This is a genomic window from Nonomuraea sp. NPDC003214 (genome assembly GCF_053590035.1).
Genome location: NZ_JBSFSX010000009.1, coordinates 282,308 through 393,983, shown reverse-complemented (window position 1 = coordinate 393,983; position 111,676 = coordinate 282,308). Strand labels below are relative to the sequence as shown.

Sequence of the window (111,676 nt, the reverse complement as noted above, 5' to 3'; positions counted from 1 at the left end):
CCACGTCGTACCAGGGCGTGCTGACCGTGAGTCCGGCGAAGGCCGAGCCGTTGTTGTTGGAGGCGCTGGTGAAGGCGTACAGGACCTCGGTGAGGCCGTGCGGGCCGCTGTTGAGCATGCCCGCGCGCTGTTCGGCCGAGCCCATCGCGAGCGCGGTGCCGGTCAGCACCAGCATCGGGGTGACCAGGAAGTACAGCGAGGCGAGCTTGATCTCGCGGGCGCCGATCTTCTTGCCGAGATACTCGGGCGTGCGGCCGACCATCAGCCCGGCCACGAACACGGTGATCACCGCCAGCACGAGCATCCCGTACAGGCCCGCGCCGACGCCGCCCGGGGCGACCTCGCCGAGCATCATGTTGACCAGCGGCATCATGCCGCCCAGCGGCGTGTAGGAGTCGTGGAAGGAGTTGACCGCGCCGGTGCTGGTGAGGGTCGTCGCCGCGGCGAAGGTCGCCGAGCCGGAGACGCCGAAGCGCAGCTCCTTGCCCTCCAGCGCCGCCCCGGCCGCCTGCGGGACCGTCGCGTCGCCGCTCAGCTCGAACACGTTGGTGAGCACGACGCCGGCCAGCGCGAGCACGCCCATCACCGCGAGGATCGCCCGGCCCTGCCGGAGCTGGCCCACCATCCTGCCGAACGTGCGCGGCAGCGCGAACGGGATGAGCAGGATCAGGAAGATCTCGAACCAGTTCGTCCAGCTCGTCGCGTTCTCGAACGGGTGGGAGGAGTTGGCGTTGTAGAAGCCGCCGCCGTTGGTGCCCAGCTCCTTGATGACCTCCTGGGAGGCGACCGGGCCGCCGGTGATGTGCTGGACGCCGCCGGTCAGCGTCGTCACCTCGTGCGGGGCGGCGAAGTTCTGCACCAGGCCGCCCGCGACCAGCACCAACGCGCCGGCGAACGCGATCGGCAGCAGGATGCGCACGCAGCCGCGCACCAGGTCGACCCAGAAGTTGCCGATCGTCTCGGCCTTGCGGCGGGCGAACCCGCGCACCAGCGCGACCGCGACCGCCATGCCGACGGACGCCGACACGAAGTTCTGCACCGCCAGGGCCGCCATCTGGACCAGGTGGCCCATCGTGGACTCACCCGAGTACGCCTGCCAGTTCGTGTTCGTGACGAAGCTGACCGCGGTGTTCCACGCGATGTGGTCGGTGACGGGCTCCATGCCCAGGCTCAGCGGCAGCCTGTCCTGGAGGCGCTGCAACCCGTACACGACGAGCAGGGAGACCAGCGAGAACGCGAGCAGGCTGCGCGCGTAGACCGCCCAGCCCTGTTCGGCGTCGGCGCGCACGCCGAGCAGCCGGTAGAGGACCCGCTCGGCGGCGTTGTGCCTGACGCCGGTGTAGACGCGGTGCATGTAGTCGCCGAGCGGCCGATGCACCAGGGCCAGCGCGACGACGAGGGAGACGACGAAGAGCGCCCCCGCGGCTGTCGCGCTCATCAGAACCGCTCCGGGAACAGCAGGGCCATGACCATGAAGGCGACCAGGACCACGACGACCCCGAGACCGATGGCGTTGATCGCGCTCACAGGCGCTCCACCGCCCGCACGACAAGCCCGAAGACCACGAAGATCGCGATCGTCAGGGCGACGAAGACGACGTCGGCCATCCCTGCTCCTCAGCTCCGGTTGCTGTGTCAACCGCTCGGGAAGAGCGGTTCACGACCCAGCAAAATCCCGAAATAGAGCGATTCGGCCGATCTTGACGACTTCTGTACGCCCAGCGCGGGTTTATTGACGCGATCCGTACGCCCCCGGCGTCAGGGCTTCCACGTGGTGAACGCGATCTCCAGCTCGACCGGCTCGTACGAGACCCGCATGACGGTCACCAGCGCCACGTGCTTCTCCGTCGTCTCGGCGCAGACCTTGGCGCCCTGCCCCAGATCCTCCAGGCCGAGCTCCGGCCGCCGGTACTTCTGGTGCGCGAGCAGGTTCGCGCAGTCGGCGGCGGAGGCGGCGGTCGCCGGGGCGATCACGTAGCGGGCTGTCGAGTCGGAGCCGTGCACGTGGTCGTCCTCCAGGATGACCTCGGCCGGGCCGCCCTCCCTGGCGGGGCCCACCAGGATGTCGGAGCCGCCGTGGCCGGGCTTGCCCGTGTCGAGGTCCACCTTGTCGCCGTCGTTGCACACCATCGTCCACGAGCACGGCCTCAGCACGTATCCGTCGCTGGCGGCGACCGCCGCCGGCTGCGTGGCCGCCGCGGTCGGCGCGGGCGTGCCGGGCGCCGTGGTGGCCAGGGCGGAGGCCACCAGCGGCCACAGCGCGGCGAACATCGACACGATGCCGGCGAGCCAGCCGCACCGCTCCGTCCAGGTCCAGAACGGCGACTCCTGGCCGCCGCCCCCGCCGGAGGCGGCGCGCCGCTTGACCGCGTGGCGGATGGCGAGGATCAGCGCTCCGGCCGCCACGCAGACGATCAGCCAGATGCCCGTCCACAACATGGATGCTTGTCTCCCGTCAGTGACTCTTGGTGAGGCGCCGGGACAGCCAGAACGTGGCCCCGGCGAAACAGGCGAACGTCACGACCCCGAGCGCGGCCAGGTCGAACAGCCACTGGTCGAGGTCGTGCCGCCACAGCGCGTCGGCCGGGGTGCCGGGCGCGCCCAGCTCGCGCAGGCCGAGCGAGGACGCCGCGGCCGCCAGCCCCCAGCGGTCCGGCAGGAGCGCGGCCACGGTGGTGAGCAGCGTATTGCCGGACAGGTCGGCTGTGACGCCGTTCAGCGCAATTTGCGCGATCGAGGTGGCGGTCACCAGGGCGACGGCCTGCTCCAGCCGCCGGGCCGCCACCGAGATGAGCAGGCCCAGCGACATCGACGCCACGGTCAGCGCCGCCAGGTTCACGGCCAGCTCCACCGCCGGGCCGAACGCCAGCGAGTGCGCGGGCCCGGTTCTCACCTGGAGGAACACCACGGTGATCAGCACCGCCTGCGCCACGGCGACCACCGCGTGGACGAGCCAGCGCGACAGCATCACGGCCAGAGCCGGCGTCCCGGTGCGGCGCTCCCTGCGGATGATCGGATAGTCCGCGACGATCTCGCTGTACGTGAGCGCCTGGCCGCTGAGCACGCAGAGGGTGGTCAGCAGGCTCAGCGCCGTCGGCGCCGCCACGCCGCCGAGCCCCGACTCCCCCGCCACGAGCCCGGCCAGGGCCGCCGACCCGGCGGCGATCAGCAGCGGCATCAGCGCCACCACCGCCCGGCGCGCCCACTCGGCCGCCTTCCGGTCGTCGTCCCCCCGGTTGCGCGACGCGCCGCGCGCGACCAGCAACGCGACCTGCCGCAGCACGAGCACCACGAGCTGCCGCGCGAACGTCCGCACCGCCCGCCGCCGCGGCCGCACCCCGCCCGGCCGCCCGGCGGGCTCGGACCGGGCCGCCCGGGTCGCCTCCGCCTCCGCCTCGGCTGCCGCCGTGCCGGTGGCGTAGCGCTGGGCGGCGGGCAGCGGGTCGTCGGCGAGCGACCTCATCAGGTCGGCGTAACCGGCCGCCCCGAGAGCGGGCCTGACCTGCTCAGGCGGCCCCGAGTAGACCGGCCGCCCGTCGCGGACGACGACGAGGACCTGACCGGCCCGGTCCAGATGCTCGGTCGCGTGGGTGATCACGATGACCGTGTTGCCGTCCTCGGCGTAGTCCCGCAGCAGCGTCATCAGCTCACGGTCCATCCCCAGGTCGAGCCCGGAGGTGGGCTCGTCGAGCATGAGCAGCCTCGGCCGGGTGAGCAGCTCCAGCGCGATGGAGACGCGCCGCCGCTGCCCTCCGGAGAGCGTGGAGACGAGCTGGTCGATCTGCTCGCCGAGCCCGAGCCTGGCGCACACCTCGGTGACGCGCCGCTCCCGCTCGGGCCGCCGCCACGGGCTGCGCAGCCAGGTGGAGTACGCCAGCAGCCGCCGTACGGTGAGCGTCTGGTAGAGCTCGATCTCCTGCGGCACGAAGCCGAGCTGGTCGCGGATCTGCCGGGCATGGGTCCTGAGGTCGAGGCCGAGGAAGAACAGCTCGCCCCGTTCGGTCTCCAGCTCGCCGAGCAGCGCCGCGAACAGCGAGCTCTTGCCCGCCCCGGACGGGCCGAGGATGGCGAGCAGGGTGTCGTCCCGCTGCACGAACGACATGTTCGTCAGGCGTGACTTGGCCCCGCTCTTGGCGTACACGCCGGAGACGACGAGCGCGCAGCCGCCCAGCGGCCGGTCCGACAGGCCGGTCCCGTCGGCGCTGATGCGGTAGCGGTGGTCGGCGAAGTCGAAGCAGTCGCCGGGCCCGAGCGTCGCCGACCTGACCGGCTGCCCGGCGATGAACGGCCCGTGCCCGTACCCGTGGTCCGTCAGCCGGAACAGCGCCCCCTCGCGGCGCAGCGTGAAGTGGCGCGGGGCGGCCGAGACCGCGTCGAGGACCACGTCGGCGGCCGGGTCGGAGCCGAACACCGTGACGTCGCCGAGCGGGATCGACGGCGGCGGCTCCTCGGCGGGCGGCTCCTCCTCAGGCCGGGGGCCCGAGGTCCGGCGCGGCGTCCGGCGAGGGGGCGGCGGGGGCGGCGGGCCGAGGACCGCCCAGCCGGGAATCTCCGGCGCGGGCGAGCTGAGCACGTCGTTGACCCACGCCCCGTACGGGTGGGTGCGCGCCAGCCGCCGCCGGTAACCGGCGAGCCTGCGCTGCGTGTGCTCGTGGACGCGCCGGACGCGGGCCGAGGCCGCGCGCAGGAGCCCGTCGGCCTCCTGGGAGGCGGCGGCGATCCGGCCGTCGAGCGTGGCGAGCTCCGCCTGGGCGTCGCGGGCGGCGGCCCGCGCGGCGCGGACCCGCCTGCCCTGCTCGCGCAGCCGCCGGGTGACGACGACGCGCTCGTCGCGGTCGTCCTCGCCGAGGCGGCGGCGGGTCCGCTCCTCGTCGGGCAGGGGCGCGGAGACGGCGGCCAGCCGCTCCTCGGCCCGTGCCGCCTGCTCCTCGGCCTGCGGCTTGAGCGACGCGGCCACGGCCCGGCGGGCCAGGATCCCGGCGCGCACGGCCTCGTAGCGGAGCCGTTCGTGCTCGAAGGCGTCCTGCGCCCGCCGGATCAGGGCGTCGCGGTGCGGGGTGGTGACCGGGCGGTCCGGTTCGCCGCCCGCCACGGGTGAGGGGATCTCGGCCCGGCCGTCGCGCCAGCCGTGGTACCAGTCGGTCGCGCGGGCGAGCGGGCCGTATCGGATCGGCGTCATGTGGCCGGGCAGGCGAGGCGGACGACGACCTTGCGGTTGCGGGCGGCCGGGCCGGGCAGCAGCGTGCCGTCGGGGGCGAGGTCGTCGGCGCGGCCCCGCAACTGCTCGCCCCGGCCCTCGGTGGTGATGTCCGCGTCGGGGACGCCGAGCGCGACGAGCTCGCGCTTGACCGCTTCCGCACGCTCGCGCGAGAGGCGGAGGTTGTCGGCCTTGCCGCCCTCGGCGGAGGTGCTGCCGGTGAGCCGGACCTTCAGCCGGTCCTTGCCGATGGTGGCGGCCAGGTTGGCGAGCGTCTTCCTGGCCTCGGCGGGCTCCCGGAAGGTCGCCGTCCCCTGCTCGAACCCGACATGGTTGCCCTCGCTCAGCTCCGCCTCACCGCAGGCGGTGAACGTGGTGGGCACGGCGGGCGGCACGACGACGGTGACGGCGGGGGTGTCCGTGGCGGCCTTGTGGTGGTTCGGCCTGGCGTCCACGGCGACGCAGGCGGCCCCGCCGGCCCGCGCGATCTCGCGCCAGATGGCCACGATGTTGCGGCGCAGCCCGGGGTGCGGCTCGGGCTGCGGCGTCGCGGTGTAGCCGAGCCCGGACAGCAGCACCGTACGCCCGGTCAGGTCCGGCAGGAGCTTCTTGTCCCGCAGGTACGCGACCACCTGGGCCGGCTCGGCGTCGATCACCTCGCGGAAGTCGAGAGGCGCCACGGTCTGCAGCCCCGGGTCGACGAGCACGACGCTGCCGCCCGGCCCGGTGGCGTCAGCCGCGAGCGAGAGCGCGGTGAGCACGTCCACCTCGGGGGCCTTGGCCCGGGCGCCGGCGCCGAGAGTCCGCTCGACCTCGGTGAGGTAGGCGTTGACGTCGTCCTCCAGGGCGACGTCGTTGCCCGCGTCGCTGGCGAACTCGGTGTCGAAGACCACCTCCGGGGTGCCGTCGAGGCGGATCACGGAGATGTCGTGGCCCGCCTTGGCGGTGCGCCGCATCAGGTCGACGACCTCGGACCTGATCGCGGGCTCCGGAGCGTTCGCGTGCGCGCCCACGGCGAGCGCGAGCGGGCCGCCGCCGGGCAGCTCGCAGCCGAGCGAGGCCGCCGCGTTCCCGGGGGCGCCCTCGCTTCCCTGGCTGCCCGGGCTGCCCGTGCAGGCGGTGAGCGTGAGGCCGGCGAGCAGGGCGGCGGCGATACGGGTGATGGATGCAGGCATCGGTGTCTTCCGTGAACGGGCTCTACTGCCAGGCGTAGGGCCGCAGGTCGGGTTCGAGGATGGCGTCGGTGACGGCCGGGTCCTGGGCGTGCTGCGCGATCAGCACCCTGGCGAGCTGCTTGAGCCGTTCGGCGAGGGCCAGCCGGACTTGGAGCGCGTGCAGCAGCCGCTGCCGCGCGGCCATGAGCTGGTTGGCGTGCGCGGAACGGGCCGCCTCGGCCAGCGCGAGCTCGCGGGCCGCCGCCGCGGCCGCCCCGAGCGCCTGCCGGTGTACGCGTGCCGCCCTGCCGTAGGCCGACCGGAGCGGGTTGTGCGTGAGATACGCGCCGACGGCCGCGACGATGCCGGTGCCGACGAAGAACGCGAGGAAGAACAGCGCGGGCATCAGCGCGCCGCCGTCGTCCGGCGGGGCCTCGGCGCCGAACGCCGGGCGTCGCGCGGTGATCGTGAGGCGGGCCAGGAAGGCGGCGGCCCCGAACGCGGCCCACCCCAGGACGCAGAGCACGGCCAGCGGCCGGCTCACCCCCGCCGAACCGGCCCGGATGTCGCGGAACATGCACCCGGCGGCATGCGCCAGATAGATCACGATCGCGGTGAATCCGACCACGACCGCCGAGGTGACGACGTCGCCCTCACCGCGCATGAGCAGCTTCACCACCTCCAGGAACGCCGCCCAGTCGGCCGCCACCGCCGCCGCCAGCGCCGCCGCGTGCAGCAGCAGCGGCCCCAGCGGCCGGCCCGCCATCAGCGCCGGGTCCGCGTGGCCCCGGGCGCCCCAGCCGGCCTCCCCGCCGGGGGACAGCCGCGACCGGGCCGCGTCCAGAGCCGCGCGGGCGTCCGCCAGCCGCTCGCGGGCGTCCTCCTCGGCGGGACGGCTCCCGGCCACCGCCGCGTCGGCCACGCCCAGCCGGGTGGTCGCCTCCGCGCAGTAGGCCGCGTACTCGGCCTGGACCTCCTGCTCCCAGCGCGCTGACATGGCGTTGACCAGGTTGTCGAGCGAATGCCCTGTGGCCTCGTCCACCCCGCCGGGGGCCAGCCCCTCCACCAGGGACGTGATCTCGGCGCGCGCGGCCTCCTCGTCGACGTCCGGGGGGACGAACGGGCCGGGTTCGGGCGCGCCCGCGCGCCTAGGGCGCCATCGTGCCATCCGGGACCTCTCCTCCTCGTGTACGTACATGTCCGTTCACCCACGGGCGGCGCTCGTGCGCGTCCGTCCGCGGATGGTCGTGCGCCTGCGGTTCGGGGCGGTCCTCCTCGGCCCAGGCGGGCAGTTCGGGGGCGAGCAGGTCCAGGCGCGCGTTCAGCTCGGGGCCGTGCGGGTGCGTGCGGACGAGCTGTTGCAGGTACGCCGCCACGCGCCGGCTGGTGAACTCGTGGATGCGCCGGACCCGCACCCGGTTGCCCGCCTCCGCACGGGCGAGCTCCTGCGTGACCGCCTCCACCTCGCGGACCGCCGCGGCGAGCCGGCTCTCGGCCGCCGCCCAGACGGTCTCGGCGGCGGCGCACCGCCTGGCGTGGTCGGCCTGCCTCCGCGCCCGTACCAGGGAGCCGGGCCGCCCGTCCCTGATGGTCTCCGCGAGCCGCCGCTCGTCCGGGTCCGGGACCCAGGTGCGGGCCTCCACCCAGGCCAGCCGGGCGACGCGGGCCGTGTGCTCGGCCGCCTGCCGCCGTTCGCGGGCCTCGGCCAGCCTCGCGCGCAGGGCGCCGGAGCGGGCGAGCCAGGCGCCGCGCTCGTGGTCGATCTGGTCGCGGGCGAGATGGCGCAGGTATTCGATTTTCGGCGTGACCACGACGGCCTTTTCGGCTTCACCGATAGCCGGAATGCGACGACGCCCGTCCCGGAATCCCTGATAGGCGTCCCACAACCGGAGTAAGAACCCGTAACGGATCGGCTTGGCAGGCGGATCCGCCCATTCCCCCATCCGGAACCTCCCGCCAGATAATTCCCAAATAGGGCATATGGCCCGATCGGGTGAAAAGCAACTTCACGTATACGTGTGGAACACTATGCGTGATACGCGAGCCGCACATGAAGTACGATCCCGCCCAGCGGGAAACGCACTGGCCCACCTGGGACGATGCGGATCAGGACGCGAATCGGGACTGAGTGGAGACTCAATGACGGGGAACGGCAAGGGCCCCCGGACGTCGGCCGCGGGCAAGGCCATGTCAATCTTCCGGGCCTTCACCGGCGACCAGCTCGAACTGACGCTGAGAGAAGTCTGCGACCGCACGAACATGACGTCGAGCACCGCACATCGCTGGCTGCAGGACCTCGTGGCCCACGGCGCGCTCGTCCAGTCGCCGTCGGGGCGATATTCGCTGAGCAAACTCATGTGGGAGATCGGCACCCGTTGCCCGCGCGCCTCCATCATGCGTGAGGTCGCCATGCCGTTCCTGCAGAACCTTTATCACATCACCCGGGGACACGTGCTGCTCGCGATGCCCGCCGGTGACGAGGCACTGCTGGTGGAAAGGCTTTCCAAGAGCCTTCCCGTCAAACCGGTCGGCCGCGTGGGCGGACGCCTCCCGCTGCACGCCACCGGCGTCGGGAAAGCCATTCTCGCCTATTCACCGGCGGACGTGCGGAAAAGAATTCTCAGCCGGAACTTGACCGCTTACACCTGTCACACGATCACCTCTCCGCAGCGTTTGCGAGAGGATTTGGCCGGCATTCGCGAACGCGGTTACGCCACCTGTTACCAGGAGCGCCAATTGGGCGTCGACTCCTACGCGTTCCCCGTTTTCGAGTACGGCACGGAAAGCGTCGTCGTGGCCGCCGTCTCGGTGCTCGTGGAGGTGCGGTCGCGCGAGCCCGACGGCCTGCTCGACGCGCTCCGGCCCGCGGCGCTCCAGATCTCCCGCGCCCTGCGCAAACTCCCCCTCCACCACCCCTTCGACGGCCTCTGACCACCGCCCCAGGAGTGACCCCGCCGGTCAGAGGGAGTGTCCGGCGGCGCCCCCGACTCCGCCCCTGGACATGACCCCGCCGGTCAGGGGGACTGTTCGGCGGCGCGGTCGAGGAGGGCGCGGCGTTCCGGGTCGCTGTGGGCGACCGCCGCCGCCCGGCGGAACAGGTCGGCGGCGCGGGCGTGGTCGCCGCTCCGGGCGGTGAGGTCGGCCTCCGCGGCGAGCGCGAGCGGGTGGTCGTCGAGCGCGCCGCCCTCCCGGGCCAGGGCCAGCAGCGCGAGCCCGGCCTGCGGTCCGTGCGCGTAGCCGTGCGCGACGGCGCGGTTGAGCTCGACCACGGGCGTCGAGCGCAGCCGGGACAGCGCGTCGTAGCAGCGGGCGATCTCCGCCCAGTCCGTGGCGGACGCTGTCGGCGCGGTGGCGTGGCAGGCGGCGATGCGCGCCTGCAGCCCGTACGGGCCGTCCTGGTCGGCGTCGGCCAGGGCGGCCAGGCCCTCGGCGATCGCGGCCCGGTCCCAGCGGGTCCGGTCCTGCCGTTCCAGGGGGACGAGGCGGCCATCAGCGTCGCGGCGGGCGTCGCGGCGGGAGTGTTGCAGGAGGAAGAGCGCCAGCAGCGCCGGCACCTCGCGCCGCCCCGGCATGAGCCGGCGCAGCAGCCGCGCGAGCCGGATCGCCTCGTCGGCGAACGCGGGGTCGCCGTCGGCGTTGTAGCCCTGCGTGAACAGCAGGTAGAGCACGGCCAGGACGCCGGGCAGCCGTTCGTCCAGCGCCGGTCCGCTCGGCACCCGATACGGGATGCCCGCGTCGGCGATCTTCGTCTTGGCCCTGGTCAGGCGGCGGGTCATCGCCGATTCCGTGACCAGGAAGGCGCGCGCGAGGTCCGCGGTCGGCACCGCGCAGACGGTCCGCAGCGTCAGCGCCACGCGCGACTCCAGGGCCAGGGCCGGATGGCAGCACGTGAAGACGAGCCTCAGCCGGTCGTCCACGACCTCCTCCTTCCCGCCGTCGCCGGGGCCGGTCTCGTCCGGTGTGAGCGCGGCCAGCTCCGCCAGCTTGCGGCGTTCGACGGTGGCGCGGCGCAGCGCGTCGATCGCGCGGTTGCGCGCCACCGTCATGAGCCAGCCGCCGGGATTGTCGGGTGTGCCCTCCTGTGGCCACCGCTGCACGGCCTGGGCCAGCGCTTCCTGCGCGCAGTCCTCGGCCAGGGTCCAGTCGCCGGTGACGCGGATCAGCGTGGCGACGATGCGCCCGTAGGCGTCAGCGGCCACCTCCTCAAGGCGATCCAGGCGATCCAGGCGGCCCGTCACTGCTCGAAGTCGGCGAACGGCCGCAGCTCCAGCCGTCCGGCGCGGGCCATCGGGTGCGTGCGGGCGACCTCGATCGCCTCGTCCAGGTCGGCGCATTCGAGCAGGTCGAAGCCCACGATCACCTCTTTGGTCTCGGCGAACGGGCCGTCGCTGAGGATGAGCTCGCCGGCGCGGACCCGGACGGTGGTCGCCGCGCTCTCCGGGGCCAGCACCGCACCCCGTACGCGCCTGCCGCGGGCGTCGTTCTCCGCCACCCAGACGTCGACGTCGGGCCAGTCGGACCGGTCGGTGTCGGGCTCGGCGTCACTGCAGACGAACATCATGTACTTCATCGTGCGCTCCTTCGGTCGTGCGTTCACCAGGGTGACGAACGGGGGCGCCGCTTCCGGACAGGTGGGCCGGGAGAATCTTCAGCCGCCCGGGTAGTCGAGGGCGAGCATGCCCGCCAGGTCGCGCAGGCACTCCTCGAAGACGGGCTCCAGGTCGGTGTAGGCGAAGTCGAGCTGGCGCAGGACTTCCATGCACAGCAGCCCGTACAGCCTGATCCAGCACGACAGGAAGACGTGGACGGCCTCCGGCGGGAGTGCGCCGCCGATGCCTTCGGAGAAGGCGGTGAGCTGGTCGCGCAGCGAGTCGGGCAGGTCGGCGGGCACCGGGAACGGGCGCGTCCGCCACAGCTCGACGGTCAGGTCGAGCAGGACCTGCTCGAAGCGGGTCGCGGCCTGGTGGCGGACGGAGTCGCGGCGCAGGTTGGGCGGGGCGATCGGGCTGGCGAAGATCCAGCCGAACTCGGCGGGGTGGCCGACCGCCCAGGCGCGCATGGCGCGGCAGGCGGCGATCAGGCGGACGGCGACCGGCTCGCCCGCGTGGGCGTCGCGGGCCTGCTCCATCGCGGCGGCCAGCTCGCGGAAGAAGCCCGCGGTCACCGCGCCGACCAGCTCGTCGTGGCTGGCGTAGTAGTGGTAGAGGGCGGGGCCGCTCATGCCGATCTCGCGGGCCACCGCGTTGATGGTCACCGCGGCCGTGCCCTGCTCGACCAGCAGTTTGCGCGCGGCCTCGTGGATCTCGTCGAGGGTGGCCTGGCGCAGCCTCTCCCGCCGGCTGGTGGTGGGTGTGGACATCGTCACCTTCCTCAGGGGAGCCGCCCCAGTCTATGGCATCTATGTTTCCTTAACGGCTCTAAGCCACGGTCAGCAGGGTCTTGCCGGTCGTGGCGCGGGCCTCGATCGCCCGGTGCGCCTCGGCGGCCCCGTCCAGCGGGTAGGTCTGGCCGATGACCGGGCGCAGCCGCCCGGCCGCGGCGTGGGCCAGCGCCTCCTCGGCGAGGGCGCGGATCTCGGCCGGGGTGGGCACGCCGCGCGGGACGACGGTCACGTGGGCGGCCGGCTCGGTCCAGGAGCCTGACGCCATGCCGTACAGGCAGGCCCGGCCGCCGGGCCGCACGGCCTGCATGCCCCGCGTGCCGATCTCGCCGCCGACCCCGTCGAAGACCACGTCGACGCCACCGCCGGACCGCTCCGCGACGGCGCGCTCCCAGCCCGGCTCGGAGTAGTCCACGTAGGCGTGCGCGCCCAGCGAGGTCACCAGCCCGGCCTTGCCCGGCCCCCGGGCCGCGCCGATCACCTTCGCCCCGGCGGCCGCCGCGAGCTGGACCAGCAGGCTGCCGACGCCGCCGCCGGCCGCCTCGACCAGCACCCATTCGCCCGGCCGCACCTCGGCCTGCCGGTGGACGAGCACCGCCGTCCTGCCGTCGGCCAGCAGCGCCACCGCGTCACGCAGCGACACGCCCGCCGGGACCTGGGTGAGGTCGTCGGCGCGGGCCACGGCGAGCTCGGCGTAGCCGCCGGTGCCGCCCGTCGTGGTCACCACGGTCGTGCCGGCCAGCGCGGGGTCGGCCTGCGGGCCGACGGACAGCACCCGCCCGCCGACGCCGTTGCCGGGGACGCGCGGCAGCTCGGGCGCCGACCCGGCCGCGGGCCCGGTGCCCGCCCGCACCTGCGTCTCGACGAACGTGATGCTCGCGTACGCGACGGCCACCAGCACCTGGCCGGGCCCCGGCACCGGGTCGGGGACCTCGCGGACGCGCAGCACCTCCGGCCCGCCCAGCCGGTCCATCACCACAGCGCGCATGGCCTACTCCTCCGCGTCGTACTGTTCGCGAGCCGCTCTGACCTGGTCGATATGGGTTTCGGCCCATTCTTTCACCGCGACGATCAAGCCGCTCAGGCTGGCCCCGAGCTCGGTGAGCCGGTAGTCCACGCGCACCGGGACCGCCGGGGTCACCGTGCGGGCGACCAGGCCGTCACGCTCCAGGGAGCGCAGCGTCTGGGTGAGCATCTTCTGGCTCACGCCGGGGATCTTGCGGCCCAGGTCGCTGTAGCGCATGGTGCCCTGCTCGCGCAGCGCGCTGAGGATCAGGCTCACCCACTTGTCGCTGATGCGGTCGAGCAGCTGGCTGGTCGGGCAGTCCTTGAGGTAGGCGTCGTACGCGACACGCTCGTCGGCGCGGCGTTCGGCGGCCGTCCGGGTTGCCATGGCGCACCTCCGGGTCCCGTACGCACTTGCGGGTGCGTACTTTCCGAAAGAGAGTAACACCCCCTACGTTCGCAGCAGGCGGACAGACCGCTACTGCGAACAGGGGAGCACCACATGCGTGCGGCAATCGTGAAGTCCTTCGGCGGCCCGGAAGCCGTGGAGATCGTCGAGGTGCCGGTGCCCGAGCCCGGCCCCGGCCAGGTCCGCGTCAAGGTCGCCGCCGCCGCGCTGAACCCGGTCGACGCCGGGGTGCGCGCCGGCGTCTTCGGCGACGCGGGGCCGGTCGGGCTCGGCTGGGACCTGGCCGGGACGGTCGACGCCGTGGGCACGCGAGTCACCGGGCCCGCCGTCGGCGACGCGGTCGTGGGCCTCGTCTACGGGCCGGTCAAGCCGCTCGGCTCGCACGCCGAGTACGTGGTGCTGGACGCGGACGCGGTGGCCGCCGCGCCCCGGTCGGCCGACAGCGCGCACGCCGCGACGCTGCCGCTCAACGGGCTGGCCGCGGCCCAGGCCGTGGACCTGCTGGCGCTCGGCCCTGGGGCCTCCGTGCTCGTCACCGGCGCGGCCGGCGGCCTGGGCGGTTACGCCGTGGCGCTGGCCCGGCTCGCCGGGCACCGGGTCACCGCGATGGCCTCCCCTGCCGACGAGGGCCTGGTGCGCTCGTTCGGCGCCGACGACTTCCTGCCCCGCTCCGCGACGGATGACCCGGCCGCGTCGTTCGACGGGGTGGTGGACGCCGCGGTGATCGGGGCGCCCGCGCTGGCCTTCGTCCGGGACGGGGGCGCGTACGCCGGGGTGATTCCCGGGGCGCAGCCCGGCGGGGTGCGCGGGATCCGGACCGGCGCGATCGAGGTGCGCCCCGACGGCGCGCGCCTGGCGGAGCTCGTCAGGCTGGCCGACGAGGGCCGCCTGCGGCTGCGGGTGGCCGCGACGTACCCGCTGGCGCGGGTCCGGGACGCGCACGCCCGTCTGGATCGCGGCGGCCTGCGCGGCAGGCTGGTCCTGGTGCCCTGAGCACTACAGGAAGCCGCGCTTCTCGGGCAGGTCGATGACGCCCGACAGCGCGAGCACGCCGCCCACGACGAGGACGACGGCCAGCACGCCGAGCAGCACCCAGGCCACCGGGTGCCCCAGGTTGAGCGTCCAGGAGGACGAGCTGACGCGGGCGTGCACGAGCAGGGCGGGGTCGCGGCGGTTGGCGTAGACGGTGCCGGCCAGGTGCCAGTGGCGGTTGTCGTCGCGCTGCCCGAGCCCGGTGTCCTCCTGCTCCTCGCCGGGCAACGCGGGCAGGCGGTGCCCGGCCTGGCCGACCCGCGTCTCCCAGATCACCCACCCGGCCAGCAGCGCGGCGAGCGGCAGGTACGTGGCCACCTGCCAGACGGGCGTGCCGGGGACGAACCCCCACAGGCGCAGCGCCCCGACGAACAGCGTCAGGTTGAGACAGGCGGCCGACAGCAGCGTCATGGTGGCGACGCCGCGCAGGTAGACGCGGTAGCGGCGGGCCGAGCCCCGGGGCCTGGCGGCGTCGAGGTCGGGCCGGGCCCGCAGCACGACGATCGTCACCAGCGGCACGACGAGCGTGACCGCGAGCTGGTGGAGCACCGGCTCCAAGGTCGCGGCCCCGCCGATCCACCCCACGGCGGCGGTGAGCAGCACGACGGCCACGGCGGGCAGGCCCCACAGCCAGGGCACGCGGACCGGGTCGGTGCGGAACGTGGTGTCCACGGTCAGGCCCGCGCGTCGCCCGGCCGCCCACGCCCCGGCCTGCGCGGCGGCCCGGATCCGGTGGTGGGCCAGCCCGAACAGCAGCAGGTGGACGACGGCCACCGCCGTGCAGACCGCCTGCGCCCATCCCGTCAGGAACAGGACCGGGACGGCGAGCAGCGACACCGCGACGACCGCGCGGGTGTAGCGGCGGCGCTCGGTGACGACGACGGGATCGCCCGCCCGCTCCACGGGCACCCGCACGCCGAACGGCAGCGTGGGCCTGGGAAGCGCCGGGAGCGCCAGGGTCAGGCAGGTGATCAGGACGAGGCCGGCGAGCGCGATCACGGCGCGCCTCCGAAGCCGTCGAGCAGTGCCGCGCACCGGCGCAGCACGTCCTCCCGGTCGAGGCCGTGGACCGTGGCCTCGGCCAGCAGCACACGCATGCGTTCCTCCCATTCGTCGGTGAAGGGGGCCTCGGGCGGCCCGCTGTCGGGGTCGCGGCGCACGACGGCGCCGCTCTTGCGGTTGATCCGGATCACGCCCTGCTGTCGCAGCAGGTCGTACGCCTTGTTCACGGTGTGGAAGTTGATGCCGAAGTCGGCGGCGAGCTGGCGCGTGGAGGGCAGCGGGTCGCCCTCCTTGGCCTCCCGGCCGGCGATGGCCTCCACGATCCGGTCCCGGATCTGCTGGTAGATCGGGACCTCGCTGTCGAGGTCGAGGATCAGGTGCACACCCACACTCTATCTGATATACAACTAATAGAACAGATAGAGCGAGGAGGACAGATCATGATCCAGGCCCACCTTCACGAGGACACGCTGGTCGTGCGCTTCAGCCCCTGGGCGCGGCTGTTCACCAGGACCGCCGTCGTCAGCGTCCCGCTGGCGGCCGTCGCCGGGGCGCACCGCCTCGACCGGCCGCTCGCGGCCGCCCGGGGCACGCACTTCGGCCTGCTCGTCAGCGGCTTCGTCAAGATCGGCACATGGACGTCGTCCGACGGCGTCAAGCGCCTGGTCGCGGCCCGCCACGACGTCCCCGGGCTGCGCATCGCCCTCACGGGCCGGGTGGCCGGCCACGACGAGCTGATCCTCAGCCTGCCGGACGCCGACGACCTGCTGCGGCGCCTGGCGGCGGTGACGGCGTGAACATCGAGGTCCGCGGCCTGACCAAGACGTACGGGACGGTGACCGCCGTCAGCGACCTGAGCTTCGACGTGCCGCCCGGCGCCGTCACCGCCTTCCTCGGGCCCAACGGCGCCGGCAAGACCACCACGATGCGGATGATGCTCGGCCTGGTCACGCCGACCGCCGGCACCGCCCTGTTCGGCGGCAGGCGCTACGCCGACCTGCCCGCGCCGTCCGCGACCGTCGGCGCCGCCCTCGACGGCGCCGGCTTCCACCCGGCGCACACCGCCCGCGATCACCTGCGGGTCTACGCCCGCATGGGCCGGTACGGCACGGCGCGGGCCGACCGGGTCGCGGAGCTGACCGGGGTGTCGGCGTTCGCCGGCCGCCTCACCCGCGCCCTGTCGACCGGCATGCGCCAGCGACTCAACCTGGCCACCGCGCTGCTCGGCGACCCCCGGGTGCTGCTGCTCGACGAGCCGGGCAACGGCCTCGACCCCGAGGGCACCGCCTGGCTGCGCCGGTTCCTGCGCGAGCTGGCCGCCGAGGGCCGCACCGTGCTGGTCTCCAGCCACGTGCTCGGCGAGGTCGAGCACCTGGCCGACCACGCCGTGGTGATCCGCCAGGGGCGGCTGGTCAGCACCGGGCCCATCGGCGAGCTGTACGGCCCGGCCACGGTGCTGGTGCGCTCCCCGGAGGCCGAGCGGCTGGCGCGCGGGCTGGCGGGCGACGGGGTCCTGGTGGAGCCCGGACCGCCCGGCGCGCTGCGCGTCCACGGACTGGACGCCGCCGAGGTGGCCGCCGCGGCGACCGCGCTGGGCGTCGCTCTGCACGAGATCACATCCGAACGCCCCACCCTCGAACAGGCGTTCCTGCACCTCACCGGAGGCTCCCGATGACCGCGCTGCTGTCGGCCGAATGGACCCGCCTGGCCGCCACCAGGCTCTGGCTGTGGGGGCTGCTGGCCGCGCTGGCCAGCGGCGGGCTGGTCGGCCTGCTCGCGCTGGTCGGCCCGGAGAACTTCAACCCGCCGATGCCCGGCCTCGACACCGAGCAGGGCACCCGCGTTCTGCTTGGCCTGCTCGGCTTCACCGTGTTCGCCCCGGCGCTGCTCGGCACCGTGGCCGTGGCCGCCGAGCACCGGCACCGCACGATCACCACCTCGACGCTGTTCGCGCCCCGGCGGTGGACCTGGCTCGCCGCCAAGCTGGCCGTCTACACCGGCGCGGGGCTGGTCTACGGCGTCGCCGCCTCGGCGGTCGCGGGCGGCGCGCTGTTCGGCGCGGCGGCGCTCAAGGGCGTCACGCTCGGCCTGCCCGCCTCGACGGTGCTCGCCCTGCTGGGTCGCATCGCGCTGACCATGGCCGTCTACACGCTGCTCGGCGTCGCCGTGGGCGCCCTGCTGCGCAACCAGGTGGCCGCGCTGGCCGTCGTGGGCGCGTACTTCTACATGGTCGAGACGACGCTGATGCTCATCCCGGGCGTCAAGCTGATCTATCCGTGGCTGCCGGGCGGGGCCACCTCCGCGCTGACCGGCTTCACCTACCTGGCCGACGCGGTCGCCGACCAGACGGGCGGCTCCGCCACCGCGCTGCTGTCCGCGCCGGCAGGCGCCGCCGTGCTGGTCGGCTACGCCCTGGTCGCGATCGCCATCGCGGTCGCCGCGCCGCTGCGGCGCGACGTCGCGTAGCTACGGCAGCAGCCCGCCGACGAGCGCGCGCAGCCCCCGGTCGTAGGTGTCCTTCGCCGTCAGCTCCTCCCAGCGCCGCCCCACCTCCGCGAGCCGGGGGAACTCCTCCGCGTCCAGCTCGGCGAACACCCGCTCCCGGTAGGTGCTCCCGCCCTGGGCGCGCCGCCTGCGCGCCGCCGCCCGCCCGCCGAGCTCCCCCGCCGTGTAGTGCCAGATGATCCGGTACGCGTCCACGGCGGACTCCGTCGTCAGCCCGGCTGCCACGGCGGCGTCGATGATCCGCTCCGGATACCACAGCGCGCTCACGGACAGCAGGTCGTCGGCCCGCAGCACGTCCACGATCCACGGGCAGCCGGACAGCGCCTCGCGCATCGCCGTCGCCACGGCGACCACGCGCTCGCGCGGCTCCTCCGGCAGCTCCGCTGGCCTGGGACGGCTCGCCGCGTAGTCGTCGAGCAGCAGCAGGAGCAGCTCCTCCTTGTCGCGCACGTGGTGGTAGAGGGCCATCGCGGTGCTGCCGACCTCGCGGGCCAGGCGGCGCATGGTCAGGCTCTCGACGCCGTCCTCCTCGATGACCCGGTGGGCGGCGGCCACGATGTCGGCCCTGGAGATCTTCGGCGGCCGTCCGGTACGCATGCCGCCATGCTACTTTCTATACATGTATAAAAATTCGTGGACCTCCTTGGCGGCGCTGGGCACGATGGCCGTCGAGCACGTCGCGCCCGCCAGGACCGCCCCGGCGGGCGGCGTCAACGCCCTCGTGCGGGTCGTCGGCAGCAGCCTCGCCGGGGCGGTCGGGGCGGCGGTGCTGTCAGCGGGCGGTCCCGGCTGGAGCTTCACGGTCTCCGGCCGGCCGCCCTGCTCGCCACCCTGTTCGCGGCTCTCTACCGCGTCCGCCCGGCCTGAGCCGAGCAGAGCGCGGTGTCGAGCGCGGCTTCGAGGCGCTTGAGCGCGGGCATCGAGGCCGGCAGCGCGGTGACGGCGACCGTGGCCGCCCTGCCGTCTTCGGTCACGCCGTTGCTCGTCGCGTATCCGGGCGCCGAGCCGCCGTGCGACCAGGCGAAGCCGCCGCAGCTCAGCTTGAAGGTGGCGAGGCCGAGCCCGTAACGGGCCCCGCCGACGGTGTCGAAGTCGGGCGCCGCCACCGTCTTCTTCATCTCCTTGAGCTGCGCCGGCTTGAGCAGCCTGCCGTCCATGAGCCCGAGCATGAAGCGGTTGAGGTCACCCGGGCTGCCGACGAGCTGCCCGGCGGCCCAGGCCATCGACGGGTCCATGACGCTCACGTCGGCGTACGGGTCGCCCGGCTTGGCGGCGAAGTAGCCCTTGGGGTGCGGCCCGCGGATGCGCTGCTCGCCGACGCCGGGCCAGTACGTCTTGCGCAGGCCCAGCGGCTTGATGACGCGCCGGGTGATCTCCTCGCCGATAGGCCGCCCGGTGACCTTCTGCACGATGAGCCCGGCCAGCACGTAGTTGGTGTTGCTGTAGCTCCAGCCCTTGGCCGTCTTGCCGGTCAGCGCGGCGTCGAGCAGGTCACGGGGCTCGTAGTGGGTGTGCTGGATCGCGAAGTAGTCCTTGATCAGCAGGTCGTCGTAGTCGGCCAGGCCGCTGGTGTGCTGGAGCAACTCGCGTACCGTGATCTTCCGCCCGTCCACGCCCCTGCCCCGGACGAGCTTGGGCACGTACTTCTCGATGGGCGCGTCCAGCTCGATCCGGCCCTCGCCGACGAGCTGCAGCACGACCACGGCGGTGAACATCTTGGTGTTGCTGGCGATGCGCACCTGGCCGTCGGCGGGCACCGCCGCACCGGTCTTCAGGTCGCCCACCCCGGCCGTGTAGTCGCGGGTGCGCCCATCGCGGTCCCGCACCGACGCGAGCGCGCCGGGGAACCCGTCGTCGACCAGCGCGTCCAGGCTCTTCTGCACGCGGTCGGCGGACTCCGCGCCCGCCGGGGCCGCGCCGAGACCGGTCAGCGCGACAACGGCGGCCGCCGCCAGGGCCAGCCGGCGGCGCACGGTGGGGTGGAACATGGACGGGCTCCCTGCTTGACGGCATGTGGTGGTGACACCGTCAAGCCTGCCGCCGGGGGCCTGGCGTGGTCGATCCCGCACGCTGGAGTCCCCGGGGTACGGCAGGCCCTACCGCTCGCCGTTCTCCAGGTAGTGCAGGACGGCGGCGACGCGCCGGTCGGTGCGGTCGGTGGGGGCCAGGTCGAGCTTGGCGAAGATGCTGCGGATGTGCTTGTGCACGGCGCCGTCGGTGACGACGAGCTTCTCGGCGATGGCGGCGTTGCCCAGCCCCTCGGCCATCAGGGCCAGCACGTCGCGCTCGCGCGGGCTGAGCCGTTCGAGCCGGTTGTCCGGTCGGCTGCGCGACAGGAGCTGCGCGACGACCTCCGGGTCGATGGCGGTGCCGCCCTCCGCCACCCGGCGCAGCGCGACCAGGAACTCCTGCACCCGCCCGACCCGCTCCTTGAGCAGATAGCCGAGCCCGGCGCTGCCCTGGGCCAGCAGGTCGGTGGCGAAGGCCTGCTCCACGTACGCCGACAGCACGAGCACGGCCAGGCCGGGTCGGCGGCGCCGGGCCTCGACGGCGGCGGCGATGCCCTCGTCGGTGTGGGTGGGCGGCATGCGCACGTCGACGATGGCGACGTCCGGCCCGTGCTCGTCCACGGCGGCCAGGAACCCCGCGGGGTCCTCCGCGGTGGCCACCACGTCGAGCGACTCGGCGCGCAGCAGCAGCGCCATGCCCTCGCGCAGCAGGGGGTCGTCCTCGGCGATCACAATCCGCATGGCAGGCTCACGTCCAGGGTGGTCGGACCGCCCGGAGGGCTGGTCAGCGTGAAGGTTCCGTCGTGTGCTTCGGCCCGGCGGCGGATGCCGCCGAGCCCGGTGCCGTGGCGGTCGTCGGCGCCGCCCCGGCCGTCGTCGGTGATCCGCAGGCGCAGCAGGTCCGCCGTCCGCCGGACGGTGACGGTGGCCTGGCGGGCGCCGCTGTGCCTGGCGATGTTGGTGAGCGCCTCGGCCACGATGAAGTACGCGGTGGCCTCGACGGACGCCGCGCACCTGGCCGGGAGGTCGGCGTCGACCCGGCACGGCACCGGGCAGGCGGCGGCCAGCCCGGTCAGCGCGTCGGCCAGGCTGCGGTCCTCCAGCACCGGCGGCAGGATGCCGCGCACCACGGCGCGCAGGTCGGCGAGCGCCTGCTCGGCGGCGTCCTGGGCGCGGTCGATCACCTCACCGGCGATGGCCGGGTCGCGGTCCAGGGCGCGGCGCGCGACGCCGAGCATGACGGTGACGGCGACGATCCGGTTCTGGGTGCCGTCGTGCAGCGACCGCTCGATGCGCCGCAGCTCGGCGGCGTGGGCGTCGAGCGCCGCCGCGCGGGTGGCGGTGAGCTGGGCGACGCGCAGCGCGAGGTCGGTGTCCGCGTCGGCCGCCAGCAGCCGCCGTCCCGGCCAGGCCTGGAGCCGCGCCATGCCGGGCAGCAGGAGCAGGCACAGCGCCAGCCAGCCGACGCCCAGCGCCGACACGGCCAGGCGGCCGGGCAGGTCGTCGGCGATCCACAGCCCCATCGCCGCCCCGGCCATCTCCTCAGGCGGGAGCAGATGCCCGTACAGGGGAAAGGCGAGGTCGCGGACGGCGCTGAACGGCAGCGTCAGCCCGGCCACGCCGAGGAACAGCCCGAGCGAGGCGTGGGTGGCGAGCCAGCAGAGCTCCCTGCGGGTGACCGGGCTGGCCAGCTCGGCGCGCAACCCGGCCGGCGGGCTGCCGGGGCCGACGAACTCGGGCCCCAGGCGGGAGAGCCTGGCGCGTTCGCGGCCGGCGGCGCCGTGCAGCCCGCGCAGCGCGACGGGCGCCAGGAGCAGCCCCACGCCGACGGCGCAGAGCACCGCGGTCGCCGCCAGGCCCATCAGCGCGAGCAGCGCCAGCGTCGCCGTGCCGAGCCCGCCGACGAGGTGTTCGAGCGCGTCCAGGGCAGCACGGGACCGGGTCAACACGCCCCACGGTCGGGCCGTGGAGTGGGTCGGCATCCGCGGCTCCTGCCTACGAGTCAGATCACCGGTCGAGAGTACAGCCTGCCCTGTCGCCACATGTCGTATCAGCGGGCGGCCGGACGCTGAACACCGCGCCGCGGCCGATATTCTCGGCGGCGGAGGATCGTGTGGAAGAGAGCGTGTCCCTGGCCCAGCTCGCGGATCGGCTGCAGGAGGTCGTGGGCGAGCTGCGCGGCATCCCCGTCGAGGTCGAGCGGCTCGACGACAGCGAGCTCGTCCGGCAGCAGATCGCGCAGGTCGCCCGCACGGCCGGGGAGCTGCGCGCGATGCACCCGGTGGGCACCGGGAGCCAGGGCCGCCAGGAGCACCTGAGCAGGCGCAGCGTGCTCGACGCGCTGCGGCAGGGCATGACGATGCGCACGATCGTCCACGCGAGCGTGCTGGACGACCCGCGCAAGGCGGCCCGCATCCGGGAGCTGCACGCGGCCGGCGACCTGCACCGGGTGGTCGACGAACCGCTGCAGCAGTTGCTGATCTTCGACCGTTCGGTGGCGTTCGTCCGGATCACGCCCGTCGCCTACTCGCCCGGCGCGCTGGTGATCAGGCAGCAGGGCCTGATCGCCACCCTGATCGACCTGTTCGAGCGGACGTGGTCCCGGGCCAGGGAGGTCACCGAGCCGTCGCACCGGCTGACCCCGCGCGAGCGCGAGGTGCTGGCGCTGATCGCCGAGGGGCGCTCCAACAGTGCCGTGGCCCGCGCGCTGTCGATCACCGAGGCGGCCGTGGGCAAGCACGTGGCCAGTGTGTTCGCCAAGCTGGAGCTGCCCGCCTCCGAGGACGACAACCGGCGGGTGCTCGCCGTGCTGGCCTATCTGCGCGGGGCGGTCAGGTAGGGCCAGGCCTACCCCGTTCTCGCCCCAGGCCCCGTGTGCGCGGCGTCCGGCGTCCAGTTGGATGAGCGGCATGCAGCGTATGACTGGATTACTGGTGGGCGCGGTGTTCGGCGCGGTCTTCGTCGTCGTCAACGCGCAGAGCCCGCTCAGCACGCCGGCCGTGACCGTCCTGCGGGTCGTCGCCTGCCTGGCCGCCGCGGCCGTCCTCGTGCTGTGGCTCGCGACCGCGCGGAGGGAGGGCCGTGGCGGCGGCGGGCAGCGGCCCATGTTCGGCCGGGGCTACCTGGTCGTCGTGCTCGCCGAGGCGATCCTGCTCTTCGGCGGGCTGCGCGTGCTGGCCGCCCTGGAGCGCCCGGTGGAGACGAACGTGGCCTGGATCGCGTTCGTGGTCGGCGTGCACTTCGTCGCGCTGGCGCCGATCTGGAAGGACTGGAGCATCGCGGCCCCGGGGGCGGCCCTGACGCTGCTCGGCGTCGCGGGTCTCGTGATGGCCGCGACGGCGGCGGTGACGTGGGTGCCGCTGGTCAGCGGCGTGCTGTCGGGCGTGGTGCTCCTGGCCGGCAGCCTCACCTTCGCCTGGCGCGGGCGGCGGGCCGTCCCGGCGTGACTTCCCCGCACTGCCCCGCGCTCCCCCGTGCAGGGGAGCGCGTTCACTCGCGGGCGGGAGTCCCCGCAGGCCGCCCCGGGCGCAGGCTGGGCGTCATGGAACGACATCAGGTGCGCTGGCCGGCCTGGGTGATGGCGGTGCTGTTCCTGGGCTACGCCGCGGGCAAGGCCGTCTACGCCGCGCAGGGCCGGCTCGGGTTCCCCGGCGGCCCGGCGGTGCCGCCGGGCGAGTACGAGCGCTACACCAGTGAGGTCATGGACGTGACCACCGCCCAGTGGGCCGCGGTCGCGACCGGGGTGCTGGCGGCGGCGCTCGTCCTGCTGACCGTGACGCGGGTGGGCCGCCGGGTGCCACGGCCGCTGATGCTGGCCGTGCTCGGCTGCGCGCTCCTGGGCGTCGGCGCCGGGGCGGCGATCGTCGCGGCGGACGGGTTCATCGGCCTCGGCGTGGGCTGGCAGTGGTATCACGGCGTCGTCATGCTCGCCGTGACGGCGCTGCTGGCGGCCACGGCCTGGTCCTACGCGCGGGCGACCAGGCGATGACCGTCCAGGGACCGCCGGGGAGGGCCGGGACCTCCCCGGTGGCGAGCCTGGCCTACGCCTGCCGGCGGTGCAGCCCGACCAGGTGACCGTTGTGCCGGATCCGGGCCGCGTCGTAGGGACATGACGGGCGGTTCACGTACGTCTCGGCGATGTTGTCGGCTTCGACCCGGTCGATGCCCCAGCCGATCGTGTGCCAGTACGGGCGGCCGTCCTCAGCGGTCGTGTCGAGGACGGCGATCTCGAAGAGTTGCCTGGCGGGCGGGGGCGTGCAGCGAACGTGAGCAGATGTTTCCTCGTGCGCGTCACGCGTGGCCCGGCTGCCCCGCTGGTCCATCTGGATCTCCCTCCGCTCAAGTGATCCGATCCGGAGATCCATGCCCCGTCACGGGGCCGATCACTCGCGCCGGGCGGATCAGTGGACCGAATCGAGGCGCTCGCGCTGGTCAGCGGTCAGTTCCAGATTCACCGCGCCCAGGTTCTCCTCCAGCTGGGCGAGCGAGGAGGCGCCGGCGAGCGGGATCACCGGGAAGCGGTGGCCGATCTGCCAGGCGAGCACGACCTGGTTGACGCTCGCCCCGGTCTCCTCGGCCACCTGGCGCAGCACGGCGAGCCGGGCCGGGGTGCCGGGGTGGTCGTAGTCCGGCGGGACGGGCTTGTCCTGGCGGGTGTAGGCGCCGCCGAGCAGCGGCGAGTAGGCGACGAGCGTCAGGCCGGGCTCCGCGCGCAGGTAGCTGAGCAGCTCGGCGCCGGCGTGCCCGAGGCTGCCGTCCTCGAAGATGGACTCGGGCATGTCGAAGCGGGGCCGCAGGTGGCTGTGCTGATACTGCAGCACCTCGTACCCGGCGAGCCCGGCGGAGGCGGCCAGGGCGCGGGCCCGCTCCACCCGCCAGATCGCGTGGTTGCTGGCCCCGAGCAGCCCGACCGTGCCCTCGGCCACCAGCTCGCCGAAGCCCTCGACGGTCTCCCGCAGCGGCACCGTCCGGTCCTCGATGTGGGCGTAGAGCAGGTCGATTCGCTCGACGCCGAGCCGTTCGCGGCTGCGTTCCGCCGACTCGCGGATCGTCTTGGCGGACAGGCCCTCGGCATTGCCGACGTAGCTGGTGCCGGGCGCGAGCGGGCGCGCGCCGAGCTTGGTGGCGATCACGATCTCCGAGCCGACGCCGCGGCTGCGCCGCCAGCGGCCCAGCAGCTCCTCGCTCTGCCCGCCCTGGCCGCCGTCGGCCCAGAACGCGTAGTTGTTCGAGGTGTCGATGAACGTGCCGCCGGCCTCGACGTAGCGGTCGAGGATCGCGTACGAGGTCTTCTCGTCGATCGTCGACCCGAACATCATCGCGCCGAGCGCCAGCACGCTCACGTCACGGCGGGTCGCGGGGTCGGTGCCGATCGTCCGGTGCTTCATGATCTCTCTCCAGTCCGGGCCGCCAGAACTGGGCCCGGTCAGGAGTGTGCGTGCTGGAGCGAACTCCAGGTCAAGTCAGAATCCGGCTTCGTGGGCGGTGTCGGCGATCAGGGCGTGCAACGTGATGCCGGGGTGGTCGGCCTTGATCGAGCGCATCCGCCACCGGTCGGAGAACAGCGCGAGCAGCGCCTGGTCGTGGCTGCGGACCAGCACCTCGGCGCCGCGCTGGCGGGCCAGCAGCTCGGCCGACTCGGCGTCGGTGCGGCGGGCCAGCGTATAGTCGAGCCGGTCGAGGCTGATCTCCGCGCCGAACTCGGCGGACAGCCGGTGCTGGACGACCTCGAACTGCATCGGCCCGACCGCCGCGAGCACCGGCGCCTGGTCGCCGCGCAGGTCGGAGCGGAGCACCTGGATGACGCCCTCGCCGTCGAGCTGGTCGATGCCGCGCCGGAACTGCTTGGCCTTGCTGGAGTCGCGGGCCCGTACGACGGCGAAGTGCTCGGGCGCGAAGCTGGGGATCGGCGGGAAGGTCACCGGCGCGCCCTCGTAGAGGGTGTCGCCGGGCCGCAGCGCGGTGGCGTTGACCAGGCCGACGACGTCGCCGGGGAAGGCCTCGTCCATGGTGGTGCGGTCCTGGCCGAAGACGCTCTGGGCGTACTTGGTGGCGAACGGGCGGCCGGTGGCGGCGTGGGTGAGCACCATGCCGCGCTCGAACCGGCCCGAGCACACGCGGACGAACGCGATCCGGTCGCGGTGGGCGCGGTCCATGTTGGCCTGGACCTTGAACACCAGCCCGGAGAACGGCTGGTCGATCGCCCGCGCGACGCCGTCGACGTCGGGCCGGGGCGCGGGGGCGGGGGCCAGCTCGACCAGCACGTCCAGCAGGCGGCCGATGCCGAAGTTGGGCAGCGCGGCGCCGAACAGCACCGGCGTGGACTCGTGCGCCTCGAACGCCTTCTGGTCGTGGTCGGCGCCGATCGCGTCGAGCAGCGCGGTCTCCTCGCTCGCCTGCTGCCAGTCGCCGCCCAGCTCGGCGCCCGCCTGGTCAGGGGTGAGCTCGGTCTCCAGCGCCTTGGTGGCGCCGCCGGGGGTGCGCTCGTAGCGGACGGCGCCGCCGCGCAGCCTGTCGATCACCCCGTGGAAGTTGCCGGGCAGCCCGATGGGCCAGGTGACGGGCGTGGGCCGCAACCCGGTGCGCTCCTCGATCTCGTCGAGCAGCTCCAGCGCCTGGCGGCCGGGCCGGTCCCACTTGTTGACAAAGGTGATGACCGGGATGCGGCGGTGGCGGCAGACCTCGAACAGCTTCATGGTCTGCGGCTCCATGCCCTTGGCCGCGTCGATCAGCATGACCGCGCAGTCGACTGCGGCCAGCACCCGGTAGGTGTCCTCGGAGAAGTCGGCGTGGCCGGGGGTGTCGACCAGGTTGAACACGTGGCCCCGGTAGTCGAAGCGCAGCGCGGCCGAGGTGATGGAGATGCCCCGGGCACGCTCGATCTCCATCCAGTCGGAGGTGACGCCGCGCCGTCCCGCCTTGCCGTGCACGGACCCGGCCTGGGTGATCGCCGAAGCGTGCAGCGCCAGCGCCTCGGTCATGGTCGACTTACCGGCGTCCGGATGGCTGATGACGGCGAACGTCCGGCGTCGCGCGGCCTCGTGGGCGACGTCATCCCGCATGGTCCCTACCTTAACGTGAGAGTATGGTCAGTGGCTGACGGTGAGCGTGTCGTGGAGCTCGGCGCTCGGCTCGTTGAGGCCGACGACGGTGACCTTCTTACCGCGTGCCGCGTACTTGGCCCGCACCGTGTCCAGCGCCGCCACCGACGAAGCGTCCCAGATGTGGGCGTCGGTGAGGTCGATGACCACGTCGTCCGGGTCGGTGGCGTAGGCGAAGCGGTGGACGAGGTCGTTGCTGGAGGCGAAGAACAGCTCGCCGGTGACCGCGTAGACGACCTGGTGGCCGTCGGGGTCGAGGCAGGCGGTGACGTCCGCCAGGCGGGCGACGCGGCGGGCGAAGACGACGAGGGCGGCCAGGCTGCCGACGACCACGCCAATGGCCAGGTTGTGGGTGGCCACGACGACGGCGACGGTGATCACCATGACGCCGGTCTCGCCCCACGGCATGCGCCGGAGCGTGCCGGGCGCGATCGAGTGCCAGTCGAACGTGCCGACCGAGACCAGGATCATGACGGCGACCAGGGCGGCCATCGGGATCTGCGACACCCACGGCCCGAAGACGACGCACAGCGCCATCAGGAAGACGCCGGCGGAGAAGGTGGACAGCCGGGTGCGGGCGCCGTTCTTGACGTTGATCATCGTCTGGCCGATCATCGCGCAGCCGCCCATGCCGCCGAAGAGCCCGGTGACGATGTTGGCGACGCCCTGGCCGATGGACTCGCGGGTCTTGCCGGAGCGCGTGTCGGTGATCTCGTCGACGAGCTTGGCGGTCATCAGCGACTCCATCAGCCCGACCAGGGCGAATGCGAGCGCGTACGGGGCGACGAGGGTCAGGGTGTCGAGGGTGAAGGGCACGTCGGGCAGGCCGGGGACGGGCAGCGACGACGGCAGCGCGCCCTTGTCGCCCACGGTGGGCACGGCCAGCCCGGCGCCCAGCGTGATCGCGGTCAGAATGGCGATCGACACCAGCGGCGCGGGCACCGCCCGGGTGATCCGCGGGAAGAGCACCATGAGCGCCAGCCCGCCGGCGACCAGCGGGTAGACCACCCACGGGACGCCGGTGAGCTCGGGCACCTGGGCCATGAAGATCAGGATGGCCAGCGCGTTGACGAAGCCGACCATCACACTGCGCGGCACGAACCGCATCAGCCTGGCCACGCCGAGCGCGCCCAGCGCCACCTGGAAGACGCCGCCCACGATGACCGTCGCCACCAGGTAGCCGAGCCCGTGCTCGCGGGCCAGCGGCGCGACGACCAGCGCGATCGCCCCGGTGGCGGCCGAGATCATGGCGGGCCGGCCGCCCACGACGGAGATCACCACGGCCATGGTGAACGAGGCGAACAGCCCGATGCTCGGGTCGACGCCTGCGATGATCGAGAACGAGATCGCCTCGGGGATCAGCGCCAGCGCCACCACCAGCCCGGACAGCAGCTCGGTCCGCAGCACGCGGGGCGTCAGGCGCCGCAGCGCCGGAAGGGGAGAAGGCAAGGAGCGTCCAACCGGAAAGAGGTAAGCAAACGTTTCAAACTACCCTGACGTAAGGGTTGGATCCTCAGGGCGGCGGGGTGAGAAGCGTCATACGGGACGCGCCCAGCCGCTGGCGCCGCAGCTGCTCGCCGAACTCCCTGGCCATGGCGAGCTGGTCGCGCAGCTTGTCGGCCCGGACCGCGACCGCGCGCTCGAACATCTGCAGCCGCGCCACCAGCGAGGGGTCGTCGTCGCCGGCGGCCAGCCGGTCGGTGATCTCCAGCAGGTCGCGCATCTCGTCCAGGCTGAACCCGAGCGGCTTCATCCGCTTGACCAGGGCCAGCCGGCCGATGTCGGTCTCGCTGTAGAGGCGGAAGCCGCCGGGCGTGCGCTCGGGCACCACCAGGCCGACCTCCTCGTAGTGGCGGATCGTGCGCAGGGACAGCCCGAGCCGCTCGGCGACCTCGCCGATCTGCACCAGCCCGTCCGGCATCCGCCCTCCGCCCCTTGCCAGAATCTCCTGTTACGTAAGCTTAACCCGCCGCCGGAGTAGTGACCTCGGCCGCACTCTCGGCATACCGAGAGATTGCCGCCCGCACGCGATCATCGTCGTGTGTTGGACAGACGGTCGTTCCTCGCCCTGGGGCTGTCGCCGGTCCTGCCGCCGTACCGGGCCCCCGCCGACCCGTTCACGCTGGGCGTGGCCAGCGGGGACCCGGCCCCCGACGGGTTCGTGCTGTGGACGCGCCTGGCGCCGCAGCCGCTGGCCGAGGACGGGCTCGGCGGCATGCCGGCCACGCCGGTCGACGTCCGCTGGGAGGTCGCCACCGATCCGCGCTGCGCCCGGGTCATCCGGCGCGGCGTCCAGCGTGCCGTCCCCGAATGGGCGCACAGCGTGCACGTGGAGGTGACCGGGCTGCGGCCCGGGCGGCCGTACTGGTACCGGTTCAAGGCGGGGCAGCACCTGTCGCCCATCGGCCGCGCCCGCACCGCGCCCGCGCCCGGCACGCTGCCCGGGGCGCTGCGCCTGGGCGTCGCCTCGTGCGCCAACTACCAGCACGGCCACTTCACCGCGTACGCCCGCATGGCCGCCGAGAGCCCGGACCTGATCCTGCACCTGGGCGACTACCTGTACGAGAACGAGGCCGAGCCCGGCGCGTACGTGCGCGACCACGAGGGGCCGGAGCCGACCACGCTGGCGGGCTACCGGCGGCGGCACGCGCTCTACAAGACCGACCCGGACCTGCGGGCGGCCCACGCCGCCGCGCCCTGGGTGGTGATCATGGACGACCACGAGGTGGACAACAACTGGACGAACCTGATCCCGCCCGAGCGCCGCGCCGCCGCGTTCCGCGCCTACTACGAGCACCTGCCGCTGCGCGCGAGCGCCCGGCCCGGTGGTCCCGCGATGCAGCTCTACCGGCGGCTGCGCTGGGGGCGGCTGGCCACCTTCCACCTGCTGGACACCCGCCAGCACCGCGACCCGCACCCGTGCGGCCACGGCTTCACCGCCTGCGCCACGCCGCTGCCGCCCGGCCACACGCTGATCGGGCTGGACCAGGAGAACTGGCTGCTGGACGGCTTCCGTACCTCCAGAGCCCGCTGGGACCTGGTCGCCCAGCAGGTGTTCTTCGGCCGCCGCGACCGCGACCCCGGCCCCGGCGAGGTGCTGCGGCGCGACGCCTGGGACGGCTACACCGCCTCGCGCACCCGCGTCACCGGCGGCTGGGTGAGCGCCGGCGTCCGCAACGCGGTCGTGCTCACCGGCGACGTGCACGCGCACTGGGCCGGCAACCTGGTGCTCGACTACGACGATCCCGAGGCCGAGCCGGTCGGCGCGGAGTTCGCGGTCACGTCGGTGTCCAGCGGCGGCGACGGCCGCGACCCGGAACCGGGCGGCGACCCGCTGCTCGACGGCAACCCGCACCTGCGCTTCCACCGGCGCCGGCGCGGCTACCTCGCGGTGCGGATCACACCCGCCGAACTCACCGCCGACTTCAAGATCCTGCCGTACGTGAGCGCGCCGGGGGCCGAGGCGGTGACGGCCGCCGCGTTCACCGTGCGCGACGGCCTTCCGGGGCTGGCTGACCCCGGTGCCGCCGGATCGTCGAGATGATCAGGAGCAGCAGCGCGCTCTGGGCCAGCATGCCCGGGGCGAGCGGCGGGGCGTTCCCGACGGACTTGGTGAACGCGTACCACCACTGGGTGAGCGGGGAGAGCGAGCCCCAGGCCGGGTCGAACGCGCCCATGCCGTGGTTGACTGAGACGTGCGTGAAGACGCCGTAGAGCGAGGCGAGCAGCACGACCGCCGCCAGCACGCGCACCACGGTCAGCACGCGCGGCGAGTCGCGCCCGGCCAGCAGCGCCAGCGCGGTCCCGAGCAGCAGCAGCGCCGCCCACGGGATGAGCTGGACCGGGCTGCCCCAGTGCCGTTCGGCGGCGAGCTCGAAGGCGGCGCCGCCGATGCCGATCGCGACCAGGCCGAGGAGGGCGAGGCGGAGCGCTCCCGGGCCGGTCCTGGCGGGCGGTGCGACGGTCTTCGCGGAGTCCAGGGTCTGGTGCGAGGGGTCGGTCACGGGACAAGACTCCCCCGTGAGCCTCAGAAGACGCTCAGCGAAAGGTGAAGATTTGGTGAGAATTCAACTAGTTGGGCCCGGCCCCCTCGGACCGGGCCCGCCGCCGCTAGTAGCGGATCTCCCGCAGATAGCGGTATCCGACCTCGGCCGTCTGCCGGGGCGTGACGTCCGGGGTGTCGTTCTCGACGATGTACTCCTTCACCCGGTGCGCGTCGAAAATACGCCGGAAGTCGATCGTCCCGGTGCCCAGGTCTGCCATGTCGCCGTCCAGGTGCCGGTCCTTGACGTGGAACTGGAGCACCCGCTGCGGCGCCCGCCTGATCACGTCGAGCGTGAACCGCACCGGGTCCGCGACGCCGCGCCCGACACCGCCGGTGACCGCCCAGTAGAGGTCGAGTTCCAGATGGACCAGCCGGGGGTCCAGCTCGGCGGTGAGCACGTCCCACGGCGTCCGGCCGCCGCCCAGGTCCGTGGTGAACTCGTGGGCGTGGTTGTGGTAGCCGTACCGGATGCCCGCCGACCTGGCGACCTCGGCCTCCACGTTCATCCGCTCGGCCCACGCCTTCCACTGGTCCTCGCTGGACGAGCTCAGGTACGGCACGACCAGGTACGACTGGCCGAGCGTCACCGCGTTCTCGATCTTGGTGTGCAGCGCGGCGTCGTCGGCGCTGATGCTGTCGTGGCTGGACGTGGAGCGGATGCCCAGCCCGTCGAGGAACTGACGCAACTGCGCCGCCGTCCTGCCGAAGTAGCCCAGCGCCAGCTCCACCTTCGGATAGCCGATCTCCGCCAGGTAGGCGAGCGTCGCGTCGTAGTCACGCGACAGGTCGTCGCGGACCGTCCAGAGCTGGATGCTGATCAGCCCCGGCGGGACGCGATGCCCCCGGGAGCCCGCCGACGCGGCGGCCGGGCCTGCCGCGAAGGCCGCAGCCCCCGCGCCGAGGCCCGCGGCGAGCAGCGCGCGCCTGCTCGGGCCGTAGCCGTAACACATGGGATCTCCTAACTGGTCGGCTGGAGGACGACCTGGTGGCTGCCGGTCAGCGACGGCAGCCCGCCGGTGCCGGGGTCGGTGTAACTGGCGACGAAGACGCCGGTGAGCTCGTCGGTCTCCGGGTCGTGCCCGCCCGGTTCCGTCGTCTGGATGGAGCCCGTGCAGCCCCGGGCCGTGGTCTGCGGATGGCCGTGGTCGTCGTGGCCGAGGATGTAGTTCACGGTCACGTTCGCGCAGTCGACCGGCTGGTCGTCCGTCACCCGCACCTCGAACTCGACCACGTCGCCGAACGAGAACGAGTCCCCCGCCGCCGGGCGCACCAACTCGACGACCGGAGCGGCGTTGCCGATCACGATCCGCACCGACGTGGCCGCCGACATCCCACCGCTGTCGCTAACCCTCAGCGTCGCGTTGTAGAGGCCGTTCTCGGTGAAGGTGTACGTCGCCTCGGGCCGCCGGGAGTCGACCCGGCCGTCGGCGTCGAAGTCCCACGCGTAACGCAGCCGGTCGCCGTCCGGGTCCGTGGTGCCCTCGCTGGTGAACGTGACCGTGAGCGGCGCGTGCCCGTCGGTCTCCGACGCCTTCGCGACCGGGATCGGCGAGTGGTTGCCCCGGTGGCCGATGTAGTCGAAGCGCGACAGCTGGGCGTCCGGGTTCTCCCGGAAGTAGCCGTCGCCGTACTCCAGCACGTAGAGCGCGCCGTCAGGGCCGAACTCCAGGTCCATCGGGTTGTCGAAGACCAGTGACGGCAGTACGTCCTCGATCCGCCCGTCGCCGTGGAACGCCTTGACGTAGTCGCGGGTCCACTCGTAGAAGAGCGGGACGCCGTCGTAGTACTCGGGCCAGGCCACCGGCGCGCGACCCTTCGCGTCACGCGGGTCGAAGTCGTACGCCGGTCCCGCCATCGGGCCGATGCCGCCGGTGCCCAGCTCCGGGAACTCCTGCGACGCGCCGTAGGAGTACCACACCTGCGGCTGGACCACCGGAGGCAGCGCACGCGCCCCGGTGTTGTGCGGCGAGTCGTTCACCGGCGCCGCGCAGTCGAACGCCGCCCCGGACGTGCCCGTCCCGAAGTCGAAGTCCACGTACGGCAGCCGCGCCGTCGCGCAGTACGGCCAGCCGTAGTTGCCCGGCTCGCGGATGACCGCCCACTTGCCGGTCCCCGACGGGCCGCGCGCCGGGTCGGCCTCCCTCGCGTCCGGCGAGTAGTCGGCCACGTACAGGTCCCCGCCGGCCCGGTCCAGCTCGATGCGGAACGGGTTGCGCAGGCCCATCGCGTAGATCTCCGGCCTGGTGCCCGGCGTCCCCGGCGCGAACAGGTTCCCCTCCGGGATCGCGTACGAGCCGTCCTCCCCGACCTTGATCCGCAGCACCTTGCCGCGCAGGTCGTTCGTGTTGCCGGAGCTGCGTTGCGCGTCGAACGCCGGATTGCGGTCGGCCCGCTCGTCGATCGGGGCGAAGCCGTCGGAGAAGAACGGGTTCGTGTCGTCTCCGGTCGACAGGTACAGGTTGCCGTCGGCGTCGAAGACGATGTCGCCGCCGACATGGCAGCAGATGCCCCGGTCCACCGGCACGTCCAGGATCTTCTGCTCGGTGGACAGGTCGATGCTCGCGCGGCCGAACCGGAACCTCGACAGCCGGATCAGCCCCTCGAACGGCGCGAAGTCCGCCAGCGTCCCGGTGAACGGGGCGTCGCCCTCGTTCACGTCCGGCGTCGCCGGGTCGTCCACCGGCGTGTCGAGCGGCGGCGAGTAGTACAGGTAGACCCAGTCGTCCTTCTTCGAGCCCTTGCCGAAGCCGGGGCTCAGCGCGATGCTCTGCAGCCCCTCCTCGTCGTGCTGGTAGACGTCCAGCCGGGCGGCGAGCGTGTTCAGCCCGGTCTTCGGGTCGTGCAGCCAGACCTCGCCGGTCCGGGTGGTGTGCAGGACCCTGGAGTCCGGTAAGACCGCCAGGTCGACGGGCTCGCCGGGGCTGTCGTTGAGCGTCACCTTCTGGAACTGGTCATCGGGCGGCGCCTGAGCGCTTTTGCTGTCTGCATTCGGGCTGCTTCTTGCGGCCTGGGCGCTTCCTGCGGCCTGAGTGCTTCCCGCGGCCTGGGCGGCGGCGGCCGGCATGAGGATCGCCGCGGCAGACACGGCCGCGATCGCGGTTCTCACTCTCATGCCTCTCCCTTCGGTCGACGTGGAGGGATAAGAGGGAGCAAATATCGTGAATGTAACCGCGTTATGCCGATCGGGGAGGACCTAATTACCGGCAAACGCGCTACTTTCGCGGCCTATCGGACAAAGTGCAGCGCCGATTTGCCCCCATCCGGCGCGCAGGATGAGATGACCCGGTGATTTTCCGCATCCTCGGTCCCGTCACGATCGAGCCGGGCGACGCCGCCCGCCAGGCCGGGGCGATCAAACAGCGCACGGTGCTGGCCGCGCTCGTCGCCGACGCCGGACGGCTCGTCACCGTGGAAACCCTCATCGACCGGGTGTGGGGCGAGGCGCCGCCGACCTCCGTCCGCAGCTCTCTCTACGCGTACGTGACCCGCCTGCGCGCCCTGCTCGCCGGCATCGAGGACGTCTCACTCGTCCGCAGCCCCGGCGGCTACACGCTGCACGTCCCGCCCGGCCAGATCGACGCCGGCCACGCCCGCGCCCTCGCCGAACGGGCCGCCCGCGCCGGCGGCGAGGAACGGGCCGAACTCCTCGGCGAGGCCCTGAGCCTGTGGCGCGGCGTCGCCCTGACCGGCATCACCGGCGAATGGGCCGAACGTTACCGCCAGAACCTCGAACAGCAGCGGATCGCGATCGCCGCCGACTGGGCCGAGAGCGCGCTGCGCCTGGGCAGGAGCGGCGAGGTCATCGCCACGCTGACGCCGCTCCTCGTCGAGCACCCGCTCGCCGAACGCCTGATCGGCCAGCACCTGCGCGCCCTCCACCACAGCGGCCGGCACGCCGAAGCCCTCGCCGCCTACGCCGCCGCGAGCGAGCGCATCCGCGACAAGCTCGGCGTCGACCCCAGCCCCTGGCTGCGCGAGGTGCACGCCGGGCTGCTCCGCCAGGACACCGCGCCCCGAGGCGGCCCGCCGCCCGGCCGCCTCTCCCAGCTCCCGCCCGACATCACCGACTTCACCGGCGCCTCCGCCGGGCTCGCCCGCGTCCTGGCCGCCGCCGAAGGCGCCCAGCGGCCCGGCACCGCGCTGCCGATCGTCTACATCTCCGGGCGCAGCGGCGTCGGCAAGTCCACGCTCGCCGTCCGCGCCGCCCACCTGCTGCAGGAACGCTATCCCGACGGCCAGCTCCACATCGCCCTGCGCGGCGCCCAGGCCAGGCCCGTCACCCCCGCCGAAGCGCTCGACCGGCTGCTGCGCCTGCTCCGCGTCGAAGGCCACGACGAGAGCCTGCCCCTCGACGACAAGATCGAGCTCTACCGGCTGGCGCTCGCCTCCCGGCGCGTCCTCGTCGTCCTCGACGACGCCGCCGACACCGCGCAGATCCGCCCCCTCCTGCCCGGCAGCGCCACCTGCGCCGTGCTCGTGACCAGCCGCCGCCGCCCCGACGGGCTGCCCGGCGCCACCGTTGTCGAACTCGCCGAGATGACCGAGCCCGAATCGCTCGACCTGCTCCGCGCCATCGTCGGCCCCGAACGCGTCGCCGCCGAACCCGACGCCGCCCGCACCCTCGTCGCCCAGTGCGACCGGCTCCCCCTCGCCATCCGCGTCGTCGGCGCCCGGCTGCAACGCAAACCGCACTGGTCGCTGGCCCGCCTCGTGCACCGGCTGGACGACGAACGCCGCCGCCTCGACGAGCTGTCCATCGGTGACCTCGGCGTACGCGCCGGCATCAGCGCGAGCTGCGCCGAGGTCGGCGCCCCCGCCCTGCGCGCCTTCTGCCTCCTCGGTTACTTCGACCCGCCCGACTTCGACCTCCTCGTCGCCGCGTCCTTACTCGACCTCGGCCCGGAGGCGACCGAGGAGATCGTCGAAGAGCTCATCGACGCGCGCCTCGTCGAGCCCCTGCCCACCGGCGACGGCCGCACCCGCTACCGGATGCACGACCTCGTCCGCCTGTACGCCAAGGAACGGGCCGCCGCCACCATGCCCGAACCCGACCTGCACGCCGCCGTCACCCGGGCCCTGGAGAAGATGCTCGCCCTCTGCGAAGGGCTCACCCAGCAGCTCCCCATCGCGCTGCCCCGCCTCGGCCACACCGCGCCCGCCCCTCCCTGCGACGACGCCGCCCAATGGTTCCCCACCGCCGAATCGGCGCTCATCGTCGCCGTCGAACGCGCCGCCGAACTCGGCCTCGACACCCTCGCCTGCGCCCTCGCCGACACGCTCATCTTCACCTCCTTCGGCGGCTCCAACCGCTTCGCCGGCTGGAGCCGCACCCACACCGCCGCCCTCGCCGCCGCCCGCGCCAAAGGCAACCGCCGGGCCGAAGCCGTCGTCGAATGCGGCCTCGGCCAGCTCGCCTACAACGGCGACGACTTCGACGAGGCCGAACGCCACTTCCGCGCCGCGCTCCGCCTCTTCCGCGCCGAAGCCGACGAACGCGGCATCGCCGTCGCCCTCAACGGCCTCGGCACCGTCCACCGCGAGGTCGGCGAACACCACACCGCCCTCCCCCTCATGCAGCAGGCACTCGCCGCCCTCACCGCGCTCGGCGACGAGGAAGGCCTCGCCCACGCCCTCTACGGCATCGGCTTCTCCAACCGCGAACTCGGCCACGACTCCCAGGCCGTCTCCAGCCTCCGCGACGCCCTCACCCGCTACCGCGCCCTCGGCCACCGCCGCGGCGAAGCCCTCGCCCTGCGCGGCATCGGCCTCGTCCACCGGGCCCGCGGCGAGCTCGACGACGCCGAACGCCTCTGCTCCCAGGCCCACCGGATCATCCTCGACACCGGCGACGAAGTCCTCACCAACTACACCTCCCAGGCGCTGGCCAAGGTCTGGATCCGCCAGAACCGCCTCGCCGAGGCCGAACCGCCGCTCCGCGCCGTGGTCGCCTCCACCGCCCGCTTCCACGACCGCGTCGGCACCGGCCTCGGCCTGCGCACCCTCGGCGAACTCAGCCTCGCCGCCCGCCGGCCCCGCGAAGCCCTCTCCTGGCTCGGCCGCGCCCTCGAAACCTGGGACGAACTACGCCACCTGCTCTGGCGGGGCCGCACCCTGCGCGACGTCGGCGCAGCCCACGCCCTGCTCGGCGACCACACCCGCGCCGAACGCGCCTGGCGCGAAGCCGCCGACCTCTTCGCCCGCTTCCCCACCCGCGACGCCGCCGAACTCCCCACCTGGCGCACCCACTGGCTCAACCCCCCATTTCACAAGCCGTAGCCCCTGCGCTCTCTTGCCTCACGTACCTCTCTTCGCGATCCCGCCCGCTACGTCCCAACCCACCCACCGCTGGACCAGGAGCAGCCCTCTCACGGGCCCCCTCACGGGACCTCACCCCCTCACGGGAGCAACCCCCTCGGACACGACCTCCTCACGGGAACCAACCCCCTCACGGACACGACCCTCCTCACGGGCATCAGCCCTTCCTCACTGAACCAGCCACCCCACTGGACCAGCCCTCCTCACTCGGTCGGCCCTCACGGGGCCAGCCCCACCCCACCCCCCACCCCCGGATACTCGGGCCGTCGGCGAACATGAGGGAGTGACACCGGAGCCCAGGACAGCAGCAAGTGCACCCCGCATGACCGGACAGGCCAATCCCGCCACCCCTGTCCCACCCCGGGGCCAGGAGGCCGTGACGATGCACGTACACCCTGAGGAGCAGGCGTGAAAGTCCTGGTGGTCGATGACGAACCGCAGATCCTGCGGGCCCTGCGCATCAACCTGCACGCCCGCGACTACGAGGTGGCCACCGCCCCGGACGGCGCCACGGCGTTGCGCCGGGCCGCCGACTGGCACCCCGACCTGGTGCTGCTCGACCTGGGTCTGCCCGATATCGACGGCGTGGACGTCATCCACGGCCTGCGCGGCTGGACGAGCCTGCCGATCCTGGTGCTGTCGGGCCGCGCCGACAACCTGGACAAGATCGAAGCCCTGGACGCCGGGGCCGACGACTACGTGACCAAGCCGTTCGACCTGGAGGAGCTGTTCGCCCGCATCCGCGCGGTCACCCGCCGCACCGGCGCCCACGGGACGGAACCGGCCCAGGTGCGGATCGGCGACCACGTGGTGGACCTCGCGGGCAAGACCATCACCGGCGGCGTACGGCTGACCCCGACGGAATGGCACGTGCTGGAACTGCTGGCCCGCAACCCCGGCAAACTGGTCAGCCAGCGGCACCTGCTCACCGAGGTCTGGGGCAGCAGCGCCGTCAAGGAATCGCACTACCTGCGCCAGTACATGGCCCAACTGCGCAAGAAGCTGGAACGCGACCCCGCCCGCCCCGTACACCTGATCACCGAACCCGGCATGGGCTACCGCCTCAACCTCGACTAACCCCACCCCCAACACCCCGCCCCCACCACCCGGCCACCCGCACCGCCCCAGCCACGGCGGCATCCCGTCCCACCTCGCCAGGCACCCTGCACCTCCCCAGCCACGCCCCCGCCCCGACCAGCCGGGCGCCCTACCCACCCGGCAGGGCACCCGCCCATGCCCGCCCCGGGACCTCGTACGCCCCACCCCGCGGCACACCCCGCCCACGCCCGTCCCCTGAACCCCGGCCGCCCCAGCCCGCGCCACCCCGGCCAGGGCACCCTGCGCCACCCGGTCCCGGCGGCCGCCTGACCGGGGCCGCTCCCGACTGAGACGCCCAGCTCCCCCACGGTGCGCCGCCCGGCCCGGCACCCACAGACCCTCCCGTTCACCCGAGCGACGGAACTCAGCGGCGGAGCTCAGCGGCTGGAGCTCGGCGCCCGGCTCAGCGGCTGACGGCTCGTTTGTACAGGCGGATGGACAGGGGAACGAAGACGGCCAGGATCAGCACCGACCACAGCAGCGAGGCCGGCACCGCGTGCTGGAGCGGCCAGGCGTCAGGCACGGGCATGGCCGCGTTCGTGTTGCCGAAGAGCTCGCGGGCGCCCTGGATGATGGTGGAGACCGGGTTCCACTCGGCGACGACCTGCAGCGGCCCGGGCAGGCGGGAGCTGTCCACGAAGGCGTTGGAGAGGAAGACCAGCGGCAGCGACACCATGGTGGCGATGTTGTTGAACGACTCGGGCGTACGCAGCGTCAGTGCGACCGCCACCGTCACCCACGAGAACGCGTACGAGAACAGCAGCAGCATCAGGAAGCCCAGCGCGGCCTCGTACGGCGACGAGTGGACCCGCCACCCGACCAGCAGCCCGACCACGGCCATGACGGCGATGCTGGTCACGTTCATCAGCACGTCGCTGAGGGTCTGGCCGGCGAGGACCGCCGAGGGTGACATCGGCAGCGTGCGGAACCGGTCGAAGATGCCCTTCTGCAGGTCGAGCGTCAGCGTGTAGCCGGTGATCTGGGTGCTGGTGACGATCGCCTGGACGAAGATCCCGGGGATCATGTACTCGCGGTAGGACATGCCGCGCAGTTCGATCATGCTGCCGATCACGTACGCGAACAGCAGCACGAGCACGATCGGGAGCATGACGACGCCGCCGAGCAGGTCGGGCGCGCGCCGGATCTTGAGTGCGTTGCGCTTGGTGATGGTGAGGCCGTCGGCGACTGCCATCTGGAGGGAGTTCATCGGCTGGGTTCCTTCGTCGTCTCGTGCCCGGTGAGGGTGAGGAACACGTCGTCCAGCGTGGGACGGCGCAGACCGGCGTCACGCACGGCGACGCCTTCGGCGGCCAGCTTGGACAGGGCGTCGTTGAGCGACGCGGCGCCGCGGAACGCCGGGAGGGTCACCCGCAGCGCGGTGTCGTCGGTGACGGCGTGCGGGGCGAGCACGCGTTCGATGGTGGCGAGGTCGGCGGTGCTCGTCGCGGTGAGCTCGACACGGTCGCCGCCGACCTGGTCCTTGAGCTCGTCGGCCGTGCCGAGGGCGATCACCCGGCCGTGGTCGACGACCGCGATGCGGTGGGCGAGCCGGTCGGCCTCCTCCATGTACTGGGTAGTGAGCAGGAGCGTGGTGCCGGCGGCGACCAGCTCGGCGATGACGTCCCAGAGACCGGCGCGGGCCCTGGGGTCGAGACCGGTGGTCGGCTCGTCGAGGAACAGCACCGGCGGGCTCGCCACCAGCGCCCCGGCGAGGTCGAGCCGGCGGCGCATGCCTCCCGAGTAGCCCTGCACGGGGCGGTCGGCCGCCTCGGTGAGGTCGAAGCGTTCGAGCAGCTCACGGGCGCGGGCTTTGCTGCGTTTCGTGCCGAGGTGGTAGAGCCTGCCGACCATCTCCAGGTTCTCGGCGCCGGTCAGATGGTCGTCGACGGCGGCGTACTGACCGGACGCGCCGATGTGGGACCGCAGCTTGTCGGCGTCACGCACGACATCGAACCCGGCGACCGACGCGCGGCCGGCGTCCGGTTTGAGCAGCGTGGTGAGAATGCGCACGGTCGTCGTCTTGCCTGCCCCGTTGGGGCCGAGCAGGCCCAGCACCGTGCCCTCGGGCACCGCCAGGTCCAGGCCGTCCAGGGCGGCCACGTCGCCGTACTTCTTGACCAGGCCTTCAGCCATGATCGCGGGGGGCATGGGTCTTCTCCTTCCGGTCAGCGCGGCCCACCTCTGGGTCTGCCTTCTTTTCGGTTCGTTGCGATTTCGGGCACAGCCTCCGGCCCCGGACCCGGACCCGGCTTGACGCCTACCGGGACCCTCTGTGTCGCCGAGCTTGGAGGTCGCGGAGCTTGGAACCTTCGAGGGACGGCCCCTCCGAGGCTCGAAGATCGCGGGGTTCGGAGATCGCCGGGTTCGGAGAGCACGGGGCTGGGGCTGAGACGGGGGCGAGGGCTGGGGCTGGGGCGGGCGTGAGGCTGCGGTGGGGGCTGGGGCTGGGGTGAGGGCTGGGGTGGGGGCTGGGGTGGGGGGCTGGGACTGGGGGCTGGGGCGGAGGCTGAGGGGTGGCGAGTGGGGGGACATGGGAGGTTGTCGAGGGACACCGGGATGGGTGGGCTGGGGCGGTGACGGGTGCAGGGACCTGGGCGTTGCCGGGACCTGGGCGTTGCCGAGGAAAGTGGAGTGGCGGCGCTGCGGTGAGCGGTGCCGGGACGGGGGGTTATGTGGGCGGGCGGGGCGGTCTCTGGTGGGAGCCGTGGGGGGTGCGGCATGGGGTTAGTGGGGGGTTGGGGTGGCTCGGCGGATGTGTATGTCGCCGTAGGCCGTGTGGGCGCGGAGTTCGGCGGTTTCGTCGGCCTGTCCGGGGCCGCTGGTGGGGGTGAGGCCGATGTGTGCGTTGCCGTAGTCGGTTCGGACGTCGAGGTAGGCGGCGGTGCCTGCGCGGATGCCGGCTTCGACGGCGCCCGAGGCGGTTTCCAGGCTGATCTGGCCGCGCACCACTTCGCCGATGCGGACGTTGCCGGTGGCTGTCTTGGCGGCGACGTCCGAGAGGGCGCGGTCCACGGTGATGTCGCCGTGGGCGGTCTTCATGCGCAGGTCGCCGGTCACTTCGCCGAGCGTGATGTCGCCGTGTGCGGTCTTGATGGTCGCAGCGCCGTCGAGCCGGTTGATGCGGATGCCGCCGTTGTCGGCGGTGATGTCGGCGGGACCGGACCTGGCCACGGTGATGTCACCGTTTCCGGCGTGAACCTGCAGTCTGCCGGTCTCGTCGAGCCAGACGTCGCCGTCGGCGCTCTGGAACCGGCAGTCGCCGAGGCGGCCCTCGCACCGGAGCTCGCCGGTGGTCTTGACCTCGGCGCGGGAGCCCGTCGGCAGCTCGATCTCCACGTCGATCGACTCGCCGCCCCACAGCAGCCAGCGGAACGTGGCGGGCGGCGAGCGCACCAGGAGTCTGCCTCGGGAGTAGTCGATCTCGACCTGGTCACTGGTGTCGTGGTGGGCGGGCCGGATGCGTACGACGGTGTCGGCACGGTCGGTCGCGTGGATGCGGACGTCGGCCATGTGGAGGTCGACGGTGGCCAGGATCGGAGCGGGAGTGTCGAAAGTCGGCATGCTGGGTGGCCTCACGGATGGGGTGGTCGGATGGGACAGGCCGGCTAGCTCACCCAGCCGGTGTAGTGCCGGCCGCCCGGCGGATCGTCGGACCTGACCGCCTCGCCGGGCTCCAGCGCTGCGGAGATGGCGCGGACGAGCCAGGCGTTGACCGAGAGCCCGTCGTGGCCGGCCGCCTCCTCGATGCGCGACTTGAGGTGCTCGGGCACGCGCAGGGAGATCCGTGACGTGCCGCCCTCGTCGGCGTCGGGGACCGGGGCGCGTACGCCCATCGCGACCTCCACCGCGCCGGCGAGTGCGGAGCGCAGCGTGCTCTGCGGGGACGCGGGGGCAGGTGGGGTGTGCGCCGGCCGCACGACGAAGTCGGCGTCGCGCCCGCGCAGGCGTACGTCGACCGAACCCGGGGCGAGGTCGCGCGTGATCTCGCCCGCGGCGGTGGACAGCGCGTCGAGCAGGGTGAGCCGGACGGCTGATTCGAGCGGTGCGGTGAGTCGCTCGGCCAGCTCGCGGGCCTCGGGGCCGCCGGCCTCCGCGGCGACCGCCAGCTCTCTGCGGAGTTGGTCGACGAAGGGCGTGAGATTCATGACGCCATGATGACGCCATGATGGCGTCAACGCAAGCGGGGTTGTGACATCATGAGGGCGTCATGGGGTCGGCGCGGGGTCGCGTCCGGTATTTCGGGGAGGCCGGACCGGCCATGAGCACCGAGGAGTCGTTATGCGGCGGACCGGCTGGGCAGCGGGCGGTGAGGGCCTGAACAGGGGAGGACCATCGTGGGGGAACACACGCCAGAGCACGACCCTCGATCCCGCTTCGAGGACGAGGGCATCCCGGACCTCCAGGACGGCACGCCCGAGCAGCAGTGGGCGGTCGATCCACAGGAGGCGCCGCTGCCCGGCGACGAGCCGATCGCCGTCGACGACTACGGCACCACGGTCGACGAGCAGATCCAGGGCGAGCCGCTGGACGGCCGGCTGGAGCGGGAGGTGCCCGAGGACCAGCCGGTGTTCGGCGCGGACGAGCCACGGGGCCGCGATGGCGGTGGCGATGCCGGGACCGATCGGGTCACCGACGAGTCGGGGCTGGGTGTCGGCTCGGATCTCGACACCGACCGGGAGGCGGACAGCGGGGTCGAGGAGGGCTGGCCGGCACAGCCGGAGGAGCCTTCGGGCCAGGTGTGGGACGACCCGCGGCGGGCCGGTCGGCTGGTCGCGCCCGACGAGGGGGCGCACGGCGACATCGAGTCCGACGAGGTGGCGCGGGAGGTCGGTCCCGACAGCGGCGGCTACTCGGCGGAGGAGTCGGCCATGCGGGTGGAGCCCGAGTAAGGGAGGTGGGCCACATGACGGACAAGAAGGACCGCGACAAGCGGCGCGAACAGGACAAGGGCACCACGTTCGATGCCGACCTGCACAACATGGGCGGCGACATCGGCCCGGCCTCGATCCGCGGCTCGAACGCGAACCCGGGCAAGCCGGGCGACGACGCCGAGCCTTCCAGCGGCTATGCCGAGCCCATGGGGTACGTGACCGGCCGCGACGACGAGTGGCCGGTGACGGCGGGCTCCGACGAGAAGGCGGTCGCCAGCCGTACGGACGAGGTCGAAGGCCACGTCGAGACGCTGGGGCCGAGCCCGCACCCGATGCCGCCCGACGCCGTGGAGCCGCAGGGCGAGGGCGGTGACCCCGGCTTCCGTGTGCAGGGGCCGGTGGACGAGGCCGAGCACGGCATGATCGACGAAGGCGAGGACGAGACCCCGGCCGCCGAGCCGGACGGCGGGCACGTGGGCGCGGCGGTCGACTGGGTGCCCTCGGACGAGGACGACCCTGACGCCGGTTCCGGTCGCACCGACGCCGACGACGGCGGCTACCTGCCCGGGGAAGGCACCGGCTACGTGGACCGACCATGACAGCCGACCGTCACATGCCCGCTGGTTGGGAGGCCGTGCCGACCGCATGAGGGGTCTCGCGCCACCCGAACGGGTCACATCGGGGACGGTTGACGCCGACTGACCGCAGTTGGATGCCCACCGTACGCGGCTGGCGCCGACCGTACGGGGCTGGGCGTGGGGGGTTGGTGTTGCCGTTCGGGCTGCTCCGGAGCGGGGTGGGTCAGGTAGGGCGCTGGGATTCCAGGCCGTTGAGGAGGGCTTCCAGGCCGAATTCGAAGGTCTGGACCGGGGCCGTCGCGTAGTCGGTGGGGGTGGGGGCTTCGACTCGGCTGCGTAGCCGGGGGAACTGTTTGGCGATCTCGGCGGCCTTGCCCAGTGTCTCCTGGAAGGCCGCCGCGGCGTCGCCGCCGTCGCGGGCGAGGCGGCGGGTGAGGGACGCCTGCGCGGCCACGCCGAGCACGCAGCCGAGGACGAATGTGAAGACGGCGCCGGCCGCCCGGTCGGCGTGCGCGCCGGTGAAGCCGCCTTTCTCGTAGACGGCGAGGCTGCATTCGTCGTAGCGGGCCTTGCTCACCCCGTAGAACAGGTGCGACCCGAACGCCTGGACGAGCCACGGGTGCCGGCTGAGCATGTCGTGCAGGCCGGTGGCGAGCTCGGTGGCGGCGGCGCGCCAGCCGACGGCGTCGACGTCGGGCAGCGCGATCTCGTCCCAGACGCGGTCGCCGACGAGCAGGATCAGGTTGTCCTTGCTCTGTACGTGCCAGTAGACGGCCGTGGCGGCGGAGCCGAGGCGTTTGCCGAGGTTGCGCATGTTGAGGCCGTCGAGGCCCTCCTCGTCCAGCAGCTCGATCGCGGTCTCGACGATCTGTTCCTTGGTCAGGGTGTCGCGCGGCATGCGGCCACGATACTGGACTTGCACTTAGTTCAAGCAGCCGGTTACAGTGCTCTTGCACTTAGTTCAAGTCCGACCCGAGGAGCCCCCGTGAACACCGTCATCGCCATTAGCCAGCTGCTCGTCGCCGCCGCCTTCGTGAGCATCCCGATGGTCCGGCACCGCTACGGGGCCACCGCGATGGCCCGCGCGCAGGCCGAGCTCCAGCGCCAGGGCGTGCGCACCACCGTCCTCCACGAGAACGGCATGCGCTTCGACGCCGGCGGCCACGAGACCGCCGTCCCCGCCACGGTCGCCGCGATCATGGCGGTGGTGGCGGGGCTCAACCTGTTCGGCCACGCCTGGGCCCCGACGCTGACGTGGATCTTCCAGTCGCTCGTCCTCGTCGGGAACTGCGTCATCCTCTACAGCCAGCTCACGGCCGAGAAGTCGGTACGCGCGGCCTTCCAGCGCAAGGGTGACCCGATGCTGGCCAGGATCGACGTCGCCGCCCTGCTCAAGGCCGCCGAGGACGGCTTCCCCGCCTGGACGTGGACCCTGCAGAACGTCCGTCACGTCGTCGTGTTCGGCGCCTCGATCCTCGGCCTCGTCCTGGTCGCCGTCTGAGCCGGCGACCCGATCAAGCGAACGATCCCGATTAAGCGAACGACCCTGCGCAAGTGAACGAGCCAGAGCAAATAGACGACCCCGAGCAAGTGAACGAGCCTGCGCAAGTGAACGACCCCGAGCAAGTGAATGATCCGATCGAGTGAGTGAGTCGTCATGCCGGTTACCGTCGCTCTTGCCGCCACGCTGCAACTCCTGCTGGCCGCCACCTTCGTCGTCATACCGGTGGCCGCCTGGCGCACCGGCGGCCGGGCCCAGCGCGCGGCCGAGGCCGAGGCCGCCAGGCAGGGCCACGCGCCCGACGTCCTGGCCCGGCACGGCATCAGGTTCGAGGAGCGGGCGCCGGAGCTCGCGCTCGCGCTGGGCATCGCCGTCGTGGTGACCGTCCTGGCCGGGCTCAACCTCACGGGGGCGGGCCGCGTCCTGTCCTGGGTTCTCGAACCGGTCATCTTTCTCGCGGTCGGCTTCGTCACCGCGAGTCAGGTGTTCGCCGTCCGCTACACCGAGGCCGCGTTCGCGAGGTCGGGCGACCCCGCCGTGCGGGAGATCGACGCCCGTGCCGTGATCGCCGCCGCGAGCGGCGGCTTCCCGTCCTGGCTCCGCCCGCTCGTCCTGGTGCGCTTCGGGCTGGCGACGCTGGGCTCGGTCCTCGTCATCATCCTGCTCTCCACCCCGTCGGCCGACGCGTACTTCTCCTGACGTGGTCTTTCCGCGTTGACCAGGTGACCGGGTGGACGATCCGGGTACGCGCTCAGAAGCCCCCACGAAACGGAACGCGGAGGACCGCACGATGCTCCTTGTCAACCGAGAGTGTGTACGGCGGCTGCTGGACGCGCCGGACCCCGACACGGTCCTGGTCTTCGTCCGGGGCGACTGCCTGGTCATGCCGGCGGCCCAGGTGGACGACACCCATCGCAGCCTGGTGATCGCCCGGCGGGCGGACGTGGCAGGGCTGCTTCCCGGCGACACGGTCACCGACGAGCAGCTCGACGAGGTGGCCACCCGGCTCGACAACGTCGCCAGGGACCTGGCCGGTTAACCCCGGACAGGGTCAACCGCCGCGCGCGCAGCGGTGGCTCTCCCGCATCAGCGGCCACACGCGGCCGTCGCTGCCCTCGATCAGCTCCGACATGCGGTTGGGCACGTACGCGAAGGCCAGGCCGGTGTCCGGGTCGGCGAAGGCGAACGCGCCCGTCGCGCCGGCGTACCCGAAGGCGTTGGGCGCCCCGAACGGCGGCCACATCGGCCCGCCGGGCAGCATGAACCCGGCGCTGTAGGCCGTCTCCAGCCGCAGGACCAGGTCGCGCCCCCGGGCCTCGACCGCGCGGGCGCGGGCGGCGGTCTCCGGGCGCAGCAGCCTGATGCCGTCCACCTCGCCGATGAGGGCCGCGTACAGCCTGGCCAGGCCGGCCGCGGTGCCGACGCCGCAGGCGGAGGGCACCTCGGCCCGATACAGGCGTGAGCCGCCGAGCAGCTCGGGGGTGAGGACCACGCTGCCGTAGGTGGCGCGGTGCAGCAGGGAGGCCGGCGAGCAGATCGCCCGGTTGAGCTCGTGGAGCTCGGGGTCGGCCCGGCCGTTGCGCACCTCGCCGGCCGTCGGGGCGACCACGCTCGCGAGCCGTCCCTCCTGGTGGGCGGGGATGCCGATGTGCAGGTCGAGGCCGAGCGGCGCGGCGATCTCCCGGGCGAACAGCCGTCCCACGGTGAGGCCGGTGACGCGGCGGACGACCTCGCTGACCAGCCAGCCCAGCGTGAGGCAGTGGTAGCCGTGGGCGCTGCCCGGCCGCCAGGCGGGTCTGGCGCAGGCGAGCGCGTCGGCGACCGGGCTGCCGCGTTCGATGTCGTCCAGGGTCAGCGGCGGGTCGATGACCACGACGCCGGAGCGGTGGCCCAGGATCCAGCGCAGCGGCATCGCGCCCTTGCCTTCGGCGGCGAACTCCGGCCAGTAGTCGGCCACCGGCGTGTCGAGGTCGAGGATCCCCCGGTCGACCAGCAGCAGGAGGGCCGCGACCGCCATCCCCTTGGTGGTCGAGGCCAGGAGCGCGAGCGTGTCCTGCCGCCACGGCCGGTCCTCGGCGGCCAGCCCGCCCCACAGGTCCACGACGGGCTCGCCGTGCTGGTAGACGCAGAGGGACGCGCCCAGTTCCCGCCCCTCGGCGAAGTTGTCCGCGAAGCGGTCCCGCACCGAGGTGAAGCGCGGGTGGCAGATCCCCCGGATACCGGCCACGGGCTCCGGCTACCCCGGTGACCTGCGGACAAACGACCGCTTACCTGGCACGTAATTGTGGCGCTTCCCTCCTGTCGCGGATTCTTGGGGCGACAACCGGAACCCGGGAGGACACGATGACCGCTTACGCCGTGGCGCATCTGAAGACGCCGAACCCGCACCCCGACGTGCTGGAGTAAATGGAGCGCATCCAGGCGACGCTCGACCCGTTCGGCGGGCGGTTCCTGGTGCACGGGGCGCAGGTGGAGGTGCGCGAGGGCGACTGGCCGGGGACGATCGTGATCATCGGCTTCCCCGACCTGGACGCCGCCAGGGGCTGGTACGACTCGCCCGCCTACCAGGAGATCCTGCATCTGCGCACCGATCACATCGACGGCGCGGCGCTCCTGGTGGAGGGGGTCGGGCCGGACTACGACCCGGCGAAGACCGCGGCGGCGCTACGGCAGTAGCCATACCCGTATGCGCATGCTTTGAGCGTTTCGCGCCTCCCGTTGCGTACCTCCAGACGGCAGATCCCGGTTATCTGGAGGTACGTCATGCCCCGCAGAGTCGCCCTGCTCGCCGCCCTCACGCTCACCCTGACGGCCGCCCCGGCCGCCGCGCAGGCCACGACCGCGCACGACCCGGGCCCGGTCCGGTGGTCCGCCACGGACTCCTGGCCGGAGCGCAGGACCGTGCTGCAATACTGGACGCCGCAGCGCCTGCGCGCGGCTCGGCCGCTGTCGTCGCCCGAGCCGCGCCGCACCGCCCGCTCCGACCGGCCGACGCGCGGCAACCCGTGGGCGACGCGCGGCACCTCGTTCACCCGGTCGGCCGCCGAGCTGGCCAACAGCCCCGGCCTGCGGTGGACCGACGGCGGCGCCATCGTCCGCACCACCGGGCGCGTCTTCTTCACCACCGCGGAAGGCCAGAACTCCTCCTGCTCCGGCACCGCCGTGACCAGCGCGAACGAGAGCGTGGTGATGACCGCCGGGCACTGCGTCAAGCTGAACGGCGCCTTCCACCGCAACTGGGTGTTCGTCCCCGGCTTCGCCAACGGCCGCGCGCCGTTCGGCGCCTGGGTGGCGAGCCGCCTGCTGACCACCCAGCAGTGGAACGCCCGCGAGGACATCAACTTCGACGTGGCCGCCGCCGTGGTCGCGCCGTTGCAGGGCCGGACGCTGACCGACGTGGTGGGCGGCCAGGGCGTGGCGTTCAACCAGGCCAGACGGCAGCAGATGTTCTCGTACGGGTTCCCGGCGGCGGAGCCGTTCGACGGCTCGTCGCTGATCTTCTGCAGCGGCCGCGCGTTCGACGACAGCGTCATGACGCGGGACCTCGGGCTGCGCTGCCGCATGACCGGCGGTTCGAGCGGCGGCCCGTGGCTGCAGGGCTTCGACGACTCCACCGGCCTCGGCTGGGTGACCTCGGTCAACAGCTTCAAGTACGACTTCGCGCCCGACTTCATGTTCGGCCCGTTCTTCGGCAACGAGGCGATGGCCGTCTACCAGGCGGCGCAGCGGACCGACGCGACCTGAGCTCCGTTTTCCGGCTGCTGTACCGTGAACCCGGCCGGAAGAGGGAGAAGCGGTGAGAACGAGGGCGCCGGCCCTGCTCGAAAGGTTCCAGCACCCCGCGCAGGTGATCGTGACCGGGTTCGCGGCGGTGGTGCTGCTGGGCACCGGCCTGCTGATGCTGCCTGTGGCCGCGGAGTCCGGGGAGTCGACGGACTGGGTGACGGCGCTGTTCACCGCCACGTCGGCGGCGTGCGTGACCGGGCTGGCCGTGGTCGACACGGCGTCGCACTGGTCGGCGTTCGGCGAAGTGGTGATCGCGCTGCTGATCCAGGCCGGCGGGCTCGGGATCATGACGCTGGCCACGCTGTTCACGGTGCTGCTGTCCGGGCGGCTCGGGCTGCGGGCCCGGCTGTTCGCGCAGGCCGAGACGAAGACGCTGCGGATGACGGACGTGCGCACGGTGGTGCGCAAGGTGGTGCTGTTCAGCCTGGCCTGTGAGGCGGTCGTGGCCGTGGTGCTGACCGGCCGCTTCCTGATCGGCTACGGCGAGCCGTTCGGCAGGGCGGTCTACCTGGGCGTCTTCCACGCGGTGTCGTCGTTCAACAATGCCGGGTTCGCGCTGTGGGCCGACAACCTGATGGGGTTCGTCACCGATCCGTGGGTGAGCCTGACCATCGCGGTCTCGGTGATCGTGGGCGGGCTCGGCTTCCCGGTCTGGTTCGAGCTGCTGCGCGATTGGCGGCATCCCGGCCGGTGGTCGGTGCTGACCAGGATCACCGTGTGGGTGACCGTGATCCTGCTGGTCGGGGGCACGCTGGTGTTCCTGGCCACCGAGTGGCGCAACCCGCGCACGCTGGGCGGGCTGGACGACCCCGGCAAGGTGCTGGCCGCGTTCTTCGCCGCCGTGATGCCGCGCACCGCCGGATTCAACAGCCTGGACATCTCGGCCATGTATCCGTCGAGCTGGCTGGTCACCGACCTGCTGATGTTCGTCGGCGGCGGCAGCGCGGGCACGGCCGGCGGGATCAAGGTGACCACGTTCGGGCTGCTGGCGTTCGTCATCTGGGCGGAGATGCGCGGCGAGCACTCGGTGCACGTGGGCAACCGCCGGCTGCCGGAGTCGGTGCAGCGCCAGGCGGTCTCGATCAGCCTCATCGGCGTGGCACTGGTGGCGGTCTCCACCTACGTGCTGCTGGTGCTGACCCCGTTCAGCCTGGACCGGGTGCTGTTCGAGGTCGTCTCGGCGTTCGGCACCACGGGGCTGTCCACGGGGATCACCGCGCAGGTCGGAGTGGCGGGGCAACTGCTGCTGGTGGTGCTCATGTTCGTCGGCAGGACCGGGCCGCTCACGCTCGGCTCGGCGCTGGCGCTCAAGGAGCACACCCGCCACTACCAGCTTCCGGACGAGAAGATGATCGTCGGCTGACGTCTCAGTGGTGGAAGGCGTGCACCACGGCGTGGCCCTTGCCCCGGCCGATGATCCACTTGTTGATCGGCGTGGTCACCAGGAACGCCACCAGCAGGGCCACGGCCAGCGCGCCCCAGAACAGGCCCGAGGCCAGCCCGGCGTCCATAGCGCCCGGGATGGCGACCATCACGCCGTTGTCCACGATCTCCATCACGAGGATCGACACCGTGTCGGCGGCCAGGGCCAGCTTGATGGCCTCTTTCCAGGAGAGACCGGCCCGGCGCAGCGGGATGAGGGTCAGCAGGTAGCCGAAGAAGAAGGCGAGCACGACGGCCAGCGCGATGGACGGGACGGTGTGCCAGCCGAGCGCGGTGGCGATCACCAGGCCGAGCACCTCGCCGATGGCGCATCCGGTGAGGCAGTGCAGGGTGGCCGAGGCCGCCATCCGCCAGGAGACCTTCCCCGGCCCACCGTGAGCGTGCTCCCCGTGCTGATCATGTCCGTGCTGACCATGTTGTGCGTGATCGTGATGGTTGTGGTGGTTGTGGTGGCCGCCGTGCTCGGACATGCTGTTTGTACCCCTTAGTCGTATCTCGGCGGCGACAGTAACATACCCCCCTAGGGTTCTACAATATTGTCGGTAGCGATCTCTAATGTCCGCCGCATGACACATCAGGAGGCCGTCTGGGAGGCGGTCCGCGCCCTCGTCATCGGCCGCGACACCGGCGCTCTGGCCGACCGCCTCATCGCGCTCACCGACACCGAACGGGCCGACGTGGCGGGCCGGCTGCCCGGGTTCGTCAAGGAGCTGCGCGAAGGCTTCGCCCGGCCCCATCGGGACGACGCCGACGAATGGGACCTCCGCTGGCTGGTCAGCGACGCGATGGAGAGCCACCTGGCGGCGCTGCGACTCGTGGGCGCGGGCACGATCCCAGGCCCGGCGGGCGCGGTGGCCTGGCTGACCCGGCGCGAGTTCAACCCCCGCTGGGCGCCCGACACCGGCTGGCCCGACCTGGCCCGCGTGCTGGTCACCCGCCCGGCCGCCTGGCGGGCCGACGTCGCCGCCCGGCTCGCGCGGAAGATCCGCAGGCCCGGCGACCGCACCGTGCCCCTGGTGCTCGCCCTGCTGCGGAGCTGCGGCGGCGACCCTCCCGCGCACGACCCGCTGGTGGTCGCCTGGCTCGCCGCCGGCGTCGTGCCCGGCGACCCGCTGGCCGCCGCGCTGCTTCCGCGGATCTTCGACGCCCAGGGCGCCGGCCGCACACTGCGCGACGAGCGGCTGACCCCCCGGCCGACCGCCTGGCTGTCCCTGCTCGCCTCCGGCGCCCTTCCACGCGAGGCGGTCCTCGACGGCTGCGTGGGCCGCTTCCTGCGCGGCGGTGACGCCCTCGACCTGCGCTTCTTCGTACGCCTGCACAAGCTGGTCGATCCCACGCCCGAGGAGTCCGCCGCCCGCTCGCGCGACTACCTGCGGCTGCTGCCCGCCGCTCCCGGCACCGTCGCGGAGCTGGCCCTGGCCCAGGTCCGCCGCACCGGCCCGCACGACGCCGCCGACGTCGCCGAGGCGATCGGCGCGCTGACCTTCCGCGCGGAGGCCAAGCTGGCGCTCGCCGGCCTGAGCTGGCTGGACGACGAACTGCGGCGCACCGCGTCCCGGACGTCCCAGAAGGCCCGGACCTCGCGAGCCGACAAAGCGGCCGCCGCGGCCAGGGCCGACGAGCTGGCCCCGGCGCTGGCCACCGCGTTCGCGCACCCGTCCTACCAGGTGCAGGAGCGCGCGGCCCGGCTCGCGCTCAAGCACGCCGCCGCGTTCGGCACGGGCGGCGCCGCCGTGGCCGAGGCGGTGTCCCTGCTGCCCCCGGACCTCGGCCGTCAGGTGGCCGAGCGGTTCGGGGGCGACGCGACGCCCGAGGACCCGGCCGAGCCGTTCACCCCGCTGCCGCTGCCCGTGCTCGCCCCGCCCGGCCCGTTCCCGGAGCCGACGCTCGCCGCCGACGGCTGGGCCGTGCAGCGCTGGGAGACGGCCGAGAGCTGGCTCGCCGCCTTCGTCGAGCAGGCGGCGCGCGACCGGGCCGCCCTGCGCGCGGCGCTGACACGCGCGACCCGTTACTCCTATCCGGGCCTGTACGAGAGCCCGTGCTGGCTCAGCCCCGGCCAGTGGATCGGCGCTCTCGCCGACGAGGTGATCGCACCGGGCTCCGATCCGGGCGTGCCCGTCGGGAGCCCGGTTGACCCCTGGGAGTCGGTCTTCACCGCCATGCGCGTCATGCCCGAGCCGGAAGAGGCGCAGCAGCCGGCAGCGGTGTTCGGGGGGTTCTTCACGCAACTGCTGGGGGAGATCGCCTCCCGGCTCCACGGCAGCGCGCCCGCCCCGGTGAGGCGGCACCACGACCGGCTGCCGGAGCCCGGGATGGCCGCGCCGCCCCACCTGTTCGTGCTGCGCCGGCTCGCCGAGCTCTACGCGGCGCTGCGCGAAGGCGCGCTGCCGCCGGTGCTGCTGGCGACGCCCACCCTGGCCACCGGGCACCTCGACCCCGCGGTGCTGGTCGACCGGCTGGAGGCGTGCGCGGCGGCGGGGGTCGAGCCGCTGCCCGCCGACCTGGCTCAGGCCCTGCTGCGGCTGCCGCGCGGCGCCTGGCCGGAGGCCGCCGAACGGGCCGCGCGGGTGGGGTCGCGAGGTGCGGCGCGGGCCGCCGCCTGGCTGGCCGGAGGCGGCCTGCCCGATCCGGTGACGGGGCTGGAGTGGGGCTACCGGCTGGGCGCCGTGGACCACGTGTTCGACGACGACCACGTGCCCGAACACACCGACGACGTCTGGGTGCGGCCCGTCCTGCGGGCCCGGCCGACCGGCGACGAGCTGATCGACGAGCTGCTGCGCGAGCCCCGGAGGTGGAGCTGGGGCGATCATGCCGACACCGTCGGCTGGTGGCCGGCGATCCTCCCGTCGCACCGCGAGGTGGTCGCCGTCAACCTGCTGCCCTGGCTGTTCGGCAGAGGGGCCGCCGGTGCGACGCTCGCGGCCCTGGCGCAGGCGGGCGGGCCGGCCGGAGAGGCGACCGCGATCAACCTGGCGCGTTCGCTGACCCGTCCCGACGGCGAGGCGGCGCCGTTGCTGTTACGGATGGCCGCCCGGGGCGACCTGCCCGCCGAGGCGGTCGGCCGGCAGCTCGCGCACTTCGTCCGGCGCACCCGGCGCGAGGTCCGCCCGGCGTTCGGCGCGCTCGCCGACGCGGCCAGGCAGGGCGCGCACGCGCAGGTGTGGGAGATCGTCAAGGCCATGCTGCCGGGCCTCCTGGCCGAGGGCGAGCGGCCGGCCGCCGTCCACACCGAGGCGGTGACGCTCGCCGTCGACGTGGCGGCCTGGGCGGGCGCGCGCGACGAGATCCCCGCGGTGACGGCCTGGGCCACGAGCCGCAGCCGCAGCCGCTTCGCCCGCGAGTGCCGCCGCCTGCGCGACCAGTTGAGCGGCGCAAGCCGCTGAGCCCGGCATCGGACGAACGGCACGGTAGGCGAACGGCACGGTAGGCGTACCGGAAGCGCCGTCCTAGGCTGGGCGCATGGATCTTGACAGCGCGCTCTGGGACGCCGAGCCCGGCTGGCTCAACACCGCCTCGTACGGGCTGCCGCCCCGCCGGGCGTTCGAGGAGTTGCAGGCCGTGCTGGCCGACTGGCGGCACGGCAGCTCCGACTGGAAGCCCTGGGACGCCTCCGTGGGCCGCTCGCGCGCCGCGTTCGCCCGGATGGTCGGCGCCGCCGCGGAGGACGTGTCCGTCGGCTCGACCGTCTCGCAGATCATGTCCGCCGTGGCCACCGCGCTCCCGCCGGGCGCCGACGTGGTCGTGCCGGAGATCGAGTTCACCAGCAACCTGTTCCCGTGGGCGGTGGCCGCCCGCGTCAGGACCGTTCCCGCCGACCGGCTGGCCGACGCGATCACCGCCTCGACCGGCGCGGTGGCGTTCAGCCTGGTGCAGTCGGCGACCGGCGAGGTGGCGCCGCTGGCCGACATCGTCGCCGCCGCCCGCGACCACGACGCGCTCGTCATCGCCGACGGCTCCCAGGCGTGCGGCTGGCTCCCGGTGGACGTCGACGGCGTCGACGCGCTGGCCTGCGCCGCGTACAAGTGGCTGATGGCGCCGCGCGGCGCGGCGTTCGGCTACCTGTCGCCGCGCCTGCGCGAGCGCATGCGCCCGCTGGCCGCCAACTGGTACGCCGGGGCCGACGAGGGCGGCTCCTTCTACGGCCCGCCGCTGCGGCTCGCGGGCGACGCGCGGGCCTTCGACCTGTCGCCCGCCTGGTTCTGCTACGTGGGGGCCGCGCCAGCGCTCGAACTGCTCAACGAGATCGGCGTCGAGCGCGTCCGCGACCACGACGTGGCGCTCGCCAACCGCTTCCGCGCCGGACTCGGCCTCGAACCGTCCGACAGCGCGATCGTCTCCGTCGACGCGCCTGGCGAACGGCTGGAGGCGGCCGGCATTCGGGCGGCGGTGCGGGCCGGAAAGGTCCGCGCGAGCTTCCACGCCTACACCACGACCGCGGACGTGGACCGCGCGCTGGACGCCCTGGGCGCCCCATAACACCGCGATAGGGGGTCATTTGGGACGACCATTCCTCGTATCCGTCCTCGTACGGTGGCGACACCCCCCGTAATACGAGGAGAGTCACATGCTCCCCAGAAAGACCCTGACAGCGGGCCTCGCGCTCGGACTGACCCTCGTGGTCGTCCCCGCTGTAGCCTGGACCGCGCACAGCGCCACCGCGGACGACCTCAGCCCCTACGCCGCGGCGCAGGCGCAGGCTTCTGTCAACGAACCACCGCCCGGTCTGATCAACGCGCTCAGTGACGACCTCGGCATCAGCCAGCAGCAGGCCGAGACCCGGCTCGTCAACGAGGCAGCCGCGGCGACCGTCGAGCCCGGCCTGCGCGCCAAGCTCGGCGCGGCCTACGGCGGCGTCTGGCTCAGCGGCCCCACCGCCACGATGACCGTCGCCACCACCGACCAGGCGCAGGTCGCCGCCATCCGGGAGACCGGTGTCGAGGCCCGCGTGGTCGGCCGCTCCCTCCAGCAGCTCGACGCGATCAAGGCCACCCTCGACCGGGCGGCCGCGAAGGCGCCGAAGACCGCGCCGGTCTGGTACGTCGACGTCGTGAACAACGACGTGGTCGTCCTGTCCTCCACGCCCGCCAAGGCGCAGGCCTGGGTACGGGCCAGCGGCGCCGACGCCTCGGCCGTCAGGGTCGTCCGCTCCAACGAGCAGCCGCAGGCCTACTACGACGTACGCGGCGGCGACGCGTACTACATCGGCAGCGGCTCCCGCTGCTCGGTCGGCTTCTCGGTGAGCAAGGCGGGCTCGCAGGGCGGCTTCGTCACCGCCGGCCACTGCGGCAGCACCGGCGCGACCACGACCGGCAGCAACCGCGTCAACCAGGGCGTCTTCCGCGGCTCCTCCTTCCCGGGCAACGACTACGCCTGGGTCGAGGTCAACTCGCAGTGGACCCCGACCGGCGTCGTGAACGCCTACAACCGGGGCATCCAGCCCATCCGCGGCTCCCAGGTCGCCCAGGTGGGCGCCTCGATCTGCCGCTCCGGCTCGACCACCCAGACCCACTGCGGTCAGGTCAGCCAGCTCAACACCAGCGTCACCTACCCGCAGGGCACGGTCTCGCAGGTGACCAGGACGAGCGTCTGCGCCGAGCCCGGCGACTCCGGCGGCTCGTTCTACTCCGGCGACCAGGCCCAGGGTGTGACCTCGGGCGGCTCGGGCAACTGCAGCTCGGGCGGCACGACGTACTTCCAGCCGGTCAACGAGATCCTGCAGGCGTACGGACTCACGCTGGTCACCCAGGGCGGCAACAGCCCGACCCCGACCGGCAGCAACACGCCGACGCAGTCGCCCGGCGGCACCTGGGCGGCCGGCACCACCTACGCGGCCGGCGCCACGGTGACGTACGGCGGCGCCACCTACCGGTGCCTCCAGGGCCACACCGCGCAGGCAGGCTGGGAGCCCCCGGCGGTGCCCGCTCTGTGGCAGCGCGTCTGATGTCCTGACCCGTTCGAAACCGGGCCCAGGCCGGGGAGCCCCCTCCTCCGGTCTGGGCCCGCCGGTTTGTCGGTGCCGGACGGTACTTTCCGATCATCCCCCTGACGATGGAGGTTGGTCGATGTACCGACAGGGCGACATCCTGATCGTGCCGGTGTCCGAGGAGGACGCGCCGCGCACCGTCCGGCCCGAGCCGCGTGACGCCCGCGGGCGGCTCGTGCTGGCGCACGGCGAGGCCACGGGCCACTGCCACGCGATCCCGGGGCCCGGCACGCTGTCGGGCGGGTTCCTGCACCTGCCGGAGGGCGGTCGCCTGGTGCACGAGGAGCATGACACGATCTCGCTGCCCAAGGGCTGGTACCGAGTGGTCCGCCAGCGCGAGTACGTGCCGGGCTCCTTCCGGGTGGTGGCCGACTGATGGCCGTGCACACCGATGAACGGGTGGCGTGGGACCGCATGGCCTTCGCCACCGGGCCGGGCGGCGACGCCGACGCGGCTGTCCGGCAGGCCTACAGGGAAGCGGGCCTGCCGGAGCCGGACCACGTGATCGTGGTGACCTCGCCGCTTGCCGGAGCCCGCGCCGCCGCCTGGCTGACCGCCGACCCCGCCACCCGCCCCGGTCCTGCCGCCCCGAACCCCCAGGAAACCGCCCGGACCGCGTCAGAAACCCCCGAAGGGCCACCTCGGGCCGTGACGGGGAAGGAGGACGGTCGCGTCGGGCCGGGGGCTCTCGCAGGGGAGGCCGCTCCGGATGGGGCGGTGGTGTTCGGGGGGTTGCCGGTCGGGGTGGTGGCGGGGCGGTCGGTGCGGCATGAGGTGCGGACCGTGCTGTGGGAGCGGGTCAGGGCCGCGCTCTCGGCCGAGCTGGGCCCGGCGGGGTGGGCGGCCCGGTGGGAGGAGACCGGCGGCAGGCTGTGGCCGCAGGTGAGCCGCCTGGTCGCCGACGTCCGCCGCGCCATCGCCGAAGCCGCCACCGCCACCGAGGTCACCGCCGAAGGCGACACCGCCACCGCGGACGGCAGCCAGCGGGTCGGGGAGGAGTTGCGGCGGGTGACGCTCGATGCGGTGCTCGGGCAGCATGACGCCCCCTGGCTGTCGGCCTTCGAGGGGCTCGGCGGGCTGGAGGGGCTGGAGCGGGTCGCCCGGTGCGCGAGCTGGTGGTGGCCGTACGAGCGGGTGGCGATCGTCAGCGCCCGCCCCGCCGAGCTGCACCTCGACGAGCTGGGACGCCTGCACGCGGCGGACGGCCCGGCGCTGGTGTGGTCCGACGGGTTCGCCCTGCATGCCTGGCACGGCATGCCGGTGCCCGCGGGGTTCACAATGACGGACCTGACCCCGGCGCGCATCCGCGAGGAGTCCAACGCCGAGCTGCGCCGCGTCATGCTGGAGCACTTCGGCGTCGACCGCTATCTGGTCGAGTCGGGGGCGCGGCCGGAGCATTCGGACGAGACGGGCGTCCTGTGGCGGATCGAGCTGCCGGGTGACGAGCCGGTCGCGATGGTGGAGGTGGTCAACTCCACGCCCGAGCCCGACGGCACCCGGCGTACGTACTTCCTGCGGGTGCCGCCGTGGGTGCGGCGGGCGCGTGAGGGGGTGGCCTGGACGTTCGGCGTGAGCGAGGAGAGCTACCGGCCGGAGCGCGAGACCTGAGGCCAGGCTGCCGGGATGCGTTCCAGCACCCCGTCGCCGAACACCTCGTAGAGCCCGAGCGGTTCCAGGTGCACGTAGCCGATGTGGCAGTCGCAGGCGGCGGCCGGGCAGGCGCGCGGCCGCAGCTGGGGCGCGTAGCTGCCGTCGTAGAGGTTGCCGAGCGGTTCGGCGACGAAGTGGCAGCGCCGCACGTCGCCGTCGCCGTTGACCGACACGACGCTGTCGCCGGTGCGGCAGGGCAGCCCGCGGCTGGGGTGCGGGAAGCGGCTGTGGTGGAAGAGCGGGTCGAGGGCGGTCCAGTCGGCGGCTTCTGCGTCGGTGTAGAGGCGGCCTTCCTCGGCGTTGACCCACAGGTACGTCTCGGGCGGCAGGTCGGCGCGCAGCCGCCGGGCGTCGGCGAGGTGCGCCGGGTCGCCGACGATGCCGACGCTGTGCCGCACGGTCAGTGATCGGAGCTTGGCGAGGAACCGGTCGTAGGGCACCTGGGTGGGGTGGTAGGTGACCCAGAGGGCGACCCGGTCGGAGGCGTCGGCGAGCCAGCCGGTGCGGCAGCTCAGGTTGGTCTGGATGGCGACGCGGCGGACGTTCGGCAGCCATGACAGCTCGACGAGCGCCTTCCGGTACCAGGACCTGACCAGCCCTTCGCCCCAGGGCGTGAACAGGATGGCCACGTCGAAGTCCTGCCGGGCCACCCAGGCGGCGAAGCGTTCGAGCGCGGCGCGGTCGGCGCGCAACTGTTCGGGCGTGTCGCGCCGCTTGGCGAAGGGGCAGTAGGCGCAGTCGTAGTCGCAGCTCGCCAACGGCCCTCGGTACAGGATGGTCAGCATGCGTCGTAGCCGTCCATGAGGGCTCTGACCTGCGGCGAGAACAGGGCGGGCCCGATCGCGTCGGACCAGGCCAGGCCCTCGGCCGTCAGTTTGACCACGTCGGGCTCGATCACGAGCCACTGCCGGAACTCCGCCAGCGGGAAGTCGTCGAGGGCGTCGGCGCCGAACCGCTCCCGGTAGAGGGCGCGGTCCAGGCCGCCGGCCTGCAGCAGCGACTGGATGAGGTGCCGCCGCCTGCGTTCGCCGGGGGTGAGCGTGAAGCCGACGTTGGCGTGGCCGAAGTCGTCGCGGCTCACGTAGTCGTCGATGATCGCGCGCACCTGGCGGGCGCCGACCGCGTACTCGAAGGAGTAGTGCAGGTCGCCGGTGTAGGAGCGGGCGCCGCAGCCCAGGCCCACCATGCCGTCGGTCTGGCAGCAGTATTCGGTGGCGTTGGCGGTGCCGGGCAGCCGGAACATCCGCATCGACACCTGCTCGTAGCCGGCGTCGGCGAGCCGGTCGCGGCCGAGGCGGTAGAGCTCCAGCCGCTGGTCGTCCCAGGCTCGGCCCTGCTTGCCGAGCCCGGTGAGCGGCCGGACGTACAGCGGGTAGAGGTAGATCTCCTCGGGCTTCCAGGTGAGGGCGGTGTCCAGGGAGTGGAGCCAGGAGGCGGGGGTCTGGCCGTCGATGCCGTAGATGAGGTCGAGGTTGAGGACGGGGACGGCGCTGGCGCGGATGGCGTCGAGCGCCGCGTCGACCTCGGCGCGTTTCTGCGGCCGGACGGCGGCGCGGGCCTCGGCGTCGACGAAGCTCTGCACGCCGATGGAGACGCGGGTGGCGCCGCGTTCGGCGAGGACGGCGAGGCGGTCGGGGGTGGCGGTGGCGGGCGAGGTCTCGACGGACAGCGGGATCGCGCCCAGGTCGACGGACATGGCCCGTTCGGTCAGGTCGAAGAGCCTGGTCAGCTCGCGGGCGCTGAGGTAGGTGGGGGTGCCGCCGCCGAACGCGGCCGTGGTGAACGCGCTGGTCTCCAGGGCGCCGGCGGTCTGGACGGCCTGGCGTTCGAGGGCGTCGAGGTAGGCGGTGACCAGGTTCTCGGGGGCGCCGGTCCGGGTGAACAGGTTGCAGAAGCCGCAGCGCATCTCGCAGAACGGGATGTGCACGTACAGGGCGCCGGGCCGTTCGTCGGCCCACACGTCGGCCAGCGCGGGGCGGGGGTCGAGGGGGCGGTAGGCGGTCTTGTGCGGGTACGCGTAGACGTAGCCCTCATACGGGCGCATGAGGCTCCAGGATGAACTGCGTGTACGGGACGGTCCACACGACTTCGTGGCCGATCCGGTGGCCGACGTGGCCGTCCTCGCCGTACGCCGTGCCGTGGTCGGAGCAGACGATCACCAGCGTGGGGCGGGGCATGAGGTCGTAGAGCCTGCCGATGTGGCGGTCCACGTACGTGAGCGCGGCGGCGTGGGTGTCGCGCGAGTCGGCGGTGGCGCCGGGCAGGTAGAAGTGGTTGGGCTGGTGGAGGGCGGACACGTTGAGGAACAGGAAAACCCGGGTCCTGATATTTCGCAGAATGTCGCCCACGCGGTCGATCTGGTGCTCCAGCGACCGCGGGTCCGTCACCCCGAACTCCGGCTCCCAGTGGCTCTCCGCGAACAGCCCCGGCAGCGCCGACCCGAGCGGCGTCCGCTTGTTGAAGAAGCCCACGCCCCCGACGCACACCGTGTGGTAGCCGGCCGCCGCCAGCCCGGCGGGCAGGTCGGGCGCGTCGAACACCCACGTGCCGTCGCCCGTGGTCTCGCTGCCCGGGAACGTGGCCGCGAACAGCCGGGGATGCGGCCCCGGCGTCACGGGCGTCGGCAGGAACCCGGCGAAGAAGGCGGCGTGCGAGGCGTAGGTGAAGCTGCCGGGGCTGTGCCGCCGCTCCCACCGGGCGCCGCCGGGCAGCAGGTTGCGCAGCCTCCCGGCCCCGGCCAGCTCGTCGGCCACGTCGTAGCGCAGCGTGTCGAGCGTGATCAGCAGGATGTCGTGGCTGCCGACGATCTCACGCATGTCCATCGAGCACCGCCCTGACCTGCTCGGCGTAGGTGTCGCGGCCGCTTCCCGCCAGGTCGCCCAGCCCCGGCAGCAGGTCGCCGAACGCGTTGACCTCCGCCACCGCGACCGTCCGCCAGTCGGCGCCCACCATCAGGTCGACCCCGGTGCTGAGGGTGCCGGGGAAGCAGGCCGCCGCCCGCGCGCACGTGTCGAGCACCCGCTCCCACAGCGCGGTGCGCGCCCGCAGCGGCTCCAGGTCGCCGCGCTCGCCGCCGAGGTGCAGGTTGGTCATCGGCCAGCGCCCGGACCGCACCACCGCGTGCGTCGGCTCCCCCGCCACGGTGACCACCCGCAGGTCGAACGCGCGCCCGCGCACTGACGCCTTGGGAAACCACCGCTCGACGTGCAGCCCGTCGGGGGCCAGGAAGTCGACGAGCCGCCGCACGTCCGCTTCGTCCTCGTAGGTGCGCACCCGCAGCGAGTTCAGGTACGCGCCGCCGGTCCGGGCGGCCGACGTGACGGCCCTGACCCGCCCGGCGTGCGCCTGGAACGCGATCACGCCCGACGACGACGAGCCGTGGGCGGGCTTGACGAACACCCTCTTCCAGCCGCGTACGGCCATGAGTTCGCGCAGTTCCTCGTACGACGAGGCGGTGAAGCCGGGCGGCACCGGCACCCCGGCCGCCTCCAGCACCGCGTGGCAGCGCCGCTTGTCGAACAGCACGCCGATCTCCGCCACGTCGCCCAGCAGCCGGACCCCGGGGACGGCCGCGACGCGCGCCAGCCCGGCGGTGAAGGCCGCGTACCAGGCCGCGCCGCCGCCCACCCGCGCCGGGTCGCCGGGCCCGCGCAGCAGCGCGTCGGCCTCGGCGTCCTCGCCCGGCGAGTCGATCCGCAGCAGCGCCTTCGCGGGCGCGCGCAGCTCCCGACCGGCGAGCACGTCACGCCACGGGATCACGTACGGCTCGGCCAGGCCGCGGGCGGTCACCGCGGCCCCGAACATCGTCACCCGCCGGTCGCCGGGAGTCCCGACGACCGCGAACTCCACGCTCACTCGCTGACCGCGACGAAGGTCCAGCCTCGGTCGGACTGCTCCATGCCGGTCAGGTCCACCTCGACGCCGGGCAGGGCGGCGGTGATCCGCTTCATCATGGGCTCGGTCAGGTAGTGGTGGTGCAGGTCGAGCTTGCGCAGGTGGGTGAGCGGTTGGCCGCTGAGCAGCGCTTCGGCGCCCTCGTCGCGCAGCACGCCCATCGACAGCGCCAGCGACTCCAGCCGGGCCACGACGGGCGCGGCGGCCACGGCGGCGGCGATCTCGTCCTGGATCTCGCTGTCCTGGAGTCCCAGATGCCGCAGGGCGGGCAGCCGCTCCCCCGACAGGATCGGCGCCAGGTCAGCCACCGTGGCGTCGCCGCCGTACTCCCCCACGCCCAGCCACAGCTCCAGGTGCTCCAGCGCGGGCAGCTCCGACGCCCCCACCGCCCTGACCACGGCGGCCGGCAGCCCACCGGTCTCGAACCGCAGCACCCGCAGCGCCTCGTGCCGCACCGGCGACAGCTCCAGCCCGGTGCCGCCCCGCACCTCCAACCGCTCCAGCCTGGGGAACGCCTCCAGCAGCGGCGTCACGTCCGACTGCTGGATCCAGGAGATCTCCGCCTCCTCGGAATCGATGTCGCCGAAGAACAGCGAGCGCAGCGCGGTCAGCCGGGGCGCGTGCGCGACCAGGCGCTCCACGACCGACGCCGAGCTCGTCTCGTAGCACTCCTCCCAGGCCCCGATCACCAGGGCCGTGACCCGCGCCGGGTCGACGGACTCGACGAAGGCGTCGATGGCCTGCGTCATGGGCGCCCGCTCGTCGCCGGGCCAGGTGACCGCGTGGAGCCGCCAGGCCACCTCACCCTCCGGCGGGGACTGACCGTCCCGCGGGTGGTGGGCGACAGGCAGCCCGGCGTACGTGTCCATGTAGGACAGCGTGTAGCCGAGCGCGGGGTCGTACTCGATCATGGCAGGATGTCCTCGCCTGGGGGATTGGCGAGTCCTGTCCTACCAGATCGAGCCGACAATCACCGATCCCGGTAGTCGGCCGCCACCCCGATCAGCGAGATCAGGCCCGAGGCGAACTCCATCGCCTCCTGGTGCCCCTCGCTGAACGGCGGCTGGAAGCCGACGCCCTCCCATCTCCGCGTCTCCGGGTTCCACAGGTCGCTGCCGACCTCGAAGTCCCAGCCGTAGATGCCGAAGTCGTACCAGAGCTCGTCGGCCGAGTTGCCGGCGGCCGAGTAGAGCACGTCGGTCACCGGGCCGGTCTGCTGCGGCCAGGTGACGGTGCCGCGCTCGGCGGCGATCGCCTCCTCGATCGTGCGGGCCGAACGCAGGAAGTACGCCTCCTCCTGGGCGGTCGGGCGGGGCAGCGTGATGCGGCCGTCGAGCTTGTACGCGCCGGGCGGCCACATGAAGTAGCCGCCGTAGCTGTGCACGTTCATGGCGAACTTGATGTTGCGGTACTTCTGCGCGAGCCAGATGACGTTGCGGCTCTCCGGCTCGGAGTGCTCGGCCGGACCCGCGTAGGTGCCGCTCTGGCAGTTGGCGGAGGCGCCGAAGTAGCCGTCGTGCAGCGACCCGGCCGCGTAGTTGCGGTTGACGTCCACGCCCCAGGTGTTGCGCTGGGCCGGGTCGGCCTGCTGGGCGGGGCAGTGGTTGGTCATGTTCTTACGCTGGGAGTTGAAGTCGTAGAAGCTGTAGTTGGCGCCGTCGGGGTTGACGGTCGGCACGATGAACACGTCGGTGCGCTGGAGCAGCTTGCGGGTGGCGGGGTCGCGCGCGTAGTTGCGCAGCAGCCGCTCGGCGGCCTCGATGGTGACGAGCGGCGTCACCCACTCCCTGGCGTGCTCCTGGGCGTAGGCCAGGACGCCGGTGCGCGAGCCGTCGCGGTGCACGCCGATGCGCAGCGCGAGCACCCTGGCGGGCTTGCGGGAGACGTCGGCGGGCGCCTTGAGGAAGTCGCTGAGCTGGGTGAGCGCCACCGGCGCCATGACCCCGGCGCCCGGGTCGCCCCTGTAGGTGGAGGCGCGCAGCCCGGGGGTGGCGTCGAGCGCGGCGGCCACCTGGGCGGCGGTGCTGGTGGGCGTCCCGGAGCCGTCGGTGGCCAGGCTGACCGTGACGCGCTTGCCGTCCACGCTCACGTCGAGCGCGCGGTCGGGCGCTCCCGGGTCGACGAGCTCGACGGCCAGGTCGTTGCCGCCTTCGGACCCGTACGCGCGTGAGGTGACGACGACGGCTGAGCCGGGGACGGCGCCGAGCAGCGCCTGGGCGTGGCGGCGGTAGCCGTTGGTCAGGTGCGGCAGCTCGACGATGTCGGTGAGCCGGGGGAAGCTGCGGTGCAGGGCCTTGATGCGCTCGTTGAGCTGCGCGGGCGGCATGTACTGGGTGATGAAGTCCTTCTGGTAGCGGTGACCGGTGCGGTCGGGGCGCTCGCCGTCGGGCCACTCGCTGACGCGGGCCTGCGCGGTGCCGCCGGTCGCCGAGGTGACCGTGACCCAGTCGGGCCGGGTGTCCACCGGCGCCGGGGTGGCGAACTGGTGTCCCAGGTAGGCGCCCGCGTCGAGGTAGGGCGCCATCGCGACCTCGCCGGTCGCGCCGCGCCTGCCCTTCCAGGTGGCGGTGAGCGCCGCCGCGCCGCCGGCGCTGCTGGACGCCTCGACCGACAGGAAGTAGCCGTCGCGGGACTTGAACCAGACGGCCCGCTCGATGACGATCTGGTCCCGTGCGGTGGCGGTGGCGGCCGGCTTGGGGGCCGGCGTGCCCGTGGCCAGGGTCGCGCCGAGCGGCCGGAGCGCCGCGAGCTGGGTCGGCGTCACCACCGCGTCGACCTGGATGCTGCCGTCGGCCTGGGGCCGCACCCGCTCGGTGAGGTCGGCTCCGGCCGCGACCAGCCGGTCCATCGCCGCGCGGTCCGGAACGGAGAGTGTGACCAGCGAGACGGGCTCGGGGTCGGTGGGCCCGGCGACCGCCGGGATGGACGGTTCGGCCGCCACGAACGTGGTGAGAACGACGGTCAGGACAACTGCGGCTGCCCGTAGGGCTCGCATCGGCTCCTCCTGGGGATCACCCGTATGAGGATCATTGAAAGCCGACAAGGACGAACCGGCAAGACTCACACCTTGCGACGCTCCGGCGACCTGCGGAAGGATCTCCCAATCAACCCCCCGCCGTTTTTGGAGCGCCGTCGTGGACTCACAGGAGAGCATCGGCCGGTTCGGCTACCGCCAGGAGTTACGCCGTGGGGTCGGCCTGACCGATCTGGTGTTCTATGGCCTGATCTTCATGGTGCCCATCGCGCCATTCGCGATCTTCGGCCTGGTCTACGAGCGTTCAGGTGGTATGCCGGTATTGGTATACCTCGTCGGCATCATCGCGTTGCTGTTCACCGCGAACTCGTACGCCCAGATGGTCAAGGCGTTCCCGCTTTCTGGATCGGTCTACAACTACGCCGGGCGCGGCATCGCGGCGCCTGTCGGGTTCATGACGGGCTGGGCGATCCTGCTCGACTACCTGCTCGCGCCGAGCCTGCTCTACCTGATCGCGTCCATCGCCATGAACGCCAGCATCCCGGCGGTGCCCGTGTGGGCCTGGCTGATCATCTTCGTGACGGTCAACACGGTGATCAACCTGCGCGGCATCCGCATGACGATCAAGCTCACCAAGGTGATGATCGTCGCCGAGCTGGCCGTGCTGGCGCTGTTCCTGCTGGCCGGGCTCTGGGCGCTGCTCAACGGGGCGGGCCGCGGGTTCAGCCTGACGCCGCTGTTCAACCCCGAGACCTTCTCCTGGCCGATCGTGTTCGCCGCCGTGTCGGTGGCCGTGCTGTCGTTCCTCGGCTTCGACGGCATCAGCATGCTGGTCGAGGAGTCGACCGGCGGTTCGGAGCAGGTGGGCCGGGCGATGCGGCTGGCGCTCGTCCTGGCGGGCGTGCTGTTCATCACCCAGGTGTGGGTGGCCGCCCTGCTCGCGCCCGAACCGCTCAACTCCGACACCGCCTTCTATGACGCGGCGGCCATCGCGGGGGGCGAATGGCTGCGGCATCTCACCACCACCGCCACCGCGATCTCCTGGGGCGTGGCCAACACCCTGGTCGCCCAGGTCGCGGTCTCGCGCCTGCTGTACGCGATGGCCCGCGACCGGCAGCTCCCGGCGTTCCTGGCCCGCATCTCGGTGCGCAACTCGGTGCCCGCCAACGCCATCCTGCTCGTGTCGGCGCTGTCGGTCGGCATCGGGCTGTGGATGTCGACCGTCGACGGCGGCGTCGACCTGCTCACCAGCCTGATCAACATGGGCGCGCTGGTCGCCTTCATCGTCCTGCACGTCTCCGTCGTCGTGCACTACACGGTCCGCCTGAAGTCGGCCAACCGCTGGGCCCACCTGGCCGCGCCGCTCATCGGCATGGCGATCCTGGTCTTCGTGGTGATCAACGCCAACATCCTCGCCCAGATGGTGGGCCTCGTCTGGCTCGGCGTCGGCGCGGTGGTGCTGGCGATCCTGTACGGCATGGGACGCCGTCCCACGCTGCGCGATTCGGTCAAGGAGCCGGCGTGACCCGGCAACCGCTCCACCACGACCTGTTCCTGATCGCGCACGACAAGTCGGGCAAGCCGCTGGCCCACCGGTCGGCGACGTCACTGGCGCTGGCCGGGGCGGTGCTGATCGACCTGGTGCTCGCCGAGCACGTGAGCGTCGCCGCGGGCTCGGCCGCCGTCACCGGCCGGGCCGCCACCGGCGACGCGGTGGCCGACGACCTCCTGAACGTGATCGCCGCCGACCGCATCGGCCACGACCCGCCGTACTGGGTCAGGAGCCTGGCCGAGAACGTGTACGACCGCACCCGCGACGCGCTGACCGCCGCGGGCCTGCTGGTGCCGGTGACCCGCCGCCGCCTGGGCATGCTGCCCTACGTCCGCCACGAGCCCGCCGACATCGCCCTGCTGGTACGGGCCTCCGCCGGGGTGCGGTCGGCGGCCGAGGGCCGCAAGAGCCCCGACGCGCGCAGCGCCGCGCTGTGCGGCCTGGTGGCCGTGCTCCAGATCGAGGCCGCGCTCTACCTCGGCCTGCCGTCGCTCAACGAACGCCTGCGCGCCCTCGCCACGGGCCATTCACCGCTGGTCAAGGAGCTGGTCGGCATGGTCGACACGCTCGTGCAGGAAGCCGCCGTCGCCGTCTACAGGTGACCCCCGGCCGCAGGTGTCAACGGCTCTCCCCGTGGTACGTGTACGGCAACCGACACGGGGGGACACCATGGCCGAGCTCCTGACGGACGAGGAGATCGACACGGCGCTGGCGGGCCTGGAGGGCTGGCGCCGCGACGGCACGGCGCTGACCAGGGACATCCCGATCACGCCTGACAACTTCGACTGGCTGCGCCAGGCGGTGACGAACGAGGCCGACGCGCTGGACCACCATCCGGAGATCGAGCGCACCGACTCCGGCATCCGCTTCCGCCTGTCGACCCACAGCGCGGGCGGGGTGACCGCCAAGGACGTCGAGCTGGCCGCGCACATCGACCAGGTCGTCGACGGCGCGGCCCGCGACCGGGGCTGACGCCGGCTCACCCGAGCACGGACTCGATCGCCTCGACCGCGGCGGCCCGGTGCCCGGCCAGCAGCGCCACCGCGCCCTCGGCGTCGCGGCGGCGCAGCAGGTCGAGCGTGGCCCGGTGCTCCTCGATGACCCGCCGCCGGTTGGCCTCCTCGGCGTAGTAGACCGAGCGGTAGGCGTCGGTCGAGTCCCACAGCGTCCTGATCAGCCGCACCAGGCGCGGCAGCCCCGCGCACTCGAAGATCGCCATGTGGAAGCGCCGGTTGGCCTCGGCCATGGCCAGCACGTCGGCGGCCTCGGCGGCCCGCTCGACCTCGGCCTGCGCCGCCTCGGCCGCCGCCAGCCCGGCGTCGGTGAGCCGCCCGACCGCGCGCCGGACGGCCTCGGCCTCCAGCAGGTCGCGGATGAGATAGACCTCGCGCAGGTCGTCGAGCGAGAGCTGCTCGACGTAGTAGCCCCGGTGCGCCCGATGGCCGACCAGGCCCTCGCCCTGCAGCGTCTTGAGCGCCTCGCGCAGCGGGACGCGGCTCACGTCGAGCTCGTCGGCCAGCACCTCCTGCCGGATCGGCTCGCCCGGCCGCAGGCGGCCGGTGGTGATGGCCCGCCTGAGCTCCTCCAGGACGAACTGCTGAGCCGTGGGCGGCCGGCGAGAGGTCATTGGCCCAATATCCCACGGACCCACTGCTCGTCCCGGCCCAGCTCGGGCGGGTCCAGCCGGTAGGCGGGCGGCGTCACGTCCAGCCCGATCGGGTTGGCCACCTGTCCGTCCGCCAGCGGCTCCAGCCCCAGCTCGGCGGCGAGCGCGAAGGCCGCGGCCAGGTCGTTGATCGGCCCGCACGGCACCCCGGCGGGCGTCAGCGCGGCGAACCAGTCGTCGGCGCCCCGCGTGGCCAGCGTCGCGTTCAGCTCGGCGACCAGCTCCTCGCGGTGCGCCACCCGGCCGGCGTTCGTGCCGAACCGCTCGTCGTCCACCAGGTCGGGCCGCTCCAGCACCCCGCACAGCGCCCGGAACTGCCGGTCGTTGCCCGCCGCGATGACGATCGGCCTGTCGGCCGCCCGGAACACCTCGTACGGCACGATGCTCGGATGCCGGTTGCCCATGGCCTTCGGCACCACCCCGGCGGCGGCGTACGCGGAGGCGTGGTTGGTCAGCGCGGACAGCAGCGACGACAGCAGCGACACCGTCACCCGCTGCCCCTGCCCGGTGGCGTCGCGGTGGCGGAGCGCGGCCAGCACGCCGAGCGCCGCGTGCAGCCCGGTGATCACGTCGACCAGCGCGACGCCCGCCTTCGTGCCGGGCCCGTCGGGCTCGCCGGTCACGCTCATCAGCCCGCCCACGGCCTGCGCGATCAGGTCGTAGCCCGGCAGCTCGGCGCCCTTGCCGGTGCCGAACCCGGTCACCGAGCAGTAGACCAGCCCCGGGTTGAGCCCGCGCAGCCTGTCGTAGCCGAGGCCGAGGCGGTCCATCGTGCCCGGCCGGAAGTTCTCCACGAGCACGTCGGCGCGCGTGGCCAGCGCCGTGGCCACCTCCAGATCGGCGGGGTCGCGCAGGTCGAGGGCGATCGAGCGCTTGTTGCGGTTGACGGCCAGGTAGTAGGTCGCCACCCCGTCGGCGTCGTGCGGCGGCCCCCACGAGCGGGTGTCGTCCCCGCCGCCGGGCCGCTCGACCTTGACCACGTCCGCGCCGAGGTCGGCGAGCAGCATCGTGGCGTACGGCCCGGCCAGGACCCGGCTGAAGTCGGCGATCAGCAGCCCGTTCAACGCCCCGCCCATGGCTACGCCCCTCTTCCTGTGACATATTTGGATTTTGGATCCAAAATACAGGAAGGGCTTCCCCGTGCACCCCTCAACGCTGTTCGCCATCGACGGCCTCCTCACCGACGAGGAACGCGACATCCGCAAAGCCGTGCGCCAGGTCTGCGACAAGGAGATCCGCCCGCACATCGCCGACTGGTTCGAGACCGGCGAGCTGCCCGCCCGCGAACTGGCCCGCACCCTCGGCTCGGTCGGCGTCCTCGGCATGCACCTCGACGGCTACGGCTGCGCCGGGCTGGGCGCCGTCTCGTACGGGCTGGCCTGCCTGGAGCTGGAAGCCGCCGACTCCGGCCTGCGCAGCCTCGTCTCGGTGCAGGGCTCGCTCGCCATGTACGCCATCTGGAAGTACGGCAGCGAGGAGCACAAGCGCGAATGGCTGCCCCCGATGGCCGCCGGCGAGCGCATCGGCTGCTTCGGCCTGACCGAGCCCGACTTCGGCTCCGACCCCGGCGGCATGCGCACCACCGCCAGGCGCGACGGCTCCGACTGGGTGCTCAACGGCGCCAAGATGTGGATCACCAACGGCTCCGTGTCCGACGTCGCCGTCGTCTGGGCGCGGACCGACGACGGCGTCCGCGGCTTCCTCGTCCCGGCGGGCACCCCCGGCTTCACCGCCCACGACCTGAAGCGGAAGGTGTCCCTGCGCGCCAGCGTCACCAGCGAGCTCGTCCTCGACGACGTACGCCTGCCCGCCGACGCCATGCTGCCCGGCGCGCGCGGCCTGTCCGGCCCGCTCGGCTGCCTCAACGAGGCCCGGTACGGCATCGTGTTCGGCGCGATGGGAGCGGCGCTCGACTGCCTGGAGACCGCCCTGGACTACGCCGGCTCCCGCGAGGTGTTCGCCCGCCCGCTCGCCTCCTACCAGCTCACCCAGGAGAAGCTCGCCGACATGACCCTGGAGCTCGGCAAGGGCCTGCTCCTCGCCCTCCACCTCGGCCGCCTCAAGGAAGCCGGCGCCATCACCCCCGAACAGATCAGCGCCGGCAAGCTCAACAACGTGCGCGAAGCCCTGGACATCGCCCGCACCTGCCGCACGATCCTCGGCGCGAGCGGCATCACGCTGGAGTACCCGGTCATCAGGCACGCGGTCAACCTGGAATCGGTGCTCACCTACGAGGGCACCTCGGAGATCCACACCCTCGTCCTCGGCAAGGCCCTCACCGGCCTGCCCGCCTTCCACTAGAGCCGCGTACACCGCCCCCGTCCCATAGGCGTCTATAGGCGGTCGTCGCCGTGCCGGTCGAAGACCGCCACGTCGAGGACGGCCACGCTGCTGCCCCTCGGCAAGGTCGCCTACCTCGTGGCCGGCCCAGCGGGAGCGGCTGCGCATCTGGTCCGGCACGTGCGACCGGACCCGCGCCTCCCCCACGCCCACGCCCACCCCGACTCCGGCCCCGACTCCGGCCCCGACCAAGCCGCAGCCGGACACCCGCACCGATCCGCGGTTCCGCACCTGCGGCGACGCCAACCGCGCCGGCTACGGCCCGTACTACCGGGGCCGGGACCCCGAGTACGCCTGGTACCAGGACCGCGACGGCGACGGCGTGGTCTGCGAGCGCTGAACCGGCTCAGCCGGCGAGCGTTTCCCGGACGGCCCGGGTGATGCGGCCGCGGATCGGGCGGGGGGCGGCAGGCAGGAGGGCGGGCAGGTCGGTGCGGCGGCCTTGGAGGAAGCCGGCGTTGAGGTTGGAGAACAGCGAGAGCGTGTGCGTGACCTGGTAGGGCTCCAGGCCGCTCCCGGCGAGCAGCTCCCGCATCGCCGACAGCGGGACCGGCCGGTAGCCGACCGGGCGGCCGAGCACCTCGCCCAGCACGTCCGCGATGTCCTGCCCGCCGATCGCCTCGACGCCTTCCAGCTCGTACGTCCTGCCCGCGTGGCGGCTGTGGCGGCCCGCGGCGAGGTCCCGGTGGATGTCGGCGGCGACCCGTACGGCGACGTCGGCCAGGTCCTCCTTGGCCACGACCGACACCTTGCCGGCCCCGAACGGCGCGGCGAACACGCCGCTCTGCCCGGCGGACGCGGCGGCGGTGGCGGCCAGCCCGACGGGGACCTCGCCGTAGAGGCCGTTGCGCAGGATCGTCACGTCGAACGGGGCCGCGGCCAGGCGTGACTCGGTCCAGCGGTGCGGCAGCGCGATCGTCATCAGGTCGCCGGAGGCCGCCAGGCTGGTGTAGACGACGTGCCGGACGCCCGCCGCCTCGGCCGCGCCGGCCACGGCGCCGTGGCGGGCGAGCACGACGTCGTCCTCGGCGTAGCCGGCCGAGACGAACACGAGGACGTGCGCGCCGCGGAACCCGTCGGCGAGCGACGCCGGGTCGTCGAAGTCGATCCGGCGCGCGCTCACCCCGTCGCCCGTGCGGGTGCCGCCGACCACCTCGATGCCGTCCTGGCCGGTGAGGCCGCGGTGGATCAGGCCGCCGAGGCCGCCGGAGACACCGGTGACGAGAATCATCTGCTGCTCCTTGCTGTTGGCATGTAGTGCAGATTCATCCACACCGGACGGCAGGCCCATAAGGAGGCACTTTCGTGTCAGCCACGAACACCGCGATAAGCCCGCAGGTCAGCGGCCCGTGCGGGGACGACGACTGCGGGATCCGCGACGTGCTCGACCGGCTCGGCGACCGCTGGACGGTGCTGGTGCTGGTCGAGCTGGCCAAGGGCACGCGCCGCTTCCGCGAGCTGGAGCGGGCCGTTCCCGGCATCTCCCAGCGGATGCTGACGGTGACCACCAAGCGGCTGTGCCGTGACGGCCTGGTCGAGCGGACCGTCTACCCGACCATCCCGCCGCGCACCGACTACCGGCTGACCGAGATGGGCGCGAGCCTGGCGGGCATGGTGTCGGCGCTGGCCGACTGGTCCCGCGACCACAAGGACGCGATCGCCGCCGCGCGTGACGACTGGGACCGGCTTGCGTAACTTGCGGGTTACGTAACCCGTAGGCTACAAAGGACGGGTGAGAACGGGAGTGTTCGAGGCGCTGGCCGACCCGGTCCGGCGCAGGCTGCTGGAGCTGGTGGCCGAGCGCGAGCGTACGGCCGGCGAGCTGGCCGCGGAGTTCGACACCAGCCGCCCGGCCGTGTCCAAGCACCTGCGGGTGCTGCGTGAGGCCGGGCTCGTCACGTACCGGAACGAGGCGCAGCGCCGCCTCTACCGGCTGGACCCCGGCCCGCTGGAGGAGGCGGGCGCGTGGATCGAGCGCACCAGGAGCAACTGGGCCGCCCGCCTCGACTCCCTCGAACGCCACCTCGACCGGCTGGAGGACACCTGACCATGCACGACGACACCGCACCCGCCCCGGACGACCGGCGCGGCACCCTCGGCCTCGGACCGGACGGCGAGTGGCAGATCCGGTTCGAGCGCCGCCTGCCGCACCCGCCGGCCCGGGTCTGGTCCGCCCTGACCGACCCCGCCCAGCAGGGCGAATGGCTGCCCGGCGTGACCCTCCGGCCGGAGCCCGGCAGCACGGTCACCTTCGACTTCGGCGACGAGGGCCGGGCCGAGGGCGCGGTCCTCGCGGTCGAGCCCGGCCGGCTCGTCGAGCACACCTGGCTCTGGCCGGGCGAGCCCGAGTCACGGGTGCGCTGGGAGCTCTCTCCCGACGGCGACGGCACCCGCCTCGTGCTGCTGCACCGCCCGGTGCGCCGCGAGCCGGCAGCCGACTACCGCGCCGGCTGGCACGCCATGCTCGACTCCCTGCACGCCCACCTCACCGCCTCGGCGACCCCTTCTACCCCTGCAGCCCCCGATACCGATTCCGCTCCAGGAACGCCCCCTGCCCCGTGGCCAGCCTGAGCGCCGCGTCGGCCACCAGCGCGGGAATCTCCGGATGGATGTGCGCGACATGCGGCGGCACCCACGACCGGTCATGCAGCCGCGGATGCCCGGGCTGGGACGACAACGCCGTGAGCACGAACACCAACGGCGCCCAGATCGTCCGGAACCGCAACCCGATCCGGTTCCCCGTCACGTCGTCGACCATGTGAATCTGGAACAGGTCGGCGGCGTCCATGTCGCAGAACTCGGCCCGCCCCCACGCGAAATGCGCCCACATATCAGGATGCGTGAAATGGGCGCCCTGCGTGGTGACGGTCAACGGCCCCGCCCCGTCGACCACCCACTGCCCCTGCGCCTCCGCCACCGCCTTGCTCTTCCGCAGCGCGTTGGCCGCCTCGTTGACCGCGTGCGCCGCGATCACGAACGACAGCGACCCGAAGGCGAACATGTTGCTCCGCCGGTACGCGACCGGGCTCTGCGGCTTCCACAGATGCCGCTGCGCCGGAGCCACGAGCAGCGCCCGCTCCCCCGGCTCCAGCCGCGCCGGACTCGGCACGAACGGCCGCGACGCCAGCTCGTCCGCCGTCCTGACAGCCAGCAGCCCACACATGAACGACCAGTCCTGCGGCCCGATGACCGGCGGAGGAGGCGGCACGTATCGCACAGAAGGTCCTACCTGGGGGGTATGCGAGACAGTCTGCCGCGATCATACTGACCCGACCCGCGCTCAACATGCCTGCCGGCCAGGTAGCCGGGTTCGTCGGAGTCCCTGGCCGCGGCCTCGTGGTGACCCTTCTCCGCGCCGCACGCAGCTCCGGGCCGGATCACCACGGCCGGTCAGTCGGAGGGCGCGAAGCCGCCGGCCGGGCCGGGCTCGTAGGTGATGCTGCTCGTGTTCACCCACGTGCCCATATCGGAGTAGGTCGACGCGCCGCCGCCCTGGTAGTACTTCCACGGACCGTAGCGCCAGGCGCATCCGGTGCTGGCGCAGACCTGCACCTTCAGCCGGAAGGTCCCTGTCGTGTTCCCGTTGTCACAGTCGATCCAGGCGGAGTGCAGGTCAGCTCCCCAGCCCTTGACACACGTCACGGCCTGCGCCGGGGCCGTGGTCAGGGCGAGCGTGAGAGCGGTCGGGAGAGCGAGGGTCGAGGCGATGATCACGTGCCGTAACTTCATGCGGTGGTCCCCTTCTGCCTGAGGAGTTCCGATGGGAAGTGACGCCTTGGTCAGCTTGCAGTGGATCACGACAGGGGGCAAGCATTACTTACCGCATTGGCCAATTGGGACAATAAGTCCTCAATTTCCGGCCTCTACGCTGGGCTCATGCCGCCGTGTCTCGACGTCTACGTCTGGCTGGCAGAGTGCAGCTCCGAGGTCCTCGGGCGATTCATCGAGAGCTACGTCAAAGCGACCGATGATGACGAGCGGCTCCACACCCTCATCCGGGCTCACACCCAAGGCGGCGCGGACGACGTTTCCACGCTCTATCTCAAGGCTCGCGACCATTACCAGGCGAGCATCACGTTCACCCGTGGCGGAGCGACCGTCCTCGGTCTCAGCGTCGACGCCGCGGACGACCTGCCGGAAACGCTCAGGCTGGCTGAACAGCTCATGGAACAGCTCCGGCAGCAGTTCGCCGCCCCTGCCGGATGCGCGGGCGTCGAATTGCCGCCGGCAGGCGACCGCTCCGAATGGCACGAAGAAGCATTGGTGCTGCTCCGCACCGGCGAGCTCACTTTCTGATCCTCCACGGCACGGCGGGTAGCCACCGGTGACCGTTTCTGTCATTACCGACTGGCAGCATGTCGGCGTGATCGCGACTGCCGCTGACTATGCCTGGTTCACCTACAACCGATTCATGTACGACGCGTACACCGACCTCCGGGAGGCATACTGTTTCACCCTCGTCCGCGGGCTGACACCTGAGCAGGTCCTGGCCCGGACCGGTGCCGAGCGCTTTCCGCCCGTGGGGCTCAAGGGCCTGATCAAGGCAGCGTTTTCCGACCTCGGTAGACCCCGCACCGGATATAGCCACTTCTTCGGGGTCACACTCGTCGACGACTGGGCGTTCGTCGTCGAACCCAACGGCTTCATGGGCGTCATGCCCGGCGTCGCCGGACGATTGTCAGCGGGCACCCGGCTGGTGTCCCATTTCCGCAATGTCAACGGGCAGGAAGACTTCCTCTGGATGGAAGACGGCCAGGAGCGCCTGGCCTTGGAGCCAAGCTTCTCCGACATCGAGTCCTACAACACATGGGAAGAGAAATTCAGCGAGATCGGGCGCCACGTCGGATTCGACGACGACCACAGCAGTGAGTCGTTCTTCGCGATGGCTGAGTACCTGACCGGGGTCAAGGTGACGCCAGAACTGCTGGAGCAGTCGGTCTACCTATGTGGGGTCGCGCCCTACTCCCGACAATAGAGCAGCATGTCTCGACACCGGCAGGCTCGGTCCTCGCACGGCAGGAGCTACTTGGCCAAGTGCCGGCTGATCACCAATCGCTGGATCTGATTGGTCCCCTCGAAGATTTGCATGATCTTGGCCTCGCGCATGTATCGCTCGACCCGGAACTCCCGCGTGTACCCGTACCCGCCGAACACCTGCACAGCGTCCGTCGTCACCTTCATCGCCGTATCGGTGGCCACCAGCTTGGCCACCGAGGCCTGGCGGCTGTACGGGAGGCCGGCGTCGCGGCGGCGGGCGGCGTCCAGGTAGGCGGCGCGGGCGCAGTCGACCCCGGCGGCCATGTCAGCGAGCAGGAAGCCGAGCCCCTGGTGGTCGATGATCTTCTTGCCGAAGGTCTGGCGTTCCTTGGCGTAGGCGACGGCCTCGTCGAGGGCGGCTTGGGCGAGGCCGGTGGCGCAGGCGGCGATGCCGAGGCGGCCGGAGTCGAGGGCGCTGAAGGCGATCTGCAGCCCCTGTCCTTCCTCGCCGAGGAGGCGGTCGTCCTCCAGGAAGGCGCCGTCCCAGTGGGCGCTGGTGGTGGGGATGGCGTGCAGGCCCATTTTCTCCTCGGGGCGGCCGAACGTGAGTCCGTCGGCGGCGCCGGGGGCGAGGAAGCAGGAGACGCTCCGGTCGCCGGTGCGGGCGAAGAGGGCGTAGAAGTCGGCGATGCCGCCGTGGGTGATCCAGGCTTTGTTGCCGGTGACGCGATAGCCGCCTTCGACGCGGTCGGCGCGGCAGGTGAGGGCGCCGGCGTCGGAGCCGGCCTGGGGCTCCGACAGGCTGTAGCCGCCGATGAGCCGCCCGGCGAGCATCTCGGGGAGCCAGCGTTCGCGCTGTTCGGGCGTGCCGTAGGTGAAGACGGGGAAGCAGGCCAGCGTGTGGACGCTGGTGGCGACGGCGACGGCGGCCCAGCGGGCGGCGAGCTCCTCGATGACCTGGAGGTAGACCTCGTACGGCTGGCCGCCGCCGCCGTACTCCTCGGGGTAGGGCAGGCCGAGCAGCCCGGCGTCGCCGAGGGTCGCGAACAGCCCTTCGGGGTAGGTCTCGGCGCGCTCGTGTTCGTCGACGCGGCGGGCGAGCTCCTTGTCGGCGATGTCGCGGGTGAGGTCGATGAGGTCGCGGGCGTCCTGGTCCGGCAGCAGGCGGTCAACGGTCACGGCATCTCCCGGGTGGAGGCGGTCGGCGAGGACGAGACGGCCGGGGCGGGCAGCTGGGCGAGTGCCTTGGCGGCCCGCTCGCGGAACTCGGCGACGCGGGCGAGCTTGATGTCCTCGTACCCGCGGATGACCTCCGGCAACGCGGCCAGTTCGGCGACGGCGTCGGCGGTGGCGGGGGTGAGCCGGGTGAGCGCGTCTCGCATGAGATCACGGTATTCGGTGACCAGCTCCCGTTCGACCCGGCGGACCCGGGCGTAGCCGAAGAGGTCGAGGGCGGTGCCGCGCAGCAGGCGGGCGGCGCGCAGGCCGTGGAAGACGGGGGCGGCGGTGCGCGTCAGGCGGATCTTGCGCTTCATGCCGAGGGCGCGCAGCAGCGGCGGGTGGAGGAGCACGGAGACGACGGCGTCGGGGCCGTACTCCAGTTCGCGCCTGGCCCGTTCGGCGGGGTCGAGGTGGAGGCGGGCGACCTCGTACTCGTCCTTGTAGGCCATGAGCTTGTGCAGGCCGCGGGCGTAGGCGAGGCCGATGCGGGCGCCGGCCTCCTCGCCGGCGCGTTCGACGGCGCGGGCGGTCAGGCGGCGGACCTCGTCGGCGTACGTGCGGGCGTAGGTGGCGTTCTGGTAGCCGGTCAGGTCGGCGACGCGGACGGCCAGCACCTCGTCGAGGCTCGGTTCGGCGGCGTCGGGGGCGGTGGGGGGATCGACGACGGTGGCGCGGCCCCAGCGGAAGGCGGCCAGGTTCTGCTCGACGGCGGCCTTGTTGAGCCGGATGGCCTGTTCGATGGCGTCGGCCGAGACGGGGATGCAGCCGTGCTGGTAGGCGGCGCCGATGAGCACCATGTTGGCGGGCATGTGGTCGTCGAAGAGGGATTCGGACAGGCCGTGCGCGTCCACGTACAGGTTGTCGGCCTGCCGGGTGGCGGATTCGACGCGGGCGAGCGCGCCGTCGGCGGAGCCGAGCCGGTCGCGGCCGGTGACCATGGCGGCGGTGGGCACGACGGTGGTGTTGATCACGGCGATGGTGCGGTCGGGCGTGGCGACGGCCAGGTTGGCGTCGGCGGCGGCGCCGAGCAGGTCGAAGCCGATCAGCACGTCGGCGGTGCCGTTCGCGGCGCGGACGGAGCCGGTGATCGGGTCCGGGGAGATGCGGACGTCGCTGACGACCGGCCCGCCCTTCTGCGCGAGCCCGGTCTGCTCCAGCCCGGCGGCGTGGAGGCCGTCGAGGTGGGCGGCCATCTGCAGGATCTGCGAGACGGTGACGACGCCGGTGCCGCCGATGCCGGGCATCCTGATCAGCACGGACCGGCCGGCGAACCGCGTCACGGGCTCGGGCAGCGCGGCGGGGGGCTGCGGCACCGGGCGTGCGCGCTTGGTTCCCGGCTTGACCAGCAGGAACGACGGGCAGTCGCCCTTGAGGCAGCTCAGGTCGGAGTTGCAGGACGGCTGGTGGATGCGCGTCTTGCGCCCGAACTCGGTCTCCACCGGCTGAACCGACAGGCAGGTGGACACCTCCCCGCAGTCGCCGCATCCTTCGCAGACGCGCTCGTTGACGACGACCTTCTCGACGGCGACGGGCAGTTTGCCGCGCTTGCGCAGCCGCCGTTCCTCGGCCGCGCACCGGTCGTCGTGGATCAGCACGGTCACCCCGTCGAGCGCGGCGAGCTCCCGTTCCACGTCGGGGAGGTCGTCGCGGTGCCTGACGGTGGCGATCGGGTCGAGCGTGATGTTCCTGTACGTCTCGGGCTCAGGGGTGGTGACGACGACGCGCCGTACCCCTTCGACGGCGAGCGCCCGCGTCAGCGCGGGCACGTCCAGGCGGCCCTCGGCGCGCTGGCCGCCGGTCATGGCGACGGCGTCGTTGTAGAGGAGTTTGTACGTGATCGTCACCCCGGCGGCGACGGCGGCCCTGATGGCGAGGGAGCCGGAGTGGTGGAAGGTGCCGTCGCCGAGGTTCTGGACGAAGTGGCGGTCCTCGGTGAAGGGGGCCAGGCCGATCCACTGGGCGCCCTCGCCGCCCATCTGGGTGATGCCGACCTGGTGGCCGCGCCCGTTGCCGTCCAGCGCGATCATCGCGTGGCAGCCGATGCCGACGCCGACCAGCGTGTCGTCGGAGGCGCGGGTGGAGGTGTTGTGCGGGCAGCCGGAGCAGAAGTACGGCGTCCGCGCCGCCACGACGGGCAGCAGGGGCCGCCGCTTGGGAGGAGCCGCGGCGGGGACCGCGGTGGCCCGCGGCAGCCGGTCGGGGCCGAGGCACGCGGCGACGGCCGAGGCGACGGCCTCCGCGCCGAGGGTGCCGCGCGCGGTGAGCAGCTCGCGGCCCGTCTCGTCGGTGCGCCCGACGACGACCGGGGTGCGCTCGCCGCCGTACAGCGCCTGCTTGAGCTGGCCCTCGATGAACGGCACCTTGTCCTCGACCACGAGCACCCGCTCCAGGTCGGCGGTCATGGCGACGAGCTCGGCGGCCTCCAGCGGGTACGGCATCCCGAGCCGGACGAGCCGGACACCGAGCGCTTCGAGGTCCTGCTCGCCCACGCCGAGGTCGGCCAGCGCGCGCAGCACCACCTGGTAGGAGGTGCCGGAGGCGACGATGCCGAGCGTGGCGCGCGAGGAGCCGGCGGTGACCCGGTTCAGCCCGGTCGCCTTGGCGTAGGCGCGGGCCAGGTCGAGCCGCCGGGTGAGCATGTCGTGCTCGGCGTCGAGCGAGGCGGGGCCGACGAGGATCGGCGGCGGCCCGGCGTCGGCGCGTCCGGGGGCGGGGATGCCGGCGCGCAGGGTGTCGAGGTCCACGGTGGCGGAGGCGTCGGCCACGTCGGCGAGGATCTTCAGGCCGGTCCACAGGCCGGTGGCCCGCGACAGCGCGACGGCGTGCAGACCGAACTCGATGATCTCGGCGACGGTGCCGGGGGCGAGCAGCGGCATGGCGAGGCTCTGGCACATCGGCTCGCACGAGCTGGGCACGGTGGAGGACTTGCTGCCCGGGTCGTCGCCGATCCAGGCCACGGCTCCGCCGAGCGCGGCGGTGCCCGCCACGTTCCCGTGCCGGATGGCGTCGGCGGCCCGGTCCAGGCCGGGGTTCTTGCCGTACCAGAAGCCGGTGACCCCGGCGTGGCGGCGGCCGGGGAGCTCGCGCAGGAGCTGGGTGCCGGCGACGGCGGTGGCGGCCAGCTCCTCGTTGAGGCCCGGCTGGAACACCACGCCCGCCTCGTCGAGGAAGCGCCGGGCGCGGGCCATCTCCAGGTCGACCCCGGCGAGCGGGGAGCCCTGGTAGCCGGAGACGAAGACGCGGGTGTCGAGGCCGCGTCCGGTGTCGAGGCGGCGCTGCTCCAGGGTGAGGCGGACCAGGGCCTGGATGCCGGAGATCAGCACCCGGCCGCTCTCGGCGGCGTATCTGTCGTCGAGGGACACACTCACGCGTTCCTCCAGGCGGTCGTGCGGTGGGGGACCCCAAGCACAGCAACGCATCCCTGGTGAGCGCAAGTATCAGGGGAGAAACCCGCCTGAAGACGCAAATAGTTGGAGTGGAAGCCGCTGGATGCATATGTTCTTTGCGCACAGGAGGAGGTTGGCGCATGTCAGTCGTGGACGAGATAGATCACCAGGTGCTGCGGCTGCTGCGGGAGGACGGCCGGCGGACGTTCTCGGAGATGGCCGAGCGGATCGGCCTGTCGGTGGCGGCGGTGAAGCGGCGGGTGGACCGGCTGCGGGAGCTCGGCGTGATCACCGGGTTCAGCGTGCAGATCGACTACTCCAAGCTGGGCTGGGGCATCGAGGCGTTCACGGAGCTGCGGTATCCGGGGACGACGCCGGTCAGCGAGATCGTCCGCACGGCGACGGACGTGCCGGAGGTGCAGGCGGTGTTCACGATCGCGGGCGACCCCGACGCGCTGATCCACGTCCGGGTGCGCGACCTCGGCCATCTGCAGCAGGTCATCGACCGGTTGCGCCGGGCGGGGGACGTGACGGGCACCAAGACGCTCCTGGTGCTCGGCTCGTGGACGCGCGACGCGCTGGCCTGAGCGGCCCTTGTCCAGGCGATTTCCGAATGCCATTCTGGAATCGCCGCCGAAGGAGCGTTCATGGACAAAGAGGCCATTCGCCGTAGGTATCTGGAGGAGCGCGACAAACGCCTCCGGCCCGACGGCAACGACCAGTACCTACGGCTCACCGGTCAGCTCAGCCACTACCTGGACGACCCGTACACCCCGATGACCGCGCGCGAGCCGCGACGCGACCACGTGACGGTCGCGTTCATCGGCGGCGGGTTCGCCGGGCTCGTCACCGGGGCGCGGCTGAAGGAGGCCGGCGTCGACGACGTCCGCATCGTCGAGAAGGGCGGCGACTTCGGCGGCACCTGGTACTGGAACCGCTACCCCGGCGCGCAGTGCGACACCGCCTCCTACGTCTACATGCCGCTGCTGGAGGAGACCGGCCACGTCCCCACCGAGAAGTACGCGCACGCGCCGGAGATCCTGGAGCACTGCCGGCGCATCGGCAAGCAGTACGGGCTGTACGACAACGCGCTGTTCCACACCGAGGTCACCGACCTGACCTGGGACGGCACGCGCTGGATCGTCTCGACGAACCGGGGCGACGCGTTCACCGCCCAGTTCGTGGCGATGGGCATCGGGCCGCTGCACGTGCCGAAGCTGCCCGGCATCCCCGGCATCGAGACGTTCCGCGGGCACTCGTTCCACACCAGCCGCTGGGACTACGCCTACACCGGCGGCGACGCGCTCGGCACGCCGATGGACCGGCTGGCCGGCAAGCGGGTGGCGATCATCGGCACCGGCGCGACCGCCGTGCAGTGCGTGCCGCACCTGGCCAGGGCATGCGGCGAGCTGTACGTGTTCCAGCGGACGCCGTCGTCCGTCGACGTGCGCGGCAACCGGCCGACGGACCCCGAATGGTTCGCCTCGATCGCCACGCCCGGCTGGCAGCAGCGCTGGCTGGAGAACTTCACCGCCAACCAGACCGGCGCCCTGGCGGAGGAGGACCTGGTGATGGACGGCTGGACCGACATCGCCCGCCGCGTCCGCGCCAGGATCGCCGAGCTGCCCGCCGGGGAGCGCACGCTGGAGCGGATGCTGGAGGCGTTCGAGGACTCCGACTTCGAGAAGATGGCCGAGATCAGGGCCCGCGTCGACGCGATCGTGGCCGACCCGGAGACCGCCGACCGACTGAAGGCCTGGTACCGCCAGCTCTGCAAACGGCCGTGCTTCCACGACGAGTACCTGCAGGCCTACAACGAGCCGGGCACCCACCTGGTCGACACCGACGGCAAGGGCGTCGAGCGCATCACCGAGACCGGGGTGGTCGCCAACGGCAGGGAGTACGAGGTCGACTGCGTCATCTACGCCTCCGGGTTCGAGGTCGGCACCGAGTTCTCCCGCCGCGCCGGCTACGACCTGACCGGGCGCGACGGCGTCCGGCTGTCGGAGCACTGGGCCAACGGCATGCGCACCCTGCACGGCATCCACGTGCACGGCTTCCCCAACGCCTTCATCGTCCAGCCCACCCAGGGCGCGAACCTGATCTCCAACATCCCGCACAACCTCACCGAGGCCGGCCGCACGATCGCCACGATCGTCAAGCACGCCCTCGACCACGGCCACACCCAGGTCGAGGCCACGGCCGAGGCCGAGGACGCCTGGGTGGAGCTGCTGCTGTCCGGGGCCGGCTCCCTGCTGGGCTCGCCCGACTGCACGCCCGGCTACTACAACAACGAGGGCGTGGACCCGGGCCGCGCCGGCCGGCTCATGGTCGGCCATCCGCAGGGAGCCATGGCCTACTTCCGGTTCATCGACGAGTGGCGCTCCTCCGGCGACTTCGACGGGCTGGCGTTCCGCTGAGCCGAGCCGAGTTTCGGCACCGCCGCCACCAGCGCCCGCGTGTACGGGTGCGCGGGCCGGGTGAGCACCTGCCCGGCCTCGCCCTCCTCGACCGCCCGGCCGTCCTTCATGACCAGGACGCGGTGGCTGACATGGTGGACGACGCCCAGGTCGTGCGAGATGAACAGCATGGCGGTGCCGTACTCGGCCTGGAGGTCGGCGAGCAGGTCGAGCACCTGGGCCTGGACCGACACGTCGAGCGCCGACACCGGCTCGTCGCAGATCAGCACGTCGGGGCGGGGGCCGAGGGCGCGGGCGATGGCGACGCGCTGGCGCTGGCCGCCGGACAGCTCCCTCGGGTGGCGGGCGGCCAGGTCCGGCGGCAGGCCGACGCGTTCCAGCAGGTCGAGCACCCGGTCCCGGCGTTGGCCGCGGGGCAGGCCGAGCGGTTCGGCGACGAGCCGGCCCACGGTGTGGCGCGGGTCGAACGAGCCGAGCGGGTCCTGGGAGACGAGCTGGACGCGTGACCGCAGCGGCCTCCTGGCGCGTTCCGGCATGCCGCTCCACGGCCGCCCGAGCAGCGTGACCCGGCCGTCGTCCGGTTCGAGCAGGCCGAGGGCCAGCCGGGCGAGCGTGGTCTTGCCGGACCCCGACTCGCCGACCACCCCCAGGGTCTCGCCCTCGCGCAGGCTGAACGACACGCCGTCCACAGCCTTACGGGTCCCGTACGCCCTGGTGAGGCCGGTGCCGGCGAGTACCTGGACGTCCGTGACCGGCCTGGGCGGCGCCGGCGTGCCGGGGGCCGACAGGCGGGTGCCGCGCGAGGCGGCGGACGGGACGGCGGCCAGCAGCGTGCGCGTGTAGGGGTGCCGGGGGTCCGACAGCACCTCGTCCGCCGGGCCCTCCTCGACGACCCGGCCGTCCTTCATGACGAGGATGCGGTCGGCGATCGAGGCGACGACGGCCAGGTCGTGGCTGATCAGCAGCAGCGCGGTGCCCGCGGCCTTGCGCTCGGCGAGCAGGCGCAGGATCTGGGCCTGCACGGTGACGTCGAGCGCGGTGGTGGGCTCGTCGGCGATGATCAGCTCGGGGTCGGCGGCGATGGCGGAGGCGATCAGCACCCGCTGGCGCAGCCCGCCCGACAGCTCGTGCGGGCGCTGCCCGACGCGGGCCTCCGGATCGGGCACCCCGGCCGAGGCGAGCAGCTCCAGCACCCGATCCCGGCGGCGGGCGCGCGGCACCACGTCGTGCACGGCCAGCACCTCGGCGATCTCGGCGGCCACCGTGCGCAGCGGGTCGAGCGAGACGAGCGCGTCCTGCAGCACCAGCCCGGCGAACCTGCCGCGCAGCCGCCGCCAGTCGGCCTGCCCGAACCGGAGCGCGTCCCGGCCGCCGATCCGGAACGAGCCGGCCGTGACGGTGGAGCCGGGTCCGGCCAGGCCGAGCAGCGACCGCGCCGTCACGCTCTTGCCCGAGCCGGACTCGCCCACCACCGCCACGCACTCCCCCGCCCGCACCGCCAGCGAGACCCCGCGCACCACCTCGGCCCGGCCGAAGCGCACCCGCAGGTCCTCCACCGCCACCAGCGTCCTGAGCAGCGGCGGCGCGGCGCTCACTGTCATGGCGTCCTCCCTTCGAAGTGGCGTTGCATGCGCCGGCCGGTGACGGTCAGGCAGACCACGGTCAACGTGATGGCCGCGCCCGGGAAGAGCGCCTGCCACCAGGCCACCCGCAGGTAGTTGCGGGCCTCGGAGAGCATCGAGCCCCATTCGGCGGCGGGCGGCTGCGGCCCCATGCCGAGGAAGCTGAGCCCGGAGGTGGCGATGACCGCCGTGCCGAGCCCGATCGTGGCCAGCACCGGGATCGCGCCGAGCACGTTCGGCAGCACGTGACCGGCCACGATGGCCGCCCGGGAACGGCCGAACGTGACGGCCTGCTCGACGTAGCCGGACCGGCGCACCACGAACGTCTGGGCGCGGACGACCCGGGCGTACGTGGGCACCTGGGCCACGGCGATAGCGAAGATCACGCTGCCGGTGCCCGGTCCGGCGATCGCCACCACGAGCAGGGCCAGCAACAGCTCCGGCAGCGTCGAGAGCGTGTCGAAGGAGCGGGCCAGGGCCTCGTCCAGCCAGCGGGGCGAGAGCCCGGCGGCCAGGCCGAGCAGCACCCCGGCGGTGACCGCCAGGCCGGTGGCCGCCACGCCGATGCTGATCGAGTGACGGGCCCCGTACACCACCCTGGCCAGCACGTCGCGGCCGAGGTGGTCGCTGCCGAGCCAGTGCGCGCCGCCGGGCGGGGCCAGCGCGGCGGCCGGGTCGGCGGCGAGCGGGTCCACGGCGGTGAACAGGCCGGGCGCGGCCACGGCGGCCGCGAGCAGCACGAGGAACGCCAGCGGCGCGAGCACCCGCATGTCAGGCCCGCACCCGGGGATCGATGACCCGGTAGGCCAGGTCGAGCAGCGTGCTGATCGTCACGTACACGACCGCCGACAGCAGCACCACGGCCATCACCACCGGCAGGTCGCCGCCGGTGACGGCCTGCATGGCGACCTGCCCGAGCCCCGGCCTGCCGAACAGCACCTCGGTGATCACCGCGCCGCCGAGCAGGGTGCCGGTGAACCAGCCGGCCAGCGTCACCGCCGGAAGCAGCGCGTGCCTGAGCGCGTGCCGGGCGACCAGCGCCCGCTCGGTCAGCCCGCGAGCCCGCGCGGTCACCGCGAACGGCTGCTCCAGGGCCCGTTCCAGCCCGTCGCGCAGCACCTGGCCGAGCACGCCCGCGATCGGCAGCCCGAGCGCCAGCGCCGGCAGCACCAGCGCCTCCGGCCCGGCCGCGCCCGACACGGGGAACCAGCCGAGCGTGAACGAGAACACCGACAGCAGCACGATCCCGACGAGGAACGGCGGCACCGACACCGACACCAGCTCGGCGGCCGAGGCGGCGCTCCGCGACCAGCGGCCCCGCCCCGCGGTGACGAGCGCGATGACGGCCGCCAGCGCCACGCCCGTCGCGGCGGCGGCGAGCGTGAGCTGCGCGGTCGGCCACACCTGGCCTGCCAGGATCTCGCCGACGCCCCGCTGCGACTGGTACGAACGACCCAGATCGCCCTGGAGCAGGCGGCCCAGGTACGCCAGGTACTGGACGACCTCCGGCCGGTCCAGGCCCCACTCGGCGATGATCCCGGCCCGGATCTCCGGCGTGTCGGGGCCGTCGCCGACCAGGATGTCGACGGTGTCTCCCGGCGCGAGCAGCAACGCGAGATAGGCCGCCGTGGCCGCCGCCCACATCACGGCGACCCCGGCGAGCAGCCTCCTGATCATGTGCCGATCCGCACGTCGTAGGCGCTGCGCGGCGTCCCCGAGCCGGGGTCGAACCCGAGCCCCTGCACGCCCGCCCGGGAGGTGATCTGGTCGGCGGGCACGTAGATCGGGAACACCACGGCCTTGTCCGTCACCACGACCCGCTGCACCCGGGCGTAGAGCCTCTTGCGCTCGGCCTGGTCGAGCGTGGCCGACGCGCGGTCGAGCCAGCCGTCCACGCGCGGGTCGACGTACCCGGACCGGTTGATCGCGCCGTCGCGCGGCAGGATCAGGTTGAGCGCCGCGCCCACGTCGGAGTCGCCGCGCGAGTTCTCGAAGATCTCGTACGCGCCGTCCGCCACCGCCTGCTGCGCGGTGCCCTGGTCGACGATCTTCACCTGGAAGTCGATCCCGGCGCTCTGCTTGACCTGGGCCTGGATCGCCTGCGCCAGGACGTCGCGGCGGTCCCTGACGAACGGGGCCGACGACACGCTGCGCACGCTCAGCCGCTTCCCGTCCTTGACCCGGTAGCCCTGGGCGTCGCGTTCCGTCCAGCCCGCCGCGTCGAGCAGCGCGTTGGCCTTGGCCGTGTCGCCACCGAAGGAGCGTTCGAGCGAGGCGTCGTAGAACGGGCTCGCCGCGCCGACGACGCTCCACGCCCGCGTGGCGGTGCCCTGGTAGACGGCCTTGAGCACGGCGTCCACGTCCACCGCCTCCCGGAACGCCTCGCGGACGCGCTGGTCGTCGAAGGGCGGGTGGGTGACGTTGAAGTAGTAGGAGAACGACGTGCCGGAGTTGAGCGCGGTCTGGAGGGCCAGACCGGGATCGCTCTTGATCAACTTCACCTCGGTGGCCGGGACCCCCTCGATGACCTGCACCTGGCCGGAGGTGAGCGCGCCGACCCGGACCGCCGCCTCGGGCAGGAACCGGTAGACGACCTCCGACAGGTACGCCGGCCCCTGGTGCCCGGCTCCGGGAGGCGCCCAGGCGTAGGCGGGGTTGCGCCGGTAGCGGATCTCCTGGCCCTGCACGTACCGCTCCAGGATGAACGGCCCGGTCCCGACCAGGTCGGGGCCGCCGAACTTCAGGTCCTTCGCGGTCTTCAGCGACCTGGGCGACACCTGGCCGCCGTACGGCGAGGCGAGGAAGTCCAGGAAGAGGCCGTCCGGCTCCTTCAGCGTCACCTTCAGCGTGTGCGAGGCCACCGCCTCCACCTCGTCCAGCGCGCCGAGCTGGATGGACGCCACGGCCGGGTTGTAGTCCGGTACGCGGAACTGGTCCAGGTTGGCCTTGACGGCCGCCGCGTCGAAAGCCGTCCCGTCGTGGAACTTCACGTCGTCACGCAGCTCGAAGGTGTAGGTCAGGCCGTCGTCCGACACCTTCCACGACCTGGCCAGCCACGGCTGGAACGAGCCGTCCTTCCCGCGCGAGACGAGCGCGTCGAACTGGTTGAACACCAGCAGCCTGGCCTTGTTCTGCGACCACTGGTGCGGGTTGAGCGTGATCGGCTGGGTCTCGATCGCCCATGTCAGCGAGGCCGCCTGCTCGCCCTGCGGGGCCGTCTGCGTGCCGCAGGCGGCCAGCGCCAGCGCGAGCAGCAGGGGCGTCAGCCGCTTCACTGTCGCTCCCAGGCGTCGGCGAGCAGCTCGTAGGAGCGCACCCGGTCGGCGTGGTCGTGGGTCATGGTGGTGACCAGCAGCTCGTCGGCCCCGGTCACCCGCCGCAGCACCCGCAGCCGCTCCGCGACCTCGCCCGGCGTGCCGGTGAACTGCGTGTCGGCACGGTCGCGGACCAGGTCACGGTCGGCCTCGCTCCACTCGTACGCGGCGGCCTCCTGCGGCGTCGCGTACGGCTGCGCGCCGGCCCCGGTCCTGATGCCGCGCACCCACAGCCCGTACGGGGCCGCCAGCTCGCGGGCCTTCTCCGTGGTCGGGGCCACGACGGCGTCGGCGGAGACGATCACGTACGGCTCCGCCAGCGTGGCCGACGGCTTGAACGCCTCCCGGTACGCCTGGACGGCCTCCAGCACGCCGGCCGGGCTGACGTGGTAGTTCGCGGCGAACGGCAGGCCGCGCTCACCGGCGACCCTGGCGCTCTGGCCGCCGCTGCTGCCGAGGATCCACACGGCCACGTCGGCCCCCTCCCCGGGCACCGCGCGAGCCTGGTGGGTGCCGCCGAGGAAGGCGAGCACGTCGTCGACCTGCTCGGCGAAGTCCGGCGTCTCGGCTCCGGGCTGGCGCAGCAGCGAGTCGTGGAAGACGAGCCGGGGATGCCCGGCGAGCCGCGACCAGTCGAACGGCGCGGGGATCAGCAGCCCGTCGACCGTCCGGGGGCCCGGCGGGGGCTCGGGCGCCCGGACCGGCGCCTGGCCTGGCGCGGGTCTGCCCGAGCGGCCGAGGCCCAGGTCGAGGCGGCCCGGGTGGAGGGCGTCGACGAGGCCGAACTCCTCGACGACCGACAGCGGCGTGCGGTGCCCGAGCTGGACCGCCCCCGAGCCCACCCGGATGGTCCGGGTGGCGGCGGCGATCAGCGCGATGAGCACGGAAGGCGCGGAGCTCGCCACGCCGGGGGCCAGGTGGTGCTCGGCCACCCAGTAGCGGCGGTAGCCGAACTCCTCGGCCCGGCGGGCCAGGTCGAGCGTGTTGCCCAGCGCGTCGGCGGCGCTGTGGCCGGACGTGATGGGGGCGAGGTCGAGGATGGAGAGGGTCATGACGTCCTTCCGGGGAACGGCCGGCTGGGGACCGCCTCGCGCAGCGCGGGCGCGATCTCCGCCTGGAACAGCTCCAGCGCGTCCCGGTGCCGGCGGGGGGTGAGGCCGTCGGCGTCGGCGTGCAGGTGCATCACCTCGTGACCGAACCGCTTGTGATAGCGCAGCACCTTGTCCACGATCTGCTGCGGGCTGCCGACCAGGATGGAGCCGCGCTCGATGGCGTCCTCCAGCGTCGGGAACACCGGCCGGACGCCGAGCTCCGCCAGCAGGGCGATCCTCGCGTCGTAGATCGGCCGGTAGGTGGCGATCGCCTCCTGCGAGGTGCGGGCCGTGTAGAAGCCAGCGGTGCCCGCGCCGACGAGCGCGTCCGCCGGGTCGTGCCCGTGGTGCGCCCACCGCTCGCGGTAGTGATCGATCAGCTCGGCGTACGGCTCGATGGGGTTGGTGACGTTGGCCGAGAACAGCGGGTCGCCGTAACGGGCGGCCAGCTCCACGGACTCCTTGCTGGTGGCGCTGCCGTGCCACACCCTGATGGGCCGCTGGAGCGGCCGGGGCAGCACCTCGGCGTCGGTGAGCGGCGGCCGGAACCGGCCCTCCCAGGTGACCTTGTCCTCCCGCCACAGGCGGCGGAACAGCTCGTAGCCCTCCCGGTTGCGCTCCCACTGGTCCTCGGGGGTGACGTGGAAGAGCTGCGCCTGCGCGGTCCCGTTGCCCTTGCCGATGATCAGCTCCAGCCTGCCGTCCGACAGGTGGTCGAGCGTGGCGTAGTCCTCGTACGCGCGGACGGGGTCGAGCAGGCTGAGCGTGGTCACCGCGGTGAACAGGCGGATCGTGGCCGTCCTGGCCGCGATGTTGGCCAGCACCACGGGCGGCGACGACGACAGGAACGGCCGCTCGTGCCGCTCGCCCACGCCGAACCCGTCGAAGCCCAGTTGCTCCGCCAGCACCGCGTTCTCGACGACCTCGCGGAGGCGCTCGGTGGGTGAGCGGTCGTCGTGGTGCGCAATCAACGTGATAGCCAGAAACTTCATGATGCCTCCGCGTATCGGCTGGCCGGGCGGGCCAGCCCCAGCAGGCCCCGCAGCGTGCCCGCCTCGTACCCGGACCGGAACGCGCCCCGCGCACGCAGCTCGGCCGTCAGCCGCCGGGTGATCTGCTTCAGGTCGTCCGGCACCACCCCCGGGCGCAGCCGGAACCCCTCGATCCCGGCCCGCCGCCAGTCGAGCAGCAGGTCGGCCAGCTCCCCCGCGGTGCCGGTGAAGATCGCCGCGTCGGAGGTCAGCTCGGCCCCGGCCAGCTCGTCCAGCCGGGCCCTGCGCGCGGCGGCGTCGTCGCCGACGAACACGAGCAGATCGGCGAACACCTTGACCTCGCCCGGCAGGCCCCTGATCTCCCGGACGACGTCTCGCGCCTGCTCGGTCGAGCGCGGCGTCACGTACACGACGTCGGCCGCCCGCGCCGCGAACTCGTACGGCAGCCGCGCGTGCGCCAGCGCGGTGACCACGGGCTGGCCCTGCGGCGGGCGCGGCGTGATCGACGGGCCCTTCACGGTGAAGAAGCGCCCGGTGAAGTCGATGTGGTGGAGTTTGTCGCGGTCGACGAACCGGCCGGTCGGCACGTCCCGGATCTCCGCGTCGTCCTCCCAGCTGTCCCACAGCCGGCGCGCCACCTCGACCGCGTCGGCGGCCTCGGCGAACAGGTCCCGGACGTGGGGCGAGTCCGCGTCCAGCCCGTCGAGCGGCGGGAACGCGCGGCGGCCGAAGTGCCGCGCGTCGCTGCCGCGCGCCGAGATCCGCGCCTGCCACCCGGCCCGGCCGCCGCTGACGTGATCCAGCGTGGCGATGCCGGTGGCCACGTGGAACGGCTCGGTGTGCGTGGTCGTGGCCGTGGGGACGAGCCCGATCCGCCTGGTCAGCGGCGCGATCCGGGCCGCCAGCAGGACGGCGTCGAACCTGCCCCGCACCTGCCCGGTCTCGTCGTCGTCCCCGTCGGCCAGCAGCGACTGCAGGCCCAGCGAGTCCTCGATGGTGACGAAGTCGAGCAGCCCGCGCTCGGCCTCGGCGACCTGCGCCGCCCAGTAACGGGCCGAGAAGATCGTCTCCGGCCTGGCGGTGGGCTCCCGCCACGCGGCCGGATGCCAGCCCGCGCCGTCCAGGGCGACGGCCAGGTGCAACGTCATGACAGCTCCAGGTGTTCGCGCAGCGTGGCGCCGGTGTACTCGGTACGGAAGACGCCGCGCTCCTGAAGCAGCGGCACCACCCGGTCGACGAAGTCGTCCAGGCCCCCGGGCGTCAGGTGCGGCACCAGGATGAACCCGTCCGCCGCGCCCGCCTGCACGTGTTCGTCGATCTGCCTGGCCACGCTCGCCGGGGTGCCGACGAACGTCTGGCGGCCGGTCACCTCGATGACCAGCTCGCGGATGGTCAGCCCCTTCTCCTGGGCGAGCGCCCGCCACTTCGCGGCCACGGCGGCCCGGTCGGCCAGCCGCACGCGGCCCTGCGCCACCTCCCCCGTCAGGTCCGGCTCCACGTCCGGCAGCGGCCCGTCCGGGTCGTAGGCCGACATGTCGCGCCCCCACACCTGCTCCAGGAACGCGATCGCGGTCTGCGGGCCCACCTGCTGGCTGCGGATCACCGCCGCGTTCTCGGCGGCGTCCTCCTCGGTGTCGCCGAGCGCGTACGTGGCCGCCGGCATGATCTTCAGCTCGTGCGGCGCTCGGCCGTGGCGGGCCAGGCGGCCCTTGACGTCGGCGTAGAACGCCTTGCCGTCGTCCAGCGTGCCGTGCCTGCTGAAGATCACGTCCGCCGTGGCCGCGGCGAACTCCCTGCCCTGCTCCGAATCGCCCGCCTGGATGATCACCGGATGGCCCTGCGGGCTGCGCGGCAGCGTGAACCGACCCGCCACGTCGAAGTGCTCGCCCCGGTGGGTGACCGTGCCGATGCCGCCCGGCCGGACGAACCGCCCCGACTCCCGGTCGGCGACGAACACGCCCGGCTGCCAGGAGTCCCACAGCGCCCGCGCCAGCCGGACGAACTCCGCGGCCCGCGCGTAACGGTCGGCGTGGTCGAGGTAGCCGCCGCGGCGGAAGTTCTCGCCGGTGAACGCGTCGGACGTGGTCACCACGTTCCACCCGGCCCGGCCCTCGCTCAGGTGGTCGAGCGTGGCCAGCCGCCTGGCCAGCTCGTACGGCTCGTTGAAGGTGGTGTTGACGGTGGCCGCCAGGCCGAGCCGGGACGTGGCCGCCGCCAGCGCGCTGAGCACGGTCAGCGATTCGGGCCTGCCGACCACGTCCAGGTCATGGATGCGGCCCTTGAGCTCGCGCAGCCGTAACCCCTCCGCCAGGAAGAAGAAGTCGAACAGGCCGCGCTCGGCCGTCGCCGCCAGATGGGTGAAGGAGGAGAAGTCGATCTGGCTGCCCGAACGCGGATCGGACCAGACCGTGGTGTTGTTGACGCCGGGGAAGTGCGCGGCCAGGTGCAGGCGGCGGCGCGGCCGGCTCACCGGTCCCGCCGGTGCGGTTGGTGCCAGGAGTCGGGCAGTCCCTCGATCGTCTCCGCGAACGCCGGACGCCGGTACAGGTCACGGGCGTAACCCCACAGGTGCTCGAACTCGCTCAGGTCGAACACCTCCAGCCGGGCCAGCGACACCCACAGCCGCACGTCGGCCTCGGTGATCGTGTCGCCCGTCAGGAACCGGTGCTCGCCCAGCAGCGCGTCCAGCCGCTCCAGCGCGGCCCGGGAGGCGCCGGTGTTGACCTCCGCGTAGATCCAGGCGTTCAGCTCGTCGATGCGCGGACGCAGGCGCACCGGGTACAGGTCGGCCCCGGCGCGGGCCCAGGCGTCGAACTGCGTGCCGAGGTCGATCGTGATGTCGGGGAAGTGGTTGCTCACGATCCGGCCGGTCAGGCGGTCCCACAGGACCGGGACCGACAGGTGGCCGTCATAGCCGGGCCGCGTCGCCTCGTACGCCTGCCCGAGCAGCGTGAACCCGTTGACCGGGTCGGGGCCGCGGTGGGCGCGGAACGCCCACCCCCGGCCGTCGCGCTCGTCGTCCACGTACGACAGGGTGACGACGTCCTCCAGGCCCTTGAGCTTGCGGACGATGGCGACGCGCTGGGCGTACGGGCAGGTCCAGGCGGCGTAGACGTGGTAGCGGCCGGGTTCGGCGCGGAAGCCGCTCGAACCGTCGGCGGTGACGCGCCCGCGGAAGGGGTAGGCGGGCGTGCGGGCGTAGTGGCCGTAGGTGGCGTGGTCGGCGGGGCTCGCGAAGGCCGGCGCTTGCGTGGTCACGGTGGCTCCTGCGGTGGGCACAACGGTGGGCACGGTGTGAATGGGCACGGTGTGAGTGGTCACGGGGGCCTCCTCAGGGGTGGGCGGTGAAGCGGCCGAACCGGCCCTGGTGGTAGAGCAGCGGGCGGGCGGCGGACCGCACCCCGGCCTCCGCCACCAGGCCCACGACCAGCACGTGATCCCCCACGTCGCGGATCTCGTACGGCAGGCACACCAGATGGGCGGACACGTCGAGCAGCAGCGGCGCGCCCAGCGGGCCGGGCCGCCAGCGGGTGGGCTCGGCGAACCGGTCGACGCCCTTGCGGGCGAACCGGGACGCCACGTCGGCCTGGTCACCGGCCAGCACGTTGACGGCGAAGTGACCGGCCGCGCGCAGGGCGGGCCAGGTGGTCGAGGAACGGTCCACGTAGAAGGAGACGAGGGGTGGTTCGAGGCTGACGGAGGAGAAGGAGGTGGCGGTCAGGCCGACGGGGACGCCCGCGTTCTGCGCGGTGATCACCACGACGCCGGCGGCGTGCACGGCGAGGGCCTGGCGGAAGCGGTCGGCGTCGACGACGGGACCGGGCAGCGTTTCCGTCATCGGTCCTCCTCCGGGTCCGCTTCGTCGTCGGGGAGGTCGTACCAGTGGATGTCGCCGGGAAAAGGGTCAAGATCGATCACGAGAATGTCCTCACGGGGAGAAAGGCGTGGCTGGGTCGTGATCAACGACACTGCGCGCTGGCGACGTGACCGAAGTCCACGTGCGGGCGCCTGGTCAGGTTGAGTCCCTGGCTCATACCGGAAACGTACGTCGCGGCGTCCGTTAAGTCAACATTTCCTACTCGTTTTATAGGAATTGAAGACGCGCAGGCGGGAACGGGTTGTCGGGCAGCAGGATCACCCGGCGTCCCTCCCTCGGACGCAGCGCCGCGTCCAGGTGCAGCAGGGCGGCGCCGATGCCCGCCGCGCCCACCATGTAGCCCGTGTCGGCCGTCAGCTCGCCCGGCCGCAGCCTCCGGTACGCCTGATACCAGCGCAGCCCCCGGCCACCCGACCCGTCGGCGGTCCCGATCAGATGTTCGGCGAGCGCCTGCGCGTGATCCAGGTACGCCTGCCGCCCCGAAGCCGCCCACAGCCCCACGAACAGCTCAAGCAGCCCGGCCGCCCCGCAGCACTGGCATGCCGCGTTCCAGAACCCCGGCGTACGCCGCTGCGGCACCTCGCTCTCGACCACGCCGTGCGCCAGCCGCTCCACCCAGTCGAGATCCCCCGGATCGCCCCCCACCCGGTGAAGCTCGTGGAACATCCGGGCCACCCCCGCCGAACCCGAACAGAACCCCAGATAGTGCAGCTCCCTCGCCTGCGGCACGTGATGCGGCACCACCGCGCACCGCCCCGCCACCACGCTCACCTCCCGCACGAACCCGGCCCCCCGCCGCGCCGCCTCCAGGAACCGCATGTCCCCGGTGGCCCCGTACAGCCTGGCCAGCAAGAACGCCGTCCCCGCCGTCCCCGCCAGGAACCCGGGCGCCACCGCGTCCTCCGGCAACGCCGCCCGATCCCCGCCCTCGGACTCCCCCGCCCGATCGTCAACGGGCCTCTTCGCGGGCGGGGGCGCCTCACGGGGGTCGGCGCGCCCGGAGGAGGCCGGCGGTTCACCGGGGTCGGCGCGCCTCAAGGGCTCGTCGGGCGTGTGGGCGTCGTGGGGGGTGGGGGCCTCGCCGGGGCGTCCTGGCGGCGTCCCTTCAGCGGACCGCGGCGGGCGGGGCGGCTCATTGCGCGGCGGGCGAGCGGGCGAAGGCGGAGGGGACGGAGGGGGTGGGGGCGGAGGGGGTGGGGCGCCGAAGCGGTGGCCGGGGACGGCGAGGCCGGCGATGCGGGCGCCCGCCTCCAGGGCCACGTCCTCGCAGGCGCGCACGCCGAGCGCGGTGGCCGCGCGGAGCAGGGCGAGCACGATGCCGCCGTCACCCCGCTGCGCCGGGTCGCCGGTCCAGCCGGGCCCACCGGGCAGCGGGCGGGCGGCGGCGGCGATGCGGGCGGCGGCAGCCGCGGCCTCCTCCTCGAACCCGCCGTCGCCCAGCGCCCAGCCGGCCTCGGCGAGCGCCACCACCGTGCCCGCCAGACCGTGGTAGAGGGTCGGATCCGGCTGGTCACGCCACCCGGCCGCCAGATAGCGGGCCCCGGCTCGGGCGTCCTCCAGGTACGTCTCGTCACCGGTGGCGTCGGCCAGCTCGAGGAAGAAGAGCACGATGCCCGCCGCCCCCGCGTAGAGGGACGCGGGCTCGGCGGGGACGGCCGCCCGGCCGCCCGGGTCGGGGTTGGCCGCCCAGTGCCGCCGCCCCCGCCCGTCGTCGACGGCGGCCGACCGGATCCACCGTGCCGCCTCGACGGCGGCGTCGAGAGGTGTGCGCGCGCGGGTCGTGTCCGAGCCCATGCGCTCAGTATCCCACAGGGACAGTAGGGAATTCCGCTACGTGTTACCGCTAACACAACGCGCCGGGAAAGGACGCCTCTCCCGGCGCGTACCGGAGCTATCTGTAGGTGATGTCGGAGGAGGAGTAGAGGCAGTTGACCCCGTCCGCACCGGAGCCGATCTTCTCCGGCTCGCTCCCCTTCGGAACGCCCCGGTACTTCTCGCAGATCGTCGCGCTCCCGTACACCGTGATCCGGCTGAACCTGGCCGTGTCACCCCAGTTGGTGTTGATCCCGGCCAGCACCTTCGTGGACCGGGCGGTGACGCCGTCCATGACCACGTGCCGCTGGTAGGAGCTGGAGCAGTTGCCGCACGCCCGATAGAGCTTGCCCGAGCTGTGCACCTGGAAGTCGCGGATCGTCACCGTGCCCGCGCCGTTGTGCTGGAACACCTTGTCGGAGCCCGACTTCGCGCCGCCGCCCTCGACCAGGTAGCGCGCCGAGGAGCTGGAGCTCTTGAACGTGGCGGCGTCCTCGCCCACGTCGTTCCACCACACGTTGCGGATCGTGCACGAGCCCTCGCAGTGGATGCCGTCGCCGGCCGGGGCGTCGATGATCACGTTCTGGATGGTGCCGCCGTTCGCCACCACGAACATCGGGTCCTGGCTCTCGCTCTGCCCGCCGTCGCCGATGCCGTAGTAGCGCTTCATGCCGCCGTCGAAGAACGTGCCGACCTCGCGCGTCTCCGTCTGGTGGACGCTGCCGGTGTCGGACGGCCACGCGCCGCTGCCGTCGCCGCCTCCGCTGTCGCCGGAGCCGAGCTTGACCAGCCGCCACTGCTGGTTGGCGCCGTTCAGGTCGTCCCATTGGGAGACGCGGGCGCCGTCGCTCGTGGCCCACTCCCACGCCTCCAGGGCCTTGCCGCTGTGGCGGTTGATCAGGCGTACGTGCCCGCCGTCGGAGTCGGCCAGGCGGAACTGCTGGTTCCAGCCGTTCAGATCGGCCCACTGGACGATCTGGGCGCCGCCGTCGGCGTTCCACTCGTAGACGTCGAGCACCTTGCCGCTGTGCCGGGACTTGAGCCGGTAGTAGCCGTCGCCGGAGCTGACGAACCGCCACTGCTGCTGGTTGCCGTCGTTGCGCGCCCACTGCACGATCGGGGCGCCGTCGGCGGTGGCGAAGTCGTACAGGTCCAGGGCCTTGCCGCTGTGCCGGTTCACCAGGACGTACCAGGCGCCGGTGTCGACGGTGGCGGCCTGGGCCGGCGGTGGCAGCACGGCCAGGGCGCCCGTCAGTGCCGTCACCACGGCGGTGGCGGCCACGGACAGGCGGCGCAAGAGTTGACGTAACACGTCCGCTCCCTTCAGGTAAGCGCTTTCCCTGATTGATCCCACGCCCCCGGCAAGCCGTCAACCAACGGACGCGCCCGGAAAGGGTGACCTGCGGCGTTCCGCTGAAAGTTTCAGCCCGGAAAGTCCAGGACCAGGTACTCGTACTCGCCCTCACCGGCCTGCTTGAAGACCTGGTCGCCGTCGTGGTCCACGAAGACCGTCAGATACAGGTCACCCCGCTGCTCCGCGATCGGCTGCTGCGTGTCCCCCTGGAAGATCGACGAGACCAGCACCTTGTCCTGGGTGTCCGAATGGCGGGTCACCCGGTCGCCGATCAGATAGTTGTGACCCTCGTCGTTCAGGAACAGGGTGCCGGAGCCGTGCTCGAAGTCCGCCATGCCGGTGCCCGGGGCGAAACACCGGTGATCGGCCGTCTTGGCGCCGTCCGTGATGTCGAACACCGAATCGTCCGTCCAGGCGCACACCTGCACCGCGCGCTCCTCGGGCACGCTGGGGAAGCGCAGCTCGAACGGGGCCGCCTGCAAGGAGACCCTGGTGACCGGGGCGTCCAGGTCGGTGAGCGCCAGCGGGGCGGCGGCGTTCCCCTGCCAGAACTCCAGCCCGAGCCTCGGCGACCGCACCACCGCGTTCCCCGTGGACGCGGACGGCGAGCTCGTCGTCGGCCCGGCGGCGCCGGTCAGATTGGTCACCACGACCACGACCCCGGCCAGCACCGCGACCGCCGCCGCCACCGCGCCCACCAGCAGCCCCCGGCGCCTCCTCCCCGGCCGCGTGACCGGCCCCACCGCCGCCCCCCACGTCCTCGGCCCCGAAGCACTGTGACCAGCCGGATAGGACGCCCCCTCCGACGGCCCACCCGCCCGAGGCCCGGCCCCGGCGGGGGTCGCCCCTCCCGAACCGGGCCCGGCCCCGGGCGGGGCGTATCCCCCTGACGGGACCTGGCCACCCCCAGGAAGGAACGCCCCTCCCACGGGAGCGGGCGTCCCCGAGGGCGGAGGAAGCGGGTACGGGGTACCGGCCGGCGTACGGGCATGACCGCCCGCAGGAGCGTGCGCACCCGGAAGGGGTGCCGGTTCCGAAGGGGTGCGGTGTTCCGGGGTGGGTTTGTGTCCCGTCGGGGTGGGAGGGCCGGGGGGCGAGAAACCGGTGGGGGTGTGGGTGAGGAGGGCGGTGAGGAGTTGGGCGGCCGTGGGGCGGTGGGCGGGGTCCTTGTGGAGGCAGGCGGCTACGTGACCGCGCAGGGGGCCGGCGAGGCGGCCGAGGTCGGGGTCGGCGTTGAGGATCCGGTTGATCACCGCAGGGAGCGGCTCGTGCCCGAATGGCGGCCGCCCGTTGGCCGCGTACGCGATCGTGCACGCCCACGCGAACAGGTCCAGTTCGGGCCCGGCCGGGTGCCCGGAGAGCTGCTCGGGCGACATGTACGAGGGCGTGCCGACGACGCCGCTGGCCGGTCCGGCGGTGGCGTCGAACCGCCGGGCGATGCCGAAGTCGATCACGCGGGGCCCGTCGGCGGCGAGCAGGACGTTGGCGGGTTTGAAGTCGCGGTGCACCACGCCCGCCGCGTGGATGGCGCCGAGCGCGGTGGCGGTGGCGACGGCGAGCCGGTCGAGGTCGGCCCCGGCGAGCACGCCGCGCTCGTGCACCGCCGCCTGCAGCGACGGCCCGTCGACGTACTCGCTGACCACGTACGGCGGGTCGGCGTCGGGGTCGGCTTCCAGGACGCGGGCGGTGCAGAACGGCGCCACCCGCTGGAGGGCGGCCAGTTCGCGGGTGAAGTAGCGCCGGGCCTCGGCGTCATGGTCGAAGCGGGCGTGCAGGAGCTTCACGGCCACCTCCTGGCCGTCGGGGCCCTCGCCCAGGTAGACGACGCCCTGCCCGCCTTCGCCGAGCCGTGCGCGCAGGGCGTATCCGGCGATCTCCCGCGGGTCGTTCTGCCGGAGGGGGCGCGTTCGACGCTGAGATGCGGGCATACGTCCGATTCTGGCGGGCCGGCCCGATGGGGCGGTAGCCGTCAAACGGGGCTATCCTGCGGGGTTCGTCCTGAGGATCTTGCCTTTGCGGTCGGCGACGAGGTGGCCGCCGTCGTACTCGTCGCTCAGGTAGACGAGCAGGACCTGCCGGGTGGCGGCGGTGAACGGGTAGTCGGTGTCGACGATGAAGTAGCGGGAGGTGGGTTTGGGGACGTTCAGGGCTTTCGGCGCCTTGCGGAACAGGGCGGGGAGAACGCTCCAGTCGAACGATTCCAGGTCCACGGCGGGGGACTTCGTGGTGTGGCCGAAGCCCTCCTGCTTGGTGACGACGCCGTCGCGGTAGAAGTAGCGGTCGTAGGCGCCCTTGCGGGCCTTCGCGGGGGCCTCGGCGGAGGCGTAGGTGGGGTAGACGGTGAGGCCGTAGACCTTGGTGCCGCCGATGACGGGCTTCATGGCCTTGATCAGGTCGCGCATGCCCGCCTCGGTGTGCAGGTTGACGGCGCGGGGGGTGGGGGTGGTGGTCTCCTCCTCCGCCGCCGGGTCCTCGGTGGGGGTGCGGTCGGGGGCGGCGAGGGTGGCGGCGTCTTCGGGCCGCTGCTGGGGGTCGCCGGTCGAGGAGGGGAGCTGCGTCCAGACGACGGCGGCGACGGCCACGACGACGGCGGCCGAGATCGCGCCGACGATCCTGCCGGTCTTCCGCTTCCCCGCGGTCCGCCCCTGGGTGGGCATCCCGTAGGGCGCGGGGGCCGGCGGGCCGCCGTAGGGCCGGCCGGGGGGATGCGTCACCGCTCCCCGGGGAGGCGGGTACGGCGAGCCCCCGAAGGGCCCCGGCGGGTGCGTCGGCGAGCTGCCCGCGGGCTGGTGGCCGTAAGGCCCGCCCGGGGGGTGGGTCGGCGCCTCGACCGGCGGGGCGCCGCCGAACGGCCCGCCCCCGTGGGCCGAGGGGGCGTCGGTGGCGACGGTCAGGAGGTGGTCGAGCGTCTCGGGGTCGGGGCGGGCCGACGGGTCGCGGTTGAGCAGCGCCATCAGGGCGGGCCCGAGCGCCCCTGCCCGTTCCGGCGGCGGCACCTCCTGGTTGAGCACCGCCGCGAGCGTCGCCAGCGTGGTGGCGCGGCGCAACGGATGCCGCCCCTCGACCGCCACGTACAGCATCATGCCGAGCGACCACAGGTCGGAGGCCGGGTCGCCCTCGTGCCCGTTGATGCGCTCGGGCGCCATGTACTCGGGTGAGCCGATGAACGACCCGGTGGCCGTCAGGCTGGGCGCCTCGCGCACGGCGGCGATGCCGAAGTCCGTCAGGACGGAGCGCCCGTCGGAGCGGAGCAGGACGTTGGCGGGCTTGACGTCGCGGTGCTGGATGCCGACGGCGTGGGCGGCGCGCAGCGCCGACAGCACCTCGCGGCCGAGCCGCGCGACCTCCGCCGGGGGCATCGGACCGTGGGCGAGCCGGTCCTGGAGCGAGCCGCCGGTGACGAGCTCCATGACGAGCCACGGGTACGTGTCCGTGCCCTCGTCGACGATGTGGTGGATGGTGGCGACGTGCGGGTGGTTGAGCCGGGCCAACGCGCGGGCCTCGCGCAGCACACGCGCGCGCAGCTCGCGGGCCAGGGCCGGGTCGTGCTCGTCCATGGCCGGGTCGGGCGGCCGCACTTCCTTGAGCGCGACGTCGCGGTGCAGGGCGGTGTCCCAGGCCCGCCACACCAGACCCATGCCGCCGCCGCCGAGCCGTTCGCGCAGCTCGAAGCGGCCGTCGATGACCCGTTCACGCATGGGCAGCAGAGTACGCGTTCCGCTCGGACGACGGCAGTCCGGGTAAAGACGGCCAGATCCAACCATGGAGTAGTTGAAAGCTCACTATGGGTACTGACCACTGCGGATGATCAGATCACCACCCGCAGGGGGCACCCATGTACAAGCACGTCATCACCGCACTCGCAGCGACGGCCACCGGCGTCACGTTGATGGCCGCGCCGGCCGCGGCCGACGACTACGACGACCGGCTCAGGGAGTGGTGCGCGAACGCCACGTACCTGCCGCACTCGCCGCTGCGCGACGTGATCGGCGACGACGAGCTGGTCCAGTACCTGACCGACGACGAGTACGGCCGTGACGGCGTACGGATCAGCTACGACAGGCAGCCGACCGCCGAGGAGTGGGCCGAGATCAACGGCTACGTCCACGCGCTGATGGGCCAGGTCTTCGACTCGAACTCGAACGCGAACGCCACCGCCAGGCGCACCGGCCCGGTCGGCACGGTCAACGTGAACGGGCACGTCCGGGGCCTGATCACGGCGCCGTGGTGCGAGGAGTACCACCGCCGTTACCACCCGCACTGGGCCGACTCCTACCGGTCGAACTGGCCGCACTCCTACCGTCCGCAGTGGCAGCAGCCCTACGGCCCGTGGATCGGCCCGTGGACGGGCCCGTGGAACCGTCCGACCTCGTCGGCGACGACGACCGCGCCGCGCTCGTCCTCGGCACCGGCAACGCCGTCGGCCCCGTCGGCTTCGTCCTCGCTGCTGGACAACATCGGCGTCACCGGGCTGCTCAACAGCCTCGGGCTCTCCCGCTGAGCCCCGAGCCGCTTCAGGCGGATCCGGCTCTCCCGGCCGGTCGGCTCCAGCTCGATCACGCGTGCGTCCTGTGGCAGGTGACGCAGGTCGTGGGTGATGAGGATGGTGGTCCGTCCGGCCATGAGCCGTCGCAGCGGCTCCATGATGCGCGTGGCCGTGGCCTGGTCGAGGCCGGTCATCGGCTCGTCGAGGACGAGCACGGGGGCGTCGCGCAGGATCGCCCTGGCGATGGCCACGCGCTGCCGCTGCCCTCCGGACAGCAGCCGGCCCCGCTGCCCGACCTGGGAGTCGTACCCCCGGGGCAGGGTCCTGACGAAGTCGTGCACCCCGGCGAGCTCGGCGGCGCGGATGACCTCGTCGTGGGTGGCGTCCGGCCGGCCGTAGGCGATGTTGTCGCGTACGGTCCCGGAGAACAGCAGCGTCTCCTGGTGCAGGATCGTGATGTTGTCGCGCAGCGACGCCCTGGTGAGCTCGCGGATGTCGTGGCCGTCGAGCAGCACGCGGCCGGTGTCGGGGTCGTAGAACCGCAGCAGCAGCTTGGCGAGCGTCGACTTGCCCGCGCCGCTGGGTCCGGTGAGCACGACGAGCTCGCCCGGTTCGGCGGTGAACGACAGGTTCTGGAGGGCGGGCCGTCTGCGGCCGGGATAGCGGAAGCCGACGTGCTCGAAGCCGACGCGGCCGGCGGCGCGGCCGGGGAGCGGCCTGGCGCCGGGGGCGTCCTCGACGGAGGGCCTGGTCCTGAGCACCTCCATGACGCGGTCGGAGCCGGCCGCAGCCTCCGACACGGTGAGCGCGATCTCGCCGAGGCTCTGCACGGCCGGGTAGAGCATGGCCAGGTACGCGGCGAAGGCCAGCAGGCCGCCCAGCGTGAGCCGTCCGGCGGCGATCTCCCACGCGCCGACGCCCAGGATGACGATGAGGCAGACGGTCTCCAGCACCTGGACGGCGGGACCGTACAGGCCGGCGAGCCACGCCTGCGACAGGTTGGCGCGCAGCCAGCCTCGGCCGGTCGCGTGCAGCCGGGCCGACTCGGCGGACTGGCGGTTGTAGGACTGGACGAGCGCCTGGTTGGCCAGCCCCTCCTCGATGACGCTGTTCATCTCGCCGTTGCTGGAGCGCTCGCGCGCCGAGGCCACCCTGAAGCGGGAGGCGAACATCTTCGACACCACGAGGAAGGCCGGGACCAGCGCCATCGTGACCAGGGCCAGGTCCCAGCGGACGTAGAAGGCGGCGCCGGCGAAGAAGACCACGCTGGCGGCCGTGGTGAACAGCTTGACCAGGCCCGATCCCATCAGCTCTTCGATGGCCTCGATGTCGTCCGTGAGCCTGGCCATGAGGTCGCCGAGACGGCGGTTCTCCCCGTAGTCGGGCGAGAGCGTCTGGATGTGGGTGAACACCCGGTCGCGCAGGCTCAGCAGGAAGCGCTCGGCGCCGACGGCGGTGGCGTACGTGCCGGTGAGCGAGGCGACGCCGGCGACTGCGGCGAGGCCGAGCCAGGTGAGCGCGGGCCCCCAGAACGCGCCGAGGTCGCGGGTGGTGAGCACTTCATCGGTGATCCGGCCGAACAAGCCGATCGCCGCGACTTCGCAGAGCGCGGCGACCGCGGCGAAAACGACGCCCGCGGCGAGCAACCAGCGCAGGCCGCGGGTGTTGGGCCAGAATTCACGGAAGGTTCGGCGGAGGGAGACCGCCGGCGCGAGCGCCGGACGGTCTCCCCGCCTAGGAAAAGAGAATGAGAGACGGCGGTCGGCCCGCCGACTCTCACGGCGTTCTCTTACCACCACCACCGCCTACGACGGCAGCCACAGTAGTACCTGCGGCGCCGACAGCAGCGGCGACGGTAGCAGTGGGACCGGTAACCACTCTGAATGAGAGTCATTTCTCCTCCCCCTGTTTGTAGTGCCCTAAAGGGACACTAGTCCTGATATACCCGTAAATCACCCCAATCACTTCGGCCAAAGAAGACTTGACCGGTCCCACCCGTTCCTTTTTGTTGCGGTAAATGGGCGGAAATGGGCTAGGTGATCAAATGCCCGGAGGGAAAATGCGGTGAATCCAGCCTTTGCGGGGAAACGGTCCGGCCTGCCGTCGCGACCTTGTGGAGCGCCTGAGCGTCACCGTGGAACCCGGCCCGCGGACCCGTCAAGAACGTCAAGCACACGGAAGGGGCCGGGGAGGTGTTTCGCCTTGGTACGGCGGACCCTCCCCGGCCCCAGGTGCATCGCGAGCCTCAGTGCTTGAGGCGGTGCCCCAGCGCTTGAGGCGGTGCTGTGCCTCAGTGCTTGAAGGCGTCCTTGACGTTGCGGGCGGCGTCCTTCGCCTTCTCGCCCGCCTGCTTGACCTTGCCCTTGCTGCGGTCGGCACGGCCCTCGGCCTCGAGGCGTTCGTCGTCGGTCGCCCGGCCCACGCCCTCCTTGGCCCTGCCCTTCAGCTCTTCGGCCTTGTTCGAGATCTTGTCATCGGCGCCCATGTCGGCCCCCTGTCTGTCGCTTGATCCGGGCCTGCCTCCTATCCGAGCCCGGTGCCGGAAAACCTCCCCCACGGCATGGCGGACACGTACGGTCCCCGGGGTCAGGGGCATCATCCAGAGCATGGGACCGATCGAGATCCAGCGCGTCTACGACCACGAGCCGGCCGAGGGCGCGGTGTTCCTGGTGGACCGGATGTGGCCGCGCGGGGTGCGCAAGGACGACCTCCGGCTCGACGGCTGGGCGCGGGACGCGGCGCCCTCGACAGAGCTGCGCAAGTGGTTCGGGCACCGGCCCGAGCGGTTCGCCGAGTTCGCCGAGCGCTACCGCGAGGAGCTGGCCGGGCGCGACGAGGCCGTCCGGCCGCTGCTCGACGCCGCCGTGAAGGGCCGGGTGACGCTGCTCTACGGCGCCAAGGACACCGAGCACAACCAGGCGGTCGTCCTGCGGGACTACCTCAAGGAGCGGGCGGGCTGAGCCGCGCCGGGAAGCCGCCGGTCGCGATCGGGCCCCAGCGCTCGATGCGCACGCGGATCAGCGACTTGTCCTGGCGGCGCATGGCCTCGCGGTACTCGTCCCAGTCGGGATGCTCGCCGGAGATGCACCTGAAGTACTCGACCAGGCCCTCCAGCGCCTCCGGCATGTCGAGCACCTCGGCCCGGCCGTCGACCTGTACGTACGGGCCGTCCCAGTCGTCCGACAGCACGCAGATCGACACGCGGTCGTCGCGGCGCGCGTTGACGGCCTTGGCGCGGTCCGGATAGGTGGAGATCACGATCCGGCCGTCACCGTCGACCCCGCAGGTGACGGGCGAGAGCTGCGGGCGGCCGTCGGCGCGGGTGGTCGACAGCAGGCCGTGGTGCCGGGGACGGAGGAAGTCGAGCAGCTCGGGCAGCTCCACCCGGCTGGCTGTCGCGATCCTTGGAGCCATTTCACCTACCTTTCCATAGCTTCAGACGACCTTCCAGTACTCGTACGAATGCGTTGCGTGATGTCCGTTGATCGGGTAAGCCAGTGACATGTCCTTGGAAGGGTGGTTACTGGGCGGGCGCTACCGGTTGCTCTCGAAGCTGGGAGAGGGCGGCATGGGCGCCGTGTGGCGGGCCCGCGACGAGCTCCTCGACCGCGAGGTCGCGATCAAGGAGGTGACCGCCGCCGGGCAGCGGGCGGCCGACACGATGCGGGAGGCGCGCATCGCCGCCAAGCTGACGCACCCGAACATCGCCGCCGTCCACGACGTGGTGCTGGCCGGCGAGCGGCCGTGGATCGTCATGCAGTACGTGCCGTCGAGCAGCCTGGCCAGGATGATCGCCGATCGGGGCCCGCTGGCCGTGCCGACCGTGACGCGCATCGGGCTGGAGGTGCTGGCCGCGCTCCGCTACGCGCACGCCTCGGGGGTGCTGCACCGGGACGTGAAGCCGGGCAACATCCTGCTCACCTCCGAGGGACACGCCATCCTGACGGACTTCGGGCTGGCGACGACGCTGGACGGCGAGCCGTCGTCGGGCCGGCCCGGCGTGGTCGTGGGCACGCCCGCCTACATCGCGCCCGAGCGGGCCGGCGGCGGGCCGTCCACGGCGCTGAGCGACCTGTGGTCGCTGGGGGCGACGCTGTACGCGGCGGTCGAGGGCCGGGCGCCGTACCGGCACAGCAGTGAGCTGGCCACGCTGAGCGCGGTCGTGAGCACCCGCCCGGACCCGTTCGAGCGGGCCGGTGAGCTGGCGCCGCTGATCGGCGGGCTGCTGGAGAAGGACCCCGAACGCCGCACCGGCGCCGCCGAGGCGCACGCGCAGCTGACCGCCCTGCTGGGCCAGTCCGAGCCCGCGCCGCCCGACCGGCCGACGGGCGGGGCCGCCGCACAGCGGACGGGCCGCGGGCGGCGCTGGTGCGCCGGAGGGCGGCGGAGGGAGACGGCGGGGCTGCTGGCGCTGGCCGGGATCGTCGTGGCCGCCATGTCGTGGAGCGCCACCCCCGTGGCGGGCCCGCCCGTGCCCGCCCCGCACCCCACCACCACCGCGACCGCCACGGCCACGGCCACAACCACAGCGACGGTCACCGCCACGGCCGAGCCGGCACCGGAGACGACGCGCCCGCAGACGACCCCGTCGGACGCGCCCCCATCGGAACCGGCCGCTTCGGAACCGGCCGCTTCGGAACCGACCCCATCGGAAGCGGCCACCCCGTCGGAAGCGGCGCCCCAGAGCAGGACCACGCAGACGACCCAGGCCGGCGAGACGTCCCGTGCGCGCTCCCGCCGGGCCGTGAACTCGTCCGACCAGCAACGGCCCGACCAGCCCCCCGGTCAGGCCAGGAGGAAGACCGACCACGGCAAGGGCCCCAAGCGCTAGTTACGTACATTTGCCGATGCGTTCCCATACCCGCCGTGCTTACTGTCTGCCGGTTCGAACGCCGTCCGTGAAGGTGGGTACATGCGTACGTTGACCGCGTTCCTCTCCACCGTCGTGCTTGCCACGGCGCTCACCGCGCCCACGGGCCAGGCCGTCGCCGCGGCGAAGCCCGCGGCGGGCCAGGCCGACGTCGTCTACCAGCGGGCCGACTTCGCCGGCGGCACCGCGGAGGGCACCACCGCCGGCGACGGGCTGTCGTTCGCGAGCGTCGCGGGCACCGCCTCCTACACCGACGCCCTCGGCACCCGGACCTGGGAGTACGCCCGCTGGACCGGGCCCGAGCGGCAGACGGGCTTCGGCGCGACCGAGCTGATCGCCTCCTGGACGGCCGACATCCCGGCCGGGAGCTGGATGCAGGTCGAGGCGCGCGCCCGGCACGCCGCCGGGCTGACGAAGTGGTACGTGCTGGGCCGCTGGGCCTACGGCGAGGGCGACATCCGCCGCACGTCGGTGCCCGGCCAGGGCGACGCCGACGCGAACGTGGCCGTCGACACGCTGGTGGCCGCCGACGGCCGGCTGATCGACGCCTACCAGCTCCGCGTCACCCTCTACCGGAAGCCGGGCTCGGCGGTGACGCCACGGGTGCGCACGCTGGGCGCGATGGCCTCGCACGTCCCGGAGCGCAAGAGGGTCCCGGTGAGCCCCGGCGGTGGCGCGTGGGGCACGGAGCTGGACGTGCCGCGCCGCTCGCAGAGCATCCACTCGGGCCACTACCCGGAGTGGGACGGCGGCGGCCAGGCGTGGTGCAGCCCGTCCTCGACCACGATGGTGCTGGGCTACTGGGGCCGGTGGCCGAGCGCGCAGGACACCGCCTGGGTGGACCCGTCGGACCCGAACCCGGAGGTCGACCACGCGGCGCGCTACACCTACGACCACGCCTACCAGGGCGCGGGCAACTGGCCGTTCAACGTCGCCTACGCGGGCCGCTACGGCGTGGACGGGTTCGTGACGCGGCTGCGGACGCTGACGGAGCTGGAGAAGCTGGTCGGCGCGGGCATCCCGGTGATCACCTCGCAGTCGTTCAAGAAGGGCGAGCTGCCCGGCGCCGGGTACGGGACGGACGGGCACATCATGGTGGTCGTCGGCTTCACCGAGAACGGCGACGTGATCGCCAACGATCCGGCCTCGCCCAGCAACGACGCGGTGCGCCGGGTCTACCCGCGGGCCGACTTCGAGAACGTGTGGCTGCGCAGCTCCAGCAGCGGCGGCGTGGTGTACGTCATCCACCCGCCGGGCCACGCGCTGCCCGCCACGACGCCGGGGCTGCCGGCCAACTGGTGATCACAGCCGTGAGACGCCGCACGCCCGGCCGGGCGAGTCGGCGACGCGGTCCTCGTACACGCCGACCTTGAACGTGATGAGGTCCAGGCAGCGGGTGAGCTCCTCGATCTGGCCGCTCACCCGCTCCTGGTGGGCGCGCATCAGCTCCAGGCGCTCGTCCTCGGTGCCGGGGCCCTGGCGGACCAGCTCGGTGTAGCGGCGGATGTCGGGCAGCGGCATGCCGGAGGCGCGCAGGAGCACGCACATGCCGAGCCAGTCGACGTGGTCCTCGGTGTAGACGCGGCGGCCTCCGGCGTCACGCTCGACGGGGTGGGCCAGGATGCCCTCTTGCTCGTAGAAGCGCAGGGCGTGCACGCTCAGGCCGGTGCGCTCGGCGACCTGCGAGATGGTCAGCATGGTGTCCAGTTTGACCTAGAGCCGACTCTAACTCCTAGCGTGCGGACCACGTACCGGACTCTTGGAGGGACCATGCGTTACCGCGCTCTCGGCGGCACCGGCATCGAGGTGAGCACGCACTGCCTGGGGACGATGATGTTCGGCTTCGTGGCCAACCAGGACCACGACGAGTGCGCCAGGATCATCCACACGGCGCTCGACGCGGGCGTCAACTTCGTCGACACGGCCGACATGTACTCGGCGGGCGAGTCGGAGGAGATCGTCGGCAAGGCGCTGGCCGGGCGGCGTGACGAGGTGGTCCTGGCCACGAAGGTGCACTTCCCGATGGGCGAGGGGCGCAACCGGGGCGGCAACTCGCGGCGGTGGATCGTCATGGCGGTCGAGGACAGCCTGCGGCGGCTGCGCACCGACTGGATCGACCTGTACCAGGTGCACCGGCCGGACCACACGACCGACGTCGAGGAGACGCTGGGCGTGCTCGGCGACCTGGTACGGGAGGGGAAGATCCGGGCGTTCGGCTGCTCGACGTTCCCGGCGGAGCAGATCGCCGAGTCGCACCACGTGGCCGAGCGGCGCGGGCTGCCGCGCTTCCGCACCGAGCAGCCGCCGTACTCGCTGCTGGCGCGCGGCGTGGAGGCGTCGGTGCTGCCGACGTGCCAGAGGTACGGGATGGGCGTGCTGACGTGGAGCCCGCTCGCGTCGGGGTTCCTGACGGGCCGGATCCGCAAGGGCGGGCCGATCGACCTGTCCAGCGGCCGGGCCCGCATCACCCCGGCCCGGTTCGACCCGGCGATCCCGGAGAACCAGGTCAAGCTGGACGCCGTCGAGCGGCTGATCGAGCTGGCCGGCGACCTCGGCTGCACGCTGCCGGAGCTGGCCACGGCGTTCCCGCTGGCGCATCCCGCCGTCACGTCCGTGATCATCGGGCCGCGCACGCCGGCCCAGCTCGAAGCGAGCCTGAAGGGCGCCTCGCTCGTCCTCGACGACGCGGCGCTGGACCGCATCGACGAGATCGTCCCGCCCGGCGTGAACCTGTACCAGCCGGACGGGGCGTGGCGCCCTCCGTCGCTCACGGACCCGGCTCTGCGCCGCCGTCCGCTCGGCGACCGGCCGGCGGCCTAGCGCGGCTCGATGACGCCCTCCCGCACCAGCCTGTCGAGCGTGGCGGCCATCGCCTTGGCGTCGTTGAGGTGCGGGAACGGCTCGTCGGGGACGTCACGGCGGAGGAATCGGCACAGCGGCTCCCAGCCCTCGCGCACGTCGAAGATCAGCAGCCGGTCCGCCGGCAGGCTCGCCCTGGCCTTGTCCACGTACCGCTCGAAGGCGGCCAGCGCGACCTTCTCCTCCGGCATGCCGTCGGTGAAGGTCCAGTCGTCGAGGCCGAACACGTCCCGCCCGATCTCGGTGAGGAGCGGAGTGATCAGGTCCATCCTGCCGAACACCGCCGCGGCGGCCTCGGGCAGGTCGGGCGGCAGCTCGCGGCCGGGGCCCTCGGCCATGAGCGTGCCCATGCTCACGTACCAGGCGTGCGGGTCGCGTACGGTCAGGACGACCTTGGCGTCGGGGAACGCTTCGGCCTGGGAGCGGTAGAAGTGGGAGGCCGGCCAGTCCTGGGAGGAGCGGTAGCCGTCGAACACCCGGGGCCAGTCGGGCTCGCCGCCGCCGGCCAGCGGCGCCCAGCGCTCGGCGATGCCCGGCTTGGTCATGACGTCGAACATGTGGAAGCAGGGTCCGAACCCCAGCCGCTCCAGCGCGGCCTTCATCGAGCTCGTCCCGGTGCGCGGGAACCCCGCGCCGATCACCTCTAACATGTTGGGCCTCTCGCTCTCGGGAATGCCTACTCCCATTAGAGACGCAAGAGGCCCGCAATGTGACAAGAAGTCAGCGAGTCGGGTCAAACGCCCGCAGCGCCTCGGGCTGCTTGCCCGTGGTGATCTGCTCGGCGAGCATGCGGCCGGTGGCCGGGCCGTGGGTCAGGCCCCACATGCCGTGGCCGCCCGCGACGTAGATGCCGGGCACCCGGGTTGCGCCGATCAGCGGCATGCCGTCAGGGGTGACGGGACGCGGGCCCACCCACGTGTCGGTGCGCTCCTCCCAGTGCACGCCGGTCAGCAGCGGCTTGGCGGAGGCGATGATCGCGTCCACGCGGCGCTGGAAGAGCGGGGCGTCCGGGTCACGGAACTCCATCGTGCCCGCGACACGCAGCTTGCCCTGGTACGGGGTGCAGGCGACGCGCACTGCGGGCAGGTAGATCGGGCCGCGCACCGGCTCGTCCGTCGGCACGGTGAAGGAGTAGCCGCGCCCGGCGCGTACCTGGGTCCGCACGCCCCACTCCTTGGCGAGCCGGTTCAGCCAGGCGCCGGTGGCGAGCACGACGGCGTCGGCCTTGACGCTGTCGCCGTTGGCGGCGCGCACGACCTGCTTGCCGCCCTCCTGGTCCACGCCGGTCACGGTGAAGCCGTCGCGGATGACGCCGCCGCGCGCGGTGACGGCGTCGGCCAGCGCGTGGGTGAACGCGCCCGGGTCGACGTAACGCTGCCCGTCGAGCCGGATGCCCGCCTCGGCCTGCACGGAGAGCTGCGGAGCCTGCTTGCGCAGCTCGGCGCCCTCGAAGGCGGCGTAGCGGATCTCCAGCCCGGAGTCGTTGATGCGGCGCAGCTCGTGCAGCAGCGAGACGGCCTGCTTCGGGGTGCGGAAGGCGGCCATGATCGGCGCCTCGACGGTGGGGGCCTCGACGCCGCTGGCGGTGAGGACGTCGAACGCCTCCAGGCACTCCTCGTTGAACGGGAGGTTGGCCCGGACGGCGCGGCCCCAGTCCTTCCAGTTGCAGTGCAGCGCGAACCGGGTCAGGAACGCCCACAGCCCCACGTCGGGCGTCGTCGGCACGTGCAGCGGCGCGTCCCGGTCGAGCAGGGAGCGCAGGCCGTAGCGGAGCACGCCGGGCTCGTTGAGCGGGATGGCCAGGCCGGGCGACAGCCAGCCCGCGTTGCCCCAGGAGGAACCGGCCGCGACCCCGTCACGGTCGACCACGGTCACCTCGACGCCGCGCTCCTGCAGGAACCAGGCGGTGGACAGGCCCACCACACCGGCGCCGATCACCACTGCCGTTCGCGGCCCGCCGTCGATACGCATTGCCACCCTCTCCGCTCTGTCGCGTTACACCTGCAGGATCGCCCGTAGGACGCGAGAACGGTTCATCTGCGCGCGACAACCGGGGGGCCGCCGTTTGTCCGGCCAGGACAACGCGGCCCGGCTAGTGCGACGCGGCGGCCAACGCGATGATCATCGCCAGCCGCTTCTCCGGCTGGTCGAGGCCCAGATCGGTGATCGCGGTCATCTTCCTGAACCGGTAGCGGACGGTGTTCGGGTGCACGCCGAGCCGGGTGGCGGCCACGGCCAGATCGCCCTGCGCCTCCAGCCAGGCGCGCAGCGTCTCGATGTAGCGGGTGCCGTGCTCGGCGTCGTGCCTGGTCAGCTCGGCGACCGGACCGCGCGCCGGGGTGCGGCCCGCCGACGCCGCCGCCCGCAGCCGCTCGAGCAGGATCGCGTCCCACGACTCGTCGTAGACCACGGCCAGGTCGCCGTCGGGCCGGGCGGCTCGCAGCGCCAGGCTCTCGTCCGCCTCCTGCCTGCTGGCGGGCAGCTGCGCGGGCACGGCCGGGCCGCCGACCCCGGCCATCAGCGTGACCCGGCGCGGCAGCACGTGCGCGATCGCGGCCACCCAGTCGCGGGCGGGCGCCGGCTCGCCGCCGCTGGGCAGCACCGTGTAGAGCGTGTTGCCGAACAGCGCGCTGCGCCCCGGCCGCGACCAGCCGAACCCGGTCGTGGCCCGCTCGAACGCCATCAGGATCGCGGCGTGCGCCTCGTCGCCGACGTGCGCCTGCAACGCGATCACCCGGAACTGGCCGCCGGGCAGCCCCAGCCGGCTGATCAGCGCGGGGGCGTCGGCGGTGCCCTCCAGCAACTGGATGACCAGGTCGGACTCCACCTGCCGCTCCAGGTCGGCGCTCACCCGCGAGCGCAGCAGGTGCAGCGCGACGGCCCGGGCGCCGTCGGCCAGCACGGTCA

General features: G+C 72.9%; 107 protein-coding genes (2 of these 107 cut by a window edge). 40 read left to right on the top strand and 67 right to left on the bottom strand.

Going from position 1 to position 111,676, the window contains the following annotated elements:
• The 7 genes from kdpA to ACWDXC_RS29725 form a co-directional block, all read right to left on the bottom strand.
• Positions 1-1,438: the 5' portion of a potassium-transporting ATPase subunit KdpA gene (gene kdpA, locus ACWDXC_RS29755; protein ID WP_449987092.1), read on the bottom strand. Its footprint begins 224 nt before the window's first position; only the first 1,438 of its 1,662 coding nucleotides appear in the window; it begins with the start codon at positions 1,436-1,438; its stop codon lies off the left edge, out of view.
• Positions 1,438-1,527, bottom strand: coding sequence for a K(+)-transporting ATPase subunit F (locus ACWDXC_RS29750; protein ID WP_219517942.1), 90 nt, complete (start codon positions 1,525-1,527; stop codon positions 1,438-1,440). The genes kdpA and ACWDXC_RS29750 overlap by 1 nt, the downstream gene beginning before the upstream one ends.
• A 230-nt stretch (positions 1,528-1,757) precedes the next feature.
• Complete coding sequence (locus ACWDXC_RS29745) at positions 1,758-2,438, bottom strand: hypothetical protein (protein WP_449987091.1); 681 nt, start codon at positions 2,436-2,438, stop codon at positions 1,758-1,760.
• Between the two features lie 16 nt (positions 2,439-2,454).
• On the bottom strand, positions 2,455-5,178 hold the full coding sequence (locus ACWDXC_RS29740; protein ID WP_449987089.1) for an ATP-binding cassette domain-containing protein: 2,724 nt from the start codon (positions 5,176-5,178) through the stop codon (positions 2,455-2,457).
• The gene (locus tag ACWDXC_RS29735; RefSeq protein WP_449987087.1) at positions 5,175-6,371 is read right to left on the bottom strand and encodes an OmpA family protein; all 1,197 of its coding nucleotides are present in this window, start codon (positions 6,369-6,371) and stop codon (positions 5,175-5,177) included. Before ACWDXC_RS29735 ends, ACWDXC_RS29740 begins: the two co-directional genes overlap by 4 nt.
• A gap of 22 nt (positions 6,372-6,393) precedes the next feature.
• Positions 6,394-7,518 carry a hypothetical protein gene (locus ACWDXC_RS29730; RefSeq protein WP_449987085.1) on the bottom strand — a complete coding sequence of 375 codons (1,125 nt, stop codon included), beginning with the start codon at positions 7,516-7,518 and terminating at the stop codon, positions 6,394-6,396.
• Complete coding sequence (locus tag ACWDXC_RS29725; protein WP_449987083.1) at positions 7,499-8,161, bottom strand: hypothetical protein; 663 nt, start codon at positions 8,159-8,161, stop codon at positions 7,499-7,501. The genes ACWDXC_RS29730 and ACWDXC_RS29725 overlap by 20 nt, the downstream gene beginning before the upstream one ends.
• A 328-nt stretch (positions 8,162-8,489) precedes the next feature.
• Here ACWDXC_RS29725 and ACWDXC_RS29720 point away from each other — a divergent pair, with 328 nt between their 5' ends.
• Positions 8,490-9,281 carry an IclR family transcriptional regulator gene (locus ACWDXC_RS29720; RefSeq protein WP_219518425.1) on the top strand — a complete coding sequence of 264 codons (792 nt, stop codon included), beginning with the start codon at positions 8,490-8,492 and terminating at the stop codon, positions 9,279-9,281.
• A gap of 83 nt (positions 9,282-9,364) precedes the next feature.
• Here ACWDXC_RS29720 and ACWDXC_RS29715 read toward each other — a convergent pair whose 3' ends face one another.
• From ACWDXC_RS29715 to ACWDXC_RS29695, 5 genes are all read right to left on the bottom strand, one after another.
• Positions 9,365-10,549, bottom strand: coding sequence for an RNA polymerase sigma factor (locus ACWDXC_RS29715; RefSeq protein WP_449987081.1), 1,185 nt, complete (start codon positions 10,547-10,549; stop codon positions 9,365-9,367).
• Positions 10,550-10,584: 35 nt separating this feature from the next.
• Positions 10,585-10,920, bottom strand: coding sequence for a YciI family protein (locus ACWDXC_RS29710; protein ID WP_449987079.1), 336 nt, complete (start codon positions 10,918-10,920; stop codon positions 10,585-10,587).
• Between the two features lie 78 nt (positions 10,921-10,998).
• Positions 10,999-11,709, bottom strand: a complete 711-nt coding sequence (locus ACWDXC_RS29705) for a TetR/AcrR family transcriptional regulator (RefSeq protein WP_449987077.1) — start codon at positions 11,707-11,709, stop codon at positions 10,999-11,001.
• 58 nt (positions 11,710-11,767) lie between these two features.
• Positions 11,768-12,718 carry a zinc-binding dehydrogenase gene (locus ACWDXC_RS29700; RefSeq protein ID WP_449987075.1) on the bottom strand — a complete coding sequence of 317 codons (951 nt, stop codon included), beginning with the start codon at positions 12,716-12,718 and terminating at the stop codon, positions 11,768-11,770.
• Positions 12,719-12,721: 3 nt separating this feature from the next.
• Positions 12,722-13,123 carry a winged helix-turn-helix transcriptional regulator gene (locus tag ACWDXC_RS29695; RefSeq protein ID WP_219518410.1) on the bottom strand — a complete coding sequence of 134 codons (402 nt, stop codon included), beginning with the start codon at positions 13,121-13,123 and terminating at the stop codon, positions 12,722-12,724.
• 114 nt (positions 13,124-13,237) lie between these two features.
• Here ACWDXC_RS29695 and ACWDXC_RS29690 point away from each other — a divergent pair, with 114 nt between their 5' ends.
• Complete coding sequence (locus tag ACWDXC_RS29690; protein ID WP_449987073.1) at positions 13,238-14,137, top strand: NADP-dependent oxidoreductase; 900 nt, start codon at positions 13,238-13,240, stop codon at positions 14,135-14,137.
• Between the two features lie 3 nt (positions 14,138-14,140).
• Here ACWDXC_RS29690 and ACWDXC_RS29685 read toward each other — a convergent pair whose 3' ends face one another.
• Both ACWDXC_RS29685 and ACWDXC_RS29680 read right to left on the bottom strand, forming a co-directional pair.
• Positions 14,141-15,175 carry a DUF1648 domain-containing protein gene (locus tag ACWDXC_RS29685; protein ID WP_449987071.1) on the bottom strand — a complete coding sequence of 345 codons (1,035 nt, stop codon included), beginning with the start codon at positions 15,173-15,175 and terminating at the stop codon, positions 14,141-14,143.
• Complete coding sequence (locus ACWDXC_RS29680) at positions 15,172-15,561, bottom strand: GntR family transcriptional regulator (protein WP_219518402.1); 390 nt, start codon at positions 15,559-15,561, stop codon at positions 15,172-15,174. Before ACWDXC_RS29680 ends, ACWDXC_RS29685 begins: the two co-directional genes overlap by 4 nt.
• Positions 15,562-15,618: 57 nt before the next feature.
• Between ACWDXC_RS29680 and ACWDXC_RS29675 the strand changes: the two genes are divergently transcribed.
• Genes ACWDXC_RS29675 through ACWDXC_RS29665 form a run of 3 tightly spaced genes read left to right on the top strand, consistent with a single transcriptional unit; the run spans position 15,619 to position 17,644 of the window.
• On the top strand, positions 15,619-15,975 hold the full coding sequence (locus ACWDXC_RS29675; RefSeq protein WP_449987069.1) for a hypothetical protein: 357 nt from the start codon (positions 15,619-15,621) through the stop codon (positions 15,973-15,975).
• Positions 15,972-16,853, top strand: a complete 882-nt coding sequence (locus ACWDXC_RS29670) for an ABC transporter ATP-binding protein (protein ID WP_357583401.1) — start codon at positions 15,972-15,974, stop codon at positions 16,851-16,853. The genes ACWDXC_RS29675 and ACWDXC_RS29670 overlap by 4 nt, the downstream gene beginning before the upstream one ends.
• The gene (locus tag ACWDXC_RS29665; RefSeq protein ID WP_449987067.1) at positions 16,850-17,644 is read left to right on the top strand and encodes an ABC transporter permease; all 795 of its coding nucleotides are present in this window, start codon (positions 16,850-16,852) and stop codon (positions 17,642-17,644) included. Before ACWDXC_RS29670 ends, ACWDXC_RS29665 begins: the two co-directional genes overlap by 4 nt.
• Here the strand turns inward: ACWDXC_RS29665 and ACWDXC_RS29660 are convergent, their stop codons facing one another.
• The 4 genes from ACWDXC_RS29660 to ACWDXC_RS29645 all read right to left on the bottom strand — a co-directional run bounded on the left by ACWDXC_RS29660 (position 17,645) and on the right by ACWDXC_RS29645 (position 21,641).
• Complete coding sequence (locus ACWDXC_RS29660) at positions 17,645-18,280, bottom strand: TetR/AcrR family transcriptional regulator (RefSeq protein ID WP_449987065.1); 636 nt, start codon at positions 18,278-18,280, stop codon at positions 17,645-17,647. It abuts the gene before it with no gap.
• Between the two features lie 248 nt (positions 18,281-18,528).
• Positions 18,529-19,671 (bottom strand): serine hydrolase domain-containing protein, encoded by a 1,143-nt coding sequence (locus tag ACWDXC_RS29655; RefSeq protein ID WP_449987063.1) that lies wholly within the window; start codon positions 19,669-19,671, stop codon positions 18,529-18,531.
• A 108-nt stretch (positions 19,672-19,779) separates the two neighbouring features.
• The gene (locus ACWDXC_RS29650; RefSeq protein WP_219518151.1) at positions 19,780-20,433 is read right to left on the bottom strand and encodes a response regulator transcription factor; all 654 of its coding nucleotides are present in this window, start codon (positions 20,431-20,433) and stop codon (positions 19,780-19,782) included.
• Entirely contained in the window at positions 20,421-21,641 is a 1,221-nt protein-coding gene (locus tag ACWDXC_RS29645) for a sensor histidine kinase (protein ID WP_449987337.1), read from the bottom strand. The genes ACWDXC_RS29650 and ACWDXC_RS29645 overlap by 13 nt, the downstream gene beginning before the upstream one ends.
• 164 nt (positions 21,642-21,805) lie before the next feature.
• Between ACWDXC_RS29645 and ACWDXC_RS29640 the strand changes: the two genes are divergently transcribed.
• The 3 genes from ACWDXC_RS29640 (at position 21,806) to ACWDXC_RS29630 (ending at position 23,680) form a co-directional block, all read left to right on the top strand.
• Entirely contained in the window at positions 21,806-22,531 is a 726-nt protein-coding gene (locus tag ACWDXC_RS29640; RefSeq protein ID WP_449987061.1) for a LuxR C-terminal-related transcriptional regulator, read from the top strand.
• Positions 22,532-22,610: 79 nt separating this feature from the next.
• Complete coding sequence (locus ACWDXC_RS29635) at positions 22,611-23,138, top strand: hypothetical protein (protein ID WP_449987059.1); 528 nt, start codon at positions 22,611-22,613, stop codon at positions 23,136-23,138.
• A gap of 95 nt (positions 23,139-23,233) precedes the next feature.
• A complete protein-coding gene (locus tag ACWDXC_RS29630; RefSeq protein WP_246646849.1) occupies positions 23,234-23,680 on the top strand; it encodes a hypothetical protein in 447 nt (148 codons plus the stop codon).
• 52 nt (positions 23,681-23,732) lie between these two features.
• Here ACWDXC_RS29630 and ACWDXC_RS29625 read toward each other — a convergent pair whose 3' ends face one another.
• From ACWDXC_RS29625 to ACWDXC_RS29605, 5 genes are all read right to left on the bottom strand, one after another.
• Positions 23,733-24,014: a hypothetical protein gene (locus tag ACWDXC_RS29625; protein ID WP_219518144.1), complete on the bottom strand. Its 282-nt coding sequence runs from the start codon at positions 24,012-24,014 to the stop codon at positions 23,733-23,735.
• Positions 24,015-24,092: 78 nt separating this feature from the next.
• Positions 24,093-25,079 (bottom strand): aldo/keto reductase, encoded by a 987-nt coding sequence (locus ACWDXC_RS29620; RefSeq protein WP_449987056.1) that lies wholly within the window; start codon positions 25,077-25,079, stop codon positions 24,093-24,095.
• Positions 25,080-25,154: 75 nt separating this feature from the next.
• On the bottom strand, positions 25,155-26,753 hold the full coding sequence (locus ACWDXC_RS29615) for a peptide chain release factor 3 (protein WP_449987054.1): 1,599 nt from the start codon (positions 26,751-26,753) through the stop codon (positions 25,155-25,157).
• Positions 26,754-26,780: 27 nt separating this feature from the next.
• Positions 26,781-28,241 carry a SulP family inorganic anion transporter gene (locus tag ACWDXC_RS29610; protein WP_449987052.1) on the bottom strand — a complete coding sequence of 487 codons (1,461 nt, stop codon included), beginning with the start codon at positions 28,239-28,241 and terminating at the stop codon, positions 26,781-26,783.
• A gap of 64 nt (positions 28,242-28,305) precedes the next feature.
• A complete protein-coding gene (locus tag ACWDXC_RS29605) occupies positions 28,306-28,713 on the bottom strand; it encodes a MerR family transcriptional regulator (RefSeq protein WP_219518136.1) in 408 nt (135 codons plus the stop codon).
• Between the two features lie 120 nt (positions 28,714-28,833).
• Here ACWDXC_RS29605 and ACWDXC_RS29600 point away from each other — a divergent pair, with 120 nt between their 5' ends.
• Positions 28,834-30,336, top strand: coding sequence for an alkaline phosphatase D family protein (locus ACWDXC_RS29600; RefSeq protein ID WP_449987050.1), 1,503 nt, complete (start codon positions 28,834-28,836; stop codon positions 30,334-30,336).
• Here ACWDXC_RS29600 and ACWDXC_RS29595 read toward each other — a convergent pair.
• The 3 genes from ACWDXC_RS29595 to ACWDXC_RS29585 all read right to left on the bottom strand — a co-directional run bounded on the left by ACWDXC_RS29595 (position 30,275) and on the right by ACWDXC_RS29585 (position 33,775).
• Positions 30,275-30,796, bottom strand: a complete 522-nt coding sequence (locus ACWDXC_RS29595; RefSeq protein ID WP_449987048.1) for a hypothetical protein — start codon at positions 30,794-30,796, stop codon at positions 30,275-30,277. The two genes, ACWDXC_RS29600 and ACWDXC_RS29595, sit on opposite strands and share 62 nt — an antisense overlap.
• Positions 30,797-30,902: 106 nt before the next feature.
• Positions 30,903-31,787, bottom strand: coding sequence for a sugar phosphate isomerase/epimerase family protein (locus tag ACWDXC_RS29590; RefSeq protein WP_449987046.1), 885 nt, complete (start codon positions 31,785-31,787; stop codon positions 30,903-30,905).
• An 8-nt stretch (positions 31,788-31,795) separates the two neighbouring features.
• Positions 31,796-33,775: a PQQ-dependent sugar dehydrogenase gene (locus tag ACWDXC_RS29585; RefSeq protein WP_449987044.1), complete on the bottom strand. Its 1,980-nt coding sequence runs from the start codon at positions 33,773-33,775 to the stop codon at positions 31,796-31,798.
• Positions 33,776-34,122: 347 nt separating this feature from the next.
• On the opposite strand from ACWDXC_RS29585, the gene ACWDXC_RS29580 reads away from it, so the two are divergent.
• Together ACWDXC_RS29580 and ACWDXC_RS29575 are read left to right on the top strand one after the other, a co-directional pair.
• Positions 34,123-37,113, top strand: coding sequence for a BTAD domain-containing putative transcriptional regulator (locus ACWDXC_RS29580; protein ID WP_449987042.1), 2,991 nt, complete (start codon positions 34,123-34,125; stop codon positions 37,111-37,113).
• Between the two features lie 447 nt (positions 37,114-37,560).
• A complete protein-coding gene (locus tag ACWDXC_RS29575; protein ID WP_449987040.1) occupies positions 37,561-38,229 on the top strand; it encodes a response regulator in 669 nt (222 codons plus the stop codon).
• 424 nt (positions 38,230-38,653) lie between these two features.
• Here ACWDXC_RS29575 and ACWDXC_RS29570 read toward each other — a convergent pair whose 3' ends face one another.
• The 4 genes from ACWDXC_RS29570 to ACWDXC_RS29555 all read right to left on the bottom strand — a co-directional run bounded on the left by ACWDXC_RS29570 (position 38,654) and on the right by ACWDXC_RS29555 (position 42,395).
• Positions 38,654-39,457, bottom strand: coding sequence for an ABC transporter permease (locus tag ACWDXC_RS29570; protein ID WP_449987038.1), 804 nt, complete (start codon positions 39,455-39,457; stop codon positions 38,654-38,656).
• A complete protein-coding gene (locus tag ACWDXC_RS29565) occupies positions 39,454-40,398 on the bottom strand; it encodes an ATP-binding cassette domain-containing protein (RefSeq protein WP_219518064.1) in 945 nt (314 codons plus the stop codon). The genes ACWDXC_RS29570 and ACWDXC_RS29565 overlap by 4 nt, the downstream gene beginning before the upstream one ends.
• A 576-nt stretch (positions 40,399-40,974) precedes the next feature.
• A complete protein-coding gene (locus ACWDXC_RS29560) occupies positions 40,975-41,811 on the bottom strand; it encodes a DUF4097 family beta strand repeat-containing protein (RefSeq protein ID WP_449987035.1) in 837 nt (278 codons plus the stop codon).
• A gap of 44 nt (positions 41,812-41,855) precedes the next feature.
• A complete protein-coding gene (locus tag ACWDXC_RS29555) occupies positions 41,856-42,395 on the bottom strand; it encodes a toxin-antitoxin system HicB family antitoxin (protein ID WP_219518061.1) in 540 nt (179 codons plus the stop codon).
• Between the two features lie 189 nt (positions 42,396-42,584).
• Between ACWDXC_RS29555 and ACWDXC_RS29550 the strand changes: the two genes are divergently transcribed.
• Positions 42,585-43,139: a DUF5709 domain-containing protein gene (locus ACWDXC_RS29550; RefSeq protein ID WP_449987033.1), complete on the top strand. Its 555-nt coding sequence runs from the start codon at positions 42,585-42,587 to the stop codon at positions 43,137-43,139.
• Positions 43,140-43,153: 14 nt separating this feature from the next.
• Positions 43,154-43,720: a hypothetical protein gene (locus ACWDXC_RS29545; protein ID WP_449987031.1), complete on the top strand. Its 567-nt coding sequence runs from the start codon at positions 43,154-43,156 to the stop codon at positions 43,718-43,720.
• A gap of 202 nt (positions 43,721-43,922) precedes the next feature.
• Here ACWDXC_RS29545 and ACWDXC_RS29540 read toward each other — a convergent pair whose 3' ends face one another.
• Positions 43,923-44,597: a TetR/AcrR family transcriptional regulator gene (locus tag ACWDXC_RS29540; protein ID WP_449987030.1), complete on the bottom strand. Its 675-nt coding sequence runs from the start codon at positions 44,595-44,597 to the stop codon at positions 43,923-43,925.
• 87 nt (positions 44,598-44,684) lie between these two features.
• Between ACWDXC_RS29540 and ACWDXC_RS29535 the strand changes: the two genes are divergently transcribed.
• The 3 genes from ACWDXC_RS29535 (at position 44,685) to ACWDXC_RS29525 (ending at position 46,239) form a co-directional block, all read left to right on the top strand.
• Positions 44,685-45,200, top strand: a complete 516-nt coding sequence (locus ACWDXC_RS29535; RefSeq protein WP_449987028.1) for a hypothetical protein — start codon at positions 44,685-44,687, stop codon at positions 45,198-45,200.
• A 156-nt stretch (positions 45,201-45,356) separates the two neighbouring features.
• Positions 45,357-45,899: a hypothetical protein gene (locus tag ACWDXC_RS29530; protein WP_449987026.1), complete on the top strand. Its 543-nt coding sequence runs from the start codon at positions 45,357-45,359 to the stop codon at positions 45,897-45,899.
• A gap of 91 nt (positions 45,900-45,990) precedes the next feature.
• Positions 45,991-46,239: a hypothetical protein gene (locus ACWDXC_RS29525; protein WP_219518054.1), complete on the top strand. Its 249-nt coding sequence runs from the start codon at positions 45,991-45,993 to the stop codon at positions 46,237-46,239.
• Positions 46,240-46,251: 12 nt separating this feature from the next.
• On the opposite strand, the gene ACWDXC_RS29520 is transcribed toward ACWDXC_RS29525, so the two are convergent.
• Positions 46,252-47,427 (bottom strand): serine hydrolase domain-containing protein, encoded by a 1,176-nt coding sequence (locus tag ACWDXC_RS29520; RefSeq protein ID WP_357583369.1) that lies wholly within the window; start codon positions 47,425-47,427, stop codon positions 46,252-46,254.
• A gap of 179 nt (positions 47,428-47,606) precedes the next feature.
• Between ACWDXC_RS29520 and ACWDXC_RS29515 the strand changes: the two genes are divergently transcribed.
• The 3 genes from ACWDXC_RS29515 (at position 47,607) to ACWDXC_RS29505 (ending at position 50,349) form a co-directional block, all read left to right on the top strand.
• A complete protein-coding gene (locus ACWDXC_RS29515) occupies positions 47,607-47,876 on the top strand; it encodes a DUF1330 domain-containing protein (protein ID WP_449987024.1) in 270 nt (89 codons plus the stop codon).
• A gap of 87 nt (positions 47,877-47,963) precedes the next feature.
• A complete protein-coding gene (locus ACWDXC_RS29510; protein WP_449987022.1) occupies positions 47,964-48,944 on the top strand; it encodes a trypsin-like serine peptidase in 981 nt (326 codons plus the stop codon).
• A 52-nt stretch (positions 48,945-48,996) separates the two neighbouring features.
• Positions 48,997-50,349: a TrkH family potassium uptake protein gene (locus tag ACWDXC_RS29505; RefSeq protein WP_449987020.1), complete on the top strand. Its 1,353-nt coding sequence runs from the start codon at positions 48,997-48,999 to the stop codon at positions 50,347-50,349.
• Between the two features lie 4 nt (positions 50,350-50,353).
• Here the strand turns inward: ACWDXC_RS29505 and ACWDXC_RS29500 are convergent, their stop codons facing one another.
• Positions 50,354-50,776: a DUF4396 domain-containing protein gene (locus ACWDXC_RS29500; protein WP_246646831.1), complete on the bottom strand. Its 423-nt coding sequence runs from the start codon at positions 50,774-50,776 to the stop codon at positions 50,354-50,356.
• Between the two features lie 219 nt (positions 50,777-50,995).
• On the opposite strand from ACWDXC_RS29500, the gene ACWDXC_RS29495 reads away from it, so the two are divergent.
• The 5 genes from ACWDXC_RS29495 (at position 50,996) to ACWDXC_RS29475 (ending at position 58,020) form a co-directional block, all read left to right on the top strand.
• Positions 50,996-53,812 (top strand): hypothetical protein, encoded by a 2,817-nt coding sequence (locus tag ACWDXC_RS29495; RefSeq protein WP_449987018.1) that lies wholly within the window; start codon positions 50,996-50,998, stop codon positions 53,810-53,812.
• 76 nt (positions 53,813-53,888) lie between these two features.
• On the top strand, positions 53,889-54,905 hold the full coding sequence (locus tag ACWDXC_RS29490; RefSeq protein WP_449987016.1) for an aminotransferase class V-fold PLP-dependent enzyme: 1,017 nt from the start codon (positions 53,889-53,891) through the stop codon (positions 54,903-54,905).
• Positions 54,906-54,993: 88 nt separating this feature from the next.
• On the top strand, positions 54,994-56,370 hold the full coding sequence (locus tag ACWDXC_RS29485) for an alpha-lytic protease prodomain-containing protein (protein ID WP_449987014.1): 1,377 nt from the start codon (positions 54,994-54,996) through the stop codon (positions 56,368-56,370).
• A 121-nt stretch (positions 56,371-56,491) separates the two neighbouring features.
• On the top strand, positions 56,492-56,788 hold the full coding sequence (locus tag ACWDXC_RS29480; protein WP_449987012.1) for a hypothetical protein: 297 nt from the start codon (positions 56,492-56,494) through the stop codon (positions 56,786-56,788).
• 5 nt (positions 56,789-56,793) lie between these two features.
• Complete coding sequence (locus ACWDXC_RS29475) at positions 56,794-58,020, top strand: DUF6745 domain-containing protein (protein WP_449987010.1); 1,227 nt, start codon at positions 56,794-56,796, stop codon at positions 58,018-58,020.
• Here the strand turns inward: ACWDXC_RS29475 and ACWDXC_RS29470 are convergent.
• Genes ACWDXC_RS29470 through ACWDXC_RS29445 form a run of 6 tightly spaced genes read right to left on the bottom strand, consistent with a single transcriptional unit; the run spans position 57,996 to position 64,951 of the window.
• Positions 57,996-58,847: an STM4011 family radical SAM protein gene (locus ACWDXC_RS29470; RefSeq protein ID WP_449987008.1), complete on the bottom strand. Its 852-nt coding sequence runs from the start codon at positions 58,845-58,847 to the stop codon at positions 57,996-57,998. The genes ACWDXC_RS29475 and ACWDXC_RS29470 overlap by 25 nt on opposite strands.
• Positions 58,841-60,106 carry an STM4012 family radical SAM protein gene (locus ACWDXC_RS29465; protein ID WP_449987006.1) on the bottom strand — a complete coding sequence of 422 codons (1,266 nt, stop codon included), beginning with the start codon at positions 60,104-60,106 and terminating at the stop codon, positions 58,841-58,843. Before ACWDXC_RS29465 ends, ACWDXC_RS29470 begins: the two co-directional genes overlap by 7 nt.
• Positions 60,093-60,878 carry an STM4013/SEN3800 family hydrolase gene (locus ACWDXC_RS29460; RefSeq protein WP_449987004.1) on the bottom strand — a complete coding sequence of 262 codons (786 nt, stop codon included), beginning with the start codon at positions 60,876-60,878 and terminating at the stop codon, positions 60,093-60,095. Before ACWDXC_RS29460 ends, ACWDXC_RS29465 begins: the two co-directional genes overlap by 14 nt.
• Complete coding sequence (locus ACWDXC_RS29455; RefSeq protein ID WP_449987002.1) at positions 60,871-61,911, bottom strand: STM4014 family protein; 1,041 nt, start codon at positions 61,909-61,911, stop codon at positions 60,871-60,873. The genes ACWDXC_RS29460 and ACWDXC_RS29455 overlap by 8 nt, the downstream gene beginning before the upstream one ends.
• A 2-nt stretch (positions 61,912-61,913) precedes the next feature.
• Positions 61,914-62,867, bottom strand: coding sequence for an STM4015 family protein (locus ACWDXC_RS29450; RefSeq protein ID WP_449987000.1), 954 nt, complete (start codon positions 62,865-62,867; stop codon positions 61,914-61,916).
• Positions 62,868-62,926: 59 nt separating this feature from the next.
• Complete coding sequence (locus ACWDXC_RS29445; RefSeq protein WP_449986999.1) at positions 62,927-64,951, bottom strand: M14 family zinc carboxypeptidase; 2,025 nt, start codon at positions 64,949-64,951, stop codon at positions 62,927-62,929.
• Positions 64,952-65,090: 139 nt separating this feature from the next.
• On the opposite strand from ACWDXC_RS29445, the gene ACWDXC_RS29440 reads away from it, so the two are divergent.
• The 3 genes from ACWDXC_RS29440 to ACWDXC_RS29430 all read left to right on the top strand — a co-directional run bounded on the left by ACWDXC_RS29440 (position 65,091) and on the right by ACWDXC_RS29430 (position 67,454).
• On the top strand, positions 65,091-66,455 hold the full coding sequence (locus ACWDXC_RS29440; protein WP_449986997.1) for an APC family permease: 1,365 nt from the start codon (positions 65,091-65,093) through the stop codon (positions 66,453-66,455).
• Positions 66,452-67,084: a GOLPH3/VPS74 family protein gene (locus ACWDXC_RS29435; RefSeq protein ID WP_357583348.1), complete on the top strand. Its 633-nt coding sequence runs from the start codon at positions 66,452-66,454 to the stop codon at positions 67,082-67,084. The genes ACWDXC_RS29440 and ACWDXC_RS29435 overlap by 4 nt, the downstream gene beginning before the upstream one ends.
• Before the next feature lie 67 nt (positions 67,085-67,151).
• A complete protein-coding gene (locus ACWDXC_RS29430) occupies positions 67,152-67,454 on the top strand; it encodes a 4a-hydroxytetrahydrobiopterin dehydratase (protein ID WP_364171584.1) in 303 nt (100 codons plus the stop codon).
• 7 nt (positions 67,455-67,461) lie between these two features.
• Here ACWDXC_RS29430 and ACWDXC_RS29425 read toward each other — a convergent pair whose 3' ends face one another.
• Together ACWDXC_RS29425 and ACWDXC_RS29420 are read right to left on the bottom strand one after the other, a co-directional pair.
• A complete protein-coding gene (locus ACWDXC_RS29425; protein WP_219508531.1) occupies positions 67,462-68,109 on the bottom strand; it encodes a GntR family transcriptional regulator in 648 nt (215 codons plus the stop codon).
• Positions 68,106-69,224, bottom strand: a complete 1,119-nt coding sequence (locus ACWDXC_RS29420) for a CaiB/BaiF CoA transferase family protein (RefSeq protein WP_449986994.1) — start codon at positions 69,222-69,224, stop codon at positions 68,106-68,108. Before ACWDXC_RS29420 ends, ACWDXC_RS29425 begins: the two co-directional genes overlap by 4 nt.
• A gap of 64 nt (positions 69,225-69,288) precedes the next feature.
• Here ACWDXC_RS29420 and ACWDXC_RS29415 point away from each other — a divergent pair, with 64 nt between their 5' ends.
• A complete protein-coding gene (locus ACWDXC_RS29415) occupies positions 69,289-70,449 on the top strand; it encodes an acyl-CoA dehydrogenase family protein (protein WP_449986992.1) in 1,161 nt (386 codons plus the stop codon).
• Positions 70,450-70,483: 34 nt separating this feature from the next.
• The gene (locus ACWDXC_RS29410) at positions 70,484-70,828 is read left to right on the top strand and encodes an excalibur calcium-binding domain-containing protein (protein WP_449987335.1); all 345 of its coding nucleotides are present in this window, start codon (positions 70,484-70,486) and stop codon (positions 70,826-70,828) included.
• A 6-nt stretch (positions 70,829-70,834) separates the two neighbouring features.
• Here the strand turns inward: ACWDXC_RS29410 and ACWDXC_RS29405 are convergent, their stop codons facing one another.
• Positions 70,835-71,719 (bottom strand): NmrA family NAD(P)-binding protein, encoded by an 885-nt coding sequence (locus tag ACWDXC_RS29405; RefSeq protein ID WP_449986990.1) that lies wholly within the window; start codon positions 71,717-71,719, stop codon positions 70,835-70,837.
• A gap of 74 nt (positions 71,720-71,793) precedes the next feature.
• Between ACWDXC_RS29405 and ACWDXC_RS29400 the strand changes: the two genes are divergently transcribed.
• From ACWDXC_RS29400 to ACWDXC_RS29390, 3 genes are read left to right on the top strand one after another with little or no spacing between them, the layout of a single operon-like run.
• Complete coding sequence (locus ACWDXC_RS29400; protein WP_449986988.1) at positions 71,794-72,183, top strand: winged helix-turn-helix transcriptional regulator; 390 nt, start codon at positions 71,794-71,796, stop codon at positions 72,181-72,183.
• 37 nt (positions 72,184-72,220) lie between these two features.
• On the top strand, positions 72,221-72,535 hold the full coding sequence (locus ACWDXC_RS29395; protein ID WP_449986986.1) for an ArsR/SmtB family transcription factor: 315 nt from the start codon (positions 72,221-72,223) through the stop codon (positions 72,533-72,535).
• Positions 72,536-72,537: 2 nt separating this feature from the next.
• Positions 72,538-73,059 carry an SRPBCC family protein gene (locus tag ACWDXC_RS29390; protein ID WP_449986984.1) on the top strand — a complete coding sequence of 174 codons (522 nt, stop codon included), beginning with the start codon at positions 72,538-72,540 and terminating at the stop codon, positions 73,057-73,059.
• On the opposite strand, the gene ACWDXC_RS29385 is transcribed toward ACWDXC_RS29390, so the two are convergent.
• Complete coding sequence (locus ACWDXC_RS29385; RefSeq protein WP_449986982.1) at positions 72,995-73,705, bottom strand: hypothetical protein; 711 nt, start codon at positions 73,703-73,705, stop codon at positions 72,995-72,997. The two genes, ACWDXC_RS29390 and ACWDXC_RS29385, sit on opposite strands and share 65 nt — an antisense overlap.
• A gap of 173 nt (positions 73,706-73,878) precedes the next feature.
• Complete coding sequence (locus ACWDXC_RS29380) at positions 73,879-74,217, bottom strand: hypothetical protein (protein ID WP_449986980.1); 339 nt, start codon at positions 74,215-74,217, stop codon at positions 73,879-73,881.
• A 147-nt stretch (positions 74,218-74,364) separates the two neighbouring features.
• Here ACWDXC_RS29380 and ACWDXC_RS29375 point away from each other — a divergent pair, with 147 nt between their 5' ends.
• Positions 74,365-74,784, top strand: coding sequence for a hypothetical protein (locus tag ACWDXC_RS29375; protein ID WP_449986978.1), 420 nt, complete (start codon positions 74,365-74,367; stop codon positions 74,782-74,784).
• Between the two features lie 28 nt (positions 74,785-74,812).
• Positions 74,813-75,463 (top strand): DUF6461 domain-containing protein, encoded by a 651-nt coding sequence (locus ACWDXC_RS29370; RefSeq protein ID WP_449986976.1) that lies wholly within the window; start codon positions 74,813-74,815, stop codon positions 75,461-75,463.
• Between the two features lie 47 nt (positions 75,464-75,510).
• Here ACWDXC_RS29370 and ACWDXC_RS29365 read toward each other — a convergent pair whose 3' ends face one another.
• Together ACWDXC_RS29365 and ACWDXC_RS29360 are read right to left on the bottom strand one after the other, a co-directional pair.
• Positions 75,511-76,644: an acyl-CoA dehydrogenase family protein gene (locus tag ACWDXC_RS29365; protein WP_449986974.1), complete on the bottom strand. Its 1,134-nt coding sequence runs from the start codon at positions 76,642-76,644 to the stop codon at positions 75,511-75,513.
• Positions 76,641-80,105: an indolepyruvate ferredoxin oxidoreductase family protein gene (locus tag ACWDXC_RS29360; protein WP_449986972.1), complete on the bottom strand. Its 3,465-nt coding sequence runs from the start codon at positions 80,103-80,105 to the stop codon at positions 76,641-76,643. The genes ACWDXC_RS29365 and ACWDXC_RS29360 overlap by 4 nt, the downstream gene beginning before the upstream one ends.
• A gap of 107 nt (positions 80,106-80,212) precedes the next feature.
• On the opposite strand from ACWDXC_RS29360, the gene ACWDXC_RS29355 reads away from it, so the two are divergent.
• Positions 80,213-80,659 (top strand): Lrp/AsnC family transcriptional regulator, encoded by a 447-nt coding sequence (locus ACWDXC_RS29355; RefSeq protein WP_219508519.1) that lies wholly within the window; start codon positions 80,213-80,215, stop codon positions 80,657-80,659.
• A 60-nt stretch (positions 80,660-80,719) separates the two neighbouring features.
• Entirely contained in the window at positions 80,720-82,492 is a 1,773-nt protein-coding gene (locus tag ACWDXC_RS29350; RefSeq protein WP_449986970.1) for a flavin-containing monooxygenase, read from the top strand.
• Here ACWDXC_RS29350 and ACWDXC_RS29345 read toward each other — a convergent pair.
• The 16 genes from ACWDXC_RS29345 to ACWDXC_RS29270 form a co-directional block, all read right to left on the bottom strand.
• Entirely contained in the window at positions 82,429-84,093 is a 1,665-nt protein-coding gene (locus tag ACWDXC_RS29345) for a dipeptide ABC transporter ATP-binding protein (protein WP_449986968.1), read from the bottom strand. The two genes, ACWDXC_RS29350 and ACWDXC_RS29345, sit on opposite strands and share 64 nt — an antisense overlap.
• Positions 84,090-84,884, bottom strand: a complete 795-nt coding sequence (locus ACWDXC_RS29340; protein WP_449986966.1) for an ABC transporter permease — start codon at positions 84,882-84,884, stop codon at positions 84,090-84,092. Before ACWDXC_RS29340 ends, ACWDXC_RS29345 begins: the two co-directional genes overlap by 4 nt.
• Position 84,885: 1 nt before the next feature.
• The gene (locus ACWDXC_RS29335) at positions 84,886-85,791 is read right to left on the bottom strand and encodes an ABC transporter permease (protein ID WP_449986964.1); all 906 of its coding nucleotides are present in this window, start codon (positions 85,789-85,791) and stop codon (positions 84,886-84,888) included.
• Positions 85,788-87,389, bottom strand: a complete 1,602-nt coding sequence (locus ACWDXC_RS29330) for an ABC transporter substrate-binding protein (protein WP_449986962.1) — start codon at positions 87,387-87,389, stop codon at positions 85,788-85,790. Before ACWDXC_RS29330 ends, ACWDXC_RS29335 begins: the two co-directional genes overlap by 4 nt.
• Positions 87,386-88,480: an LLM class flavin-dependent oxidoreductase gene (locus ACWDXC_RS29325; RefSeq protein WP_449986960.1), complete on the bottom strand. Its 1,095-nt coding sequence runs from the start codon at positions 88,478-88,480 to the stop codon at positions 87,386-87,388. The genes ACWDXC_RS29330 and ACWDXC_RS29325 overlap by 4 nt, the downstream gene beginning before the upstream one ends.
• Positions 88,477-89,511 carry an LLM class flavin-dependent oxidoreductase gene (locus ACWDXC_RS29320; RefSeq protein ID WP_219508513.1) on the bottom strand — a complete coding sequence of 345 codons (1,035 nt, stop codon included), beginning with the start codon at positions 89,509-89,511 and terminating at the stop codon, positions 88,477-88,479. The genes ACWDXC_RS29325 and ACWDXC_RS29320 overlap by 4 nt, the downstream gene beginning before the upstream one ends.
• Positions 89,508-90,659, bottom strand: a complete 1,152-nt coding sequence (locus ACWDXC_RS29315; protein WP_449986958.1) for an LLM class flavin-dependent oxidoreductase — start codon at positions 90,657-90,659, stop codon at positions 89,508-89,510. Before ACWDXC_RS29315 ends, ACWDXC_RS29320 begins: the two co-directional genes overlap by 4 nt.
• Positions 90,656-91,981 carry an NtaA/DmoA family FMN-dependent monooxygenase gene (locus tag ACWDXC_RS29310; RefSeq protein ID WP_449986956.1) on the bottom strand — a complete coding sequence of 442 codons (1,326 nt, stop codon included), beginning with the start codon at positions 91,979-91,981 and terminating at the stop codon, positions 90,656-90,658. Before ACWDXC_RS29310 ends, ACWDXC_RS29315 begins: the two co-directional genes overlap by 4 nt.
• Positions 91,978-92,769 carry a glutathione S-transferase C-terminal domain-containing protein gene (locus ACWDXC_RS29305; protein WP_219508511.1) on the bottom strand — a complete coding sequence of 264 codons (792 nt, stop codon included), beginning with the start codon at positions 92,767-92,769 and terminating at the stop codon, positions 91,978-91,980. The genes ACWDXC_RS29310 and ACWDXC_RS29305 overlap by 4 nt, the downstream gene beginning before the upstream one ends.
• A 73-nt stretch (positions 92,770-92,842) precedes the next feature.
• Positions 92,843-93,349: a flavin reductase family protein gene (locus ACWDXC_RS29300; RefSeq protein ID WP_219508510.1), complete on the bottom strand. Its 507-nt coding sequence runs from the start codon at positions 93,347-93,349 to the stop codon at positions 92,843-92,845.
• A gap of 246 nt (positions 93,350-93,595) precedes the next feature.
• On the bottom strand, positions 93,596-95,182 hold the full coding sequence (locus ACWDXC_RS29295; protein WP_449986953.1) for a lanthionine synthetase LanC family protein: 1,587 nt from the start codon (positions 95,180-95,182) through the stop codon (positions 93,596-93,598).
• 97 nt (positions 95,183-95,279) lie between these two features.
• The gene (locus ACWDXC_RS29290; protein WP_449986951.1) at positions 95,280-96,512 is read right to left on the bottom strand and encodes a pectate lyase; all 1,233 of its coding nucleotides are present in this window, start codon (positions 96,510-96,512) and stop codon (positions 95,280-95,282) included.
• 110 nt (positions 96,513-96,622) lie between these two features.
• Entirely contained in the window at positions 96,623-98,482 is a 1,860-nt protein-coding gene (locus ACWDXC_RS29285) for a serine/threonine protein kinase (protein WP_449986949.1), read from the bottom strand.
• 51 nt (positions 98,483-98,533) lie between these two features.
• Entirely contained in the window at positions 98,534-100,252 is a 1,719-nt protein-coding gene (locus tag ACWDXC_RS29280) for a serine/threonine-protein kinase (protein ID WP_449986948.1), read from the bottom strand.
• A 622-nt stretch (positions 100,253-100,874) separates the two neighbouring features.
• On the bottom strand, positions 100,875-102,686 hold the full coding sequence (locus tag ACWDXC_RS29275) for an ABC transporter transmembrane domain-containing protein (protein WP_449986946.1): 1,812 nt from the start codon (positions 102,684-102,686) through the stop codon (positions 100,875-100,877).
• 644 nt (positions 102,687-103,330) lie between these two features.
• A complete protein-coding gene (locus ACWDXC_RS29270; RefSeq protein ID WP_219508506.1) occupies positions 103,331-103,525 on the bottom strand; it encodes a CsbD family protein in 195 nt (64 codons plus the stop codon).
• A gap of 121 nt (positions 103,526-103,646) precedes the next feature.
• On the opposite strand from ACWDXC_RS29270, the gene ACWDXC_RS29265 reads away from it, so the two are divergent.
• Complete coding sequence (locus ACWDXC_RS29265) at positions 103,647-104,000, top strand: DUF488 domain-containing protein (RefSeq protein WP_449986944.1); 354 nt, start codon at positions 103,647-103,649, stop codon at positions 103,998-104,000.
• Here ACWDXC_RS29265 and ACWDXC_RS29260 read toward each other — a convergent pair.
• A complete protein-coding gene (locus ACWDXC_RS29260) occupies positions 103,981-104,454 on the bottom strand; it encodes a PPOX class F420-dependent oxidoreductase (RefSeq protein WP_219508504.1) in 474 nt (157 codons plus the stop codon). The two genes, ACWDXC_RS29265 and ACWDXC_RS29260, sit on opposite strands and share 20 nt — an antisense overlap.
• Before the next feature lie 88 nt (positions 104,455-104,542).
• Between ACWDXC_RS29260 and ACWDXC_RS29255 the strand changes: the two genes are divergently transcribed.
• Positions 104,543-105,871 carry a protein kinase domain-containing protein gene (locus tag ACWDXC_RS29255; RefSeq protein ID WP_449986942.1) on the top strand — a complete coding sequence of 443 codons (1,329 nt, stop codon included), beginning with the start codon at positions 104,543-104,545 and terminating at the stop codon, positions 105,869-105,871.
• An 81-nt stretch (positions 105,872-105,952) separates the two neighbouring features.
• A complete protein-coding gene (locus tag ACWDXC_RS29250) occupies positions 105,953-107,212 on the top strand; it encodes a C39 family peptidase (protein WP_449986940.1) in 1,260 nt (419 codons plus the stop codon).
• On the opposite strand, the gene ACWDXC_RS29245 is transcribed toward ACWDXC_RS29250, so the two are convergent.
• Entirely contained in the window at positions 107,213-107,608 is a 396-nt protein-coding gene (locus ACWDXC_RS29245; RefSeq protein WP_219508501.1) for a MerR family transcriptional regulator, read from the bottom strand.
• A gap of 72 nt (positions 107,609-107,680) precedes the next feature.
• On the opposite strand from ACWDXC_RS29245, the gene ACWDXC_RS29240 reads away from it, so the two are divergent.
• On the top strand, positions 107,681-108,730 hold the full coding sequence (locus ACWDXC_RS29240; RefSeq protein ID WP_449986939.1) for an aldo/keto reductase: 1,050 nt from the start codon (positions 107,681-107,683) through the stop codon (positions 108,728-108,730).
• Here ACWDXC_RS29240 and ACWDXC_RS29235 read toward each other — a convergent pair.
• From ACWDXC_RS29235 to ACWDXC_RS29225, 3 genes are all read right to left on the bottom strand, one after another.
• On the bottom strand, positions 108,727-109,419 hold the full coding sequence (locus ACWDXC_RS29235; protein ID WP_449986937.1) for a sulfotransferase family protein: 693 nt from the start codon (positions 109,417-109,419) through the stop codon (positions 108,727-108,729). The genes ACWDXC_RS29240 and ACWDXC_RS29235 overlap by 4 nt on opposite strands.
• A gap of 70 nt (positions 109,420-109,489) precedes the next feature.
• The gene (locus ACWDXC_RS29230; RefSeq protein WP_219508498.1) at positions 109,490-110,740 is read right to left on the bottom strand and encodes an NAD(P)/FAD-dependent oxidoreductase; all 1,251 of its coding nucleotides are present in this window, start codon (positions 110,738-110,740) and stop codon (positions 109,490-109,492) included.
• A gap of 121 nt (positions 110,741-110,861) precedes the next feature.
• Positions 110,862-111,676, bottom strand: the 3' portion of a protein-coding gene (locus tag ACWDXC_RS29225; protein ID WP_449986935.1) for a PucR family transcriptional regulator. Its footprint extends 721 nt past the window's final position; the window shows 815 of its 1,536 coding nt (coding positions 722-1,536); the start codon falls outside the window, past its right edge; its stop codon occupies positions 110,862-110,864.

Excerpts from the sequence above, each read along its gene's own strand:
- ACWDXC_RS29745 (WP_449987091.1), bottom strand. The coding sequence starts at position 2,438 with ATGTTGTGGACGGGCATCTGGCTGATCGTCTGCGTGGCGGCCGGAGCG.
- ACWDXC_RS29740 (WP_449987089.1), bottom strand. The coding sequence starts at position 5,178 with ATGACGCCGATCCGATACGGCCCGCTCGCCCGCGCGACCGACTGGTAC.
- ACWDXC_RS29735 (WP_449987087.1), bottom strand. The coding sequence starts at position 6,371 with ATGCCTGCATCCATCACCCGTATCGCCGCCGCCCTGCTCGCCGGCCTC.
- ACWDXC_RS29730 (WP_449987085.1), bottom strand. The coding sequence starts at position 7,518 with ATGGCACGATGGCGCCCTAGGCGCGCGGGCGCGCCCGAACCCGGCCCG.
- ACWDXC_RS29720 (WP_219518425.1), top strand. The coding sequence starts at position 8,490 with ATGACGGGGAACGGCAAGGGCCCCCGGACGTCGGCCGCGGGCAAGGCC.
- ACWDXC_RS29710 (WP_449987079.1), bottom strand. The coding sequence starts at position 10,920 with ATGAAGTACATGATGTTCGTCTGCAGTGACGCCGAGCCCGACACCGAC.
- ACWDXC_RS29705 (WP_449987077.1), bottom strand. The coding sequence starts at position 11,709 with ATGTCCACACCCACCACCAGCCGGCGGGAGAGGCTGCGCCAGGCCACC.
- ACWDXC_RS29700 (WP_449987075.1), bottom strand. The coding sequence starts at position 12,718 with ATGCGCGCTGTGGTGATGGACCGGCTGGGCGGGCCGGAGGTGCTGCGC.
- ACWDXC_RS29695 (WP_219518410.1), bottom strand. The coding sequence starts at position 13,123 with ATGGCAACCCGGACGGCCGCCGAACGCCGCGCCGACGAGCGTGTCGCG.
- ACWDXC_RS29690 (WP_449987073.1), top strand. The coding sequence starts at position 13,238 with ATGCGTGCGGCAATCGTGAAGTCCTTCGGCGGCCCGGAAGCCGTGGAG.
- ACWDXC_RS29675 (WP_449987069.1), top strand. The coding sequence starts at position 15,619 with ATGATCCAGGCCCACCTTCACGAGGACACGCTGGTCGTGCGCTTCAGC.
- ACWDXC_RS29665 (WP_449987067.1), top strand. The coding sequence starts at position 16,850 with ATGACCGCGCTGCTGTCGGCCGAATGGACCCGCCTGGCCGCCACCAGG.
- ACWDXC_RS29660 (WP_449987065.1), bottom strand. The coding sequence starts at position 18,280 with ATGCGTACCGGACGGCCGCCGAAGATCTCCAGGGCCGACATCGTGGCC.
- ACWDXC_RS29655 (WP_449987063.1), bottom strand. The coding sequence starts at position 19,671 with ATGTTCCACCCCACCGTGCGCCGCCGGCTGGCCCTGGCGGCGGCCGCC.
- ACWDXC_RS29650 (WP_219518151.1), bottom strand. The coding sequence starts at position 20,433 with ATGCGGATTGTGATCGCCGAGGACGACCCCCTGCTGCGCGAGGGCATG.
- ACWDXC_RS29635 (WP_449987059.1), top strand. The coding sequence starts at position 22,611 with ATGACTGGATTACTGGTGGGCGCGGTGTTCGGCGCGGTCTTCGTCGTC.
- ACWDXC_RS29630 (WP_246646849.1), top strand. The coding sequence starts at position 23,234 with ATGGAACGACATCAGGTGCGCTGGCCGGCCTGGGTGATGGCGGTGCTG.
- ACWDXC_RS29625 (WP_219518144.1), bottom strand. The coding sequence starts at position 24,014 with ATGGACCAGCGGGGCAGCCGGGCCACGCGTGACGCGCACGAGGAAACA.
- ACWDXC_RS29620 (WP_449987056.1), bottom strand. The coding sequence starts at position 25,079 with ATGAAGCACCGGACGATCGGCACCGACCCCGCGACCCGCCGTGACGTG.
- ACWDXC_RS29615 (WP_449987054.1), bottom strand. The coding sequence starts at position 26,753 with ATGCGGGATGACGTCGCCCACGAGGCCGCGCGACGCCGGACGTTCGCC.
- ACWDXC_RS29605 (WP_219518136.1), bottom strand. The coding sequence starts at position 28,713 with ATGCCGGACGGGCTGGTGCAGATCGGCGAGGTCGCCGAGCGGCTCGGG.
- ACWDXC_RS29590 (WP_449987046.1), bottom strand. The coding sequence starts at position 31,787 with ATGTGTTACGGCTACGGCCCGAGCAGGCGCGCGCTGCTCGCCGCGGGC.
- ACWDXC_RS29570 (WP_449987038.1), bottom strand. The coding sequence starts at position 39,457 with ATGAACTCCCTCCAGATGGCAGTCGCCGACGGCCTCACCATCACCAAG.
- ACWDXC_RS29565 (WP_219518064.1), bottom strand. The coding sequence starts at position 40,398 with ATGCCCCCCGCGATCATGGCTGAAGGCCTGGTCAAGAAGTACGGCGAC.
- ACWDXC_RS29560 (WP_449987035.1), bottom strand. The coding sequence starts at position 41,811 with ATGCCGACTTTCGACACTCCCGCTCCGATCCTGGCCACCGTCGACCTC.
- ACWDXC_RS29555 (WP_219518061.1), bottom strand. The coding sequence starts at position 42,395 with ATGAATCTCACGCCCTTCGTCGACCAACTCCGCAGAGAGCTGGCGGTC.
- ACWDXC_RS29545 (WP_449987031.1), top strand. The coding sequence starts at position 43,154 with ATGACGGACAAGAAGGACCGCGACAAGCGGCGCGAACAGGACAAGGGC.
- ACWDXC_RS29540 (WP_449987030.1), bottom strand. The coding sequence starts at position 44,597 with ATGCCGCGCGACACCCTGACCAAGGAACAGATCGTCGAGACCGCGATC.
- ACWDXC_RS29530 (WP_449987026.1), top strand. The coding sequence starts at position 45,357 with ATGCCGGTTACCGTCGCTCTTGCCGCCACGCTGCAACTCCTGCTGGCC.
- ACWDXC_RS29525 (WP_219518054.1), top strand. The coding sequence starts at position 45,991 with ATGCTCCTTGTCAACCGAGAGTGTGTACGGCGGCTGCTGGACGCGCCG.
- ACWDXC_RS29515 (WP_449987024.1), top strand. The coding sequence starts at position 47,607 with ATGGAGCGCATCCAGGCGACGCTCGACCCGTTCGGCGGGCGGTTCCTG.
- ACWDXC_RS29510 (WP_449987022.1), top strand. The coding sequence starts at position 47,964 with ATGCCCCGCAGAGTCGCCCTGCTCGCCGCCCTCACGCTCACCCTGACG.
- ACWDXC_RS29500 (WP_246646831.1), bottom strand. The coding sequence starts at position 50,776 with ATGGCGGCCTCGGCCACCCTGCACTGCCTCACCGGATGCGCCATCGGC.
- ACWDXC_RS29495 (WP_449987018.1), top strand. The coding sequence starts at position 50,996 with ATGACACATCAGGAGGCCGTCTGGGAGGCGGTCCGCGCCCTCGTCATC.
- ACWDXC_RS29490 (WP_449987016.1), top strand. The coding sequence starts at position 53,889 with ATGGATCTTGACAGCGCGCTCTGGGACGCCGAGCCCGGCTGGCTCAAC.
- ACWDXC_RS29485 (WP_449987014.1), top strand. The coding sequence starts at position 54,994 with ATGCTCCCCAGAAAGACCCTGACAGCGGGCCTCGCGCTCGGACTGACC.
- ACWDXC_RS29480 (WP_449987012.1), top strand. The coding sequence starts at position 56,492 with ATGTACCGACAGGGCGACATCCTGATCGTGCCGGTGTCCGAGGAGGAC.
- ACWDXC_RS29470 (WP_449987008.1), bottom strand. The coding sequence starts at position 58,847 with ATGCTGACCATCCTGTACCGAGGGCCGTTGGCGAGCTGCGACTACGAC.
- ACWDXC_RS29465 (WP_449987006.1), bottom strand. The coding sequence starts at position 60,106 with ATGCGCCCGTATGAGGGCTACGTCTACGCGTACCCGCACAAGACCGCC.
- ACWDXC_RS29460 (WP_449987004.1), bottom strand. The coding sequence starts at position 60,878 with ATGCGTGAGATCGTCGGCAGCCACGACATCCTGCTGATCACGCTCGAC.
- ACWDXC_RS29450 (WP_449987000.1), bottom strand. The coding sequence starts at position 62,867 with ATGATCGAGTACGACCCCGCGCTCGGCTACACGCTGTCCTACATGGAC.
- ACWDXC_RS29445 (WP_449986999.1), bottom strand. The coding sequence starts at position 64,951 with ATGCGAGCCCTACGGGCAGCCGCAGTTGTCCTGACCGTCGTTCTCACC.
- ACWDXC_RS29430 (WP_364171584.1), top strand. The coding sequence starts at position 67,152 with ATGGCCGAGCTCCTGACGGACGAGGAGATCGACACGGCGCTGGCGGGC.
- ACWDXC_RS29425 (WP_219508531.1), bottom strand. The coding sequence starts at position 68,109 with ATGACCTCTCGCCGGCCGCCCACGGCTCAGCAGTTCGTCCTGGAGGAG.
- ACWDXC_RS29420 (WP_449986994.1), bottom strand. The coding sequence starts at position 69,224 with ATGGGCGGGGCGTTGAACGGGCTGCTGATCGCCGACTTCAGCCGGGTC.
- ACWDXC_RS29405 (WP_449986990.1), bottom strand. The coding sequence starts at position 71,719 with ATGATTCTCGTCACCGGTGTCTCCGGCGGCCTCGGCGGCCTGATCCAC.
- ACWDXC_RS29390 (WP_449986984.1), top strand. The coding sequence starts at position 72,538 with ATGCACGACGACACCGCACCCGCCCCGGACGACCGGCGCGGCACCCTC.
- ACWDXC_RS29380 (WP_449986980.1), bottom strand. The coding sequence starts at position 74,217 with ATGAAGTTACGGCACGTGATCATCGCCTCGACCCTCGCTCTCCCGACC.
- ACWDXC_RS29375 (WP_449986978.1), top strand. The coding sequence starts at position 74,365 with ATGCCGCCGTGTCTCGACGTCTACGTCTGGCTGGCAGAGTGCAGCTCC.
- ACWDXC_RS29360 (WP_449986972.1), bottom strand. The coding sequence starts at position 80,105 with ATGCGTTGCTGTGCTTGGGGTCCCCCACCGCACGACCGCCTGGAGGAA.
- ACWDXC_RS29355 (WP_219508519.1), top strand. The coding sequence starts at position 80,213 with ATGTCAGTCGTGGACGAGATAGATCACCAGGTGCTGCGGCTGCTGCGG.
- ACWDXC_RS29350 (WP_449986970.1), top strand. The coding sequence starts at position 80,720 with ATGGACAAAGAGGCCATTCGCCGTAGGTATCTGGAGGAGCGCGACAAA.
- ACWDXC_RS29345 (WP_449986968.1), bottom strand. The coding sequence starts at position 84,093 with ATGACAGTGAGCGCCGCGCCGCCGCTGCTCAGGACGCTGGTGGCGGTG.
- ACWDXC_RS29340 (WP_449986966.1), bottom strand. The coding sequence starts at position 84,884 with ATGCGGGTGCTCGCGCCGCTGGCGTTCCTCGTGCTGCTCGCGGCCGCC.
- ACWDXC_RS29335 (WP_449986964.1), bottom strand. The coding sequence starts at position 85,791 with ATGATCAGGAGGCTGCTCGCCGGGGTCGCCGTGATGTGGGCGGCGGCC.
- ACWDXC_RS29325 (WP_449986960.1), bottom strand. The coding sequence starts at position 88,480 with ATGACCCTCTCCATCCTCGACCTCGCCCCCATCACGTCCGGCCACAGC.
- ACWDXC_RS29320 (WP_219508513.1), bottom strand. The coding sequence starts at position 89,511 with ATGAAGTTTCTGGCTATCACGTTGATTGCGCACCACGACGACCGCTCA.
- ACWDXC_RS29315 (WP_449986958.1), bottom strand. The coding sequence starts at position 90,659 with ATGACGTTGCACCTGGCCGTCGCCCTGGACGGCGCGGGCTGGCATCCG.
- ACWDXC_RS29300 (WP_219508510.1), bottom strand. The coding sequence starts at position 93,349 with ATGACGGAAACGCTGCCCGGTCCCGTCGTCGACGCCGACCGCTTCCGC.
- ACWDXC_RS29295 (WP_449986953.1), bottom strand. The coding sequence starts at position 95,182 with ATGGGCTCGGACACGACCCGCGCGCGCACACCTCTCGACGCCGCCGTC.
- ACWDXC_RS29285 (WP_449986949.1), bottom strand. The coding sequence starts at position 98,482 with ATGCCCGCATCTCAGCGTCGAACGCGCCCCCTCCGGCAGAACGACCCG.
- ACWDXC_RS29280 (WP_449986948.1), bottom strand. The coding sequence starts at position 100,252 with ATGCGTGAACGGGTCATCGACGGCCGCTTCGAGCTGCGCGAACGGCTC.
- ACWDXC_RS29270 (WP_219508506.1), bottom strand. The coding sequence starts at position 103,525 with ATGGGCGCCGATGACAAGATCTCGAACAAGGCCGAAGAGCTGAAGGGC.
- ACWDXC_RS29265 (WP_449986944.1), top strand. The coding sequence starts at position 103,647 with ATGGGACCGATCGAGATCCAGCGCGTCTACGACCACGAGCCGGCCGAG.
- ACWDXC_RS29260 (WP_219508504.1), bottom strand. The coding sequence starts at position 104,454 with ATGGCTCCAAGGATCGCGACAGCCAGCCGGGTGGAGCTGCCCGAGCTG.
- ACWDXC_RS29255 (WP_449986942.1), top strand. The coding sequence starts at position 104,543 with ATGTCCTTGGAAGGGTGGTTACTGGGCGGGCGCTACCGGTTGCTCTCG.
- ACWDXC_RS29250 (WP_449986940.1), top strand. The coding sequence starts at position 105,953 with ATGCGTACGTTGACCGCGTTCCTCTCCACCGTCGTGCTTGCCACGGCG.
- ACWDXC_RS29245 (WP_219508501.1), bottom strand. The coding sequence starts at position 107,608 with ATGCTGACCATCTCGCAGGTCGCCGAGCGCACCGGCCTGAGCGTGCAC.
- ACWDXC_RS29240 (WP_449986939.1), top strand. The coding sequence starts at position 107,681 with ATGCGTTACCGCGCTCTCGGCGGCACCGGCATCGAGGTGAGCACGCAC.
- ACWDXC_RS29235 (WP_449986937.1), bottom strand. The coding sequence starts at position 109,419 with ATGTTAGAGGTGATCGGCGCGGGGTTCCCGCGCACCGGGACGAGCTCG.
- ACWDXC_RS29230 (WP_219508498.1), bottom strand. The coding sequence starts at position 110,740 with ATGCGTATCGACGGCGGGCCGCGAACGGCAGTGGTGATCGGCGCCGGT.